Source organism: Burkholderia sp. AU27893, from assembly GCF_002223205.1.
Taxonomy (GTDB): domain Bacteria; phylum Pseudomonadota; class Gammaproteobacteria; order Burkholderiales; family Burkholderiaceae; genus Burkholderia.
The window spans coordinates 2,619,999-2,735,341 of the sequence record NZ_NKFD01000001.1; the positions used below are offsets into that span (position 1 = coordinate 2,619,999).

95 protein-coding genes, 3 tRNA genes and 1 pseudogene (2 of these 99 cut by a window edge) are annotated in these 115,343 nt (G+C 66.8%); 33 read left to right on the forward strand and 66 right to left on the reverse strand.

What is annotated here, in order from left to right:
- Nucleotides 1–168 carry the 5' portion of a lipoprotein-releasing ABC transporter ATP-binding protein LolD gene (gene lolD, locus CFB47_RS12380; RefSeq protein WP_373453137.1) on the reverse strand. Its footprint begins 591 nt before the window's first position, so the window shows 168 of its 759 coding nt (coding positions 1–168); the start codon lies at nt 166–168; the stop codon falls past the left edge of the window.
- A complete protein-coding gene (locus CFB47_RS12385) occupies nt 161–1,414 on the reverse strand; it encodes a lipoprotein-releasing ABC transporter permease subunit (protein ID WP_089461262.1) in 1,254 nt (417 codons plus the stop codon). Before CFB47_RS12385 ends, lolD begins: the two co-directional genes overlap by 8 nt.
- A 162-nt stretch (nt 1,415–1,576) precedes the next feature.
- Between CFB47_RS12385 and CFB47_RS12390 the strand changes: the two genes are divergently transcribed.
- From CFB47_RS12390 to CFB47_RS12410, 5 genes are all read left to right on the forward strand, one after another.
- Nucleotides 1,577–2,641 carry a regulator gene (locus tag CFB47_RS12390; RefSeq protein ID WP_089461424.1) on the forward strand — a complete coding sequence of 355 codons (1,065 nt, stop codon included), beginning with the start codon at nt 1,577–1,579 and terminating at the stop codon, nt 2,639–2,641.
- A 15-nt stretch (nt 2,642–2,656) separates the two neighbouring features.
- Nucleotides 2,657–4,354, forward strand: a complete 1,698-nt coding sequence (recJ, locus tag CFB47_RS12395) for a single-stranded-DNA-specific exonuclease RecJ (protein ID WP_089425753.1) — start codon at nt 2,657–2,659, stop codon at nt 4,352–4,354.
- Nucleotides 4,355–4,506: 152 nt separating this feature from the next.
- A protein-coding gene (gene prfB, locus CFB47_RS12400) for a peptide chain release factor 2 (protein ID WP_105749870.1) occupies nt 4,507–5,611 on the forward strand; the annotation gives its coding sequence in 2 pieces (ribosomal slippage) (nt 4,507–4,587 and nt 4,589–5,611; 1,104 coding nt in all).
- Nucleotides 5,612–5,693: 82 nt separating this feature from the next.
- A complete protein-coding gene (gene lysS, locus CFB47_RS12405; RefSeq protein WP_089461263.1) occupies nt 5,694–7,220 on the forward strand; it encodes a lysine--tRNA ligase in 1,527 nt (508 codons plus the stop codon).
- A 347-nt stretch (nt 7,221–7,567) separates the two neighbouring features.
- On the forward strand, nt 7,568–8,311 hold the full coding sequence (locus CFB47_RS12410; RefSeq protein WP_089440505.1) for a glycine zipper 2TM domain-containing protein: 744 nt from the start codon (nt 7,568–7,570) through the stop codon (nt 8,309–8,311).
- 139 nt (nt 8,312–8,450) lie between these two features.
- Here CFB47_RS12410 and iscX read toward each other — a convergent pair whose 3' ends face one another.
- The 12 genes from iscX to CFB47_RS12470 all read right to left on the reverse strand — a co-directional run bounded on the left by iscX (nt 8,451) and on the right by CFB47_RS12470 (nt 17,574).
- A complete protein-coding gene (gene iscX / locus CFB47_RS12415; RefSeq protein ID WP_069621826.1) occupies nt 8,451–8,660 on the reverse strand; it encodes a Fe-S cluster assembly protein IscX in 210 nt (69 codons plus the stop codon).
- Nucleotides 8,661–8,679: 19 nt separating this feature from the next.
- Nucleotides 8,680–9,021, reverse strand: coding sequence for an ISC system 2Fe-2S type ferredoxin (gene fdx, locus CFB47_RS12420; RefSeq protein WP_011352558.1), 342 nt, complete (start codon nt 9,019–9,021; stop codon nt 8,680–8,682).
- An 88-nt stretch (nt 9,022–9,109) separates the two neighbouring features.
- Nucleotides 9,110–10,978, reverse strand: coding sequence for a Fe-S protein assembly chaperone HscA (gene hscA / locus CFB47_RS12425; protein WP_089461264.1), 1,869 nt, complete (start codon nt 10,976–10,978; stop codon nt 9,110–9,112).
- 54 nt (nt 10,979–11,032) lie between these two features.
- The gene (gene hscB / locus CFB47_RS12430) at nt 11,033–11,560 is read right to left on the reverse strand and encodes a Fe-S protein assembly co-chaperone HscB (RefSeq protein ID WP_042973645.1); all 528 of its coding nucleotides are present in this window, start codon (nt 11,558–11,560) and stop codon (nt 11,033–11,035) included.
- Nucleotides 11,561–11,657: 97 nt separating this feature from the next.
- The gene (gene iscA / locus CFB47_RS12435) at nt 11,658–11,981 is read right to left on the reverse strand and encodes an iron-sulfur cluster assembly protein IscA (protein ID WP_012492710.1); all 324 of its coding nucleotides are present in this window, start codon (nt 11,979–11,981) and stop codon (nt 11,658–11,660) included.
- Between the two features lie 64 nt (nt 11,982–12,045).
- Complete coding sequence (gene iscU, locus CFB47_RS12440; protein WP_006754131.1) at nt 12,046–12,453, reverse strand: Fe-S cluster assembly scaffold IscU; 408 nt, start codon at nt 12,451–12,453, stop codon at nt 12,046–12,048.
- Between the two features lie 68 nt (nt 12,454–12,521).
- Nucleotides 12,522–13,745, reverse strand: a complete 1,224-nt coding sequence (locus CFB47_RS12445) for an IscS subfamily cysteine desulfurase (RefSeq protein WP_046546057.1) — start codon at nt 13,743–13,745, stop codon at nt 12,522–12,524.
- Between the two features lie 64 nt (nt 13,746–13,809).
- A complete protein-coding gene (gene iscR, locus CFB47_RS12450; RefSeq protein ID WP_089461265.1) occupies nt 13,810–14,349 on the reverse strand; it encodes a Fe-S cluster assembly transcriptional regulator IscR in 540 nt (179 codons plus the stop codon).
- 114 nt (nt 14,350–14,463) lie between these two features.
- Nucleotides 14,464–14,946, reverse strand: a complete 483-nt coding sequence (locus tag CFB47_RS12455) for a low molecular weight protein-tyrosine-phosphatase (protein WP_089440507.1) — start codon at nt 14,944–14,946, stop codon at nt 14,464–14,466.
- Between the two features lie 101 nt (nt 14,947–15,047).
- A complete protein-coding gene (locus tag CFB47_RS12460; protein ID WP_089440508.1) occupies nt 15,048–15,275 on the reverse strand; it encodes a hypothetical protein in 228 nt (75 codons plus the stop codon).
- Between the two features lie 129 nt (nt 15,276–15,404).
- A complete protein-coding gene (locus CFB47_RS12465; RefSeq protein ID WP_089440509.1) occupies nt 15,405–16,817 on the reverse strand; it encodes a lactate utilization protein B in 1,413 nt (470 codons plus the stop codon).
- A gap of 34 nt (nt 16,818–16,851) precedes the next feature.
- Complete coding sequence (locus CFB47_RS12470) at nt 16,852–17,574, reverse strand: (Fe-S)-binding protein (protein WP_069248359.1); 723 nt, start codon at nt 17,572–17,574, stop codon at nt 16,852–16,854.
- A gap of 184 nt (nt 17,575–17,758) precedes the next feature.
- Between CFB47_RS12470 and CFB47_RS12475 the strand changes: the two genes are divergently transcribed.
- A complete protein-coding gene (locus CFB47_RS12475; protein WP_034183553.1) occupies nt 17,759–18,568 on the forward strand; it encodes an IclR family transcriptional regulator in 810 nt (269 codons plus the stop codon).
- Between the two features lie 91 nt (nt 18,569–18,659).
- Here CFB47_RS12475 and pbpG read toward each other — a convergent pair whose 3' ends face one another.
- On the reverse strand, nt 18,660–19,826 hold the full coding sequence (gene pbpG, locus CFB47_RS12480) for a D-alanyl-D-alanine endopeptidase (protein WP_089461266.1): 1,167 nt from the start codon (nt 19,824–19,826) through the stop codon (nt 18,660–18,662).
- 653 nt (nt 19,827–20,479) lie between these two features.
- Between pbpG and CFB47_RS12485 the strand changes: the two genes are divergently transcribed.
- Nucleotides 20,480–21,046, forward strand: coding sequence for a phasin family protein (locus CFB47_RS12485; RefSeq protein ID WP_039364780.1), 567 nt, complete (start codon nt 20,480–20,482; stop codon nt 21,044–21,046).
- Nucleotides 21,047–21,251: 205 nt separating this feature from the next.
- On the opposite strand, the gene lpdA is transcribed toward CFB47_RS12485, so the two are convergent.
- The 4 genes and pseudogenes from lpdA to CFB47_RS42110 form a co-directional block, all read right to left on the reverse strand.
- A complete protein-coding gene (gene lpdA, locus CFB47_RS12490; RefSeq protein ID WP_089461267.1) occupies nt 21,252–23,018 on the reverse strand; it encodes a dihydrolipoyl dehydrogenase in 1,767 nt (588 codons plus the stop codon).
- Nucleotides 23,019–23,296: 278 nt separating this feature from the next.
- A complete protein-coding gene (gene aceF / locus CFB47_RS12495) occupies nt 23,297–24,940 on the reverse strand; it encodes a dihydrolipoyllysine-residue acetyltransferase (protein WP_089461268.1) in 1,644 nt (547 codons plus the stop codon).
- A gap of 68 nt (nt 24,941–25,008) precedes the next feature.
- On the reverse strand, nt 25,009–27,705 hold the full coding sequence (aceE, locus tag CFB47_RS12500) for a pyruvate dehydrogenase (acetyl-transferring), homodimeric type (protein WP_089456476.1): 2,697 nt from the start codon (nt 27,703–27,705) through the stop codon (nt 25,009–25,011).
- Nucleotides 27,706–27,841: 136 nt separating this feature from the next.
- Nucleotides 27,842–28,059: pseudogene (locus CFB47_RS42110) on the reverse strand (hypothetical protein); the annotation flags it as partial.
- Here CFB47_RS42110 and fixL point away from each other — a divergent pair.
- The 4 genes from fixL (at nt 27,979) to CFB47_RS12525 (ending at nt 34,573) form a co-directional block, all read left to right on the forward strand.
- Nucleotides 27,979–30,495, forward strand: a complete 2,517-nt coding sequence (fixL, locus tag CFB47_RS12510) for an oxygen sensor histidine kinase FixL (RefSeq protein ID WP_089440514.1) — start codon at nt 27,979–27,981, stop codon at nt 30,493–30,495. The pseudogene CFB47_RS42110 and the gene fixL overlap by 81 nt on opposite strands.
- The gene (gene fixJ, locus CFB47_RS12515) at nt 30,492–31,130 is read left to right on the forward strand and encodes an oxygen response regulator transcription factor FixJ (RefSeq protein WP_006493245.1); all 639 of its coding nucleotides are present in this window, start codon (nt 30,492–30,494) and stop codon (nt 31,128–31,130) included. The genes fixL and fixJ overlap by 4 nt, the downstream gene beginning before the upstream one ends.
- Nucleotides 31,131–31,365: 235 nt before the next feature.
- Nucleotides 31,366–32,226 (forward strand): bifunctional methylenetetrahydrofolate dehydrogenase/methenyltetrahydrofolate cyclohydrolase FolD, encoded by an 861-nt coding sequence (gene folD / locus CFB47_RS12520; protein WP_089456477.1) that lies wholly within the window; start codon nt 31,366–31,368, stop codon nt 32,224–32,226.
- Nucleotides 32,227–32,485: 259 nt separating this feature from the next.
- A complete protein-coding gene (locus tag CFB47_RS12525) occupies nt 32,486–34,573 on the forward strand; it encodes a M3 family metallopeptidase (RefSeq protein ID WP_089461269.1) in 2,088 nt (695 codons plus the stop codon).
- 60 nt (nt 34,574–34,633) lie between these two features.
- Here CFB47_RS12525 and dinB read toward each other — a convergent pair whose 3' ends face one another.
- Nucleotides 34,634–35,797: a DNA polymerase IV gene (gene dinB / locus CFB47_RS12530; protein ID WP_089461270.1), complete on the reverse strand. Its 1,164-nt coding sequence runs from the start codon at nt 35,795–35,797 to the stop codon at nt 34,634–34,636.
- 137 nt (nt 35,798–35,934) lie between these two features.
- On the opposite strand from dinB, the gene CFB47_RS12535 reads away from it, so the two are divergent.
- Nucleotides 35,935–36,627: an aspartate/glutamate racemase family protein gene (locus CFB47_RS12535; RefSeq protein WP_089461271.1), complete on the forward strand. Its 693-nt coding sequence runs from the start codon at nt 35,935–35,937 to the stop codon at nt 36,625–36,627.
- A 98-nt stretch (nt 36,628–36,725) separates the two neighbouring features.
- On the opposite strand, the gene CFB47_RS12540 is transcribed toward CFB47_RS12535, so the two are convergent.
- Nucleotides 36,726–36,802 (reverse strand) — tRNA-Met (locus CFB47_RS12540).
- 183 nt (nt 36,803–36,985) lie between these two features.
- On the opposite strand from CFB47_RS12540, the gene xth reads away from it, so the two are divergent.
- Complete coding sequence (gene xth / locus CFB47_RS12545) at nt 36,986–37,762, forward strand: exodeoxyribonuclease III (protein WP_089461272.1); 777 nt, start codon at nt 36,986–36,988, stop codon at nt 37,760–37,762.
- A gap of 23 nt (nt 37,763–37,785) precedes the next feature.
- Here the strand turns inward: xth and CFB47_RS12550 are convergent, their stop codons facing one another.
- The 4 genes from CFB47_RS12550 to glnA all read right to left on the reverse strand — a co-directional run bounded on the left by CFB47_RS12550 (nt 37,786) and on the right by glnA (nt 44,273).
- Nucleotides 37,786–39,900, reverse strand: coding sequence for a prolyl oligopeptidase family protein (locus CFB47_RS12550; protein ID WP_089461273.1), 2,115 nt, complete (start codon nt 39,898–39,900; stop codon nt 37,786–37,788).
- 89 nt (nt 39,901–39,989) lie between these two features.
- Entirely contained in the window at nt 39,990–41,507 is a 1,518-nt protein-coding gene (gene ntrC / locus CFB47_RS12555; RefSeq protein WP_089456483.1) for a nitrogen regulation protein NR(I), read from the reverse strand.
- Nucleotides 41,508–41,553: 46 nt separating this feature from the next.
- Nucleotides 41,554–42,696: a nitrogen regulation protein NR(II) gene (glnL, locus tag CFB47_RS12560; protein ID WP_039364809.1), complete on the reverse strand. Its 1,143-nt coding sequence runs from the start codon at nt 42,694–42,696 to the stop codon at nt 41,554–41,556.
- A gap of 161 nt (nt 42,697–42,857) precedes the next feature.
- Entirely contained in the window at nt 42,858–44,273 is a 1,416-nt protein-coding gene (glnA, locus tag CFB47_RS12565) for a type I glutamate--ammonia ligase (RefSeq protein WP_039364811.1), read from the reverse strand.
- A 405-nt stretch (nt 44,274–44,678) separates the two neighbouring features.
- Between glnA and CFB47_RS12570 the strand changes: the two genes are divergently transcribed.
- Entirely contained in the window at nt 44,679–45,143 is a 465-nt protein-coding gene (locus tag CFB47_RS12570; RefSeq protein WP_089461274.1) for a rhodanese-like domain-containing protein, read from the forward strand.
- A 115-nt stretch (nt 45,144–45,258) separates the two neighbouring features.
- Here the strand turns inward: CFB47_RS12570 and CFB47_RS12575 are convergent, their stop codons facing one another.
- From CFB47_RS12575 to hrpA, 5 genes are all read right to left on the reverse strand, one after another.
- Nucleotides 45,259–46,074: a molybdopterin-binding protein gene (locus CFB47_RS12575; RefSeq protein WP_089461275.1), complete on the reverse strand. Its 816-nt coding sequence runs from the start codon at nt 46,072–46,074 to the stop codon at nt 45,259–45,261.
- Nucleotides 46,071–46,898 carry an EI24 domain-containing protein gene (locus tag CFB47_RS12580; RefSeq protein ID WP_089461276.1) on the reverse strand — a complete coding sequence of 276 codons (828 nt, stop codon included), beginning with the start codon at nt 46,896–46,898 and terminating at the stop codon, nt 46,071–46,073. Before CFB47_RS12580 ends, CFB47_RS12575 begins: the two co-directional genes overlap by 4 nt.
- A gap of 111 nt (nt 46,899–47,009) precedes the next feature.
- Nucleotides 47,010–47,984 (reverse strand): sterol desaturase family protein, encoded by a 975-nt coding sequence (locus tag CFB47_RS12585; RefSeq protein ID WP_047852133.1) that lies wholly within the window; start codon nt 47,982–47,984, stop codon nt 47,010–47,012.
- 16 nt (nt 47,985–48,000) lie between these two features.
- A complete protein-coding gene (locus CFB47_RS12590) occupies nt 48,001–48,990 on the reverse strand; it encodes a beta-propeller fold lactonase family protein (protein WP_089461277.1) in 990 nt (329 codons plus the stop codon).
- Nucleotides 48,991–49,170: 180 nt separating this feature from the next.
- Entirely contained in the window at nt 49,171–53,376 is a 4,206-nt protein-coding gene (hrpA, locus tag CFB47_RS12595) for an ATP-dependent RNA helicase HrpA (RefSeq protein ID WP_089461278.1), read from the reverse strand.
- 23 nt (nt 53,377–53,399) lie between these two features.
- On the opposite strand from hrpA, the gene argA reads away from it, so the two are divergent.
- A complete protein-coding gene (gene argA, locus CFB47_RS12600) occupies nt 53,400–54,779 on the forward strand; it encodes an amino-acid N-acetyltransferase (RefSeq protein ID WP_089440565.1) in 1,380 nt (459 codons plus the stop codon).
- Nucleotides 54,780–54,828: 49 nt separating this feature from the next.
- Complete coding sequence (locus CFB47_RS12605) at nt 54,829–55,104, forward strand: oxidative damage protection protein (RefSeq protein WP_006478357.1); 276 nt, start codon at nt 54,829–54,831, stop codon at nt 55,102–55,104.
- A 165-nt stretch (nt 55,105–55,269) separates the two neighbouring features.
- Here the strand turns inward: CFB47_RS12605 and CFB47_RS12610 are convergent, their stop codons facing one another.
- The 3 genes from CFB47_RS12610 to CFB47_RS12620 form a co-directional block, all read right to left on the reverse strand.
- Nucleotides 55,270–56,685 carry an MFS transporter gene (locus CFB47_RS12610; RefSeq protein ID WP_089461425.1) on the reverse strand — a complete coding sequence of 472 codons (1,416 nt, stop codon included), beginning with the start codon at nt 56,683–56,685 and terminating at the stop codon, nt 55,270–55,272.
- A 102-nt stretch (nt 56,686–56,787) separates the two neighbouring features.
- The gene (locus tag CFB47_RS12615; protein WP_089461279.1) at nt 56,788–57,984 is read right to left on the reverse strand and encodes a CaiB/BaiF CoA-transferase family protein; all 1,197 of its coding nucleotides are present in this window, start codon (nt 57,982–57,984) and stop codon (nt 56,788–56,790) included.
- Nucleotides 57,981–59,732, reverse strand: a complete 1,752-nt coding sequence (locus CFB47_RS12620) for an acyl-CoA dehydrogenase family protein (protein WP_089461280.1) — start codon at nt 59,730–59,732, stop codon at nt 57,981–57,983. Before CFB47_RS12620 ends, CFB47_RS12615 begins: the two co-directional genes overlap by 4 nt.
- A 173-nt stretch (nt 59,733–59,905) precedes the next feature.
- On the opposite strand from CFB47_RS12620, the gene CFB47_RS12625 reads away from it, so the two are divergent.
- The gene (locus CFB47_RS12625; protein ID WP_089461281.1) at nt 59,906–60,808 is read left to right on the forward strand and encodes a LysR family transcriptional regulator; all 903 of its coding nucleotides are present in this window, start codon (nt 59,906–59,908) and stop codon (nt 60,806–60,808) included.
- A 98-nt stretch (nt 60,809–60,906) separates the two neighbouring features.
- Nucleotides 60,907–60,981, forward strand: a tRNA-Val gene (locus tag CFB47_RS12630).
- Between the two features lie 88 nt (nt 60,982–61,069).
- On the opposite strand, the gene CFB47_RS12635 is transcribed toward CFB47_RS12630, so the two are convergent.
- The 10 genes from CFB47_RS12635 to hutH form a co-directional block, all read right to left on the reverse strand.
- Nucleotides 61,070–62,464, reverse strand: a complete 1,395-nt coding sequence (locus CFB47_RS12635) for an aspartate aminotransferase family protein (protein WP_089461282.1) — start codon at nt 62,462–62,464, stop codon at nt 61,070–61,072.
- 28 nt (nt 62,465–62,492) lie between these two features.
- Nucleotides 62,493–63,830: a glutamine synthetase family protein gene (locus CFB47_RS12640; RefSeq protein WP_089456494.1), complete on the reverse strand. Its 1,338-nt coding sequence runs from the start codon at nt 63,828–63,830 to the stop codon at nt 62,493–62,495.
- A 12-nt stretch (nt 63,831–63,842) separates the two neighbouring features.
- A complete protein-coding gene (locus CFB47_RS12645; protein WP_089461283.1) occupies nt 63,843–64,649 on the reverse strand; it encodes a gamma-glutamyl-gamma-aminobutyrate hydrolase family protein in 807 nt (268 codons plus the stop codon).
- 759 nt (nt 64,650–65,408) lie between these two features.
- The gene (gene hutG, locus CFB47_RS12655; protein WP_069248393.1) at nt 65,409–66,206 is read right to left on the reverse strand and encodes an N-formylglutamate deformylase; all 798 of its coding nucleotides are present in this window, start codon (nt 66,204–66,206) and stop codon (nt 65,409–65,411) included.
- A 59-nt stretch (nt 66,207–66,265) separates the two neighbouring features.
- The gene (locus tag CFB47_RS12660) at nt 66,266–67,642 is read right to left on the reverse strand and encodes a formimidoylglutamate deiminase (RefSeq protein WP_089461284.1); all 1,377 of its coding nucleotides are present in this window, start codon (nt 67,640–67,642) and stop codon (nt 66,266–66,268) included.
- 4 nt (nt 67,643–67,646) lie between these two features.
- Nucleotides 67,647–68,870: an imidazolonepropionase gene (gene hutI / locus CFB47_RS12665; RefSeq protein ID WP_089461285.1), complete on the reverse strand. Its 1,224-nt coding sequence runs from the start codon at nt 68,868–68,870 to the stop codon at nt 67,647–67,649.
- Between the two features lie 4 nt (nt 68,871–68,874).
- Nucleotides 68,875–69,486, reverse strand: coding sequence for a HutD family protein (locus CFB47_RS12670; RefSeq protein ID WP_089461286.1), 612 nt, complete (start codon nt 69,484–69,486; stop codon nt 68,875–68,877).
- A gap of 2 nt (nt 69,487–69,488) precedes the next feature.
- On the reverse strand, nt 69,489–71,177 hold the full coding sequence (gene hutU, locus CFB47_RS12675) for a urocanate hydratase (RefSeq protein ID WP_089425798.1): 1,689 nt from the start codon (nt 71,175–71,177) through the stop codon (nt 69,489–69,491).
- 38 nt (nt 71,178–71,215) lie between these two features.
- Entirely contained in the window at nt 71,216–71,911 is a 696-nt protein-coding gene (gene hutC / locus CFB47_RS12680; RefSeq protein ID WP_069248398.1) for a histidine utilization repressor, read from the reverse strand.
- A 4-nt stretch (nt 71,912–71,915) separates the two neighbouring features.
- On the reverse strand, nt 71,916–73,439 hold the full coding sequence (gene hutH / locus CFB47_RS12685) for a histidine ammonia-lyase (protein WP_089461287.1): 1,524 nt from the start codon (nt 73,437–73,439) through the stop codon (nt 71,916–71,918).
- Nucleotides 73,440–73,652: 213 nt separating this feature from the next.
- On the opposite strand from hutH, the gene CFB47_RS12690 reads away from it, so the two are divergent.
- Complete coding sequence (locus CFB47_RS12690; protein WP_089461288.1) at nt 73,653–74,573, forward strand: glutamate/aspartate ABC transporter substrate-binding protein; 921 nt, start codon at nt 73,653–73,655, stop codon at nt 74,571–74,573.
- A gap of 21 nt (nt 74,574–74,594) precedes the next feature.
- On the opposite strand, the gene CFB47_RS12695 is transcribed toward CFB47_RS12690, so the two are convergent.
- Both CFB47_RS12695 and CFB47_RS12700 read right to left on the reverse strand, forming a co-directional pair.
- Nucleotides 74,595–75,350: a 4'-phosphopantetheinyl transferase superfamily protein gene (locus CFB47_RS12695; RefSeq protein ID WP_089461289.1), complete on the reverse strand. Its 756-nt coding sequence runs from the start codon at nt 75,348–75,350 to the stop codon at nt 74,595–74,597.
- Nucleotides 75,351–75,491: 141 nt separating this feature from the next.
- Complete coding sequence (locus CFB47_RS12700) at nt 75,492–76,532, reverse strand: alpha/beta fold hydrolase (protein ID WP_089461290.1); 1,041 nt, start codon at nt 76,530–76,532, stop codon at nt 75,492–75,494.
- A gap of 187 nt (nt 76,533–76,719) precedes the next feature.
- Here CFB47_RS12700 and CFB47_RS12705 point away from each other — a divergent pair, with 187 nt between their 5' ends.
- The 3 genes from CFB47_RS12705 to CFB47_RS41735 all read left to right on the forward strand — a co-directional run bounded on the left by CFB47_RS12705 (nt 76,720) and on the right by CFB47_RS41735 (nt 79,193).
- On the forward strand, nt 76,720–77,661 hold the full coding sequence (locus tag CFB47_RS12705) for a LysR substrate-binding domain-containing protein (protein ID WP_089461291.1): 942 nt from the start codon (nt 76,720–76,722) through the stop codon (nt 77,659–77,661).
- A gap of 192 nt (nt 77,662–77,853) precedes the next feature.
- On the forward strand, nt 77,854–79,080 hold the full coding sequence (locus CFB47_RS12710; protein ID WP_089461292.1) for an MFS transporter: 1,227 nt from the start codon (nt 77,854–77,856) through the stop codon (nt 79,078–79,080).
- Entirely contained in the window at nt 79,071–79,193 is a 123-nt protein-coding gene (locus tag CFB47_RS41735; protein ID WP_256946680.1) for a hypothetical protein, read from the forward strand. The genes CFB47_RS12710 and CFB47_RS41735 overlap by 10 nt, the downstream gene beginning before the upstream one ends.
- Nucleotides 79,194–79,215: 22 nt before the next feature.
- On the opposite strand, the gene CFB47_RS12715 is transcribed toward CFB47_RS41735, so the two are convergent.
- A complete protein-coding gene (locus CFB47_RS12715) occupies nt 79,216–80,694 on the reverse strand; it encodes a deoxyribodipyrimidine photo-lyase (RefSeq protein WP_089461293.1) in 1,479 nt (492 codons plus the stop codon).
- A gap of 357 nt (nt 80,695–81,051) precedes the next feature.
- Between CFB47_RS12715 and CFB47_RS12720 the strand changes: the two genes are divergently transcribed.
- Together CFB47_RS12720 and CFB47_RS12725 are read left to right on the forward strand one after the other, a co-directional pair.
- The gene (locus CFB47_RS12720) at nt 81,052–81,531 is read left to right on the forward strand and encodes an SRPBCC domain-containing protein (RefSeq protein ID WP_089461294.1); all 480 of its coding nucleotides are present in this window, start codon (nt 81,052–81,054) and stop codon (nt 81,529–81,531) included.
- 13 nt (nt 81,532–81,544) lie between these two features.
- A complete protein-coding gene (locus CFB47_RS12725; RefSeq protein ID WP_089461295.1) occupies nt 81,545–81,997 on the forward strand; it encodes a nuclear transport factor 2 family protein in 453 nt (150 codons plus the stop codon).
- Nucleotides 81,998–82,061: 64 nt separating this feature from the next.
- Here CFB47_RS12725 and CFB47_RS12730 read toward each other — a convergent pair whose 3' ends face one another.
- From CFB47_RS12730 to CFB47_RS12745, 4 genes are read right to left on the reverse strand one after another with little or no spacing between them, the layout of a single operon-like run.
- Nucleotides 82,062–83,042: an acetyltransferase gene (locus CFB47_RS12730; protein WP_089461426.1), complete on the reverse strand. Its 981-nt coding sequence runs from the start codon at nt 83,040–83,042 to the stop codon at nt 82,062–82,064.
- 17 nt (nt 83,043–83,059) lie between these two features.
- Nucleotides 83,060–83,851, reverse strand: a complete 792-nt coding sequence (locus tag CFB47_RS12735) for an SDR family oxidoreductase (protein WP_089461296.1) — start codon at nt 83,849–83,851, stop codon at nt 83,060–83,062.
- A gap of 41 nt (nt 83,852–83,892) precedes the next feature.
- Nucleotides 83,893–85,086, reverse strand: coding sequence for a sulfotransferase (locus CFB47_RS12740; protein WP_089461297.1), 1,194 nt, complete (start codon nt 85,084–85,086; stop codon nt 83,893–83,895).
- The gene (locus CFB47_RS12745) at nt 85,083–86,192 is read right to left on the reverse strand and encodes a DUF1214 domain-containing protein (protein WP_089461298.1); all 1,110 of its coding nucleotides are present in this window, start codon (nt 86,190–86,192) and stop codon (nt 85,083–85,085) included. Before CFB47_RS12745 ends, CFB47_RS12740 begins: the two co-directional genes overlap by 4 nt.
- Before the next feature lie 130 nt (nt 86,193–86,322).
- Here CFB47_RS12745 and cysD point away from each other — a divergent pair, with 130 nt between their 5' ends.
- The 5 genes from cysD to CFB47_RS12775 all read left to right on the forward strand — a co-directional run bounded on the left by cysD (nt 86,323) and on the right by CFB47_RS12775 (nt 93,250).
- Nucleotides 86,323–87,303, forward strand: a complete 981-nt coding sequence (gene cysD, locus CFB47_RS12750; RefSeq protein WP_256946681.1) for a sulfate adenylyltransferase subunit CysD — start codon at nt 86,323–86,325, stop codon at nt 87,301–87,303.
- Nucleotides 87,303–89,225, forward strand: coding sequence for a sulfate adenylyltransferase subunit CysN (gene cysN / locus CFB47_RS12755; RefSeq protein ID WP_089461300.1), 1,923 nt, complete (start codon nt 87,303–87,305; stop codon nt 89,223–89,225). The genes cysD and cysN overlap by 1 nt, the downstream gene beginning before the upstream one ends.
- Before the next feature lie 129 nt (nt 89,226–89,354).
- A complete protein-coding gene (locus CFB47_RS12760) occupies nt 89,355–90,542 on the forward strand; it encodes a helix-turn-helix transcriptional regulator (RefSeq protein WP_089461301.1) in 1,188 nt (395 codons plus the stop codon).
- 304 nt (nt 90,543–90,846) lie between these two features.
- On the forward strand, nt 90,847–92,214 hold the full coding sequence (locus CFB47_RS12770) for an MFS transporter (protein ID WP_089461302.1): 1,368 nt from the start codon (nt 90,847–90,849) through the stop codon (nt 92,212–92,214).
- Entirely contained in the window at nt 92,201–93,250 is a 1,050-nt protein-coding gene (locus CFB47_RS12775) for a beta-propeller fold lactonase family protein (RefSeq protein ID WP_089461303.1), read from the forward strand. The genes CFB47_RS12770 and CFB47_RS12775 overlap by 14 nt, the downstream gene beginning before the upstream one ends.
- Before the next feature lie 61 nt (nt 93,251–93,311).
- Here the strand turns inward: CFB47_RS12775 and CFB47_RS12780 are convergent, their stop codons facing one another.
- On the reverse strand, nt 93,312–94,349 hold the full coding sequence (locus CFB47_RS12780) for an AraC family transcriptional regulator (RefSeq protein ID WP_089440595.1): 1,038 nt from the start codon (nt 94,347–94,349) through the stop codon (nt 93,312–93,314).
- A 205-nt stretch (nt 94,350–94,554) separates the two neighbouring features.
- Here CFB47_RS12780 and CFB47_RS12785 point away from each other — a divergent pair, with 205 nt between their 5' ends.
- The gene (locus CFB47_RS12785) at nt 94,555–95,664 is read left to right on the forward strand and encodes a fatty acid desaturase (protein ID WP_089456517.1); all 1,110 of its coding nucleotides are present in this window, start codon (nt 94,555–94,557) and stop codon (nt 95,662–95,664) included.
- Nucleotides 95,665–95,673: 9 nt separating this feature from the next.
- Here CFB47_RS12785 and CFB47_RS12790 read toward each other — a convergent pair whose 3' ends face one another.
- From CFB47_RS12790 to CFB47_RS12850, 13 genes are all read right to left on the reverse strand, one after another.
- Complete coding sequence (locus tag CFB47_RS12790; RefSeq protein WP_089461304.1) at nt 95,674–96,294, reverse strand: HAD family hydrolase; 621 nt, start codon at nt 96,292–96,294, stop codon at nt 95,674–95,676.
- A 128-nt stretch (nt 96,295–96,422) separates the two neighbouring features.
- Nucleotides 96,423–97,301: a hypothetical protein gene (locus tag CFB47_RS12795; protein WP_089461305.1), complete on the reverse strand. Its 879-nt coding sequence runs from the start codon at nt 97,299–97,301 to the stop codon at nt 96,423–96,425.
- Nucleotides 97,302–97,352: 51 nt separating this feature from the next.
- On the reverse strand, nt 97,353–98,009 hold the full coding sequence (locus CFB47_RS12800) for a TerD family protein (RefSeq protein ID WP_039369378.1): 657 nt from the start codon (nt 98,007–98,009) through the stop codon (nt 97,353–97,355).
- A gap of 100 nt (nt 98,010–98,109) precedes the next feature.
- Nucleotides 98,110–99,126, reverse strand: coding sequence for a DUF475 domain-containing protein (locus CFB47_RS12805; protein ID WP_089456520.1), 1,017 nt, complete (start codon nt 99,124–99,126; stop codon nt 98,110–98,112).
- 45 nt (nt 99,127–99,171) lie between these two features.
- The gene (locus tag CFB47_RS12810; RefSeq protein WP_089440600.1) at nt 99,172–99,918 is read right to left on the reverse strand and encodes a VWA domain-containing protein; all 747 of its coding nucleotides are present in this window, start codon (nt 99,916–99,918) and stop codon (nt 99,172–99,174) included.
- A gap of 20 nt (nt 99,919–99,938) precedes the next feature.
- Nucleotides 99,939–101,030: a toxic anion resistance protein gene (locus CFB47_RS12815; RefSeq protein ID WP_089461306.1), complete on the reverse strand. Its 1,092-nt coding sequence runs from the start codon at nt 101,028–101,030 to the stop codon at nt 99,939–99,941.
- Between the two features lie 431 nt (nt 101,031–101,461).
- Nucleotides 101,462–102,799, reverse strand: a complete 1,338-nt coding sequence (locus tag CFB47_RS12820) for a virulence factor (protein ID WP_089461307.1) — start codon at nt 102,797–102,799, stop codon at nt 101,462–101,464.
- Nucleotides 102,800–102,927: 128 nt separating this feature from the next.
- Nucleotides 102,928–103,191, reverse strand: coding sequence for a PAAR domain-containing protein (locus CFB47_RS12825; RefSeq protein WP_011352637.1), 264 nt, complete (start codon nt 103,189–103,191; stop codon nt 102,928–102,930).
- Nucleotides 103,192–103,200: 9 nt separating this feature from the next.
- Nucleotides 103,201–104,682, reverse strand: coding sequence for a virulence factor (locus tag CFB47_RS12830; protein WP_089461308.1), 1,482 nt, complete (start codon nt 104,680–104,682; stop codon nt 103,201–103,203).
- Nucleotides 104,679–107,012: a hypothetical protein gene (locus CFB47_RS12835; protein WP_089461309.1), complete on the reverse strand. Its 2,334-nt coding sequence runs from the start codon at nt 107,010–107,012 to the stop codon at nt 104,679–104,681. Before CFB47_RS12835 ends, CFB47_RS12830 begins: the two co-directional genes overlap by 4 nt.
- Nucleotides 107,013–107,035: 23 nt before the next feature.
- Nucleotides 107,036–109,813, reverse strand: coding sequence for a type VI secretion system Vgr family protein (locus CFB47_RS12840; protein WP_089461310.1), 2,778 nt, complete (start codon nt 109,811–109,813; stop codon nt 107,036–107,038).
- Nucleotides 109,814–110,043: 230 nt separating this feature from the next.
- The gene (locus tag CFB47_RS12845) at nt 110,044–110,469 is read right to left on the reverse strand and encodes a hypothetical protein (protein ID WP_089461311.1); all 426 of its coding nucleotides are present in this window, start codon (nt 110,467–110,469) and stop codon (nt 110,044–110,046) included.
- 45 nt (nt 110,470–110,514) lie between these two features.
- On the reverse strand, nt 110,515–111,144 hold the full coding sequence (locus CFB47_RS12850; RefSeq protein ID WP_089461312.1) for a LysE family translocator: 630 nt from the start codon (nt 111,142–111,144) through the stop codon (nt 110,515–110,517).
- Between the two features lie 186 nt (nt 111,145–111,330).
- On the opposite strand from CFB47_RS12850, the gene CFB47_RS12855 reads away from it, so the two are divergent.
- A tRNA-Ser gene (locus CFB47_RS12855) sits at nt 111,331–111,421 on the forward strand.
- Between the two features lie 242 nt (nt 111,422–111,663).
- Here CFB47_RS12855 and CFB47_RS41170 read toward each other — a convergent pair.
- Nucleotides 111,664–111,837, reverse strand: a complete 174-nt coding sequence (locus CFB47_RS41170; RefSeq protein ID WP_179250006.1) for a hypothetical protein — start codon at nt 111,835–111,837, stop codon at nt 111,664–111,666.
- Between the two features lie 83 nt (nt 111,838–111,920).
- On the opposite strand from CFB47_RS41170, the gene CFB47_RS12860 reads away from it, so the two are divergent.
- Both CFB47_RS12860 and CFB47_RS12865 read left to right on the forward strand, forming a co-directional pair.
- A complete protein-coding gene (locus tag CFB47_RS12860) occupies nt 111,921–112,529 on the forward strand; it encodes a DUF2939 domain-containing protein (protein WP_089461313.1) in 609 nt (202 codons plus the stop codon).
- A gap of 148 nt (nt 112,530–112,677) precedes the next feature.
- Nucleotides 112,678–113,280, forward strand: a complete 603-nt coding sequence (locus CFB47_RS12865; RefSeq protein ID WP_089461314.1) for a hypothetical protein — start codon at nt 112,678–112,680, stop codon at nt 113,278–113,280.
- Between the two features lie 65 nt (nt 113,281–113,345).
- On the opposite strand, the gene CFB47_RS12870 is transcribed toward CFB47_RS12865, so the two are convergent.
- Nucleotides 113,346–115,343 carry the 3' portion of a sodium:solute symporter family protein gene (locus CFB47_RS12870; protein WP_089456526.1) on the reverse strand. Its footprint extends 18 nt past the window's final position, so 1,998 of the gene's 2,016 nt are visible here — the last part of the coding sequence; its start codon lies beyond the right edge, outside the window; the stop codon is at nt 113,346–113,348.

Genomic DNA, 115,343 nt, shown 5'->3' on the forward strand with positions numbered 1-115,343 from the left:
GCCGCGCCGCACCGTCAGCTCGGTATTGTTGAGCACCTGCACGTTGAAGCCGCCCTGCACGAACGCCTTCGTGATCCCGCGCGCCTGAAGCACGTATTCCTGCATACCGGCCGAATCCTGTCTGTTGTGTTGTTTTGCATCCGCGAATGTGGTCGCGCGATCATTCATAGCGGAGCGCCTCCGCCGGCTTCACCTTCGCCCCGCGCCAGCTCGGATAGAGCGTCGCGACCGCCGACAGCGCGAACGCGATCAGCCCGATCCGGATCACGTCGCTCGCGACGAGTTCGGACGGCAGCTCGCTGATGAAGTACACGGACGGCGGCAGGAACTGCACGCCGAACAGGTGCTCGATCATCGGGATCAGCCACGGGATGCTCCACGCGATCAGGCAGCCGAGCGCGACGCCCGACGCCGTGCCGACGAAGCCGATCGTCACGCCCTGCACGACGAAGATCTTCATGATCGACCCCGGTTGCGCGCCGAGCGTGCGCAGGATCGCGATGTCGGCCTGCTTGTTGGTCACCGTCATCACGAGCGACGACACGAGGTTGAACGCGGCCACCGCGATGATCAGCGTGAGGATGATGAACATCATCCGCTTCTCGATCTGCACGGCCGAGAACCACGTCTTGTTCTGCTGGGTCCAGTCGCGGATGTACAGGCTGCCCGACAGCGTATGCGACAGCTCGACCGCCACGTCCGGCGCCTTCTGCATGTCCTTCAGCCGCAGCCGCACGCCGGTCGGCGCGGTCATCCGGAACAGCGCCTCGGCATCGCGGATGTTGATCATCGCGAGCGTGCTGTCGTATTCGTAGTGCCCGGACTCGAACACGCCGACGACCGTGAACTGCTTGAGCCGCGGCATCATGCCGGCCGGCGTGATCGATCCTTCCGGCGCGACCAGCGTGACCTTGTCGCCGACCGTCACGCCGAGGTTGCCCGCGAGCGCATCGCCGAGCACGATGCCGAACTGGCCCGGCACCAGCGCGCCGAGCTGGCCCGCCTTCATGTCCTTGCCGATGTCCGACACCTGCGGCTCGAGCGTCGGCTCGACGCCGCGCAGCATCACGCCGCTCACCGCGTCCTGGCGGGTGAGCAGCGCCTGCGCGTCGACGTACGGCGCCGCGCCGATCACCGACGGATTGCGGCGCGCTTCCTGCGCGGTCAGTTGCCAGTCGGGCATCGAGCCCGTCGGCGAGAACACCTCGACGTGCGCGAGCACCGACAGCATCCGGTCGCGCACTTCCTTCTGGAAGCCGTTCATCACCGACAGCACGACGATCAGCGCCGCGACGCCGAGCGCGATCCCGAGCATCGACACGAGCGCGATGAAGGAAATGAAGCCGTTACCGGTCGTGCGTTTGCCGGCGCGCGTGTAGCGCCAGCCGATCTGCCATTCGTACGGAAGTTTCAAGCGAATCCTTTCTGCTGGTTACGGCGGGGAGGCGCCCCGCGGCCGGACCGCCGCCCGGTGGCGGCCACCGGCCCGGGCACGGTCGAAAAACGGCCGCCGGACGCGAACGGGCCGTCAGCCGGCCCGATCACGCGCGCAGTTTGCCATACAATGCGCACCATCATGCACGACCGACGCCTCCATTTTCTCGTTCCGTTCGCGCTGCCGTCGGCGGCCGATGCGGCCTCGTCCCTGCACACGCTGGACAGCCCCGCGCTCGAAAAGTTGCTCGCCCGCGCCAGCCTCGTCGAGCGCGTGGCCGGCGAGGACTTCCAGCGCACGCTGCCGCACGAACGCTGGCTGGCCCGCCAGTTCGGCGCCACCCAGGGCAACGCCGCGGACGAGGCGCCGCTCGCGCCCTACATGCTGCTGGCGGACGGCGGCGACCCCGGCGCGCACGCGTGGGCCTGCGTCGAGCCCGTCCACGTCGAAATCGCGCACGATCACCTGGTGCTCGTCGATCCGGCGGCCCTCGCGCTCGACGAAGGCGACGCCGCCGCGCTGCTCGCAGTCGCGCGGCCGCTGATCGAGGAGCTCGGCGTCCGGCTCGAGGCGCCGAACCCGTCACGCTGGTACCTGTCGAGCGAGCAGCTCGCCCGCCTCGCCGGCGCCGCGCCGCTGCGCGCGAGCGGCCGCAACATCGAGATCTGGCTGCCGCACGAGGCCCATACGGGCGAACGCTCGCGGATGTGGATGAAGCTGCAGAACGAGGTGCAGATGGCCTGGTTCCAGCATCCGGTCAACGAGACCCGCGAGGCGCGTGGCCTGCCGGCCGTCAATTCGATCTGGTTCCATGCGCAGGGCACGCTGAAGCCGGTCGGCAAGCCGTTCGCGCGCGTGCTGTCCGCGTCGCCCGCGGCGCTCGGCCTCGCGCGCGCCGCGCAAGCCGACGCCGGCGCGCCGCCGGCCGCGTTCGGCACGCTGCCCGCCGCCGATGGCGCGACGCTCGTCGAACTGCCTGCACTGACCACCCCGTTCATCGAGCAGGACTGGGCGCGCTGGCACGACGGACTCGCCGCGCTCGAGCGCGACTGGTTCGCGCCGGCCCTTGCCGCGCTGCAGAACGGCGAGCTCGCGAGCGTCGATTTCACGCTGTGCGGCGACACGAGTTCCGTGACGCTGCACGCGACGCGTGGCGACCTGCGCAAGTTCTGGCGCCGCCGCGCGCTGGCCTCCCTGTTCGAATAACAAAGCAGACCCCGTATGACCCGGATCGTTACCCGTCCCGTCGCGCCCGCCGACGCCGAAGTGCTCGCGCGCCATGGCCTGCATCCCGTCCTTGCACGCCTGTACGCGTCGCGCGGCGTGCAGTCCCCCGCCGACATCGAGACCGCGCTGGCGCGACTCGTTCCGCCCACCGAGCTGAAAGGCTGCGCCGACGCTGCCTCGCTGCTCGCCGACGCGATCGCCGACAAGCGGCGCCTGCTCGTCGTCGCCGACTACGACTGTGACGGCGCAACCGCGTGCGCGGTCGCGGTGCGCGGCCTGCGGATGTTCGGCGCGCAGATCGACTACCTGGTGCCGAACCGATTCGAATACGGCTACGGCCTCACGCCGGAGATCGTCGAACTCGCCGCCGCGCGCAAGCCCGACCTGCTGATCACCGTCGACAACGGCATCGCGAGCGTCACGGGCGTCGAGGCCGCGAACGCGCGCGGCATCGACGTGCTCGTGACCGACCACCACCTGCCCGGCGACGCGCTGCCCGCCGCGCGCGCGATCGTCAACCCGAACCAGCCCGGCTGCGCGTTCCCGAGCAAGCACCTCGCCGGCGTCGGCGTGATGTTCTACGTGCTGCTCGCGCTGCGCGCCGAGCTGCGCCGCCGCGGCGCGTTCGCGAGCAAGGAAGCCGAGCCGCGGCTCGACGGCCTGCTCGACCTCGTCGCGCTCGGCACCGTCGCCGACGTCGTGCGGCTCGACGGCAACAATCGCGTGCTGGTCGCACAGGGGCTGCAACGCATCCGCAACGGCCGCATGCAGCCGGGCGTCGCCGCGCTGTTCCGCGCCGCCGCGCGCGAAGCGCGTACGGCCTCGGGCTTCGACCTCGGCTTCGGCCTCGGCCCGCGCCTGAACGCCGCCGGACGGCTGTCCGACATGTCGCTCGGCATCGAATGCCTGATCACCGACGACATCGGCCGCGCGTGGGATCTCGCGCAGCAGCTCGACGTGATGAACCGCGAACGCCGCGAGATCGAGGCCGGCATGCAGCAGCAGGCGCTCGCCGATCTCGCCGACGTCGATCCGGCCGACGCGTGCACGATCACCCTCTTCAACCCCGAGTGGCACCAGGGCGTGATCGGCATCGTCGCCGGCCGGCTCAAGGAAAAATTCCACCGCCCGTCGTTCACGTTTGCGCATGCGGACGACGAAGGCAAGCGGGTCAAGGGCTCGGGCCGCTCGATTCCCGGCTTCCACCTGCGCGACGCGCTCGACCTCGTGTCGAAACGCGAGCCGGACCTGATCGTCGCGTTCGGCGGCCACGCAATGGCGGCCGGCCTCACGCTCGACACCGAGAACGTGCCGCGCTTCGCGGCCGCGTTCGAGGCCGTCGCGCGCGAATGGCTGTCCGACGACGCGCTGGCCCGCGTGATCGAGACCGACGGCGAACTCGAGGATGCGTACTTCACGCCGCAGTTCGTCGGGCTGCTCGACGAGGCCGTCTGGGGGCAAGGCTTTCCGGCCCCGCTTTTCTCCGGCGAATTCGACGTCGTGTCGCAGTCGCTCGTGAAGGAAAAGCACCTGAAGCTGCAGCTGGCGCGCGGCCGCCAGCGCTTCAACGCGATCTGGTTCAATCATACGGAGCCGCTGCCGGAGCGTGCGCTGGTCGCCTACCGCCTCGTCGCCGACACGTGGAACGGCGTCACGCGCGTCCAGCTGATCGTCGAACACGCGGCCGGCTAGGCGCGGGCCGCCCGGCCTGCATTGCCCGCCGATGCATGCACGCCGCGCCGGACGGGGCCGCGGCGCGCGTGCGAGCACCGTTTGCGTCACCGGGCAACCCCGCCGATCGGCTATAATTCCGCTTTTTTACGAAGCAAGAATAGCGAACGATCATGGAAGCGGAACGTCTCAACGCGATCGAAAGCTCCCTGCTCGACCTGCGCAACCGCGCGGGCGAGCTCCGGGGGTATCTTTGACTACGACGCCAAAGCTGCGCGTCTGACCGAAGTCAACAAGGAACTCGAAGACCCGAACGTCTGGAACGATTCGAAGAACGCCCAGGCGCTCGGTCGCGAGAAGAAGCTGCTCGAGGGCGTCGTCATGACGCTCACCGCGCTCGATAGCGACCTGCGCGACGCGCTCGACCTGTTCGAGCTGGCCCGCGAGGAAGGTGACGAGGACACGCTCGTCGCGTCGGAAGAAGACGCCGCGAAGCTCGAGGCACGCGTGGGCGACATCGAGTTCCGCCGGATGTTCTCGAACCCGGCCGACCCGAACAACTGCTTCATCGACATCCAGGCCGGCGCCGGCGGCACCGAGGCGTGCGACTGGGCATCGATGCTGCTGCGCCAGTACCTGCGCTACTGCGAACGCAAGGGCTTCAAGGCCGAAGTGCTCGAAGAGTCCGACGGCGACGTCGCCGGCATCAAGAACGCGACGGTCAAGGTCTCGGGCGAATACGCATACGGCTTCCTGCGCACCGAAACGGGCATTCACCGCCTCGTGCGCAAGTCGCCGTTCGACTCGTCGGGCGGGCGCCACACGTCGTTCTCGTCGGTGTTCGTCTACCCGGAAATCGACGACTCGATCGAAGTCGAGATCAACCCGGCCGACCTGCGCATCGACACGTACCGCGCATCGGGCGCGGGCGGTCAGCACATCAACAAGACCGACTCCGCGGTGCGGATCACGCACATGCCGACCGGTATCGTCGTGCAGTGCCAGAACGACCGCTCGCAGCACCGCAACCGCGCCGAAGCGATGGCGATGCTGAAATCGCGCCTGTACGAAGTTGAAATGCGCAAGCGCCAGGCCGAACAGGACAAGCTCGAATCGAGCAAGACCGATGTGGGCTGGGGCCACCAGATCCGTTCGTACGTGCTCGACCAGAGCCGCGTGAAGGACCTGCGCACGAACGTCGAAATGAGCAACACGCGCGCCGTCCTCGACGGCGACCTCGACGACTTCATCAGCGCGAGCCTCAAACAGGGCGTGTAAGCGCCGCGGCGCGACCCTGCCGGGTCGCGCCCCCTTGCCCTTCCCGTTTGCGTTGCCGCACCCACTCCGAATTCCGACCATCATGACCGAACCGACCCAAACGCAGCCCGCCGTCGTCGCGGACGAAAACCAGCTCATCGCCGAGCGCCGCGAAAAGCTGCGCGCCCTGCGCGAACAAGGCGTCGCCTACCCGAACGATTTCCGCCCGGAACATCACGCAGCCGATCTGCAGACGAAATTCGCCGATTCGGACAAGGCCGCGCTCGAAGCGAACCCGGTCGAGGTCTCGGTGGCCGGCCGCCTGATGCTCAAGCGCGTGATGGGCAAGGCGAGCTTCGCGACGGTGCAGGACGGATCGGGCCAGATCCAGTTCTTCGTGACGCCGAACGACGTCGGCGCCGACACCTACGACGCATTCAAGAAGTGGGACCGCGGCGACATCGTCGCCGCGCGCGGCGTGCTGTTCCGCACCAACAAGGGCGAGCTGTCGGTCCAGTGCAAGGAGCTGCGCCTGCTGTCGAAGGCGCTGCGCCCGCTGCCGGACAAGTTCCACGGCCTGTCGGACCAGGAAATGCGCTACCGCCAGCGCTACGTCGACCTGATCGTCACGCCGGAAACGCGCGACACGTTCCGCGCCCGCACCAAGACGATCGCGTCGATCCGCAAGTTCATGGACAACGCCGAGTTCATGGAAGTCGAGACGCCGATGCTGCACCCGATCCCGGGCGGCGCGGCCGCGAAGCCGTTCGTCACGCATCACAACGCGCTCGACATGCAGATGTTCCTGCGTATCGCGCCGGAGCTGTACCTGAAGCGCCTGATCGTCGGCGGCTTCGAGCGCGTGTTCGAAATCAACCGTAACTTCCGGAACGAAGGCGTGTCGCCGCGTCACAACCCGGAATTCACGATGATGGAGTTCTACGCCGCGTACACCGACTACCGCTGGCTGATGGACTTCACCGAGCAGCTGATCCGCCAGGCGGCGATCGATGCGCTCGGCACCGCGACGATCCAGTACCAGGGCCGCGAGCTCGACCTGGCGAAGCCGTTCCACCGCCTGACGATCACGCAGGCGATCCAGAAGTACGCACCGGACTACACCGACGGCCAGCTGTCGGACGACGCGTTCCTGCGCACCGAACTGAAGCGCTTCGGCGTCGACGTGTCGCAGCCGGCGTTCCTGAACGCCGGCATCGGCGCGCTGCAGCTCGCGCTGTTCGAGGAAACGGCCGAAGCGCAGCTGTGGGAGCCGACCTTCATCATCGACTACCCGGTCGAGGTGTCGCCGCTCGCACGCGCATCGGATACCGTGCCGGGCATCACCGAGCGTTTCGAGCTGTTCATGACCGGCCGCGAAATCGCGAACGGCTTCTCGGAGCTGAACGATCCGGAAGACCAGGCCGCGCGCTTCAAGAAGCAGGTCGAGCAGAAGGATGCGGGCGACGAGGAAGCGATGTTCTTCGACGCCGACTACATCCGCGCGCTCGAATACGGGATGCCTCCGACCGGCGGCTGCGGGATCGGCATCGACCGTCTCGTGATGCTGCTGACCGACAGCCCGACGATCCGCGACGTGCTGCTGTTCCCGCACCTGCGCCGCGAAGACTGATCGCTGCGCCCACGTGTGCGCCGCGCCCTGCGGCGCGCACGCGTCAGCTTTGTAACGACGCGTAAATCCCGCCCGCCGGCGTTCGCCGGCTTTCGATCCTCCCCCGTTTTATCCCCTCGTCGCGACGGCCTGCTCCGGGTTTTCCCTGTCATGGCTTCCGGCGCCCCGCTGCAATTCGTTACACCTTGATACGGCACGCCGCTGTGCCGTGGACGACACTCCTGTTGCGTCACCACGCATGACCACGGGACCAGAACGAGGCGCCGGAACGCCGAGTCTGCTCGCTCCCGAGCGTGGGATCCTGCTCCGGCGCAGCACGCCGATCCGGATCGACATTGGAGAACAAAATGGACAACCAGAATCAGACCACGCCGCAAAAGCAACGCCTCCACCCGCTCATCGCCACCGCCGCGGGCGCCGTCATCGTCGCCAGCCTCGCGGCGACGGCAGCGATCACGGGCATCTTCCCGAAGGCCAACAGCAACAATGCACAGAACGGTCAGACCCAGGCCGCGCTGATCGCATCGCAGCCGGCCGTCGATACGGCCGCGGCCGCCAGCGCCGCGCTGGCCGCGCAAGCCCAGCAGCAGGCGGCCGAACAGGCCGCCGCGCAGCAAAAGGCTGCCGAGCAGAAGGCCGCCGTCGCGCAGGCTGAGCCGAAGCCTGCGCCGCGCCCGGCCGCGCCGCATCGCCGTCATACGACGGCACCGCAGCCGCCGCAATACGCGCAGCAGCCGTCGGCGCCGGCCCAGAGCTACTGCCAGAGCTGCGGCACGGTCGTCGCGATCTCGCAGACGCGCACGCCGGGTCAGAGCTCGGGGATCGGCGCCGTGGGCGGCGCTGCAGCCGGCGGCCTGCTCGGCAACCAGTTCGGTCACGGCAACGGCCGCACCGCGATGACGATCATCGGCGCGCTGGGTGGCGGCCTCGCCGGCAACCAGGTCGAAAAGCAGGTGCGCGCGGAAACCGACTATCAGGTGCAAGTGCAGATGGAGAACGGCGCGACGCGCACGTTCACGTACCACAACCCGCCGCCGTTCGGCCAGGGCCAGCGCGTACGTATCGAGAACGGCACGCTGGTCGGCGCGTGATTGGCTGACCGCATCGGCTCGCCCTGCCCGCATGTCGTCCGTGGGCAGGCGGCCTGAAAACGAAAACGGCTCGCGAGCGATTGCTCACGAGCCGTTTTTTTGTTGCCGGCCGTCTGCGCCGTCAGAGCGCCCGCCAGGTTCAGTCTTCGTCGTCGAAGTCCGATTCGTCGATCCAGTGGGCCTGGATCGCTTCGAGGATCTTCTCGCCGGAGTGCGCCGGATCGTCGTTGAAGCCGTCGAGCTCGAGCACCCATTGGCGCAAGTCGACGAAGTTGATCCGCTGCGGGTCGATGTCCGGGTGCTTGTCCGCCAGCGCAATGGCTATTTCACGCGAATCGGTCCATTTCATCGCCTGCCTCCGGTTCCGGTCAGTGGTTTTCCTTCGCGTGGTTGATCGAGTACTTCGGAATCTCGACCACCAGGTCCGAATCTTCCTTCACGATCGCCTGGCACGACAGGCGCGACGTCGGCTCGAGGCCCCACGCCTTGTCCAGCAGATCGTCCTCGTCCTCCTCGGACGGCGTCAGATCGTTGAAGCCTTCGCGGATCACCACGTGGCACGTCGTGCACGCGCACGACTTCTCGCATGCATGCTCGATCTCGATCCCGTGTTCGAGCAGGTTGTCGCAGATACTCTTGCCGGGCGTCGCGTCGATCACCGCGCCATCCGGGCACAGTTCGACGTGAGGCAGCACTACCAGTTGAGGCATGTCCGTTCCGTCAGTCAGGGTGCGGCGCCAGGCGCCGCACGGTTCATTGTCGCGCGGGCCGTTGCCGGCCGATGCGCAGTTCTTGCGTTCAGATCTCGTCGAGCCGGCGGCCCGACAGCGCGCGCTTGATGCTCTTGTCCATCCGGCGCGCCGCGAATTCGTCGGTGCCGTCGGCCAGCGCCTTGGTCGCCGCTTCGATCGCGTCCGTATCGTCGCCTTGCGCGACCGCACGCAGCGCCGCGGCCAGCGTGTCGACTTGCGCGCGCTCGCTCGCGTCGAGCAGTTCGCCGTCGGCCGCCAGCGCGGCCTGCGTCGCCTCGAGCATCCGCTCGGCCTCGACCTGCGCTTCGCGCAGCGCGCGGGCGCGCATGTCGATCTCGGCGGTCTTGAAGCTGTCCTCGAGCATCTTCGCGATGTCGTCGTCGGCAAGACCGTACGACGGCTTCACGACGACCGACGCCTCGACGCCCGACAGCTGCTCGCGGGCGAACACCGACAGCAGGCCGTCCGCGTCGACCTGATAGGTCACGCGAATGCGCGCGGCGCCAGCCGTCATCGGCGGAATGCCGCGCAGCTCGAAGCGCGCGAGCGACCGGCAGTCGGCGACGAGCTCGCGCTCGCCCTGCACGACGTGGATCGCCATCGCGGTCTGGCCGTCCTTGAAGGTCGTGAATTCCTGCGCGCGCGCGATCGGAATCGTCGAGTTGCGCGGGATGATCTTCTCGACGAGGCCGCCCATCGTCTCGACGCCGAGCGACAGCGGAATCACGTCGAGCAGCAGCCAGTCGTCGCCGGTGCCGCGATTGCCTGCAAGCAGGTCGGCCTGGATCGCCGCGCCGAGCGCGACGACCTGATCCGGATCGAGGTTCACGAGCGGCGGCTGGCCGAAATACTTCGCGACCGCGTCGCGGATCACCGGCATGCGCGTCGCGCCGCCGACGAGCACGACACCCTTGATGTCGGCCGGCGTGACCTGCGCATCGCGCAGCGCCTTGCGGGTCGGCGTGAGCGTGCGCTGCACGAGCGGCTCGACGAGCGACGCGAACGTGTCGTGCGAGATCGTCTGCACGAGGTGCGCGCCACCCGATAGCGTGACGTCGAGCGACGCCTCCGGTGCGGACGACAGCGCTTCCTTCAGCACGCGCACACGGTCGAGCAGCAGGCGCACGTCCTCGGGCGCGAGCGTCTTCGCGTCGATGCCGGCCTGCGCGAGCACGTGATCGAACAGCGCATGGTCGAAATCGTCGCCGCCGAGCGCGGAATCGCCGCCCGCGGCCAGCACTTCGAACACGCCCTTCGTCAGCTTCAGGATCGACAGGTCGAACGTGCCGCCGCCGAGGTCATACACCGCATAGAGGCCTTCGGCCCCGTTGTCGAGACCGTAGGCGATCGCCGCGGCGGTCGGTTCGTTCAGCAGGCGCAGCACGTTGAGGCCCGCGAGGCGCGCCGCATCCTTGGTCGCCTGGCGTTGCGCTTCGTCGAAATACGCGGGCACCGTGATCACCGCGCCCACCAGGTCGTCGCCAAGCGAATCTTCCGCGCGATAGCGCAGCGTCGCGAGAATCTCGGCCGACACTTCGACCGGGCTCTTCACGCCGTCGATCGTGCGGATCTGCACCATGCCCGGCGCATCGACGAATTCGTACGGCGCGTTCGCCGCGCCTTCGACCTCGGCCTTGCCGCGGCCCATGAAGCGCTTGACCGACACGATCGTGTTGCGCGGATCGGTGGCGGCCTGCTCCTTCGCCTCGTGGCCGATGCGTCGGCCACCCTTCTCGAGATAGCGGACCACCGACGGCAGCAGCACGCGGCCCGTTTCGTCCGGCAGGACTTCAGGCACGCTGTTGCGCACGGCCGCGACGAGCGAATTCGTCGTGCCGAGATCGATCCCGACGGCGAGTCGCCGCTGATGCGGCGCCGGCGCCATGCCCGGTTCGGAAATTTGCAGTAAAGCCATCTTGGTTCGTTCGGGCGCTCGGCCCGTTTGCTGCGCGTGCCGCAAGGCACGCGGTTAAGTTTCGAGGCGCTCGATCTGCGCGCCCACTTCCGACGCGACCCGTTCGATGAACATCAGCTGGCGCACCGCCTCGGCGGCCGCCTGATCGGCGCCGCTGTCGAGCAACGTGCCGAGGCGCTCCACCCGCACGCGCCGCTCTTCGCGCAACTCGGCGAGCAGCGCATCGAGCGCGTCGACGTTGCGGGCGGCCGCGGCATCCTCGATGCCCTCGCGCCACTCCATCTGCTGCATCAGGAACGCAGGCTCCATCGCGGTGTTGTTTTCCGCGCCGATGTCGACACCGCGCAGCGACAACAGATACGACGCGCGCTTCAGCGGATCGCGCAGCGTGCGGTACGCCTCGTTCGCGCGGGTTGCCCATTGCATCGCGATGCGCTTCTGCGCGTCACCGGCCGCCGCGAAGCGATCCGGGTGCACCTGCGTCTGCACCGTCCGATACGCGGCGTCGAGCGCCGTCTCGTCGAGCGCGAATTGCGCCGGCAGGTGAAACAGGTCGAAATGGCTGTCTTTCAGCGAGACCATCGTCGCGTTCAATTCCGTTTCGTCGCGCGGCAAACGCCGCCCATTAAAAAGGCGGCCCGTGCCGCCTCTTGCCCGCATCGCGCGGAGATCCGCGTGGTCACACGCGGAACGATTCGCCGCAGCCGCATTCGTCCTTCACGTTCGGGTTGTTGAACTTGAACCCTTCGTTCAGGCCTTCGCGTGCGAAGTCGAGCTCGGTGCCGTCGATGTAGGCCAGGCTCTTCGGATCGACGATCACCTTCACGCCATGGCTCTCGAACACCTGATCCTCGGGAGCCAGCTCGTCGACATACTCGAGCTTGTACGCGAGCCCCGAGCACCCGGTCGTACGAACGCCAAGCCGCAGGCCCATACCCTTGCCGCGACGGACGAGGTATTTCTGCACGTGCTGTGCTGCTTTTTCGGTCAGTGTAATTGCCATGATGTCCTTGCCGCGGCGCGCCACCGGGGCCCACCGCGTTCCTTCTGAAGCCGCTCGATGCCGCTCAGGCCGCTGCCTGATCGCCTTCCGTGGTGTCGTGACGTTTCTTGTAGTCGGCCACGGCTGCCTTGATCGCGTCTTCCGCGAGGATCGAGCAGTGAATCTTCACCGGCGGCAGCGCGAGTTCTTCTGCGATCTGCGTGTTCTTGATCGACAGTGCTTCGTCGAGCGTCTTGCCCTTCACCCATTCGGTGACGAGCGAGCTCGATGCGATCGCCGAACCGCAACCGTAGGTCTTGAACTTCGCATCTTCGATCACGCCGTCCGCGCCGACGCGGATCTGCAGCTTCATCACGTCGCCGCAGGCCGGCGCGCCGACCATGCCCGTGCCGACCGCGTCGTCGTCCTTCGCGAACGAACCGACGTTGCGCGGGTTTTCGTAGTGATCCAGAACCTTGTTGCTGTAAGACATGACTCAGACTCCTTGACTCGTTACGTCTGCGTGCGCGAATCCGCCCGCGGGTATGTTCAATCCGGCGCTCAGTGTGCGGCCCATTCGATCGTCGACAGATCGATGCCTTCCTGGTGCATTTCCCAGAGCGGCGAGAGTTCGCGCAGTTTCGCGATCTTGCTGTTCAGCAGGTTGATCACGAAGTCGACTTCCTGCTCCGTCGTGAAGCGGCCGACCGTGAAGCGGATCGAGCTGTGCGCCAGCTCGTCGTTGCGGCCGAGCGCACGCAGCACGTACGACGGCTCCAGCGACGCCGACGTGCATGCGGAGCCCGACGACACCGCGACGTCCTTGATCGCCATGATCAGCGACTCGCCTTCGACGAAGTTGAAACTGATGTTGAGGTTGTGCGGGACACGGCGCTCCATGTCGCCGTTCACGTACGTTTCCTCGATTTGCGACAGGCCGCGCAGCAGCTTGTCGCGCAGCATGCGGATGCGCTCGTTTTCCGTCGCCATTTCTTCACGTGCGATACGGAACGCTTCGCCCATGCCGACGATCTGGTGCGTCGCCAGCGTGCCCGAACGCATGCCGCGCTCGTGGCCGCCACCGTGCATCTGCGCTTCGATGCGCACACGCGGCTTACGACGCACGTACAGCGCGCCGATGCCCTTCGGGCCGTAGGTCTTATGCGCCGAGAACGACATCAGGTCGACCTTCAGCTTCGCGAGGTCGATCGCGACCTTGCCGGTCGACTGTGCGGCGTCGACGTGGAACACGATGCCCTTCTCGCGGCAGATTTCACCGATCGTCTCGATGTCCTGAATCACGCCGATCTCGTTGTTCACGTGCATCACCGACACGAGGATCGTGTCCGGGCGCAGTGCGGCCTTGAACACGTCGAGGTCGATCAGGCCGTCATCCTTCACGTCGAGGTAGGTGACTTCGAACCCGTCGCGCTCGAGCTCGCGGCAGGTGTCGAGCACGGCCTTGTGCTCGGTCTTCACCGTGATGATGTGCTTGCCCTTGCCCTTGTAGAAGTTCGCGGCACCCTTGATCGCGAGGTTGTCCGATTCCGTTGCGCCGGACGTCCAGATGATCTCGCGCGGATCCGCGTTCACGAGCGCGGCCACGTTCTCGCGCGCTTCCTCGACCGCACGCTCCGCGTCCCAGCCATACGCGTGGCTGCGCGACGCCGGGTTGCCGAACTGCTCGCGCAGGTACGGCACCATCTTGTCGACCACGCGCGGGTCGACCGGCGTCGTCGCGCTGTAATCCATATAGATGGGCAGGTGGAGAGTGTCTTGGGTCATCTGTCGCTCCGGGAATTCTGTGCAGGGACTATGTGCGTTATGGGGTGTGGCGGCGCCTTCGCGCTCACGAACTCGCGATGTTGAACACCGAATTGGGGCCGAGCGGCGTCGTGCGAACCGGCTCGGCCGGTGCCGCAACGGGCTCCGGCGTGCGCCGGTCGCGCAGCACCGCGGGTGCGCCCTCGCGAGCGCGCTGCTGATCGACGAGATCCTGCAGCGACACCGAATCGAGGTATTCGACCATCTTCTGGTTCAGCGTCGACCACAGCTCGTGCGTCATGCAATGGCCGTCGGGCTGTTTCGAGCCGTCGCACGTGCCTTTGCCGCCGCACTGCGTGGCGTCGAGCGGTTCATCGACCGCGATGATGATGTCGGCAACGGTGACGTCCTGCGCGCGACGCGCGAGGTTGTAGCCGCCGCCCGGGCCGCGCACGGATTCGACGATTTCATGCCTGCGCAGCTTGCCGAACAGCTGTTCGAGATACGAGAGCGAAATCCGCTGGCGCTGGCTGATGCCTGCAAGCGTCACCGGGCCCTGCTCCTGGCGCAGTGCCAAGTCAATCATCGCCGTGACGGCGAAACGGCCTTTGGTGGTGAGTCTCATGGTGTCTAGGGGACTGCAATCTTGACGATTTTGGTCAAGTATAAATATTTGACGTTTTTAGTCAAGTATCCATGTCTTTGAAAGGGTATTCGCAGATCGCTGAATACCGCGCGATCAGCGCTCCGTACGGGCCCGGAGCGCCTCCAGCAGGCCCGCGCACGCGCGTTCGACCTGATCGAGCACTTGCTCGAAGCCCTGCGTACCGCCGAAATAGGGGTCGGCCACCTCGGTTTCGGCCGAATCCGGCGCGAATTCCATCAGCAGGCGCACCTTGTCGCGATGCTGCGGCGGGCAGCGGCGGCGCAGCTCCGCGAGATTCGCCTCGTCCATCGCGAGCAACAGGTCGAAGCGCTCGAAATCGGCCGCGCTCACCTGTCGTGCGCGCAGCGCCGACAGGTCGTAGCCGCGGCTGCGAGCGGCCGCCTGCGCACGCGTATCGGGCGGCTCGCCGACATGCCAGTCGCCGGTGCCGGCCGAATCGATCGCGATCCGGTCCGCCAGCGCGGCCGCGTCGACCTGATGACGCATCACGCCTTCCGCGGTGGGCGAACGGCAGATGTTGCCGAGACAGACGAAACAGATCGAAACGCGGGTCATCGCACTATTGGAAAGCCGCGGCGAGCCGCGTGGGAGAACAACACGCCATTATACAAAGGCGGCCGAAATCGCGCCGCCGCGCAAAGCGACGGCGCCCTGCCTTACAGCGCCTTCGGTACGGCGAGCACGACGTCGCCGGACGCCGCCGGCAGCGGCTTCGCCGTATCGTCGACCAGCCCGAACGACACCGCACGCGCCAGCTCGGCGGATGCCTGGTGAACGGCAAGCGGGCCGCGCGACGGCGCGTCGGCCATCGCATGCAGATAGGCAGCCGCGGCCAGCGGAACGACGATTGCCAGCGGCCAGTACATCGATATTGTCTTTTTCATGATGCGGACCTCCTTGACCTCGTACCCCGAAACCCAATTCCGGGGACTACAGACAGGATTCTATAGACCGCATCTATCGAGATAAATATGCAAATAGCGAACGCACTGTTGTCGCCGAATGAACAGTCGTCAGCCGAGGTGGCTTTGCGACGCCGCGTACAGCTCGCGGAACGTGCGTCCGGTCGGCGTCGGCATATCGCGCGTATCCATCCAGCCGCCCATCATCGGCAGGCGCCGCAGCGTGCCGCCGCTGCCGCCCAGCCGCTCGAGGATGCGCACCGCGAGCTTGGTCGTGAGCGCGTACAGCATCGGCCGGCGCGCGAAGAAACCCCATGCGGCGAGCGCCGCCCGCTCGCGCCACGGCCGCAGGTGTCGCTCGACCTGCTTCTCGCGCAGCGTGCGCAACAGGTGCGACAACGGGATCCCGGCCGGGCACACGCTGTCGCATTCCCCGCAAAGTGTTGCGGCCTGCGGCAGGTCGAGTGAGCGGTCGAGCCCGACGTAGCTCGGCGTCAGTACGGACCCCATCGGCCCCGGGTACACCCAGCCGTACGCGTGGCCGCCGACCTTCTGGTACACCGGGCAGTGGTTCATGCAGGCACCGCAACGGATGCAGCGCAGCATCTCCTGGAATTCGCCGCCGATCAGCCCCGTGCGGCCGCCGTCGACGAGCACGACATAGTTGTGCTCGGGGCCATCCTCATCGCCCGGCCCGCGCGGCCCGGTCAGCAGCGAGAAATAGTTCGATGTCTTCTGCCCGGTCGCGGAGCGCGGCAGCAGGCGCATCGCGGTCGCGAGATCCTCGAGCGTCGGCAGCACCTTCTCGATGCCCGTCACCGCCACGTGCACGCGGGGCATCACGGTGCACATCCCCTCGTTCCCTTCGTTCGTCACGATCGCGACCGAACCGGTCTCGGCGATCACGAAGTTGCCGCCCGTCACGCCCATGTCGGCCGACATGAAATGCGGGCGCAGCACCTCGCGCGCCTCGCGTGTCATGTCCGGAATCTCGGTGAGCCGCTCTCGATGGTGCGTGCGCGCGAACAGGTCGGCGATCTCGTCCTTGTCCTTGTGCACGACGGGCGCGATGATGTGGCTCGGCGGCTCGTTGTCGTTGATCTGCAGGATGTATTCGCCCAGATCCGTCTCGATCGACTGCACGCCCATTTCCGCGAGCACCGCGTTCAGGCGCATTTCCTCCGACACCATCGACTTGGTCTTGATGACCTTCTTCACGTCGTGGCGGCGCGCGATGTCGGCCACGAGCCGCGCGGCATCCTCGGTCGTTTCGGCGAACAGCACCGTCGTGCCGCGCCGCGTCGCCTCGCGCTCGAACGCCTCGAGCCACACGTCGAGGTTCTCCAGCGCGCGGTTGCGGCGGGCTTTCAGCGCGGCGCGCGTGGCCGGGAAGTCGATCGCGGTCATCGCGTCGGCGCGTGCGGACACGAACTTCGTCGACAGCTTCTTCAGGTTCTGCTGCAGGCGCTGGTCGGCCAGCTTCTGGCCGGCGCGCGCCTTGAAATGCATCGATTGGACTTGCATCGCGGTATCGGGGAAATGTGAGCGGAACCGGGCGTCAGACGTCGCCCGCCAGCACCTGCGCGACGTGCAGCACGCGCGTGTCGCGGTCGCCGGTGCGGCGCAACCGCCCTTCGATGTTCAGCATGCAGCCGAGATCGCCGAGCACGACGGCGCCCGTGCCGGACGCGCGCACGTTCGCGCATTTCTCGTCCGCGATGGCGGCCGAAATGTCGCCGTACTTGACCGCGAACGTGCCGCCGAAGCCGCAGCAGTGCTCGCAGTCCTTCATTTCGGTGACGGCGATGCCGCGCTGCGCGAGCAGCGCGCGCGGCTGCGCCTTCACGCCGAGCTCGCGCAGGCCCGAGCACGAATCGTGGTAGGTGACGGGCCCCGTGAATTCGCCCGGCGCGAGCGACACCTTCGCGACGTTCGCCAGGAAATCGGTCAGTTCGTAGACTTTCTGCTGGAACCGCGTGTAGCGCCCCATCAGTTCGGGGTCATCGCGAAACAGGTCGCCGTAGTGCGCGCGAATCATCCCGCCGCACGAACCCGACGGCGCGACGACGTAATCGAACTGCTCGAACTCGCGCAGCGTCTTTTCCGCGAGATCGCGCGCGAGCGCACGGTCGCCCGAGTTGTAGGCGGGCTGGCCGCAGCAAGTCTGCGCGGGCGGCACGATCACCTCGTAGCCGGCGTCGCGAATCAGCTTGAGCGCCGAAAAACCGATTTCGGGGCGCATCAGATCGACCAGGCAGGTCACGAACAAACCGACTCGCATACGTGCTCCTTCGAGAAAACGGCTCTCATTATCCGCCGTTTGGCCAGCAAGACCAACGCCGGCGCTCATGCAAGCCCGCACGGCGCGAAACGAGGACTTCCTCGAACGGCGTTCGCTTTTTTCACAATACGAGATACAATCGTCCCAACACCGCTTGACGCGTCAACCGATTTCTCCCCCCGACATGAGCCAACCCACCCCGGATTCAAAAACGTCGATCCAGGTGATCGAACGCATGATGCGGTTGCTGGACGCGCTCGCCGCGCACAGTGACCCTGTCAGCCTGAAGGAGCTTGCGCAGCGGACGGAGCTGCACCCGTCGACCGCGCACCGCATCCTCAACGACATGGTGACCTGCCGTCTCGTCGACCGCTCCGATCCCGGCACGTACCGCCTCGGCATGCGGCTGCTGGAGCTCGGCAACCTCGTGAAGGCGCGCCTGTCGGTACGCGACGCGGCGTTGATGCCGATGCGCGAACTGCACCGCCTCACCGGGCAGACCGTGAACCTGTCGGTGCGCCAGGGCGACGAGATCGTCTACATCGAGCGTGCGTATTCGGAGCGCTCGGGGATGCAGGTCGTCCGTGCGATCGGTGGCCGCGCGCCGCTGCACCTCACGTCGGTCGGCAAGCTGTTCCTCGCGGCCGACGAAACGTCACGCGTGCGCGCGTATGCGACGCGTACGGGGCTGTCCGGCCATACGCAGAACAGCATCACCGACATCGCGAAGCTCGAGCGCGAACTGACGATCGTGCGCCAGCAATCGTGCGCGCGCGACAACGAGGAACTGGAGCTCGGTGTGCGCTGTATCGCGGCCGGCATCTACGACGATTCGGGCAAGCTCGTCGCGGGCCTGTCGCTGTCGGCGCCGGCCGATCGCCTCCAGGATGCGTGGCTCGGCCAGTTGAGCCGCACGGCCCTCACCATTTCGGAATCGCTCGGCTACCGGCCGGCGCCCGCGAAGGATGCGGACGGGCTGCAGCGGCAGGCATAAGCCGCTCCCGCTCGCCCAATGAAAAAGCCCCGCGATTGCGGGGCTTTTTTCAGCCATCGGCGCGGCCGCGAACCGCCGCGCCATCGTGCGATCAGGTCCCGCCGCTCGGCGTGTTGGCCGCCGTCAAGCGCTCGCCGCCGCCGGCATCGAGCCAGTTGCGCAGGCGCGCCGCATCGGCGAAGCGCGAATACTTGCCGAACGAATCGAGCAGCACCATCACCATCGGCTTGCCGTGGATCGTCGCCTGCATCACGAGGCACTCGCCCGCTTCGTTGATGAAACCCGTCTTCTGCAGACCGATGTCCCACGAGCCATTGCCGCGGATCAGCGCGTTCGTGCTGTTGTAGACCAGGTTGCGCTTGCCCGTGTACACCTCGTAGGTGCGATCGGTCGAGAACTGACGAATCATCGGGTACTGGTACGCCGCATTGACCATCTTCACGAGGTCGCGTGCGCTCGACACGTTCGAGCTCGACAGACCCGTCGAATTCTCGAAGTGCGTGTCGGTCATGCCGAGCGACTTCGCCTTCGCGTTCATCGCGGCGATGAACGCCGGACGACCACCCGGGTAGTAACGCGACAGCGCGGCGGCCGCGCGGTTTTCCGACGCCATCAGCGCGATGTGCAGCATGTCTTCACGCGACAGCACCGATCCGACCGACAGGCGCGAGCCCGTGCCCTTCTCGTAGTCGCGGTCTTCGTCCGTGACTTCGAGCTGGTCGGTCATCGGCGTCTTCGAGTCGAGCACGACCATGGCCGTCATCAGCTTCGAGATCGACGCGATCGGCACGACGGCGTGCGAATTCTTGTCGAACAGCGGCTCGCCCGAATTCTGGTCGACGACGTACGCGACGCTCGAACGCAGCGCGAGCGCGTCCGGCGTGTCGTGCAGGCCGAACGCCTGGCCGACGGTCGGCCGGCGCGGCTGGAACGCGACCTTGCGGACTGCGCCGTGATGGCCGCCATGCACGTTCGACGCGAGCGTCACGCGCTTGCGCGACGCCTTCGCGCGCGGCGCGTCGGCGGCCGCCACCTTCGCGGATTTGTCGGAGCTGGCCTTGGCCGACTTCTTCTTCGCGGACGAAGCAGGAGCGACGGCCTTTTTCTTGGCGGCTTGTTGGGTCTTCGCAGTGGCGGCAAAGGCGTCAGCCGGCGTGACGGACGCGGTGGTCGCCAGCAAGGCGACTGCGACCGACACAGCCGTGCCGAGCGTCATGCTCTGCAACAATCTGCGCGGTGAAAACGATTCGGCTTTCATTGGGGTCTGGACAAAGCGGGCGGGAGGTTTCCGCAAGTGTAGTTAAAGCTGAAAAAAAGAGCAATATTAGGCACTTACCGATCGTCGTTAAACCGGAATGTAAGGGTCGGCCAACCTCTGACCAATGAACCCTCCCGCTCCCATCGAAAAAATCGATGGGACGCGCTGCCTGACAGTACCCGTCTCCCGATTACACACGGTTAATTGAGATAACGTCACTTCGGAGGCGATTTAAAGCGGGGAAACTACGTATCCGGCGCTCGGGGTGCCAGGGGCGCCGGTCTCGGCCGTGGCGGCGGCACGTCGCCACGGGACGCGCTTCGAAACGGCGCGTTTTCGACAGGAACAAAAGGATAACGTTCCACAGGCCTGTCAGGTTTACCTGTGCATGATCATGGTGCGCCGCGCCTGCCCCTCAGCCGTGCGCACCATCTGGGATCGCGGCATGAAACCGATTCCGAACAGGCACGATAACTCGTTGTTTTATCGATAATTTGTCGCGATTGTGCAACGCACAAAAATTACTTGACATTGGATTTCTCTGCCCTAAAATAAGCCTCATTGCTGCGTTGCACAAAGCGCGCGCATCCGTGGTTCCCCAGCGTAGTGCCCTTTCCCCTGCGATCGACGCGATCGCTTTTCAGGAGCTTGACATGTCCTTGCTGACCCCCGAGCAAATCGCCGCCGCCCAGAAAGCCAACCTCGAAAGCCTGTTCGGTCTGACGACCAAGGCATTCGAAGGCGTCGAAAAGCTGATCGAACTCAACCTGCAGGTCGTGAAGTCGACGCTGGCCGAAGGCCAGGAAAACGCACAGCGTCTGCTGTCGGTGAAGGACGCACAGGAACTGATCGCGCTGCAAGCCAGCCTGTCGCAGCCGGTCGCGGAAAAGGTCCTGTCGTACGGCCGTCACCTGTATGAAATCGCATCGTCGACGCAAGCCGAGTTCGCGAAGGTCGCCGAAGCGCAATTCGAAGAGCAGAACAAGAAGGTCCAGGCACTCGTCGACAACGTCGCGAAGAACGCCCCGGCCGGTTCGGAAACGGCTGTCGCTGCACTGAAGTCGGCACTGAACGCTGCGAACACCACGTACGAAACGGTTCAGAAGGCCACGAAGCAAGCCGTCGAAATCGCTGAAACGAACTTCAACGCTGCTGCTGCCGTCGCAACGAAGGCTGCTACCGCCGCTGCTGCACGTCGTACGAGCAAGCCGGCCGCGTAAGCGTCCCCTGCTCCTGAAAGAGCCGCGCCCAGCGCGGCTTTTTCGTTTCTGGCGCCGGAACATGCCGGAACCGGCAGGCCGCCGACCATGCTCGAACGGTCGTTTGAGCATCGGCCGCGCATAAAAGAAAACGCCGCCGCCCGGATGGCCCGGGCGGCGGCGTTTTTTCGTGGCCGGCAAATTGCCGACCGAAGAGCCGATCGCGTTACTTCTTGCGTTGCGGCGGCAGGTCGGTACAGACGCCTTCGTACAGCTCGGCGGCCATGCCGACCGATTCGCCGAGCGTCGGGTGCGGATGGATCGTCTTGCCGATGTCTTCCGCGTCCGCGCCCATCTCGACGGCGAGGCACACTTCGCTGATCAGGTCGCCCGCGTTCAGGCCGACGATGGCACCACCGATCACGCGATGGGTTTCCTCGTCGAAGATCAGCTTCGTGAAGCCTTCGTCGCGGCCGTTCGCGATCGCGCGGCCCGAAGCGGCCCACGGGAACACGGCCTTACCGTACTTGATGCCTTCGGCCTTGCACTGGTCTTCCGTCTTGCCGGCCCAGGCCACTTCCGGATCGGTGTACGCCACCGACGGGATCTGCAGGGCGTCGAAGTACGCCTTTTCGCCGTGTGCGGCTTCCGCTGCGACGTGGCCTTCATGCACGGCCTTGTGCGCGAGCATCGGCTGGCCGACGATATCGCCGATCGCGAAGATGTGCGGGACGTTCGTGCGCATCTGCTTGTCGACGTCGATGAAGCCGCGATCCGTGACTGCGACGCCAGCCTTGTCGGCGCCGATCTTCTTGCCGTTCGGGCTGCGGCCCACCGCGACGAGCACGAGGTCGTAGCGCTGCGCTTCCGCCGGGGCCTTCTCGCCCTCGAACTTCACGTAGATGCCGTCTTCCTTCGCTTCCGCGCCGACCGTCTTGGTCTTCAGCATCACGTTGCCGAAGCGCTTCGCGTTGTACTTTTCCCAGACCTTCACCAGATCTCGGTCCGCGCCCATCATCAGGCCGTCCATCATTTCGACGACGTCGATCTCGGCGCCGAGCGTCGAGTACACCGTGGCCATTTCGAGGCCGATGATGCCGCCGCCGATCACGAGCATGCGCTTGGGCAGCTGGCGCAGTTCGAGTGCGCCGGTCGAATCGACGACGCGCGGGTCTTCGGGCATGAACGGCAGCTTCACGGCCTGCGAGCCCGCGGCGATGATCGCCTGCTTGAACTTCACGACCTTCTTGCCGCTTTCGCCCTGCACTTCCATGTGGAACGGATCGACGAAAGCGCCGACGCCCGTGACCACTTCGACCTTGCGTGCCTTGGCCATGCCGGCGAGGCCCGTCGTCAGCTTCTTGACGACGCCGCCCTTGAAGTCGCGCAGCTTGTCGAGATCGACTTCGGGCTTGCCGAACGTGATGCCGTGCGACGCGAGCGCCGCGGCTTCCTCGACGACGAGCGACGTATGCAGCAGCGCCTTCGACGGGATGCAGCCCACGTTCAGGCACACGCCGCCGAGTGTCGAATAGCGTTCGACGAGCACCGTCTTCATGCCGAGGTCGGCGGCGCGGAACGCGGCCGAGTAGCCGCCGGGGCCGGCGCCGAGCACGAGCATGTCGCACTCGATGTCGGCGGCACCTGCGTAGCTGCCGGCTTGCGGCGCGGGTGCCGGAGCGGCGGCGGCCGGTGCCGGCGCAGCTGCTGCGGGCTTGGCCGCTTCGGGCGCTTTTGCGGGTGCGGCGGCGCCAGCCGATGCTTCGACGATGGCGATGACGGTGCCTTGCGAGACTTTCTCGCCGGCCTTGACCTTGATTTCCTTGACGGTGCCGGCGACGTCGCTGGGCACTTCCATGGAGGCTTTGTCCGATTCGAGCGTGATGAGCGTTTGCTCTTTTTCGATCACGTCGCCGGGTTTGACGTTGACTTCGATGACATCGACGCCGCTGAAATCGCCGATATCCGGAACCTTGACTTCGATGAGACTCATTACTGTCCCCTTCTTGATTAGCTGCAGACAGAGGGGGGAGAAACCCGCGCAAGAACCCAAGACTACGGCCTGACAAGAAAACGCGAACCTGGGCAGGACCACCTTTGCCGTCCGCCCAAGGACGCGCCTTTCTTTTGGTTACTTTTCTTTGGAAGACAAAGAAAAGTGACCGCCGCCCCGCGCAGGGGCGACGCTAATAGACCGTTAGCAAAACAGGTTCAACGACAGAGCGTGGATAACGAACAAAAACCCCACGCCCCCGCGAGCCCCCCCGCTCATCAAAGAATGATGCGACGGAAATCGGCGAGCAACGCACCGAGATACGCATTGAACCGCGCGGCTTCGGCGCCATCGATCACACGATGGTCATACGACAGCGACAGCGGCAGCGTGAGCCGCGGCACGAATTGCTTGCCGTCCCACACCGGCTTCATCTGCCCGCGCGACAACCCGAGGATCGCCACTTCCGGCGCGTTGATGATCGGCGTGAAGTTCGTGCCGCCGATCCCGCCGAGCGACGAGATCGAGAAGCAACCGCCCTGCATCTGGTCCGGCTTCAGCTTGCCGTCGCGTGCGGCCTTCGACAGCTCGGCCATTTCCTTCGCGATGTCGACGAGACCCTTCTTGTCCGCATCGCGGATCACCGGCACGACGAGACCGTTCGGCGTGTCCGCGGCAAAACCGATGTGGTAGTACTGCTTGAACACCAGGTTGTCGCCGTCGAGGCTCGCGTTGAACGTCGGGAATTTCTTCAGCGCAGCGACGACCGCCTTGATCACGAACGCGAGCATCGTGAACTTCACGCCTGCCTTCTCGTGTTCCTTGTTCAGTTGCACGCGCAGCGCTTCGAGCTCGGTGATGTCCGCTTCGTCGTTGTTCGTGACGTGCGGGATCATCACCCAGTTGCGATGCAGGTTCGCGCCCGAGATCTTCTTGATGCGCGACAGCGGCTTCGCTTCGAACGGGCCGAACTTCGAGAAGTCGACCTTCGGCCACGGCAGCAGGTTCAGCTCGCCGCCGCCTGCCGGCGCGGCTGCCGCGCTCGGTGCTGCGCGCTGGCCGGTCATCACGCCCTTCACGAAGCTCGTGACGTCTTCCTTCGTAATGCGGCCCTTCGGACCCGAACCCTGCACGCGTGCGACTTCGACGCCGAGCTCACGTGCGAACTTGCGCACCGACGGCGACGCGTGGCTCGCGCGGTATTCGCCCGATGGTGCAGCGGCCGGCGCCGGTGCAGCAGCAGCCGGGGCCGGGGCGGCCTTCGCGGGTGCGGCGGCAGGTGCCGGCGCCGGAGCGGCAGCGGCCGGCGCCGGTGCGCTCGCCTGCGGTGCGGCAGCAGCGGCGCCTGCGGCTTCGAGCAGCACGATCAGCGTGCCTTCCGACACCGAATCGCCCACCTTCACCTTGATTTCCTTCACGACGCCGGCGGCCGGGCTCGGCACGTCCATCGTCGCCTTGTCCGACTCGAGCGTGACGAGCGACTGCTCCTTCTCGACCGTGTCGCCGACCTTCACGCCGATCTCGATCACCGGCACATCCTTGTAGTCGCCGATGTCGGGAACCTTCACTTCGAGCGTGCCGCCGGCTGCTGCCGGTGCGGCCGCCGGTGCTGCAGCGGCCGGTGCCGGCGCTGCCGCCGGAGCAGCAGCAGGCGCGGCCGCGCCGTTCGCCTGCGCCGCGGCGCCGCCTTCGAGCAGGATGATCAGCGAGCCTTCCGACACGGAATCGCCCACCTTGACCTTGATTTCCTTCACGACGCCGCCGACCGGGCTCGGCACGTCCATCGTCGCCTTGTCCGACTCGAGCGTGACGAGCGACTGCTCCGGTTCGACGGTATCGCCGACCTTCACGCCGATCTCGATCACCGGCACATCCTTGTAATCGCCGATATCCGGCACCTTCACTTCGATCGCTTGACTCATCTGTTTCTGTCTCCATGGCCGCGCGCGCCCCTCGCGGAGGCGGCGCGCGGCATCACACGGCGTGTGCGTTAAACGGTCATCGGGTTGGGCTTCGACGGATCGAGGTTGTACTTGGCGATCGCATCGGCGACCACCTTGCGCTCGATCGTGCCCTCGTCGGCCAGCGCGTTGAGCGCGGCGACGGTGACCCAGTGACGGTCGACTTCGAAGAAGTGACGCAGCTTCTCGCGGGTATCCGAGCGGCCGAAGCCGTCCGTGCCCAGCACGACGAAGCGGCGATCGATCTGGCCGCGGATCTGGTCGACCAGCGCACGGACGTAGTCGGTCGATGCGATGACCGGGCCCTGCGTGTCCTTCAGGCACTTCTGCACGTGCGACAGACGACGCTCTTCGGTCGGATGGAGCAGGTTCCAGCGTTCGACCTGGTGGCCTTCACGCGCCAGCTCCGTGAAGCTCGGCACGCTCCACAGGTCGGCGGCGACGCCCCAGTCGTTCTTCAGCAGGTCGGCGGCAGCGATCACTTCGTTGAAGATCGTGCCCGCGCCGAGCAGCTGGACGCGCGGCGCCTTCGCGTCGGCGTCGGCCTTCTTGAACGCGTACATGCCCTTGATGATGTCGGCCGCCACGTGCTCGCCCTGCGGAATCGCCGGGTGCTCGTAGTTCTCGTTCATCACCGTGATGTAGTAGTACACGTCTTCCTGGTCCGCCACCATGCGGCGCAGGCCGTCCTGGACGATCACGGCGAGCTCATAGCCGAAGGTCGGGTCGTAGCTCACGCAGTTCGGCACCGATGCCGCCCACAGGAGCGAGTGACCGTCTTCGTGCTGCAGGCCTTCGCCGTTCAGCGTCGTGCGGCCCGCGGTACCGCCGAGCAGGAAGCCGCGCGAACGCATGTCGCCCGCGGCCCATGCCAGGTCGCCGATCCGCTGGAAGCCGAACATCGAGTAGAAGATGTAGAACGGCACCATGATCTCGCCGTGCGTCGAGTACGACGTCGCCGCCGCGATCCAGTCGCACATGCCGCCCGCTTCGTTGATGCCTTCCTGCAGGATCTGGCCGGTTTCCGATTCCTTGTAGAACATCAGCTGGTCGGAATCTTCCGGCACGTACTTCTGGCCCTGCTGGTTCCAGATGCCGATCTGGCGGAACAGGCCTTCCATGCCGAACGTACGCGATTCGTCCGGGACGATCGGCACGACGCGCTTGCCGAGCGCCTTGTCCTTCAGCAGGATGTTCAGGATCCGCACGAACGCCATCGTCGTCGAGATCTCGCGGCCTTCGCCCGTGCCCTTCAGCAGCGGCTCGAACGCGTCGAGCGCCGGCACCGGCAGCGACGTCGCCTTCTCGCGGCGATGCGGCAGGTAGCCGCCGAGGTCCATGCGCTGCTTGCGCATGTATTCGAGTTCCTTCGAGCCTTCCTCGAACTTCAGGTACGGTACGTCGGCGATCTGCTCGTCGGTGATCGGCAGGCGGAACTGGTCACGGAACTTCTTCAGTTGCTCGACCGGCAGCTTCTTCTGCTGGTGCGTGATGTTCATCGCCTGGCCCGACTCGCCCATCCCGTAGCCCTTGATGGTCTTCGCGAGGATGACGGTCGGCGCGCCCTTCGTGTGCGTGGCTTCGTGGAAAGCCGCGTAGATCTTGTGCGGATCGTGGCCGCCGCGGTTCAGCGCCCAGATGTCGTCGTCCGACCAGTCGGCGACGAGCGCCTTCAGTTCAGGCGTGTTGAAGAAGTGTTCGCGCACGAACGCGCCGGATTCCGACTTGTACGTCTGGTACTCGCCGTCGACGACTTCCATCATGCGGCGCATCAGCGCGCCGGACTTGTCGCGTGCGAACAGCGCATCCCAGCGGCTGCCCCAGATGACCTTGATCACGTTCCAGCCGGCACCGCGGAATTCCGATTCGAGTTCCTGGATGATCTTGCCGTTGCCGCGCACCGGGCCGTCGAGACGCTGCAGGTTGCAGTTGATCACGAACACGAGGTTGTCGAGCTTCTCGCGGCTCGCCATCCCGATCGCGCCGAGCGATTCCGGTTCGTCCGTCTCGCCGTCGCCGAGGAATGCCCACACCTTGCGGCCTTCCGTCTTCGTGATGCCGCGCGCTTCCAGGTACTTCATGAAGCGGGCCTGGTAGATCGCCATGATCGGGCCGAGGCCCATCGACACGGTCGGGAACTGCCAGAAGTCCGGCATCAGCCACGGGTGCGGGTACGACGAAATGCCGTTGCCGTCGACTTCCTGGCGGAAGTTGTCGAGCTGCTCTTCCTTCAGGCGGCCGAGCAGGAACGCGCGCGAGTAGACGCCCGGCGACGAGTGGCCCTGCACGAACACGAGATCGCCGCCGTGCTGCTCGGACGCTGCGTGCCAGAAGTGGTTGTAGCCGACGTCATAGAGCGTCGCGGCCGATGCGAACGATGCGATGTGGCCGCCGACGTTCGTGTCCTTGCCTGCGCGCAGCACCATCGCCAGCGCGTTCCAGCGCGTGTACGAACGGATGCGGTGCTCGATGTCCTGGTCGCCCGGGATCTTCGCCTGCGCAGAGACCGGGATCGTGTTGATGTACGGGGTATTCGCGGAAAACGGCAGGTGTTCGCCGTGCATGCGGGCGAATTCGATCTGCTTTTCGATCAGGTAGTGCGCGCGGCCAGTGCCCACGGAGGAGATTACGCCGTCGAGCGACTCGAGCCATTCGACGGTTTCCTGCGGGTCGTCGTCATGTTCGGCGGCGACATATTTCATCACTTCGTTCGGTACAGCGGACATTCTCGTCTCCTGGGTCCTGGAATGTGAGGATCGCTCTCATGCAGACGACGCGACGCGACCGGCTGCGGGCAAGCTCCGACGGATTGTAATGAGCGTGCGCGGGCCTGCGCAACAAAATTTTCGAATTGTGAGATCTTTTCTCGCAATACGAAATATTGCTGCGCTGCACCCATATTTCGGGGCTCTCGGGCGCGCCGCAGCTGAACAAATCCGTTTCCGTTCAACATATCCGGTATAGGTTTTCCATGTATTGCGCTGCGCTACAATCCTGCCATGTTGACCGATCGGCTTTTCGCACGCTCGGCGCGACCGTCGGGCCCGCCGGCGGAGTCGCAGCCGTCCCGTTGGCACCACGGACCGTGGTGGTCCAATTCCTATTTGCTGACGCCCCTGCTGTCGATCCTGGTGTTCCTGGTGGTGATGAGCCTCATCCTGTGGAGCCTCAACCGCCGCGAACAGCAGCAGCAGGAAGACACCCTCTTCCGTAACGTCGCGTGGGCGCAGCAGCAAATCCGCCTGTCGATGACGGGCGCGCAGGAACAGCTCCAGGCACTGTCGCGCGATCTCGCCTCCGGCCGCCTCGATCAGAACGCGTTCCAGATGGCGGTCGCGGACGTGATGCAAACGCATCCGGAAATCCTCTATCTGAACTGGTACACGTCGCCCGGCGTGCAGCGCTGGCCGACCGTGCATCCACCGCTGCTCGGCCAGCGGCTCGCGAAGCCCGGCGACGCGCAGATGCAGGACGCCGTGCGCGGCGCGTACGACGAAGCGCGCAGCACGCGCCGCCAGGCCTATTCGCCGCTGATCTACGACGACTTCGGCAACGGCTTCATCACGCTGCAGACCCCCGTGATGCGCGGCGACCGCGAGTACCTCGGCTCGATCGCCGCGGTGTTCTCGGTCGAAGGCATCCTGAAGCACGACATCCCGCAAGAATTGTCGTCGAAGTACAAGATCTCGATCACCGACGCGAACAACCGCGAGCTGTCGTCCACGTCGACGCGCCCACGCCTGCCGCGCGACTCGCACTACGACCTGCCGCTCGACCCGCCCGGCCAGGGGCTGACCGTGCGCGTGTACGCATTCCCGCAGCTCACGAACCTGACCAACAACACGCTCGTGTGGCTCGTCGCAGGCCTGTCGTGCTTCGTGCTGTGGAGCCTCTGGAGCCTGTGGAAGCACACGCGCCAGCGCTTCGAGGCGCAGCAGGCGCTGTACGCGGAAGCGTTCTTCCGCCGCGCGATGGAGAACTCGGTGCTGATCGGCATGCGCGTGCTCGACATGCACGGCCGCATCACGCACGTGAACCCTGCGTTCTGCCGGATGACGGGCTGGGACGAAACCGACCTCGTCGGCAAGGTCGCGCCGTTCCCGTACTGGCCGCGCGACGCGTACCCGGAAATGCAGCGCCAGCTCGACATGACGCTGCGCGGCAAGGCGCCGAGCTCGGGCTTCGAGCTGCGCGTGCGGCGCAAGAACGGCACGCTGTTCCATGCGCGCCTGTACGTGTCGCCGCTGATCGACAGCTCGGGCCGCCAGACCGGCTGGATGTCGTCGATGACCGACATCACCGAGCCGAAGCGCGCGCGCGAGGAACTCGCGGCCGCGCACGAGCGCTTCACGACGGTGCTCGAAAGCCTCGACGCCGCGGTGTCGGTGCTGGCCGCCGACGAAGCCGAGCTGCTGTTCGCGAACCGCTACTACCGCCACCTGTTCGGCATTCGCCCGGACGGCCATCTCGAGCTGTCGGGCGGCGGCTTCGACCGCGCGCAGGCCTCGTCCGACTCGATCGACATGGTCGACGCGTTCGCGGGCCTGCCGGCCGCCGCGCTGACGAGCAGCACGGCGGACGCGCAGGAGGTGTACGTCGAGAGCATCCAGAAGTGGTTCGAGGTGCGCCGCCAGTACATCCAGTGGGTGGACGGCCACCTCGCGCAGATGCAGATCGCGACCGACATCACGACCCGCAAGAAGGCGCAGGAACTCGCGCACCAGCAGGAAGAGAAGCTGCAGTTCACGAGCCGATTGATGACGATGGGTGAAATGGCGTCGTCGATTGCTCACGAATTGAACCAGCCGCTCGCCGCGATCAACAACTATTGCTCGGGCACGCTCGCGCTCGTGAAGAGCGGCCGCGGCACGCCGGAGACGCTGCAGCCCGCGCTGGAAAAGACCGCGCAGCAGGCGCTGCGCGCGGGGATGATCGTCAAGCGGATCCGCGAATTCGTGAAGCGCAGCGAGCCGAAGCGCCAGCCGGCTCGGGTCGCGGACATCGTCGCCGATGCGGTCGGGCTCGCCGAAATCGAGGCCAGGAAGCGCAGGATCCGGATCGTCACGGAAATCCTCGCAAGAATGCCTATTATTTATGTCGACCCCGTGCTGATCGAGCAGGTGCTCGTGAACCTGATGAAGAACGCGGCCGAGGCGATGGCCGACGTGAAGCCGGCGTCGGCGGACGGCGTGATCCGCGTCGTCGCCGACATCGAGGCGGGCTTCGTCGACATCCGCGTGATCGACCAGGGCCCGGGCGTCGACGAAGCGACCGCCGAGCGCCTGTTTGAACCGTTTTACAGCACCAAGTCCGATGGCATGGGCATGGGGCTGAATATCTGCCGTTCGATCATCGAATCGCATCGGGGGCGTCTGTGGGTGGTCAACAACGTCGAGCCGGATGGCCGCATTTCCGGCGCAACGTTCCACTGCAGCCTGCCCATTGGGGAACCCGCTGATCTCGGCCAAGGGGGGCGCGAGGCATCGGCATCACATACCGTTACGGGAGAACTATGAATAGCCCTGTCACCACCACTCAGGAAACCGTCTTTGTCGTCGACGACGACGAGGCCGTACGGGACTCGCTGCGCTGGCTGCTGGAGGCGAACGGCTATCGCGTGCAATGCTTCTCGAGCGCCGAGCAGTTCCTCGATGCCTACCAGCCTGCGCAGCAGGCCGGCCAGATCGCGTGCCTGATCCTCGACGTCCGGATGTCGGGCATGAGCGGCCTCGAACTGCAGGAGCGCCTGATTGCCGACAATGCCGCGCTGCCGATCATCTTCGTCACGGGTCACGGCGACGTGCCGATGGCCGTCTCGACGATGAAAAAGGGTGCGATGGACTTTATCGAGAAACCGTTCGACGAAGCCGAGCTGCGCAAGCTCGTCGAGCGGATGCTCGACAAGGCCCGAAGCGAAAGCAAGAGCGTCCAGGAACAGCGCGCCGCGAGCGAACGCCTGTCGAAGCTGACCGCGCGCGAGCAGCAGGTGCTCGAACGGATCATCGCGGGCCGCCTGAACAAGCAGATCGCCGACGATCTCGGCATCAGCATCAAGACGGTCGAAGCGCACCGCGCGAACATCATGGAAAAGCTCAACGTCAACACGGTGGCTGACCTGCTGCGCCTCGCGCTGTCGAAGAAGCAGGCCTGAACGGGGTTGCCGCGCGGCCCGGGCAGCCCTGCCCGGTGGGCCGCGCCACCGCCGTCGCGCGATGCGGCCTACTCGCGCGGCGGCGTTCTTCCCGGCGCGCAAGCGCCGCAGCCATGACGCTTCCCGTGCATTCGATGTCGGACGGCGGCAGGCGGACGGTATAATTCCGTGCTTTGCTGCGGTGCCCCTCGGGCGCCGCACGCCCGCATTCCAACTTCCCGGCAGGACCACCACCATGACAGCCCTCCTCATCGACGGCAACGCCCTTTCGAAGACCCTGCGCGCACAGGCCGCCGAACGCGCCGCCGCCCTGACCGCACGCGGCCACCAGCCCGGTCTCGCGGTGATCCTCGTCGGCACCAACCCGGCCAGCGAAGTCTACGTGCGCAACAAGATCAAGGCGTGCGAGGACAACGGTTTCTTCTCGCTGAAGGACGCGTACCCGGACACGCTGTCGGAAGCCGACCTGCTCGCGCACATCGACGCGCTGAACCGCGATCCGAAGATCCACGGCATCCTCGTCCAGCTGCCGCTGCCCAAGCACATCGACAGCCACAAGGTGATCGAGGCGATCGCACCGGAAAAGGACGTCGACGGCTTCCACGTCGCGAACGCCGGCGCGCTGATGACCGGCAAGCCGCTGTTCCGCCCGTGCACGCCGTACGGCGTGATGAAGATGTTCGAAGCGCACGACATCCCGCTGCAGGGCGCGAACGCGGTCGTGATCGGCCGCTCGAACATCGTCGGCAAGCCGATGGCGATGATGCTGCTCGACGCCGGCGCGACCGTGACGATCTGCCACAGCAAGACGCGCGACCTCGCCGCGCACACGCGGCAGGCCGACATCGTGGTCGCCGCGGTCGGCAAGCGCAACATCCTGACCGCCGACATGGTGAAGCCCGGCGCGACGGTGATCGACGTCGGCATGAACCGCGACGACGCGGGCAAGCTGTGCGGCGACGTCGACTTCGCGGGCGTGAAGGAAGTGGCCGGCCACATCACGCCGGTGCCGGGCGGCGTCGGCCCGATGACCATCACGATGCTGCTGATCAACACGATCGAAGCCGCCGAGCGCGCCGCCGACGCGGCTGCCTGAGCCCCTGCCCCGTTCAGCCGGCGTGCGGTTCCGCGCGCCGGCGTCTCGCCGGCCTCGCCGGCCGCACCGCGCCGCACCGCGTCCGCCGCGCCGTCAAACGCCTCCACCCTGCATTCGACCCCGCGTCAATCGCATCGTTAGAAACTAACGATTGGAAAGCGCACGATGCGCCCCAATAATGTCGATATCGGGCGCCGCATTGCCTTGCGCGCCCTACCCTTTTTCACTCCGGTTCATCCGGCAACAGACAGGGAGTCTTATGTCCGCCAGCGCCAACACCAACCCGCTGCTCGATTTCTCGGGCCTGCCCCGCTTCGGCGAGATCCGCCCGGAACACGTGACGCCCGCGCTCGACACGCTGCTCGATGACGCCAATCGCGCGGTCGAGACGGCCAGCGCGGCCGCGACGCCGGCAACCTGGGCAGCAGTCGTCGAGACGGTCGAGCACGCGACGGAGCCGCTCGGTCGCGCGTGGGGCATCGTCGGCCACCTGAACGCGGTGGCCGATACGCCCGAACTGCGGGCCGCCTATGGCGAGAACCTGCCGCGCGTGACCGAATTCTGGTCGAGCGTCGGCCAGAACCTCGCGCTGTACGAGAAGTACAAGGCGATCGCCGCAAGCGCCGAATACGCGACGCTGTCCACCGAACGCAAGAAGATCCTCGACAACGCGCTGCGCGATTTCCGCCTGTCGGGCGCCGAGCTGCCCGAGGACCAGAAGCCGCGCTTCGCCGAACTGCAGGAGCAGCAGGCCGCGCTGTCGAAGGCCTTCTCCGATCACGTGCTCGACGCGACCAACGCGTACGCGTATTTCGTGCAGGACGAGGCCGACCTCGCCGGCCTGCCCGGCGACGCGATCGAGGCCGCCCGCGAAGCCGCGCAAAAGGATGCCAAGGAAGGCTGGAAATTCACGCTGCACTTCCCGTCGTACTTCCCGGTGCTGCAATACGCGGACAACCGCGCACTGCGCGAGACGCTCTACCGCGCCTATGCAACGCGCGCGTCGGAACTCGGGCCGCAGTACGGTGACGGCAAGGCCGAATGGGACAACACGGCGATCGTCGCCGATGCGCTGAAGCTGCGCCGCGAAGAGGCGCTGATGCTCGGCTTCCGCAACTTCGCCGAAGTGTCGCTCGCTCCGAAGATGGCCGAATCGCCGCAGCAGGTGATCGCGTTCCTCGAGGATCTCGCCACGCGCGCGCGCCCGCACGCGGAGAAGGACTGGGACGAACTGCGCACGTTCGCCGCGAAGGAACTCGGCCTCGCCGAACTCGCGCCGTGGGACGTCGCGTTCGCGGCCGAAAAACTGCGCCAGCAACGCTACGCGTTCTCGGAAAACGAGGTCAAGCAGTACTTCCCGGAACCGGCCGCGCTGAAGGGCCTGTTCACCGTCACCGAGACGCTGTTCGGCGTGCAGATCAAGCCGGACGACGCGCCGGTGTGGCACAAGGACGTGCGTTTCTTCCGCGTCGAGAACCGCGACGGCTCGCTCGTCGCACAGTTCTATCTCGACCTGTACGCGCGCGAAGGCAAGCGCGGCGGCGCATGGATGGACGACGCGCGTTCGCGTGCGAAGCGCGGCAGCAGCGTGCAGACGCCGGTCGCCTATCTCACCTGCAACTTCTCGGCGCCGGTCGGCGGCAAGCCCGCGTGCTTCACGCACGACGAAGTCATCACGCTGTTCCATGAATTCGGCCACGGGCTGCACCACATGCTCACGCGCGTCGACGAACTCGGCGTGTCGGGCATCAACGGTGTCGAATGGGATGCCGTCGAGCTGCCGTCGCAGTTCATGGAAAACTTCTGCTGGGAATGGGACGTGCTGTCGTCGATGTCGTCGCACGTCGACACGGGCGCCGCGCTGCCGCGCGAGCTGTTCGACAAGATGATCGCGGCGAAGAACTTCCAGAGCGGGCTCGGCACGCTGCGCCAGATCGTGTTCTCGATGTTCGACATGCTGCTGCACGTCGACTTCGACCCGGCGGGCGCCACCGGCGTGACCGCATTCGCGCGCGAGATCAACGAGCGCTATCACGTGATCCCGCAAGCCGCGTTCTCGCGCTGGCCGAACACGTTCAGCCATATCTTCGCGGGCGGCTACGCGGCCGGCTACTACAGCTACAAGTGGGCCGAGGTGCTGTCGGCCGATGCGTACGCGGCGTTCGAGGAAGCGGCCGCCGCAAGCGGCAGCGTGCTCGATGCGGCGACCGGCACGCGCTATCGCCGCGAAATCCTCGAGGTCGGCGGCAGCCGCCCGGCGATGGATTCGTTCAAGGCGTTCCGCGGCCGCGAGCCGCAGATCGATGCGCTGCTGCGTCACAACGGGATGGCGGCACCCGCGCACTGAGCGGCTCGCCAGCGCGTTCGGTTGCATGTAGCAAAGGCACCGCTTCGGCGGTGCCTTTTTTCATGGCGCGGGCGACTCGTCGTCGAACAGCGAGAACTGCCCGTGGCGCTCGGCGGTATCTTCGTCGATGCGCACGCCGACGCCGAGCAGCCGCACCGCCTGCGCCCGCCGTTGCAGCCCCTTCGCGAGCAGCGTGACGGCCGTGTCCGCATTCGTCGCATCGGCCACGCACTCGACCGTCGTGCGCTGGAAATCGGCGAAGCGGATCTTCACGTACAGCTTGCGGATCGAGCGCGCGGCGCCCGCCCGTTCGATCCGCGCGTCGAGTTGCACGACGAGGCGGCGGATTTCCTCCGCGCACTGCTCGAGCGTCGTCAGGTCGGTCACGTAGGTCGTCTCGACGCTGACCGACTTGCGCTCCTGGTCGGACTGCACGCGCCGCTCGTCGATCCCGCGCGACAGTTCGTACAAGCGTCGCCCGAACGCGCCGAATTCGCGGTGCAGGTCGATCAGCGGCCAGTCGCGCAACTGCGCGCAGGTCTGGATGCCGAGCCGGTCGAGCCGAGTGGCCGTCACCTTGCCGACGCCGTGCAGCTTGCGCACCGGCAGCGCCGCGACGAACGCGTCGATCTCGTGCGGCCGCACGACGAACAGCCCGTCGGGCTTGTTCCAGTCGGACGCGATCTTCGCGATGAACTTGTTCGGCGCGACGCCGGCCGACACGGTCACGCCGACCGTGTCGAACACGCGCTGGCGGATCTCCCGCGCAATCAGCGTGGCACTCCCCTGGCAGCGCTCCGACCCGCTGACGTCGAGGTACGCCTCGTCGAGCGACAGCGGCTCGACGTCGGGCGTGTAGTCGCGATAGATCGCCATGATCTGCCGCGACGCCGCGCGATACTTGTCCATCGCGGTCGGCAGGATCAGCAGGTCCGGGCACTTGCGCATCGCCAGCGCCGACGACATCGCCGAATGCACGCCATAGCGCCGCGCCTCGTAGTTGCAGGTCGCGATCACGCCACGCTGGTCGGGCCGGCCGCCGACCGCGAGCGGCCGGTTGCGCAGCGACGGGTCGTCGCGCATCTCGACCGACGCGTAGAAGCAGTCGCAGTCGCAGTGAATGATCTTGCGCATGCGCGGCGGCGCATCGCCCGGCGGCGGCGCGGGCGGATCGGCAGGCGGAATGATGGTCGGGTTCACGGTGCCGATACTGTACAAAAACACAGTGCCGGATTCAACTGTAGCGTGCGGCCGGGCCCGGCGGCGCCGTACCGGCCCGCTTTGCGCGGATCGTACCGGCCGGGCACGGACAGCCGCGCCTATACTCGTCTGCCGCAAGACACGAAACGCAAAGGTGACGGATGAAGACGATCGGACTGATCGGCGGGATGAGCTGGGAATCGTCGGCCGAGTACTACCGGATGATCAACCGGCACTCGAAGGCATTGCACGGCGGGCATCACAACGCGAAGAGCGTGCTGGTCACGGTCGATTTCGCGGAGATCGAAGCGCTGCAGCGCACGCACGACTGGGCCGCGCTCGGCGAACGGATGGCCGACGCCGCACGACAGCTCGAAGCGGCCGGCGCGGATCTGGTCGTGCTGACCACCAATACGATGCATCGCGTCTGCGATGCGATCGAAGCCGCGGTGAAGTTGCCGTTCCTGCATATCGCCGATCCAACCGGCACTGCACTGCGCGATGCCGGCGTCGAGCGCGTCGCGCTGCTCGGCACGCGCTACACGATGGAGCTGCCGTTCTACGCGGAGCGGCTGCGCGGGAAGTTCGGGATGGAGGTGCTCGTGCCGGACGAACGCGGGCGCGGCGACGTGCACCGGATCATCTACGACGAGCTGTGCCACGGCATCGTCTCGCCGGAATCGCGTGCGACGTACGTGGCGATCATCGAGGAACTGGCCCGGCGCGGTGCGCAGGCCGTGATCCTCGGCTGCACGGAGATCACGCTGCTGATCGGCGCGGACGATTCGCCGCTGCCGGTGTTCGATACGACCGCGCTGCATGCGAAGGCGGCGGTCGAGTGGGCGGCGCGCTGATCGCTGCCGCGCGGAAAACAAAAAACCCGGCACGGGGGCCGGGTTCCTGTCGACGAAGCGCGCATCGGTCACTTGCGCTGCACATCGTCTGGTGTGCTTGGTTGCGGGGGTAGGATTTGAACCTACGACCTTCGGGTTATGAGCCCGACGAGCTGCCAGACTGCTCCACCCCGCGTCAGAGAAATAAATTATAGGGTGAGGAAGTACTCACGTCAATACCTTTGTCACAATTTCTTCCCGATTCATCGAAACGACCGCGCGCGGCGCCTTCCCCGCCCCGCACGAAGCGCGCGTTCGCGCCGCGTGCTCGCGGTAAGATGGCGGCCTTCGTATTCACCCCGCACGCACACTCCCGTTCATGAAAATCGCCACCTGGAACGTCAACTCGCTCAACGTCCGCAAGCAGCACGTGCTCGACTGGCTCGCGCAAAGCGGAACCGACGTGCTGTGCCTGCAGGAACTGAAGCTGCCGGACGAGAAATTCCCGCGCGCCGATCTCGAGGCGGTCGGCTACCGCAGCTGGTTCACCGGCCAGAAGACCTACAACGGCGTCGCGATCCTCGCGCGCGACACGCTCGCCGTCGACGAATCGGACATCGTGCGCAACATCCCCGGTTTCGACGATCCGCAGCAGCGCGTGGTCGCCGCGACGGTCGACGGCATCCGCATCGTGTCCGCGTATTTCCCGAACGGCCAGGCGCCCGACTCCGACAAGTTCGTCTACAAGATGCAATGGCTCGATGCGCTGCAGGCATGGCTGCGCACCGAGCTGCAGCGCTACCCGAAGCTCGCGCTGCTCGGCGACTACAACATCGCGCCGGAAGACCGCGACGTGCACGACCCGGCGAAATGGGAAGGCCAGAACCTCGTGTCGCCGCAGGAGCGCGCCCACTTCGCGCAACTGATCGAGCTCGGCTTCGTCGATGCGTTCCGCCGCTTCGAACAGCCGGAGAAAACCTTCACGTGGTGGGACTACCGGATGATGGCGTTCCGCCGCAACGCGGGGCTGCGCATCGACCACGTGCTGCTGTCGCCGGCGCTGGCCGAAACCTGCACGTCGTGCGAAGTCGATCGCACGCCGCGCACGTGGGAGCAGCCGTCCGACCACACGCCCGTCGTCGCGGTCGTCGGCTGATCTCCCGCGCAGCCCGCGCGCGTTCAGCGCCGCGCGGGCGCCGGCCCGAGATGGGCCCACAGGAACCCGAATTCGGCCGCATCGGCCTCCGCGCGTTCCAGATCGTCGGCGCTGCCGTGGCCGCCGTCGGTGTTCTCCCAGTACCACACCCGTTCATGACCGAGCGCGTGCATGCGCGCAGCCATCTTGCGCGCATGCGCGGGATGCACGCGGTCGTCGCGCGTCGACGTCGTCAGCAGCAGCGGCGGATACGCGACGCTTTCGCGCACGCGGTGATACGGCGAGTACGCGGCCAGCGCCGCCCCTTCGTGCGGATCGTCCGGGTCGCCGTATTCGTCGAGCCATGCGGCACCTGCGTGCAGCTTCGGATAGCGCCGCATGTCGAGCAGCGGCACACGGCAGAGCACCGCGCCGAACAACTCCGGCCGCTGCACCATGCACGCGGCGACCAGCAGCCCGCCGTTGCTGCCGCCCTCGATGCCGAGTTGCGCGGCGGTCGTCACGCCGGTCGCGGCCAGATCCTCGGCCACCGCGATGAAATCGTCGAACGAACGCTGGCGGTGTTCGCGTTGCGCATCGACGTGCCAGCGCGGCCCGAACTCGCCGCCGCCGCGGATGTGCGCGAACGCCATCACGCCGCCGCGCTCGAGCCACCCGATACCGAACGCATCGCTGTAGCCCGGCAGGTTCGGAATCGCGAAGCCGCCATAGCCCGACAGCAGGCACGGCCGCGCGACACGCGTGGCGCCGTCGGCCACGTCGAGTGCATCGCGCGGCCCGATCAGCGTGTACGGCACGATCGTGCCGTCTTGCGAGCGTGCGCTCGCGCGGCGCACGACAAGCCCGGCCGCATCGAACTGCACCGGCGGCCGGTCGAGCAGCACGCGGCGCGACGGCGCATCGTCCGCGCGATCCGCAAGATCGGCCAGCCAGCATTCGGGCGGATCGAGACAGGTGTCGACGTCCACGTAAATCTCGTCGTTCAGCGTCGACTCGACGGGCTCGACGTCGATCTGCGCATCGCCCGGCCCCGGCCACTCGAACGGCCGCGCATCCCACGTCCACGTACCGTCGTCGGCCTGGCTCGGCTGCCACAGCATCGTGCGGTTGTGCACGTCGTCGAGCCAGCTCGCGATCAGCGTCGTGCGCGTGTGCGTCCACGTGCACGCGGACGTCGACGGTTGCGGCGCGAACAGCGTCGTGAATTCGCGCGACCCGGCGAGGAACGCCTGCTCGCGGATCGCGAGCAGCGAACCGCCCGCATGGCGTACGCCGTCACACTCCCAGTCGAGGCGCGGCTCCAGCATGAGCCAGCCTTCCCAGAACCCGACCTCGACATGGGTCGGCACGTCGTAGCGCACCCACTCGCCCGCCTCCGTCAGGCGGTACGCATGGGCGTCGAAGAAATCGACGCTGCGCCACGCGACGTGACGGTTGTCGATCGGATCGAATCCCGCCCCCGCGCTGATGTCGTCGGGTTCGCCGCGGAAGACGACGGGCGCATCGGCCAGCGCCGTGCCACGCACCCAGCGCCGCGCTTCATACGGATAGCCGGCCGCGGTCGCATGCGCTTCGCCGCGATCCCAGCTCACGTAGACGGTATCGCGATCGATCCAGCCGACCGTGTGATGCCCCGGCTCGTCGATCGTGAAACCGCCGTCGACGAAACGGCGTTCGACGAGATCGAATTCGCGCACGACGACCGCGTCGGCACCGCCCGGCGATAGCGACAGCAGCGCACGATCGCCGTCCGGGTACAGGATCGCGTCCTGCTCGAACACCCACGACTCGCCCTCCTCCGCACCGAGCGCGTCGACGTCGAGCAGCGTTTCCCACACCGGTTTTCCCGCGCGCCAGTCGTCCCAGCGCGTGCGGCGCCACAGCCCCTTCGGATGAAGGTCGTCCTGCCACAGGTCGTAGGCCCAGTCGCGCCAGCGGGTCGGAATCACCGGGCGCTCGCGCGGCAGGTACGCTTTGGCGAGGCGCGCGGTCAGCGCGCGATACGCGTCGTCGTCACGCAGCGCGGCGCGCGTGCGCGCATTCTGCTCGTCGACCCACGTGCGGGCGCGCTTGCTGTCGAGCGCTTCGAGGAAACGGAACGGGTCGGCCCCGGCGGGCCAGCGGAAGGAATCGGACATTGAGAATGGGCGGAATGGCAAACGGCATGCAAACCGCGATTATGTCCGATCGCGGCATGCGCGATGCCCGCGCATGCCGCGAATCGTGCTCAGGGCTCCAGATGGAGTTCCTGGATCTTGCGCGTGATCGTGTTGCGGCCGATGCCGAGCCGCTCTGCGGCCTCGACCTTGCGGCCGCGCGTGAAGTCGAGCGCCTCGCGGATCACGGCCGCCTCGAAGCGGCGTGCGAGTTCGTCCATCACGTCGGCCGAGTTCTCGCGCAACAGCCGTGCGACTTCGGTACGCAAGCCATGCTCCCAGACCGGATAGCCAGCCGGCGCGCCCCCGTTCGGCGCGGCCGCGACGGGCGCGGACACCGCCGGCAGCGCACCGATCGCCGGTTGCGCGAGCGCAGCCTCGCCACCGTTGCCGTGCGCATCCGCACCGTCGCCCGCCGCAGCGACCGGCGCACCGGCCGGCACGAGGTCGGGCGGCAGGTCCTTGATTTCGACCGTCTGCGCGGGCGCCATCACGGTCAGCCAGTTCGCGAGGTTCTCGAGCTGGCGCACGTTGCCGGGAAACGCCAGCGACGTCAGGTAAGCCAGCGCTTCGTCGGACACGCGCTTCGGCTCGACGCCGAGATCGCGCGCGCTCTTCTGCAGGAAGTGGCGCGTGAGCAGCGCGATGTCCTCGCTGCGCTCGCGCAGCGGCGGCAGGCGCAGCCGGATCACGTTGAGCCGGTGGTAAAGGTCCTCGCGGAACAGCCCCTGCCGCACGCGCGATTCGAGATTCTGGTGCGTCGCAGCGATTACGCGCACGTTCGCGCGCAGCGGGTTGTGGCCACCGACCCGATAGAACTGCCCGTCCGACAGCACGCGCAACAGGCGCGTCTGCAGGTCGAACGGCATGTCGCCGATTTCGTCGAGGAACAGCGTGCCGTTCTCGGCCTGCTCGAAGCGGCCCTGCCGCGTCGTCTGCGCGCCGGTGAACGCGCCGCGCTCGTGGCCGAACAGCTCGGATTCGAGCAGGTCCTTCGGAATCGCCGCGGTGTTCAGCGCGATGAACGGCCCGTTCGCACGCGGGCTGTGACGGTGCAGCGCACGCGCGACGAGCTCCTTGCCGGTGCCCGATTCGCCAGTGATCAGCACGGTCGCGGCCGAGTGCGACAGGCGGCCGATCGCGCGGAACATGTCCTGCATCGCGGGCGCCTGGCCGAGCATCTCGGGCGCCTCGGCCACGCGCTCGTCCTGCGGCGCGCCGCCGCGCAGGCTTTCTTCCACCGCGCGACGGATCAGCTCGACCGCCTTGTCGACGTCGAACGGCTTCGCGAGATATTCGAACGCGCCGCCCTGGAACGCCGCGACGGCGCTGTCGAGATCGGAGAACGCCGTCATGATGATGACGGGCAGGCCCGGCAGGCGCTCGTGCATCGCCTGCAGCAACTCGAGGCCCGAGCCGCCCGGCATCCGGATGTCGGATACGAGCACCTGCGGGGTCTCGTGGTCGAGCGCGGCCAGCGCGTCACGCACGTTCGCGAAGCTCTTCGTCGCGAAGCTGTCCCGGGCGAGCGCCTTTTCGAGCACCCAGCGGATCGATTGGTCGTCGTCTACTATCCAGATCGGCTTCATAGGTCGGTCAGATATGGGTAAATCCGGTGAATCGCCATGCCGCCGCTCAATGGTCGAGCGGCAGCAGGATCTGAAATTCGGTACGTCCGGGCCGGCTTTCGACCTCGATCATCCCGTCATGCTGCTGCACGAACGTCTGCGCGAGCGTGAGGCCGAGGCCGCTGCCGTCGTCGCGCCCGGACACGAGCGGGTAGAAGATCCGGTCGCGGATTTCCTCCGGAATGCCGGGCCCGTTGTCGATCACGTGCAAGTCCAGTGCCAGCCGGTACAGTCGCTTCGCGATCGTCACCTTGCGCGCGATGCGCGTGCGCAGCTCGATCTTCGCGTCACCCTGCGCGATGCGTTCGCGCAGCGCCTGCGCGGCGTTGCGCACGATGTTGAGCAGCGCCTGGATCAGTTGCTCCTTGTCGCCGCGCAGGTCCGGCACGCTCACGTCGTAGTCGCGCTCGATCGTGAGCCCGCGCGGGAATTCCGCGAGCATCACCGCGCGCACGCGTTCGCATACTTCATGAATGTTCACGTCGCCGACGATGTGCGGGTGCCGATGCGGCTCCAGCAACCGGTCGACGAGCGTCTGCAGGCGGTCGGACTCCTTGATGATCACCTGCGTGTATTCGCGCAACTCGCCGCGCTCGCGCTCGCCGAGCTCGAATTCGAGCAGCTGGGCTGCGCCGCGAATGCCGCCGAGCGGGTTCTTGATCTCGTGCGCGAGGTTGCGGATCAGTTGCTTGTTGACCGCGGTCAGGTCGTGGATGCGTTCCTCGCGATCGGTGCGCGACTGCCGCTCGTTCTCGAACAGCTCGACGAGCACGAAATCGGGCGCGGTCTCGAGAAAGCCGACGATCGCATGCACATGCAGCGGTTCGCGGCCGGGCCGGTCGAGCACGGTATCGAGGTGCGTCGCGTGAAAGCGTTCCTCGCCGATCGCGGTGATCGTCGATGCCAGCTCGTTCGCATTCGGAAAAATCTCGCCCCACGGCCGCTGCGCGAGCTGCCGGCGCGAGATGTCGAGCATCGCCTCCGCAGACGGATTCGCGAACGCGATCCGCAGCGTCTTGCGATCGAGCACGATCACGACCGTCGGCAGCGCTTCCAGCCCCGCCAGCAGGCCCGAGCGGGCGAGCCGCTCGTCGTCCGTCAGTCGCTCGGGCTGCCCCGTTTTCGCCTTGATCAGATTCTTCAGAACCATCTGCGTGCTTGTCGCGCCTCAACGGGCCAGAAAAGGAAAAATCACCGGAACAAAAAAGGGACGGCTCGACGCCGCCCCTTTCAGACTCCGCCGTTCCCGCCGCAGGCCGCGCGACGGGAACGAACCGGCATGACGGCGCTGAATCGAAGCGCCATCGCCGATTAGAGCGAGTAGTACATCTCGAACTCGATCGGGTGCGTCGTCATGCGGAACTTCGCCAGCTCCTGCTCCTTCAGCGCGAGGTACGCGTCGAGCATGCCGTCCGTGAACACGCCGCCACGGGTCAGGAACTCGCGATCCTTGTCGAGCGCTTCGATTGCCTGGTCGAGGCCCGCGCAGACGGTCGGGATCTTTGCATCCTCTTCCGGCGGCAGGTCGTACAGGTTCTTGTCCGCGGCTTCGCCCGGATGGATCTTGTTCTGGATCCCGTCGAGGCCGGCCATCATCAGTGCCGAGAACAGCAGGTACGGGTTCGCCATCGGATCCGGGAAGCGCGTTTCGATACGGCGGCCCTTCGGGTTCGACACGTGCGGAATGCGGATCGATGCCGAACGGTTGCGTGCCGAGTAGGCGAGCTTGACCGGTGCTTCGAAGTGCGGGACCAGACGCTTGTACGAGTTCGTCGTCGGGTTCGTGATCGCGTTCAGGGCACGGGCGTGCTTGATGATGCCGCCGATGTAGAACAGCGCCAGTTCCGACAGGCCGGCGTAGCCGTTGCCCGCGAACAGGTTCTGGCCGTCCTTCCAGATCGACTGGTGAACGTGCATGCCCGAACCGTTGTCGCCGACGACCGGCTTCGGCATGAAGGTTGCCGTCTTGCCGTACGAGTGCGCGACGTTATGGATGATGTACTTCGACCATTGCGTCCAGTCGGCGCGCTGAACCAGCGTCGAGAACTTCGTGCCGATTTCGTTCTGGCCCTGGCCCGCCACTTCGTGGTGGTGCACTTCGACCGGGATGCCGAGCTGCTCGAGCAGCAGGCACATTTCCGAACGCATGTCCTGGAACGTGTCGACCGGCGCGACCGGGAAGTAGCCGCCCTTCGTGCCCGGACGGTGGCCCGTGTTGCCGCCTTCGAATTCCTTGCCGGCCGACCACGGTGCTTCTTCCGAGTTGATCTTCACGAAGCAGCCCGACATGTCCGTGTTCCACTGGACCGAGTCGAAAATGAAGAATTCCGGTTCCGGACCGAAGTAGGCCGTGTCGCCGATGCCCGTGCTCTTCAGGTACGCTTCCGCGCGCTTCGCGAGCGAACGCGGATCGCGCTCGTAGCCCTTGCCGTCGGCCGGCTCGACCACGTCGCAGGTCAGCACCAGGGTCGACTCTTCATAGAACGGGTCGATGAAGGCAGCGGTCGGGTCCGGCATGAGCAGCATGTCCGACGCCTCGATGCCCTTCCAGCCCGCGATCGACGAGCCGTCGAATGCATGGCCGCTTTCGAACTTGTCTTCGTCAAACGCCGAAACCGGCACCGACACGTGCTGTTCCTTGCCGCGCGTATCCGTGAAGCGGAAATCGACAAACTTGACGTCCTCGTCCTTCACGAGCTGCATGACGTCGGCGACGGTTTTACTCATAACCTCTTCTCCTGATTGAACAATTCCGGCGGACTGGGAACCGCCTCGTTTATCGAGCTGACCGGGGTCTTGCTTTGGCGCAGCGCGCCCCGATTCGACCGAATTCTATAAAGCAGCTTCCGTGCCACCTATGCGCGAGAGGGGCGCGAATCGCGCCGGCGCTCGTCGCGACGGGGCTGTGCTGCGCAATTCCGGGGCTCCGCCGCGCACCGCCCCCAAACCGAAAGCACCGATATGGTGCAATCATCGCGGTGCGCCCTACTCGCCGAATCATCTTGGTGCATGCGCGTCATTCTGCACTCTTTTGGTGAGCGCGTGTGGGGGCGCGCACTGTCCCCCTACGCGGACATCCGTGCCGCGGCGCCGCGCTAGAATGTTCGTTTGACCGATAGGAGACTCCCTGCCATGAGTACGCTCGACCAGCTTTACGCGAAGGCCGACGAACGCCGCGCACAAGCCGCGCTCAACTACGCCGGGGCGCTGCTGCCGGCCGAGGCCTTCGAACTGCTGCAGCTCGATCCGTCGGCGCGCCTCGTCGACGTGCGCACCCGCGCCGAACTCGACTGGATCGGCCGCCCGCTCGTCGGCGACGGCCAGTACCTGCACCTCGAATGGACGCGCTACCCGGGCGGCGTGCCGAACGCCGAATTCATCAACGAGCTGAAGGCGGCCCTCCCGGCCGATACGCCCATCCTGTTCCTGTGCCGCAGCGCCGCGCGCTCGAAGCTCGCCGCGATCGCCTCCACGCAGGCCGGCTTCACGAAGGCCTTCGACCTGCTCGAAGGCTTCGAGGGCGCGAAGGACGCCGAGGGCCACCGCAAGACGATCGAAGGCTGGTGCTTCCGGAAACTGCCGTGGATCGGCGCCTGACGGCACGCCGCTCCCGCCGGTTGCGACGACCCCATCGTCGAGCCGGGCGATGACATGCCGATGACGGGCCGCGTTGCGCGGCCCGTGGTTTTTGTGTGCCGGGTCGAGAGGCCGCTCAGGCGCGCGGCGTGTCGGGTTCGACGACGTCGCCGCCGAGCAAGTGCACGCCCTCACGCAGCTTCACGTACGCAGCCGCGACCGCTTCCGGCTCGCCCTTCACGCCGAGGTCGATGTGACGGCGCGCGTAGATCCCGCCGCGCTCCGCATCGCCGACGCTCGGCAGGCTGAACACGCGCACGCCCGGGAAATCGCGCTCGATGCGCTCCATCAGCGGCGTGAGTGTCGATTCCGGCAGTTCGAACACGTACAGCGAGCGCTCGGCGTGCGGCGTCGCGTGATGCAGGTGCGCGTACTTCGTGTCGAGCACCCATTCGATCATCGGCCACGCCATCACCGGGAAGCCCGGCACGAAGTGCAGGTCGCCGACCGAGAAGCCGGGAATCCGGTTGTAGCCGTTCGGGATGATCGTCGCGCCCACCGGAAACACGCCCATGTTGAAGCGGTGCTGGTTCTCCGGCGACTCGAAATCGACCGGCGTGGCCGGATCGGTATGCGTTTCGCGGATCCGCTCCGAAATCAGCACCTTCGCTTCCGGATGCAGCTCGAGCGGCACGCCGAGCGCGGCGGCCGCGCACTGGCGCGTGTGGTCGTCCGGCGTCGCGCCGATGCCGCCCGTCGAGAACACGATGTCGCCCGACGCGATCGCGCGGGCGAGGGTCGCCGTGATGCGCGCCGGATCGTCCCCGACGTATTCGGCCCAGTCGAGCGTGAGGCCGCGCGCGGCGAGCAGCTCGATGACCTTCGCCAGATGCTTGTCCTGCCGGCGGCCCGAAAGGATTTCGTCGCCGATGATGATGATGCCGATGCTCATGCCTGCCCCATGTCGATTGCGGTGGCGCGCGAACTCGCACGCAAGTCCTCCAGCGCGCGCAGGCAATAGTGCCCGAACCACAGCGCCGAGAAGACGAGGATGAAAGCGTAAACCCAGATCATGGCCGCCGCGACGAACGGGAACAGCACCATCATCCAGACCGACGATACCCATACGAAGGTCGGCACGGTGCCGAGCAGCCCGGTCGCGACGCCGATGCCGATCAGCGGCCAGCGGTGCCGCCGCACGAGCGCCCGGCGCTCGTCGCGGCTCGCGTGCAGCGCGAGCGCGTCGTAGGTCATCACGCGGTAGGTGAGCCAGCCCCAGATCACCGGCGGCAGCAGCGCGAAGAACGGCGGAATCAGCCACAGCGGGATCGTGACGACCAGCACGACGACGCCGGCCAGTGCCGCCCCCAGCGAATTGAACACGCTGCCGAAGAAGGTGCCGCCCCGCTTCGCCTCGAGCGCCGCGAACTGCCGGTTCGCGAGGTGCTTGATCACGACCGGCATCGAAATCGTCGCGATCAGCAGCAGCACGGTCAGCACGATCAGCGGAATCGCGAGCGACACGACCACGAACGGCGCGACGACCGCATGCAGCTGCGACATGCCGATCGCGTCGAACGCACGGTACAGCATGGCCGTCAGCACGAAGCCGTCGAGCGCGCCGCGTGCGAGGTCCAGCAGCGACTGCCACGAGAACCACAGCACGACGCCCCACAGGACGGCCGAGACGAGAAACGGCATCAGGGTGAGCCACAGCATGCGCGGATGCAGTGCGCTCGCCAATGCGCGGACGAAGGAACGCAGCAAGTCGTTCATGCGAGCCTGTATTGACGGAGAAAAACGGGGAAAGGATAAACCACGCGGCCCGCATGCGCCAAAGCACATGCGGGCCGCGTGGGAGAGCCGCTCAACGTGGGAATGGCCGGGTCAGGCCGATGCCGCGCCGCGCTTGGCGGGGAACAGGCGCCGGAAGATCCGCACGAACGCGAGGCCGTGCTGCGCCCAGAAGCCTTCGCCGTAGGACACGCCCTCGACCTGGTCGCGGATGCCGGTCGGCTCGACCGTGCGGTTCCACGACGCGGTGCCGAACATCATGTCCCACCACGGAAACAGCACGCCGAAGTTGCAGCCGTACTTCGTGCCTTCGTGGCCATAGCCGACCGCGTGGTGGCGGCGATGGAAGATCGGGCTCACGAACAGGCGCTCGCCGAGCCAGCCGAACGACAGCCGCGCATTCGTGTGCTGAATGCTCTGCATGAAGTTCGTGAACGCGGTCAGCACGACGAACTGCGACGGCGTCACGCCGATCACGAGCGCGATCGCCGCGAAGAAGCACGACTGGATCACGTCGTCGAGCACGTGGTTGCGGTCGTCGCACCACAGCGACATCTGGCGCTGGCTGTGATGCACGGCGTGCAGCTCCCACCAGATGCCGAACTTGTGCTGCCAGCGGTGATACCAGTAGCCGGCGAAATCGAGCACGACGAGATAGATCGCGAACGTGACGATCGGCTTCGAGGTCACGCCCGGCCACAGGTAGTCGAGGTTCAGGTTCGCCACGCCGTGCAGGCGCAGCCACGCCTGGAAGTTGTCGAACAGCGGCTGCAGCGCGAAGAAGAAGAACAGCGAGTAGATGCCGAGCTTCGCGATCGCCGTGTAGATCACGTCGACCCGCACGGCCCGGCGGTTCGTCCAGCGCTCGACGGGCAGCAGCGCCTCGAGCGGGCGCAGCAGCACGAACATCAGCACCATCTGCAGCGCCCCGACGATCACCCAGTACAGCGCGTCGTAGGTGTCCTCGTCATAGTCCATCAGGTTGAACTTGAACAGGAGCGGCTGCACGACGTCGACGTACAGCCAGGTCTGGATGTCCGAGACGAATGCATCGATCAGGTGCAGCATCGTTCTCCCCTGCCCGTCACGCGCCGTTCGCGGCGCGCCACGGCGCGCGATCGTAGAAATAGATGCCGTGCGGCGAGCGGCCGACGGCGATCGTCTGCACCAGCTTGCGCGACGCCAGGTCGATGATCCCGACCTTCTTCGCGAAGCGGAACGTCACCCACAGCGTCTTCTTGTCGGCGGACAGCTCCATGTCGTCCGGGCCCGGCAGCAGGCCGGTGATGTCGCCGACGTTGGTGAGCGTGTTTTCGTCGATGATGCTGATCGTGTTCGCAACCCGGTTCGTGACCGCGACGTGCGTGCCGTCGGCGAGCGAGCGGAAGTTGTGCGCGCCCTTGCCGGTGTAGATCTGCTTGACGACCTTCTGGGTGCGCCAGTCGACCACCGCGACGTAATCCGCGCCGGTCATCCCGACGAGCAGGTACTTGTCGTCCGGCGTGAGCCACAGGCCGGCCGGCACCTTGCCGACCTTCATCTTCCACTTGACCGTCTGCGTCGGCAGGTCGATCGCCGCGATCTCGCCGGAAACCTGCAGCGACACGAGCAGCGTCTTGCTGTCCTTCGTGAACGCGAGGTGGCTCGGCATCACCTCGAGCGGCACGCGCTTCACGAGCTTCAGGTCGCGACCGTCGTAGCCGTAGATGTCGACGCGGTCGAGGCGCAGGCCGGCGGCCGCGAACCACTTGCGGTCGGGCGAGAAGCCGAGCTGGTAAGGATCGTCGATCCCTTCGACGGTGCGCTGCAGCTTGCCCGTCTTCGGATCGAGGAACATCAGGCTGTTCGAGACCGAATTTGCAACGATCAGCGACGAATTGTCGGGCGTCGCCATCAGGTGGTGCGGTTCCTTGCCGGTCGGCATCGTGGCGACGACCTGGCGGGTCTGCTGGTCAATCAGGGACAGCGTCGCTTCGGCCGAATTGAGGATGATCACGTTATTCGCGTGGGCGGCGGGCGCCAGCACGGCGGCGGCCAGCGCGAGCGTGCGGCCGAGGGAAAGGAAAGTGCGCATGAAGACTCACGTCGTGGAACAACCGTCATTGTAAAACGTTCAACCGGGCCGGCCGGTTGACCGAAGCCGGCATTGCGCCACTTCGACGCACGCGGCGGCGGCCCGGTCGGCCCGCGCGGCAGGCGCCGCGCGGCCGGCCGGGGCCGGCCGCCGGTGCAGGCCCGGGAAACCGATGTTGCGCTAGCGCTGCATCGACTCCCAGACCTTGTGCAGACGCTTGACAGAGACAGGCATCGGCGTGCGCAGTTCCTGCGCGAACAGCGAAATCCGCAGTTCCTCGAGCAGCCAGCGGAATTCCGCGAGCCGCGCATCGGCGACGCCGCCGCGCTGCGACACCGCGCGCTGGTACTGCTGGGCGAGCGGCAACAGGTCGGCCGACTGCTTCGCGTCACGCGCCGGATCGGCTTTCAGCTTGTCGATCCGCAGCGCGATGCCCTTCAGGTAGCGCGGGAAGTGCGCCAGTTGCGCGTATGGCGTATCGATCACGAAACGCTTGCCGATCAGCGCGCCGAGCTGCTGCTGCAGGTCCGCATGCGCCTGCGCGAACGGCTTCGCCTGCGCGAGCTTCTTCACGAGCCCCGCGTATTCGGCCAGGATCTGCCCGACCAGCCGCGCGATTTCCTGCGCGAGCAGGTTCAGGCGGCTCCGGCCCTCGTCGCGGCGTGCGTGGAAGCTCGCGTCGTCGTCGGGCAGCGGATCCTGCAGGCACGCGCGGTCGAGCGCCGTGTCGATCAGCTGGTCGCGCAGCTCGTCCTGCGTGCCGAGCGACATGTACTGCATCGCCATCTCGCGCAGGCCCGGCAGGTTCTTCTCGAGGAACTTGATCGGCTCCTTGAGCTGCAGCGCGAACAGCCGCCGCAGGCCGGCCCGGTGGATACGCGCGGCCTCTTCCGGCGAATCGAACACCTCGACGTCGCAATGCGTGCCGCGATCGACCAGCGCCGGGTAGCCGTACAGCGTCTGGCCGCGCCGGCGGATCTCCAGCAGTTCGGGCAGCTTGCCGAAATTCCACGTCGTCAGGTTCTCGTACAGCGCGGTCGCACCGGCTTCCGCCGGCGCGGCCGTCTGCGGCGCCGCGCCCTTGCCGGCCTTTGCGTTGCGGCCGGCGGCACCCGCCGTCGCGGCCGTGGCCGGCGCCTGGCCGATCGGCTCGCCGCCGTCGGCATCGCCGCCCGCCGCGATCGTCGACGCCGCCGCGATCTTCTGGAACTGCTGCTGCGCCTGCGCGCCCAGCTCCTGGCGAAGCTGCGCGAGATTGCGCCCCATCGCGAGCTGGCGGCCGTGCTCGTCGATCACCTTGAAGTTCATGAACAGGTGCGCGGGCAGCGTTTCCAGCTTGAAGTCGGCCGTCTTCATCGCGATTTGCGTTTCACCCCGCACGTCGGCGATCAGCGCCTCGACGAGCCCGCCCGCGCCGAAGCGCTCGCGGCCCATCCGTTCGACGAAACCGGCCGCGTACTCGGGCAGCGGCACGCAATGCCGGCGCAGCTTCTGCGGCAGCGACTTCAGCAGCAACTGCACCTTTTCCTTCAGCATCCCGGGCACGAGCCACTCGCAGCGGCGCGCGTCGACCTGGTTCAGCGCATACAGCGGCACCGCGAGCGTCACGCCGTCGCGCGGCGTGCCGGGCTCGAAGTGATACGTGAGGGCCATCTCGACGCCGGCCATCGTCGCGCGCTTCGGGAACAGCTCGGTCGTCACGCCGGCCGCCTCGTGGCGCATCAGGTCGTCGCGCGACAGGTACAGCAGCCGCAGCTTGTCCTCGGGCTGGCCGCTCTTCTTCACCTCGTCGCGATACCAGCGCTCGAACGCGGCGCCCGTGTGAATCCCTTCCGGAATCGCCTGGTCGTAGTACGCGTAGATCAGCTCGTCGTCGACCAGCACGTCCTGCCGTCGCGACTTGTGCTCGAGCTGCTCGATGTCGGCAAGCAGCTTGCGGTTGTGCGCGAAGAACGCGAGCTTCGTGTCGAATTCGCCTTCGACCAGCGCGCCGCGGATGAACAACTCGCGTGCGCGTGCCGGATCCTGCTTGCCGAACGCGACGCGCCGGCGGTGGTAGATCGGCAGCCCGTACAGCGTCGCGCGCTCGTACGCACTGACCTGCGCCGGACGCTTTTCCCAGTGCGGCTCCGACAGCGATTTCTTCAGCAGGTGCGCGCCGATCTTCTCGACCCATTCGGGCTCGATCTTCGCGAGGCAGCGTGCGTACAGCCGGCTCGTCTCGACGAGCTCGGCCGCCATCACCCAGCGGCCGGCCTTCTTCGCGAGCACGGAGCCCGGCCACAGGTAGAACTTGATCCCGCGCGCGCCGAGATAGTGCGGATCGTCGTCGGCCTTCAGGCCGAGGTTGCCGAGCAGGCCCGTCAACAGGGCCAGATGGACCTGCTCGTAGGTCGCCTCGACCTCGTTCAGCCGCCAGCCGTGCTCGCGCACGACGGTCAGCAGCTGCGAATGGACGTCGCGCCACTCGCGCAGCCGCAGGTGCGACAGGAAGTTCTGCCGGCACGCGTCGATCAGCTGGCGGTTCGACTTCTTGTGCGCGACGGCCTCCTCGAACCACGCCCAGATCTTCAGCCACTGCAGGAACTCGGAACGCTCGTCGGCGAACCGGCGGTGCGCCTGGTCGGCCTGCTCCTGCGCTTCGATCGGACGGTCGCGCGGATCCTGCACAGACAGCGCGCTCGCGATGATCAGCACTTCGCGCAGCGACTGCTGGTCGCGCGCGGCAAGAATCATCCGGCCGACGCGCGGGTCGAGCGGCAGCCGCGCGAGTTCGCGGCCGAGCGGCGTCAGCGCGTTGTCGTCGTCGACCGCGCCGAGTTCGTTGAGCAACTGGTAACCGTCCGCGATCGCGCGGCCGGGCGGCGGCTCGAGGAACGGGAACGATTCGATCGCGGTGAGATGCAGCGACTTCATCCGCAGGATCACCGACGCGAGCGACGAGCGCAGGATTTCCGGGTCGGTGAAGCGCGCGCGCGCCTGGTAATCGCTTTCCTCGTACAAGCGGATGCAGACACCGTCGGCCACGCGGCCGCAACGGCCCGCGCGCTGGTTCGCGGCCGCTTGCGAGATCGACTCGACCTGCAACTGCTCGACCTTGTTCCGGTACGAATAGCGCTTCACGCGCGCAAGGCCGGTGTCGACGACGTAGCGGATGCCCGGCACCGTCAGCGAGGTTTCGGCCACGTTGGTCGCGAGCACGATCCGGCGCGCGTTCGACGCCTTGAACACCTTGTCCTGGTCGGCCGCCGAGAGCCGCGCGAACAGCGGCAGGATCTCGGTGTGCGGCGGATGGTGCTTGCGCAGCGCCTCGGCCGCTTCGCGGATCTCGCGCTCGCCGGGCAGGAACACCAGCACGTCGCCGGGGCCTTCGCGGCACAGCTCGTCGACCGCGTCGACGATCGCGTCCATCAGGTCGCGCTCGGCTTCGCGCGCGGTCTTCACGCGATCGCGGCCGCCCGTGCCTTCGGCGTGCTTCACGGCCGGGCGATCCTCGGCCACCGGCCGGTAGCGCATCTCGACCGGATACAGCCGCCCGCTCACCTCGATCACGGGCGCGGGATGCGCGTCGGTGCCGAAATGGCGCGCGAAGCGATCGGCATCGATCGTCGCGGACGTGACGATCAGCTTCAGGTCCGGCCGCCTCGGCAGGATTTCCTTCAGGTAGCCGAGCAGGAAGTCGATGTTCAGGCTGCGCTCGTGCGCCTCGTCGATGATCAGCGTGTCGTACGCCTTCAGCAACGGATCGGTCTGCGTCTCGGCGAGCAGGATCCCGTCCGTCATCAGCTTCACGGACGCGCCCGGCGCGAGATTGTCGGTAAAGCGCACCTTGTAGCCGACCACTTCGCCGAACGGCGTGCCGAGTTCCTCGGCGATCCGGCGGCCGGTGGACGACGCGGCGAGGCGGCGCGGCTGCGTATGGCCGATCAGGCCCGTGCCGCCGGCGCCGAGGCCGCGGCCGAGATCGAGACAGATCTTCGGCAACTGCGTGGTCTTGCCCGAGCCGGTTTCGCCGCAGACGATGACAACCTGATGACCGGCGATCGCGCGCGCGATTTCGTCGCGCTTGCCCGACACGGGCAGGCTTTCGGGGTAGGTGATCGGCGGAACGGGATTCGGCGCGACGACCGCGCGCGGCGGACGCTCGCGGCGCGGCGCGCGCTCGCCCGTCACAGCGGACGCATCCTTCGCGGCCGGCTGGCGCGCGTCGCGCGATGCGTCGCCACGCGGCCCGCGCGGCGCGTGTGCCGGTTTGCCCGCCTGCTGTTCCTGCGGCCGGCGCGGCGGCTGGCCCTGCTGCTGGCGTGCATCGGCCGCACCATCCGGGTGCCGGGCCGACGGCGCTTTGGCCCGCGTCGGCGCGGGACTTTTAGGTACATTCGACATGGGGGCGCATTATAATCCCGCCCATGAATTCCCAAACCGACCTCCCTCCCGCCCAGACCGGCGCCACGACGCCGCCGGTTGCCGACGACTCGGCCGCCAGTCACGCGCAGTTCGTCGACTGGATGCGCTCCGTCGCGCCCTATATCCACAAGTTCCGCAACAGCACGTTCGTCGTGGGGTTCGGCGGCGAGGTGGTGCAGCAGGGGCTGCTGAACGCGCTCGTGTCCGACATCGCGCTGCTGCAGGCGATGGGTATCCAGATCGTCCTGGTGCACGGCTCGCGCCCGCAGGTCGAGGAGCAGCTGAGCCTGCACGGTGTCGAATCCGAGTTTTCGCACGGGCTGCGCATCACCGATGCGCGCGCGCTCGAATCCGCGAAGGAAGCGGCCGGGGAAGTGCGTCTCGACATCGAGGCCGCGATCAGCCAGGGTCTGCCGAACTCGCCGATGGCGCACGCGCACATCAGCGTCGTGTCGGGCAACTTCGTGACCGCGCGGCCGGTGGGGATTCTCGACGGGGTCGATTTCGCGCACACGGGCATCGTGCGCAAGATCGACGCCGAATCGATCCGTCATTCGCTCGCGAGCCGCAAGCTCGTGCTGCTGTCGCCGCTCGGCTTCTCGCCGACCGGCGAAGCGTTCAACCTGTCGATGGAAGATGTCGCGTCGGCCGCCGCGATCGCGCTGCGCGCCGACAAGATCATCTTCCTGACCGAAGCGCCCGGCATCGTCGACGACGAAGGCGAGCTGGTGCGTGAAATGTCGCTCGACGCGGCGGCCGAGCTGCTCGATTCCGGCAACGTCCAGGGCGACGACGCATTCTTCCTGAAGCATTCGATCCGCGCGTGCCGCGGCGGCGTGACCCGGGCGCACCTGATCCCGCAATCGCTCGACGGCAGCATGCTGCTCGAACTGTTCCTGCACGACGGCGTCGGCACGATGATCTCGTACGAGAACCTCGAGAGCCTGCGCGAAGCGACGCCGGACGACGTCGGCGGCATCCTGTCGCTGATCGAGCCGCTCGAGTCGGACGGCACGCTGGTGCGGCGCGGCCGCCACCAGATCGAACGCGACATCGACCACTTCTCGGTGATCGAGCACGATGGCGTGCTGTTCGGCTGCGCGGCGCTATATCCGTACCAGCAGGAGAAGATCGGCGAGATGGCGTGCCTGACGGTCGCGCCGGAAGCGCAGGGCTCGGGCGACGGCGAACGCCTGCTCAAGCGCATCGAGCAGCGCGCCCGCGCGCGCGGCCTCACGCATATCTTCGTGCTCACGACGCGCACCGAGCACTGGTTCCTCAAGCGCGGCTTCGTCAAGGTCAGCGTCGACGACCTGCCGGAAGACCGCCGCAAACTCTATAACTGGCAGCGCAAGTCGCTCGTGCTGATGAAACAGCTCTGAGCGCAGGCACGACTGCCCTCCCCCAGTCCGATTACAGGAGAAGTACACGATGGCTCGAATGATCCAATGCGCGAAGCTCGGCAAGGAAGCCGAAGGCCTCGATTTCCCGCCGCTGCCGGGCGAACTCGGCAAGCGCATTTACGAGAGCGTCTCGAAGGAAGCGTGGCAAGGCTGGCTGAAGCAGCAGACGATGCTGATCAACGAAAACCGCCTGAACATGGCCGACCCGCGTGCGCGCCAGTACCTGATGAAGCAGACCGAGAAGTACTTCTTCGGCGACGGCGCGGACCAGGCGTCCGGCTACGTGCCGCCGACCGAAGGCTGACCGCCATCATTCGCGACGGCCGGCCGCGCTGGTCGCCTCGCCGGAAACGACAAACGGCACCGTGTCATCGCACGGTGCCGTTTGCTTTTGGCGCATCCGAACCGGTGCGATGCGACACGGCCGGTGCATTCGAAACCGCCGGGCCGCCCGGTCGCACCGCCCGATTCAACCCACCGGCTTCAGCGCGCCGCGATCGTCCGGCGGCGGGACCGCACCGGCCGGGGTGTCGGCGGCGGCGCGTTCCGTACCCCATTCGGCCGCGTCGCTGCGTTCGGCCGTCGACAGTTCGTCCGCGCGATACCCGGTGCGATTCAGCAGCGCCAGCATGCACACGAGCGACACGAGCGCATAAAGCCCCGATGCGACCGCGACGCCGACGATGCTGCCGGTCGCATTGAGGATCGCCTGCGCGAGCACCGGCGTGCCGCCGCCGACGACGAGCGCGCTCAACTGGTACGCAAGCGACAGGCCCGTATAGCGGATGTTCGCCGGAAACACGCGCGCGAGCACGCCGCCGACCGCGCCATAAAACATCGCCGACGGAATCGTCGAGATGCACATGCCCGCGACGGCCACCCAGTACGAGCGCGTTGCGAGCGCATGGAACATCACGGGCATCAGCACGATTTCCGGAATCAGGATCCAGCACATCGCGCGGCGCATGTCGACCTTCGACACGAACCACGCGCCGACCGGCTGCATCAGGAACTGCACGACGAGCGAGATCGACAGGATGCCGAGGAACGTGCCCTGCGCGTAACCGAGTTCCTTGGTCGCCCACGACAGCGCGAACGTGCTGCGGAAGTACGTGACGTTGATCACCGGCAGCGTGCCGGCCGCGAGCAGCACGACGACCCAGTGATCGCGCACGACGTCGCGCAGCGGCAGCTTCACGGTGCGCTTGCGCGCGAGCACGCGCTGCATGTCGGCCGACTCCTCGAGCTTCAGCCGGATCACCATGCCGATGATCACGAGCACGGCCGACAGCAGGAACGGAATGCGCCAGCCCCACATCAGGAACGACGGGGTGGGCAGCGCGCTCAGCGTGAAGAACGCGGCCGTGGCCAGCAGGTTGCCGGTGGGCGAGCCCTGCTGCGCGAACGCCGCATACAGGATGCTGCGATGCTTCGGCGCGTTCTCGCTCGCGATCAGCACCGCGCCGCCCCACTCGCCGCCGACCGCGATGCCCTGCAGCACGCGCAGCACGACGAGGCCGGCCGGCGCCCAGACGCCGATCTGCGCATAGCCGGGCAACAGGCCGATGCCGGTCGTCGCCAGCCCCATCATCACCAGCGTGATCACGAGCGCGGTCTTGCGGCCGACGCGGTCGCCGAGATGCCCGAACACGATGCCGCCGAGCGGCCGCGCGGCGAAGCCGGCCCAGAACGTGACGAACGCCAGCAGCGTCGCGACGCCGGGATCCATCGTGCTCGCAAAGAACACCTTGCCGAACACGAGCGCAGCGGCCGTGCCGTAGATGTAGAAGTCGTACCACTCGATCGTGGTGCCGACGAATGCCGCGAAGGCGGCGCGGCCGGGCCGCAGTTGCGGCGCGGCGGTCGGGGATGGCTGACGGCTCATCGATGTCTCCATGTTGGTGTGTCGGGGGCGCGACTGTCGCGCGCCTTTCCCGGGTGGCCGGCATCGCGCCGCCGGCCGGCGGCGTCGTGTCAGTCGGGGCGCCTAGCCGGGAGCCTCCCTCAGTACGCCGGCGTCGAGCAGTTGCTGCTGGAGCGCGGGATCGACGCCAAGGCGATCGAGCACCGCGCGCGTATCGCCGCCGAGTGCGGGTGGCGGCGAACGATAGGTGGCCGGCGTGCGCGACAGCTTCACCGGCGATGCCGTGCCGCGATACGCGCCGATCTCGACGAACAGGTTCCGGTGCAGCGCATGCGGATCGTGCGCGACGTCGGCCACCGTGCGCACCGGCCCGCACGGCACGCCGGCCGCCATCAGGTCGCGCGCGAGCGGCTCGCAGGCGTGCGCGGCGAGCCGTGCTTCCAGTTCGGCCTTCAGCTCGGGACGGTGTGCGCAGCGGCTGCGGTTGTCGACGAAACGCGGATCGCCCGCGAGCGCCGGCACGCCGAGATGCGCGACGAGCCGCGCGAATTGCCGGTCGTTGCCGATCGCGAGGAAGATCGGCACGGTCGCGGTGCGATAGCTGTCGTACGGCGCGATGTTCGGATGTGCGTTGCCGCTGCGCGCCGGCACGCGCCCGGAACCGAAGAAGTTCGGCAGGTGCGGATGCAGCAGCGACACGCCGCAGTCGTACAGCGCGATGTCGATCGACTGCCCCTGCCCGCTCTTCTCGCGCTCGGCGAGCGCCAGCAGGATGCCGGCCAGTGCGTTGAGGCCCGTGACCATGTCGACGATCGGCAGACCGATGCGCGTGGCGTCGCCGTCGCGCTCGCCGTTGACGCTCATCAGCCCCGCCATCGCCTGGATCACCGCGTCGTAGCCGGGCAGCCCGCCGAGCGGGCCGCCTTCGCCGAAGCCCGTCACCGCGCAGTGGATCAGGCGCGGGAAGCGCGGCTGCAGGTCGCGCGCGTAGTCCATCCCCCAGCGCGCGAGCGTGCCGGGCTTGAAGTTCTCGACAAGCACGTCGGCCTCTTCAAGCAGCCGCCACAGGATCGCGCGCCCCTCGTCGCGCGACAGATCGAGCGCGAGCCCTTCCTTGTTGCGGTTCACGCCCATGAAATACCACGCGGTATCGCCGAGGAACGGCGGCCCCCAGCCGCGCGTCTCGTCGCCGTCCGGCGGCTCGATCTTGACCACCGTCGCGCCGTGGTCGGCAAGCGCCTGCGTGCAGTACGGGCCGCCGAGCACGCGGCTCAGGTCGACGACCTTCAGGCCGTCCAGTGCACCACGCGTCGTGCTCATCTTTCGACCTCCGGCAGCAGGTCGAGCGCGGTATCGAGCGCGATCGGCGTGCCGCGCAGCAGTGCGTCGTACGCGGGCGATTCGTCGTCGCGTGACGCCGGCGCGAGCGGATCGACCGGCAGCAGCTTGTGGCGCACGACCAGATGCGCGAGCGCGAGCCGCCGGAAATCCGGCGCGAGCCGCACGCCCTCGCACGCCATCAGCACGGCCGCACTCGCGTAGTACAGCGCGGACGCGGCCTGCCGCACGCGCGCGTCGTCACCTTCGTCAGCGACCCGTGCGAGCGCGTCGCAGGCGCGCGCGAGGATGCGCCGCAGCGCCGCGCGGCTCGCATCGGGCAGCGGCGCCGCGCCGAGGCGGTCGCCGAGGAACGCGCGCAGCGCATCGAGCGCGTGCTCGCGCTGCGCGGCCCGCGCGACGTCGAGCGCGACGATGTTGCTCGTGCCCTCCCAGATCGAGCCGAGATGCGCATCGCGCACGATGCGCGCGTCGCTCCACTCCTCGATGTAGCCGGTGCCGCCGCGCACTTCCATCGCATCGCCCGTCACGCGCCGCGCATCGCGGCACGCGCGGAACTTGATCAGCGGCGTCAGGATCCGCACGCAGCGCGCGGCCTGCTCGTCGCCCGCATCGGCCTGCGGCAGCAGCAGCGCGATCTGCATGAACATCGCGCGCGCGGCCTCGGCCGGCAGCAGCATCTTCAGCAACTGGCGCTGCATCAGCGGCATCTCGATCAGCTTGCGGCCGAAGGCCTCGCGGTGCGCGGCAACGTGCAGCGCCTCGTTCAGCGCGCGCCGCATCAGCCCCGCCGCGCGCACGCCGTTCGACAGCCGCGACATGTTGATCATGTCGGCCATCTGGTGAAAGCCGCGGCCGATCTCGCCGATCAGGTACGCCTGCGCGCCTTCGAGCGCGATCTCGCCGCTCGCCATCGAACGGCTGCCGAGCTTGTCCTTCAGGCGCACGATCCGGTAGCGGTTGCGCGTGCCGTCCGGCAGCGTCTTCGGCAGCAGGAACAGCGCGAGACCCCTGATGCCCTCCGGCGCGCCGTCGGGCCGCGCAAGCACCATCGCGAGCTCGGCATCCGCGTTCGAGCAGAACCACTTGTCGCCGGTCAGGCGCCAGAGGGTCTCGCCGTGCGCGCCGGTCTCGCGCGTCGCCCGCGTCGCGATCCGGCCGACGTCGGAACCCGCCGCCTGTTCGGTCATGAACATCGCGCCCTGGTACAGCGTGTCGAAATCGCGTGACGCAAGCATCGGCAGGTAACGCGCGACGAGCGCCGGATCGCCGAAACGGCGCAGCGTGCGCGTCAGCGAATCGGTCATGCTGACCGGGCAGCACAGCCCGAATTCCGCCTGCACGAACAGGAACGTCAGCGCGTACTTGACGAGCGGCGGCACCGATTCGGCCCCGTGGCTCAGCGACGCGAGCCCGAGCTCGGCATACGCGACGCGTTCGAGCGCGACATACGCGGGATCCTTGTCGATCCGCTGCACGGCTTCGCCGCGCCGGTTGCGATGCTCGAGCACGGGCGGGTGCTTGTCCGCGCGCGATGCCCATTCGTCGAGTTCGCCCGACACGCGTGCGCCGAGCGCGCGCAGTTGCGGCTCGAGCTCGGCATAGCGGGCATCGCCGAGATGCAGCTTCAGCAACGCGCCGAGATCGGGATCGACGGTGAAGAAATTGATGCCCCGGCTGTCGGGGATATTGGCTGCGCCGGTGTCCGGCGTGCGAGCTGTGTCGTTCATGCGTGCGTCTCCTGGGTTGCCTGCACGTCGGCTGGACGGGGCGCCGCGGCGCCCGCCCAGTCCCGTGCAAAGCCTTCCGCAGAGCGTAGGCGTGCGATCGATAAGCGTCCAATACAGGATTTATCCGGTACGATAGATATCGCTTATCGATGCCGACGCCGCGAGGAGACACGATGGAACTGAGGCAGTTGCGCTACTTCGTGGCGGTCGCCGAGGAGCTGCATTTCGGGCGCGCGGCGAAACGCCTGTTCATCTCGCAGCCGGCGCTGAGCTTCGACATCCGCAAGTTCGAGGACGCGCTCGGCGTGCAGTTGTTCTCGCGCACCAACAAGACCGTCGCGCTGACCAACGCGGGCGAGGTGCTGCTCGGCGAAGCACGCCGGCTGCTGCTGCAGGCGGCCGAGGCCGAACGCCTGACGGTGCGCTCCGCGTCGGGGCTCGCGGGCCGGCTGCGGATCGGCTTCGTCCATTCGATGCTGTATCGCGGGCTGCCCGATGCGGTGCGGCGCTTCGAAGCCGACTATCCTGGCGTCGAAGTCGTGCTGAGCGAAATGAACACGCAGGCGCAGGTGCAGGCGATCCAGCGCGGCCAGATCGATCTCGGCTACGCGCACTGGGGCCACTTCCCGCCCGAGGTCGAATCGACGCCCGTCTATGCGGAACCGTTCGTGTGCTGCCTGCCGGCCGCGCATCCGCTCGCGCAGCGCAGGCAGGTCGCGCTCGCCGCGCTGGCCGCGGAACCGTTCATCCTGTTCCCGCGCGAAGCGGCGCCGCACTATCACGACCTGATCATCGCGCAGTGCGTGAATGCCGGCTTCAGCCCGCTGATCCGCCATGAGGCACGGCTGTGGCAGACGATCCTGTCGATGATCGAGTTCGGGATGGGGATCGCGCTCGTGCCGCGCGTGCTGCAGCAGGTAAAGAGCGAGCGGCTCGCGTTCCGGCCGCTGAAGGATGCGTCGCTCGAATCGCGCACGCTCGCGCTGAAACGTTGCGGCACCACCGAGCCGGTTGCGCTGCGCTTCGCGGATTACGTGCGCGCGTCGATCGACGCACTGCCCGCGCTCGCGGGCTGAGCGAACGGCCGGTTGGCAGGTATGAGCGGGTATCTGAAAAATATTTGCAGAAAGCACTTTACAGACCCTCAAAGCCCTGACATAATTTCAGCTTCTTTGGGCGGTTAGCTCAGCGGTAGAGCACTGCCTTCACACGGCAGGGGTCACTGGTTCGATCCCAGTACCGCCCACCAAAGAATTCAAGGCCCTGCGTCTCACGACGCAGGGCCTTTTCGTTTTGGCCGCGAGTTTGTTGCGCGGCGCGCGCCGCGCAACACCGGCTTACTCCGCGCGCCCCACCCGCTCCGCCGTCGCATCGAACGCGCGCTTCGCCTTGTCGACGATCTCGTCGACCTCCGCCTCGCGAATCACGAGCGGCGGCGACAGCAGCATGCGGTCGCCGGTCGCGCGCATGATCAGGTTGCCGTTGAAGCAGAAGTCGCGGCAGATCGTGCCGATATCGATGTTCGCACCGAACCGCTCGCGCCGCTCCCGGTCGCGCGCCAGCTGAACGCCCGCGACCAGCCCCGCTCCCGCAATCTCCCCGACGATCGGATGGTCGCCCAGCGCATCGCGCAGCCGGCGCTGGAAATACGGCCCGATATCGTTCTTCACGCGCTCGACGATCCCTTCGTCGCGCAGCAGCTTCAGGTTCGCGACCGCGACGGCCGCCGCGACCGGGTGGCCCGAGTACGTGAGGCCGTGGTTGAATTCGCCGTTGTCGATGATCGGCCGCGCCACGCGCTCGTGAATGCCGACCGCCCCCATCGGCACGTAGCCCGACGTGAGGCCCTTGGCCATCGTGATGAGATCGGGCTCGAAACCGAAGTGCTGGTGGGCGAACCATTCGCCGGTGCGACCGAAGCCGCCGATCACTTCGTCGGCCACCAGCAGGATGTCGTACTTGCGGCAGATCCGCTGGATTTCCGGCCAGTACGTCGACGGCGGGAAGATCACGCCGCCCGCGCCCTGGAACGGCTCGCCGATGAACGCGGCAACGTTCTCCGCGCCGAGTTCGAGGATCTTCGCTTCGAGCTGCCGTGCGCGCGCCAGGCCGAACGCTTCCGGCGTTTCGGCCGCCGCTGCTTCGCCGAAGAAATACGGCTGGTCGATGTGTACGATGTGCTCGACCTTCGACGGCATCTGCTCGTGCATGTAGCCCATCCCGCCGAGCGTGCCGCCCGCGATCGTCGAGCCGTGATAGCCGTTCTTGCGCGAGATCACGTACTTCTTCTGCGGCTGGCCCTGCACGCGCCAGTACTGGTGCACGAGGCGCAGCACGGTGTCGTTGCCTTCGGAGCCGCTGTTGCAGTAGAAGAAGTGGTTGAAGCCGGCAGGCGTCACTTCCGCGAGCATCGCCGAGAGTTCGATCACCGGCGGGTGGGTGGTCTTGAAGAACGTGTTGTAGAACGGCAGTTCCTGGATCTGGCGATACGCGGCGTCGGCGAGTTCCTTGCGGCCGTAGCCGACGTTTACGCACCAGAGGCCGGCCATCCCGTCGATCACCTTGTTGCCGTCCGAGTCCCACAGGTAGACGCCGTCGGCCTTCACGATCACGCGGCTGCCCGCACGGTTCAGCGCGCCCATGTCCGAGAACGGGTGGATGTGGTGCGCGGCGTCGAGCGCGCGATAATCCGCGGTCGATTGCGGCGATACAGCGTCATTTCTATCGGTCATGTTTCCTCCGGATAACCGTGCCGCACGCTCAGACGTGCAGCAGCAAATGCCTGCGCTCCCACGAGCTGATCACGCGGAAGAACGCTTCGTATTCGGTGTCCTTCAGCGCCAGATAGGCCTTCACGAACTTGTCGCCGAGAATGCCGGCCAGCGGCGTGCAGGCCGCCATCAGCGAGATGCCCTCCTCGAGATTGCGCGGCAGCTGGTATGGCAGGTTGTAGCCGTCCGACGCAATCGGCTCGGTCGGTGCGAGCTGCTGGATCAAGCCGAGATAGCCGGCCGCGAGCGTCGCGGCGAACGCGAGGTACGGATTGCAGTCGACGCCCGGGATCCGGTTCTCGATACGGCGCGCCGACGCGCCTGACTGCGGAATGCGGAAACCGACCGTGCGGTTGTCGTAGCCCCACTGCACGTTGATCGGCGCGGCCATGAAGCGCGACAGGCGGCGATACGAGTTGATGTACGGCGCGAAGATCGGCATCAGCGCCGGCGTGTACTTCTGCAGCCCCGCGAGATAGCTGTGGAACATCGGCGACACCGTACCGTCCTCGTTGGAGAACAGGTTGCGCCCCGTGCGCGCGTCGGCCAGGCTCTGGTGGATGTGCATCGCGGAGCCCGGCTCGTCCTGCATCGGCTTCGCCATGAAGGTCGCGTACATGTTGTGGCGCAGCGCCGCCTCGCGCACGGTGCGCTTGAACAGGAACACCTGGTCGGCCAGCGACAGCGCATCGCCATGCACGAAGTTGATCTCCATCTGCGCGGCGCCGACCTCGTGGATCAGCGTCTCGATATCGAGCCCCTGCATCTCGCAGTATTCGTAGATATCCTCGAACAGCGAATCGAACTCGTTCACGGCTTCGATCGAATACGACTGCCGGCCGGTCTCCGCGCGCCCGGTGCGGCCGACGGGCGGACGCAGCGGCAAGTCGGGATCGGCGTTCATGTCGACGAGATAGAACTCGAGCTCGGGTGCCACGACCGGCTGCCAGCCCTTCGCCTTGTACAGGTCGAGCACGCGTCGCAGCACATAGCGCGGCGAGATCTCGACCGGCGAGCCGTCGAAATGCACGCAGTCGTGGATCACCTGCGCGGTCGGGTCGACGGCCCACGGAATCAGGCAGATCGTCGACGGATCGGGCACGCACACCATGTCGGGGTCGGTCACGCCGGTCAGCGTGCCGTCCTCCGGATAGTCGCCGGTGACGGTCTGCACCATCACGGCCTGCGGCAAGCGCATCGATTCGCCGGATTCGAACTTGTTGCGCGGAATGATCTTGCCGCGCGCGATGCCGGCCATGTCGGGAATGATCGCCTCGACCTCGGTGATGCGGTGCTGTCGCAGGAATTCGCTCAGTTCGGGTTGCATGATCGGCCTCTATCAGTCGACGTCGGATGCGGCCGGCGACGGCATCGCGCCGCCGGCCGCCTGAATGCGATGCGTCATGCGCGCGCGGCACGCCGCGCCGAATGCCGCGAAGATATCGCGCGACAACGGCTGTTCCGCGTAGCGCCATTCGGGATGCCACTGCACGCCGAGTGCGAACGCGCGCGCGCCGCGCACGCTGACGGCCTCGACGAGTCCGTCGGGCGCACTGGCTTCGACGACGAGCCCGGCGCCGAGCTGCGCGATGCCCTGGTCGTGCAACGAATTGACCGTCGCTTCCTGCGCGCCACGCGTGACCCGCTGCAGCAAGCCGCCCGGCGCGAACTGCACGACGTGCGCGGGACCGTACTGCCGTTCGAGCGGATCGGCGGGCCGCTCGCGATGATCGTCGAAGCCGGTCGTCGCGTGCAGCCGCTGATGCAGCGTGCCGCCGTAAGCGACGTTCAGCTCCTGCATGCCGCGACAGATCGCCAGCACGGGCACGCCCGCGTCGATCGCCGCGCGGATCAGCGGCAGCGCGGTCGCATCGCGCGCGGGGTCATGCAGCGTGTCGGGCGCGCTCGCGTCGCCGCCGTAATGATGCGGCTCGACGTTCGAATAGCTGCCGGTGAACAGCAACCCGTCGACTGCCGCGACGATCGCGTCGGCCGGCTGGCGCGCGCCGAGCGCGGGCAGCACGAACGCAAGCGCACCGGCGCCGTCGACGATCGCGGCGAGGTACTTCTCCCCCGCCGTATGGTTCGGATGCGCACCGCGCAGGATGCGGTCGGCGGTGACGGCTACGATCGGGCGCGCACGCATGGGCGGCTCTCCGGTAATCGCGCACGATTCGTCTGTACGCGGGATGTTGACGGTTCGCGCCGGCGCCGCACGTGCGCACCACGACGCGGCGCGTGCCCATGCGCGCTCCTGCCGCGCGGACGATGCGGCAACAGGCGGGGCGACCCGGAACGGAAGCGGAAAACGACGCTAGGGCAACAACGACGCGCTGCCGTCGCACTGCACCGCGCTGAACACGTGCGCGGACACGAGATTGAAGCGGCGCAGGCCGCGATGGGAAACGGCGAAGAAACGAGGCTCGCGTAAAAAGGCGGCACGCGTGCCGCGATCAGCATGCCGGGACGGCCCGGCCTGAGGCGGCGCGCCCGCCGACGGACTTCGCGTCCGGCGTATCGAAGGGCTGGCGGCTTTCACGATCGTACTCGACTGACTGATGAAGGCAGGACACGTGTCGCGATCAAGCGCATGCGGCAATGCCGCGCGGCGACACGTCGGCAAGGTGTCTCGCCGCGCATGCCGGCGCGGTGCGGCCACGATCGATGGCCGCGCCGCCGGTGCGCGCGTGACGACTTCCTGACATTCAGCTTATATCACCTAAAAATTGCGTCAAATTTTCAGGTGCCGATGACGACATCGAACAGACGAAAGCCCTACGAAAAAAAACGGCATCGATCCCGTGGATCGATGCCGTGTTGTGCACTGCATCGGTGCGGCCTGCTGCGTGCCGGCGGGCCGTGACGTGCCTGCTCCGCCGCGCTGCCGCATCGGTGCGGCCCGCGTTCAACGATGCGCGAGCGCGGTTTCGACGAGCGTCTGCAATAGCGGCACGATCCGCGCCGCACGCGCCTCGTCATACGCGTAAGGACGCGTCTCTTCCATGTAGGTGATCTGCGAGAGCTCGAGCTGCACGGCCTCGACGCCGGTAGCGGGCACGCCGTAGTGACGCGTGATGTAGCCGCCCTTGAAGCGCCCGTTCGCGACGGCCGTATAGCCGCCATGTTCAAGCACGCGCGCGGCCAGCGCCTCGGCCAGGCCCGGCGCGGCACTCGCGCCGCTCGACGTGCCGAAGTTGAAGTCAGGCAGGCGGCCGTCGAAGAAGCGCGGCACGTGCGAGCGGATCGAATGCGCTTCCCACACGAGCACGCGGCCGTGCTCGCGCTTCAGGCGCGCAACTTCGCCTTGCAGCGCCTCGTGATATGGCAGCCAGTAGCGGTCGCGGCGACGCATGATCTCGTCGTTGCCCGGCAGCGCGTTCGCCGGATACAGCGGCGCCTTGTCGAACGTATCGACCGGCACGAGCCCCGTCGTGTCCTGCCCCGGGTACAGGTTCTCGTTGTCGGGCGGCCGGTTCAGGTCGACGACGTAACGCGCATGCGACGGTACGAGGATCGATGCGCCGAGGTCGGCCGCGAATCCATACAGCCGTTCGAGATGCCAGTCGCAATCGTCGACGAAACGCGCGTCGGCCGTCATCGTCGCGGCGATGTCGTCGGGAATGTGCGTGCCTGCGTGCGGAATCGAGATCAGCAGCGGCAGCGTGCCCTGCTTCAGCGTGAATACAGCCGGTTGTTCAGTCATGTCGCATCACCGTTGGAGGTCTGCCAGCGCACGCTTGCGGCGTGCGCCGGTTGCGCGCATCAGCGCAGCAGTTGCGCCAGCGCGGCGCGGTAGTCGGCATACGCGACGGCTTCGTCGCGATGACGGCGGCCGCTCACGACGCGCTCGCCGCCCGTGTAGACGTCGAGCACCGGCGTGTCGCCGTGCTCCGCGAACACGATACCCGACAACCACGATGTGCTGTCGTGTTCGGCGATTGCCGGATGATCGGGATCGAGCACGAGCCAGTCGGCGCGGCACCCTTCGCGCAGCGCACCGACGCGCCGCCCGCTGGCCTGCGCGCCCCCCGCGAGCGACGCGTCGAACAGGCGATCGGCAACATGCGCCTGCGTGTCGCTCGCCAGCACGTTGCGTGCACGGTGCACGAGCCGTTGGCCGTATTCGAGCAGGCGCAGCTCCGAGCGCCAGTCGACCGACGCGTGGCTGTCCGAGCCGACGCCGATCACGCCGCCTTGCGCGAGATAGTCGACAGCCGGGAACACGCCGTCGCCGAGGTTCGCTTCGGTCGTCAGGCACAGGCCGGCAACCGCGCGACGCTTCGCGAGCGCCGCCGTTTCGGCCGCGTCGACGTGCGTCGCGTGCACGAGGCACCAGCGCGCATCGACGTCGAAGCGATCGAGCAGCCATTGCACGGGGCGCGCGCCGTACGCACGCACGCAGTCGTCGACTTCGGCCGTCTGCTCGGCGATGTGGATATGCACGGGCGCATCGCCGGGCAGCCCTGCGAGCAGCACGCGCAAGCCGTTTTCGGATACCGCCCGCAGCGAGTGCGGTGCAACGCCGTAGCGCAGCCCGCCGTGCTCCGGCGCGACGCGGCGCATCGCGTCGAGCAGCTCGAGCAGGCCATCGGGCGTGTTGATGAAGCGGCGCTGGTCGTCACGCGGCGGCTTGTCGCCGAAACCCGCGAACTGGTACGACACCGGCAGCATCGTGATGCCGATACCGGCGGCGCGCGCGGCGTCGATCACGCGCGTGCCGAGTTCCGCGATCTGCGGATAGCGCGAGCCGTCCTGCGTGTGATGCACGTAGTGGAATTCGCACACCGACGTGTAGCCGCATTTGAGCATCTCGACATACAGCCAGCGCGCGATCGCGGCGAGCGCGTCGGGCGTGATCTTCAGCGCGAAGCGGTACATCAGGTCGCGCCAGCTCCAGAAGCTGTCGGCCGGATTCGCGCGATATTCGGTGAGCCCCGCCATCGCGCGCTGGAACGCGTGCGAGTGCAGGTTCGGCATGCCGGGCAGCACCGGCCCGGCCGCGCGTGCGACGCCCGCGGGTGCGTCGGTGTCGGGCGTCACGCCGGTCAGCGTGCCGGCCGCGTCCCAGCGCAGCAGGACGTTACGGCGCCAGCCATCGGGCAGGTACGCATGGTCTGCGAACAACGTGGTGTCGGTCATGAGGCTATCCATTCATCCGGCGAAACACGGTCGTGCCGCCGCGTACGACCTGCTCGCACAGCGGCCGGCCGATCCAGTAGGCGAGCTCCGCCAGCGAGCCGACCGACCACGCGGCGAAGTCGGCCTGGCGCCCGACCTCGAGCGCGCCGTGGCGATCCGCGCGGCCGAGCGCCGCCGCCGCATGGCGCGTGACGCCCTGCAGCACTTCGGGCACCGTCATGCGGAACAGCGTGCAGCCCATGTTCAACGTCAGCAGCAGCGATTCGAGCGGCGACGTGCCGGGGTTGTGATCGGTCGCGAGCGCGATCGGCACGCCGTGCTTGCGCAGCAGCTCGATCGGCGGCAGTTGCGTCTCGCGGATGAAGTAGTACGCACCGGGCAGCAGCACGGCAACCGTGCCGGCTGCCTTCATCGCCTCGATGCCGGCTTCGTCGAGAAATTCGAGGTGATCGGCGGACAGCGCGCGATAACGCGCGGCAAGCGCCGTGCCGCCCGCGTTCGACAGTTGCTCCGCATGCAGCTTCACGGGCAGCCCGCGCCGCGTCGCGGCCTCGAACACGCGCTCGGTCTGCGCGAGCGAAAAGCCGATGCGTTCGCAGAACACGTCGACCGCGTCGACGAGCCCTTCGTCGGCCAGCGCCGGCAGCATCCGGTCGCACACTTCGTCGATGTACGCATCCGCACGGCCCGCATATTCGGGCGGCAGCGCGTGCGCGCCGAGGAAGGTCGTGTAGACGGTGACCGGAAAGCGTTCGCCGAGCTGGCGTGCAACGCGCAGCATCTTGCGTTCGCTCGCGAGGTCGAGCCCGTAGCCCGACTTGATCTCGATCGCGGTCACGCCTTCGGCGAGCAGCGGCTGCAGGCGTGCCGCGGCCTGCACGAACAGCGTCGTCTCGTCGGCCGCGCGCGTCGCGCGCACCGTCGACACGATCCCGCCGCCCTGTCGCGCGATTTCCTCGTAGCTCACGCCCGCGAGGCGCTGCGCGAATTCGTCGGCACGCGTGCCGCCGTACACGAGGTGCGTATGGCAGTCGACGAGGCCCGGCGTCACCCACGCGCCGTGCAGATCCTCACGCCGCCAGTGGGCGTAACCGTGCGGCAGCGCGGACATCGCGCCGAGCCAGACGATCGTGCCGGTTTCGTCGACGGCGATCGCCGCGTCGTCGATCGTCTCGTCAGGATGGCCGTGCGGACACAGCCTCAGGTGATGCCAGACAGTCGGTTTCATGCGTTCAGTCTCGTTCGCCGATGGCGAGCGACACGGCGAGCAACGCGCCGCTACCGCTCACGACGACGTCAAACGCACGCCGCGGCCCGTCGAGCCGCAGCGTGTCCATTTCTTCCAGGGTGTAGCGTGTGCCGTCGATTTCGACCGCGGCGTCACCGGCCGCGCAATACAGCAGCACGGTATCGGCATGCTCGATGCGGTGCGCGCCTGCGCGCCATACGTCGAGCGCGCCGCGCGCGGCCGAACGGCGCGTCATCAGGTTGAAGTCGCGCGTCGCGCCGTCGTGCAGCGTCGCGTCGATCGCCGCTTCCCCCGCGAAATCCGCGCGGGCCAGCGGTGCGTCGAGCACGTGGCGGGCGCCGCCTGCCTCGGCGAGCGTCATGCCCGCGCCGGACAGCAGCACCAGCGTGCGGTCGATCCCGTCGAAACGCGAGAACGGCCCGGCCGTGCCGACGTCGGCGACGCTCACGCGCCACGCGAACGCGTCGAGCGCGGCGCCCGGCGGGAACGCGCCGATCTCGCGCGTCACGCCACCGCCGTTCTTCCAGGGCGACGCGACGAGATCCGCGGCGCGGATCATCGTCGCGTTCACCAGCGCCGGGTGGAGCGCCGTCATGCTCAGCGGCCGAGCATCGGCAGCTTCAGGCCGGCTTCGCGGGCCGTCTGCTGCGCGAGTTCGTAGCCGGCATCCGCATGGCGCATCACGCCCGTCGCCGGGTCGTTCAGCAGCACGCGGCCGAGACGCTCGTGCGCTTCGGCGGTACCGTCGGCGACGATCACGACGCCCGAGTGCTGCGAGAAGCCCATGCCCACGCCGCCGCCATGGTGCAGCGACACCCACGATGCGCCGCCTGCGGTGTTCAGCAGGGCGTTCAGCAGCGGCCAGTCGCTCACGGCGTCCGAACCGTCCTTCATCGATTCCGTCTCGCGGTTCGGGCTGGCGACCGAACCCGTATCGAGGTGGTCGCGGCCGATCACGATCGGCGCCTTCAGTTCGCCGTTCTTGACCATCTCGTTGAACGCCTGGCCGAGGCGATAGCGATCCTTCACGCCGACCCAGCAGATCCGCGCCGGCAGGCCCTGGAATGCAATGCGCTCACGCGCCATGTCGAGCCAGTTGTGCAGGTGCGGATCGTCGGGGATCAGCTCCTTCACCTTCTGGTCGGTCTTGTAGATGTCTTCCGGATCGCCCGACAGCGCGACCCAGCGGAACGGGCCCTTGCCTTCGCAGAACAGCGGGCGGATGTAGGCCGGCACGAAGCCCGGGAAGTCGAATGCGTTCTCGACACCCATTTCCAGCGCCATCTGGCGGATGTTGTTGCCGTAGTCGAGCGTCGCCGCGCCGCGTTCCTGCAGCGCGAGCATCGCGCGCACCTGGACGGCCATCGACTGCTTCGCGACCTTCACGATGCTCTGCGGATCGACCTTCTGCGCCTCGCGCCATTGCGCGACGGTCCAGCCTTGCGGCAGGTAGCCGTTGATCGGGTCGTGCGCGCTCGTCTGGTCGGTCACGCAATCCGGCGTGATGCCGCGCGTGACGAGTTCGGCGAACACGTCGGCCGCGTTGCCGAGCAGGCCGATCGACACCGGCTTGCCGGTGCGCTTCGCTTCCTCGATCATGCCGAGCGCCTCGTCGAGCGTCGTCGCTTTCTTGTCGACGTAGCGCGTCTTCAGGCGGAAGTCGATGCGGGTCTCGTCGCATTCGACCGCGATCATCGAGAAGCCGGCCATCGTCGCGGCCAGCGGCTGCGCGCCGCCCATGCCGCCCAGGCCGCCCGTCAGGATCCAGCGGCCCGACGGATCGCCGTTGAAGTGCTGGTTCGCGACCGAGAAGAACGTTTCATAGGTGCCCTGAACGATGCCCTGGCTGCCGATGTAGATCCAGCTGCCGGCCGTCATCTGGCCGTACATCATCAGGCCCTTGCGGTCGAGCTCGTGGAAGTGATCCCAGTTCGCCCAGTGCGGCACGAGGTTCGAGTTCGCGAGCAGCACGCGCGGCGCATCCTTGTGCGTGCGGAACACACCGACCGGCTTGCCCGACTGGATCAGCAGCGTCTCGTTCTCTTCCAGATCCTTCAGCGATGCGAGGATCTGGTCGTAGCATTCCCAGTTGCGTGCCGCGCGGCCGATGCCGCCGTACACGACGAGCGCGTGCGGGTGCTCGGCGACTTCCGGGTCGAGGTTGTTCTGGATCATCCGGTAGGCCGCTTCGGCCAGCCAGGTCTTGCAGACTTTCTCGCTGCCGCGCGGCGCGCGGATCGTGCGCGTCGGATCGAGACGGGGATCGATGTGTTTCGGATGGTTCATGACGACTGCTCCCGAGGAAAATGACTATCAAATAGGAATCAGAAATGCCCGGTGAAGCGATAACGGCTGCCGGGATGCCACAGATTCGCCACCGAGGCGACGACGCCCTGCGACCAGGTGCGTCGATGTAAAACCAGACACGGCTCGACGTCGTCCATCCGCAGCTGCTCGCGCCGCTCCGGCGCCGGGGCCGCCGCTTCGATCCGGTACTCGACGCGCTGCAGCGGAGCCGCGCGCATCAGGTACAGGTTCGGCGTCGTGTTCGTGAAATCCTGCTCGGCGTAATCCGGCGCGACCGCCGGATTCACCCATCGTTCTTCGAGCTGCACGGGCTCGTCATTCTCGAAGTGCAGCACCTGCGAATGAAACAGCTTCGTGCGCACGGCGACCTGCATCTCGTCGGCGAGCGCGTCGTCGGCGCGGATCGTGTCGAGGCCGAGCACGCTCGCGTGATACGCATGCCCGCGCGCACCGACTTCCTCCGAGATGCTGCGGATCGCCACCAGCGTCGACTCGTACTTCGGCCGCGCGACGTAGGTGCCCGCTCCCTTCATGCGGGTGAGCACCTGCTCGGCCGTCAACTCGCGCAGCGCGCGGTTGACGGTCATGCGCGCCACCTTGAATTCGCGCGCCAGCTCGTTCTCGGACGGCACCTGATCGCCCTCCTCCCACTCGCCTGCGTGGATGCGGGCCAGGATGAAATCCTTGATCTCCTGGTAGACCGGCGCGCTCATCGGCTTACTGTTCCGACGCGAACGAGAACGGCGCGACCTTCGCGAACGCGCGCTCGCCGACCAGCTTGGCGATCACGGCGATGTCCGGTGCGAAGTAGTGGTCGAGCTCGTAGTGCGCGACCTTGCTGCGGATCGTTTCCATCACCGGCGCCAGCTTCGGGCTCGTGTGGTACGGCGCGCGCAGGTCGACGCCTTGCGCGGCGGCCAGCAGTTCGATCGCGAGGATGTGCTTCGTGTTGTCCGCGATGTCGGCGAGCTTGCGCGCGGCGAACGTCGCCATCGACACGTGGTCTTCCTGGTTCGCCGAGGTCGGCAGCGAGTCGACCGACGCCGGGTGCGCAAGCGTCTTGTTTTCCGACGCGAGGGCGGCCGCCGTCACGTGCGCGATCATGAAGCCCGAGTTCACGCCGCCGTCCTTCACGAGGAACGGGGGCAGGCCCGACAGCGTCGCGTCGATCAGCAGCGCGATCCGGCGTTCGGCCAGCGCGCCGATTTCCGCTGCGGCGAGCGCGAGATTGTCGGCCGCGAATGCGACGGGTTCCGCGTGGAAGTTGCCGCCCGACAGCACTTCGCCGGTATCCGGGAAGATCAGCGGGTTGTCCGACACGGCGTTCGCTTCGACCAGCAGCACGTCGGCCGCATGGCGCATCTGGTCCAGGCACGCGCCCATCACCTGCGGCTGGCAGCGCAGGCTGTACGGGTCCTGCACCTTGTCGCAGTCGCGGTGCGACTGGTTGATCGGCGAGCCTTCGAGCAGGTCGCGATACGATGCGGCCGCATCGATCTGGCCTTGGTGGCCGCGCAGCTCATGAATGCGTGCGTCGAACGGCTTCACCGAGCCGGCAGCCGCGTCGACCGACAGCGCACCCGCGACGAGCGCGGTGCGATACAGGTCTTCGATCGCGAACATGTTGTCGAGCGCCAGCGCGGTCGATGCCTGCGTGCCGTTCAGCAGCGCCAGGCCTTCCTTCGCCTGCAGCGTCAGCGGTGCGAGGCCCGCGACGCGCAGACCGTCGAGCGCGCTTGCACGCTCGCCGCGGATGAACACTTCGCCGACGCCCAGCAGCACGGCCGACATGTGCGCGAGCGGCGCGAGGTCGCCCGATGCGCCGACCGAGCCCTTCACCGGGATCAGCGGCAGCACGTCCGCGTTGAACAGCTTGATCAGCGCGTCCATCACTTCGCGACGGATGCCCGAGTGGCCGCGGCCGAGGCTCGACAGCTTCAGCGCCATCAGCAGGCGCACCGACGAGCGTGCCATCGGCTCGCCCACGCCGACCGCGTGCGACAGCACGAGGTTCTTCTGCAGCAGTTCGAGCTGGTCGTGCGGGATGTGCGTGCTGGCCAGGCGGCCGAAGCCCGTGTTGATGCCGTAGGCCGGCTCGCCCTTCGCGGCGATGTCGGCGACGGCCTTCGCGCCGGCGTCGATCTTCGCGAAGCTGGCCGGGTCGAGCGCGAGCTGCACGGATTCGCGTGCGATCTGGCGCAGTTGCGGGAGGGTCAGATGGCCGGGGGTCAACGTAATCATGTGAGCAATCCTGTCTAGACAAGTTCGGAATGGATTGAAGTGTAGCCACGCCAACTTGTCTAGACAACCCGTTTTTCACCGATTTCGACTCGGGAGTTTCCCTGATGCCCGGCGCGGCCCGCCGCACCGGCCCGTGGGATCCGACGCTTAACAGTTGTTGCAATTATTTTGCATTTGGCAACATACGGATCACCATTCGCCACGGAGACCGCCATGCCCTTCCCGTCACGACTCGCCGCCCGGATCGGCCGCCCCCTGCTGTTCGCCGCGTGCGCACTGGCGTGCGGCGCGTCGCTCGCCGCGGAGCCGCTGTCGGGCACGCTCGAGAAGATCCGGCAGAGCAACCTGATCTCGATCGGCCACCGCGAAACGTCGGTGCCGTTTTCCTACGTCGACGCGAACGGCAAGGTCATCGGCTTCTCGCAGGATCTGTGCGACCGCGTGATCGCCGCGGTGAAGGCGCGCACCGGCAAGCCCGACCTGCAGGTGCGCTTCATCCCCGTCACGTCGCAGAACCGCATTCCGCTCGTGCAGAACGGCACCGTCGATCTCGAATGCGGCGTGACGACGAACCTCGCCGCGCGTCACGCGCAGGTCGCGTTCTCGACCACCTTCTTCGTCGCAACGACGCGCCTGCTCACGCGCACGAGTTCGGGCATCCGCGACTTCCCCGACCTCGCCGGCAAGACGGTCGTGACGAACCAGGGCACGACGTCCGAGCGCCTGCTGCGCAAGATGAACGAGGACAGGAAGATGAACATGCGGATCATCAGCGCGAAGGATTACGGCGAAGGGCGCCTCACGCTCGAATCGGGCCGCGCGGCCGCGTACATGATGGACGACGTGCTGCTCGCGGGCGTGCGCCAGCTCGCCGCGAAGCCGGCCGACTGGCAGATCGTCGGCACGCCGCAATCGTCCGAAGCCTACGGGTTCATGCTGCGCAAGGACGATCCGCAGTTCAAGGCGCTCGTCGACGGCGTGCTCGTGCAATTGATGAAGCGCGGCGAGATCGACGCGCTGTACGACAAGTGGTTCATGAAGCCGGTGCCGCCGAAGGGGCTGTCGTTCGACTTCGCGATGAGCGACGTGATCAAGGCGCGCTATGCGGCGCCGAACGACGCGCCGCTCGAATGAGCGCCGCGCGCTGAGCGCGGCTCACGCACGCGTCCACGCGACGCATGCCGCATAGCCGGGCGCCGCGTCGAGCCACGCCGCATCGAACGCCGCGACGCCGGCGGCGGGCGCGGCCGGCTCGACGATCGTCGTCGCGGGGGTCGCGCTATCGCGCGGCGGCATGACCGCGAACGCGCCCAGCCCGCCGACGATGCCCGTGCCGAGCGCCTTGAGCAGCGCCTCCTTCGCACTCCAGACGCGCATGAATGCGCCGGCCCGTTCGGCCGGCGGCAGGCTGTCGAGATAGGCGGCTTCGGCGGGCGCGCACACCTCGCGCGTCAGCGCCCGCCAGTCGGCCGTGCGATTGCAGGACTCGATATCGACGCCGACGCGCCCCGCAGGAGCCCACGCAATCAACGCATGGTCGCCCGCATGCGACACGTTGAAGTCGAGCGATGCGCGATGCGCGCCGTCCAGCGACGGTCGCCCCGATGCATCGACGACGATCGCCACCGCGTGCGGCGCGATGCCGAGGGCCGTGCCGAGCACGTCGCGCAGCGCGGCACGCGTCGCGGCGCTGCGCACCGCATCCTCATGCCGCATGAAGCGGGCGGCTCGCGCGCGCTCGCCGTCGCTCAGTGCCGCATACGCGGGCGACACGAGCGGCACGCGCCAGTCGAAATCGACGCGCGCGATCTGCACGCCGGCGCGGGTCGCGGCGGGCGGCGCGTCGAGCCGCTGCATGCGCCAGGCGCGGGGGCTGTCAGACGGAGAAACGGAATCGGGCGTGACGAGCATCGACGTGCGGCGGCCTGTGGAAGGAAACGTCCGATGTTAATCGATCAAGCGGTATGGCAAACCGTTGCGGGCCGCCGGCGACGATGCCGAGCGCCGGCGCTTGTCCTCTCGGCATGCGCGATGCATGACGAGGTCGCCCTATCAACCGTTCGCGGCCACGCCCGGCACGCCGCTGCCGGGCCCACGCCCGCGCGATGCCGGGTGAATCGCATGCACGTTGCCCGGCGCATCGGCCGGCAGCGCGCCGTGCTGCAGCCAGTAGAGCGCGAGCGGCCACAGTGTTTCGGTGAAGCGGCTGTGGAAAAAAGCGAAATGGCCGATCGCGTCGACGCCGATGTCGGCCGGCGCGATCCGCAGATGCGTGACGTCGCTGCCCGTGTAGTAGCCGACCAGCCGCTCGATCGCCGCGACCGTGCCGAACCCGTCGTCGTCGAGGCCAATCGCGAGCATCGGCGCCGACAGCCCCGCGAAGCGGGCGGGCAACGCGGCGCGGCTCGCGGCGGGTTCGGCGAGCGGGCCGCTCGTATAGCCGTCCTCGAAGCGTGCCTGCGAGCGCACCCACGACAACGCGACGCCGCGCGGCGTGTCCTCCATCCAGCCGAGCCGCTTCGCGGGCACGTAGCCGAACACGGCCGCGAGCACCGGCATCGCGACGTGCCACTTCCACCACATGCGGCGCCGTTCGGCCGGCATGTAATCGCGCCAGTACGCATACTGCGCGCCGACCGTCACCGCATGCCGCACGTGGACGTTCGATGCGGCGAGCCCAAGCGCGAACCCGCCGATGCTGTGCGCGACGACGTCGATCGGCTGGCCCGGAAACGCGTCGCGTGCGTAGTGCAGCGCGGCTTCGCAATCGAGCCGCCCCCAGTCGAGCCAGTTCGCGCGCAGCTTCGCGAGCTGCGCCGGGCGCGACCCGCCGATGCCGCGATAGTCGTAGACGAGCACGTCGCGCCCCTGGGCAAACAGCCAGGCCGCGAAACGGAAGTAGTAGTCGCAACGCACCGACGTCGCGCAATTGATGACCGTCACCGGCCGCACGACACTGCCGCCGCGATGGCGCCATACATGGCCGCGCAATGCATAACCGTCGGCCGCGCGCAGCGTCACCGGCTCGGGCGGCAATGCGTCCGCCGCGCGGGTGCCCTGCATCATTTCGCTGCCTTCGTTCGAAATCGTCATCGTGTCTCCGGTCCCATGCTTCGCGGTCCGTCCGGGTGAGCGCGTCAGTGCCTGCCCGCGCCCATGCTTCGCAGCCGGCCGGGGCGTCGCCCGCCCCCTCCTTCACCGCCCGCACCAGCCTCCATTGAACTTGACGCGCCCCGCGTTCTCAACCAATCTTGCTGCTCCGTTCGCATGAGTCACGCGCATGTCAACGCCGCTCGTCCGCCTCCCGTCGCTCGACCTCGTCCGCGGTTTCGTCGCCGTCGGCCGCCGCATGAGCATCACGCTCGCCGCGCAGGACCTGTGCGTCACGCAATCGGCGGTCAGCCGCCAGGTACACGCACTCGAAGCGCACCTCGGCGTCGCATTGCTGCAGCGCGGCTACCGGAAGATCGCGTTCACGCCGGAAGGCGAGCGGCTGTTTCGCGTCGCGGATGCGGCACTGCACGGGCTGCAGGACACCGTCGCGTCGCTCGCGGCCACGCGCGAGCGCCAGCCCGTCACGATCACCGCCAGCATCGGCGTCACCGCACTGTGGCTGCTGCCGCGGCTCGGGCGGCTGCAGGCGCGCCTGCCGGAGATCGACCTGCGCGTGGCCGCGAACGACAAGGTACTCGATTTGCGCGCCGAAGGCATCGACCTCGGGATCCGCTATTGTCCGCGCGACCGCGCGCCGGCCGGCGCGCTGCGCCTGTTCGACGAGATCGTCGTGCCGGTCGCGCATCCGGTGCTCGCCGCGCGGCCGGTCACGAACGCGGCGGCGATCGCCGACCACGTGCTGCTCGAATTCGACGGGCCGCCGCAGCCGCAATTGCAGTGGCGCACGCACCTGCACGCGGCCGGGCTCGGCGACGCGCGCCCGAAAGGCGTGCTGCGCTTCAACCAGTACGACCAGGTGATCCAGGCCGCGATCGCGGGCCAGGGCGTCGCGCTCGGCCGGCTCGCGCTCGTCGCGCCGATGCTCGCGGACGGGCGGCTCGCGGTGCTCGGGCCGCATACGCAGGCGCTGTCGGATGCGTACGGCTACTGGCTGTTCCAGCACGATCCGGCCCCGCGCCGCGAAGTCGCCGACGTGCGCGACTGGATGCTCGCCGAAGCGGCCGAATGCGATACCGCGATGCGTGCGCACGGCACGGCGTCGGTGTGAGCTGACCCGGCCTCTGCGAACAAACCCGACCGCTGCCGAGCGCCTGCGCCCCGCTCCACTCCGCGCGCCCCTCATCGCATTCCTGCCAAGCATGCCAACCTGACCGAATGATCGCTTGAGCGACGACGGGCCCGATCGTCTAATCGGATCGAGCGCGGCCGTCTTGCCGCGCGCCTTCATCCGGAGACACGCATGACCCCGATCGAGCAGGAAGTCCGCCGTCGCTGGCTGCCCGTCCTGGCCGGCGGCCTGATCATGGGCGCCGCGCTCGGCATCCGCCACGTGCAGGGCCTGTTCCTCGCGCCGGTGTCGCTCGACCACGGCTGGTCGCGCGAAGCGTTCGGGCTCGCCCTCGCGCTGCAGAACCTGATCTGGGGCGTCGCGCAGCCGTTCACGGGGATGGTCGCCGATCGCTTCGGCTCGCTGCGCGTGATCGTCGCCGGGATGCTGCTGTATGCGGCCGGGCTCGTCACGATGGCGCATGCGGCGACAACCGGCATGTTCACGGTCGGCGCCGGGCTCGTGATCGGCATCGCGCTGTCGGGCTCGGCGTTCGCGTCGATCTATGGCGCGCTGAGCCGCCTGTTTCCGCCGGACCGGCGCGGCTGGGCGCTCGGCGTTGCGGGCGCGATCGGCGGGCTGGGCCAGTTCTGCATGGTGCCCGTCGCGCAGACGCTGATCGGCGGCATCGGCTGGCGGCACGCGTTCATCGCGCTGGCGCTCGTCGCGGCGCTGCTTGCACCGCTCGCGCTGCTGCTACGCGACCGCCCCGCGCAGGCTGCCGCCGCCGGCCCCGACCAGTCGATCGGCGAAGCCGTGCGCGAGGCGTTCGCGCATCGCGGCTTCTGGCTGCTGAACGCGGGTTTCTTCGCATGCGGCTTCCAGCTCGCGTTCGTCGCGACGCATCTTCCCGCGTACCTGCTCGACCACGGGCTGCCGGCACGCCACGCGAGCGTCGCGCTTGCGCTGATCGCGCTGACCAACGTGGCCGGCACCTATGCGTGCGGCCATCTCGGCGGGCTGCTGCGGCGCAAGTACGTGCTATCGGTGCTGTACCTCGTGCGTGCCCTCACGATGGCCGTGTTCGTCGCGGCGCCGCTGTCGCCCGCGAGCGTCTACGTGTTCGCGGCCGTAATGGGATTCACGTGGCTCGGCACCGTGCCGCTGACGAACGGCGTGATCTCGCAGGTGTTCGGCGTGCGCTACATCGCGACGCTGTTCGGCTTCGTGTTCTTCGGGCACCAGCTCGGCAGCTTCTTCGGCGTCTGGCTCGGCGCGGTGGTGTACGACGCGACGCATTCGTACCTGCCGCTGTGGGTGGGCTCGATCGCGCTCGGCGTGCTCGCGGCGTTGCTGCACCTGCCGATCAACGACGCGCGCGTCGCACGCCCGGCATCGGGCAACGCCGCATGGGCATGATCCGCGCGGCGCTGGCCGCCGGCACGCTCGCGTTCGTCGCGTGGTGCGGCGTGGCCTATTTCAGTTCGGGCGTCGCGTATGCGCTGCTCGAACACGTCGCGTTCTGCAATTGACGCGGTAATCCGCGGCGCGCGGTCAGCGGCGCTTCGGCAATGCCGCCAGCGCATCGAGCGCGCGGGCACGCGCGGCCGCATGCTCGACGAGCGGCGCCGGATAATCGACACCGAGCCGCACGCCGGCCGCGGCAAGTTCCAGCGGCGACGCTTCCCACGGCGCGTGGATCGAGGCGTTGTCGAGACCGGCAAGCTCGGGCACCCAGCGCCGCACGTACGCGCCGTCCGGATCGAACTTCTGCCCCTGCGCGACCGGATTGAAGATGCGGAAATACGGCGCGGCGTCGGCACCGCACCCGGCCACCCACTGCCAGCTCGCCGCGTTGTTCGCGGGATCGGCGTCGACCAGCGTGTCCCAGAACCATGCTTCGCCCGCGCGCCAGTCGATCAGCAGATGCTTGATCAGGAACGACGCGACGACCATCCGCACGCGGTTGTGCATCCAGCCGGTCGTCCACAGTTCGCGCAGGCCCGCATCGACGAGCGGATAGCCGGTCAGCCCGCGCTGCCATGCGTGCAGCGCGGCGGGATCGTCGCGCCACGGCATCGCGTCGAACTGCGCGCGGAAGTTGTCGGTCGCGAGCGCCGGGAAGTGGTACAGCAGCGTGTAGCTGAATTCGCGCCAGCCGAGTTCGCTCAGGAATTTGTCGGCGTCCGCGGCAAGCGCCGCGCCGCCTGCGCTCGCGGCCCCCTGCACCGCGTGCCACACCTGTCGCGGCGACACGTTGCCAAAGCGCAGGAACGGCGAAAGGCGGCTCGTCGCGGGCCGGTCGGGCAGATCGCGCGCGTCCGCATAGCCGGCGAGCGAAGTCGTCAGGAACGCGTCGAGCTGCGCGTGCGCGCCGGCTTCGTCGGGCATGGGCCACGCATCGCGCAGGCCGCCGGCCCAATCCGGCGAATGCGGCCGCAACGCAAGCGCGTCGAGCGCCAGCGCGCGGTCGCGCACGGCTTGCGGCCACGGATGAAACGCGATCCGCTCGGGTTCCGGCAGCGGCGCGGCGACCGTACGATCGCGTCGCGCCGCACGCCAGTATGCGGTGAACACCTGATACGGGGTGCCGCCGCCCGTGAGTACCTCCCACGGCTCGTTCAGCAGGCTGCCGTTGCTGCTCTCGACCGTGACACCGCGCGCCTTGAGCGACGCCTTAAGCGCCGCGTCGGCGTCGCGCTGCGGTTGCGCGTAGCGGCGGTTCCAGTACACGGCTTGCGCGCCCGTGTCGTGCACGATGCGGTCGATCTCGCGCGGCGCGTCGCCGCGCAACAGCAGCAGGCGCCCGCCATGACGCGCGAGCGCCGCGTCGAGCCCGGCCAGCGACCCGTGCAGCCACCAGCGCGCCGCGCCGCCGAGCGCCCGCCCGGCGCCGTCGCCCGTGTCGTCGACGAATACGCAGATGAGCGGCCGGCCCGATTCCGCCGCGCGTGTGAGCGCGGGCTGGTCGGTCACGCGGAGATCGTCGCGGAACCAGACGATCGCGGGAGCAACGGACGGCTTGGCGGACACAGGCACCTCGATGACGAAAGCGGAAAGAGACGCGTATTGTCGCGGCTGCGCTGCGTGGTGTCGACGGTCTGCGCGCATGATGCGCCGGCGCGCCCCTGCCGCCGACCGTCGCGACAATCGCACCACCCCGCCGCCCCGGTGAAACGCCTTAGTCCATTCCGACGATTCTTCGCCGCGTGCGCCGGCCTACGCTCGATGTCGGGTGCGCTGCGCGGCACGTGCCGGCGAAAACGCCCCGCACGTCCCGAGCCCCACCCGTCACGCGCGCCGACCGATACCGGCGCGGCTCCTTCCGACCGCCGCGAAGCGTCCTGCCACCCGGGGTAGGCGCGGTTTCATCCGATCCGATACATCGCCATGACCAAACCCTCGAATCTCGTCACCTCGATCACCGTCGACATCGACGCACCGGCCTCCGTCGTCTGGGAAGTGCTGACCGACTTCCCGCGCTACGGCGAATGGAACACGTTCTGCGTCGGCTTCGAAACGACCGGCAGGATCGGCGATTTCGTGCACATGCAGGTGCGCATCCCGGGCACGCAGACCGTGATTCCCGTCAACGAGATCCTCGTCGCGTACGAACCCGAACGCCTGCTGTCGTGGGAGCAACGCCCGACCGACGACAACAAGGACGCCGCGCGCCGCGACCAGTACATCGACGCGATCGGCACGGAGCGCTGCCGCTATTTCACGACCGACCAGTTCCTCGGCGTCAACGCGGACACGATCATGCAGCACCACGGCGCTTGGGTGAAACAGGGTTTCGACCAGTGCGCGCGCGACGTGAAGCAGCGCGCCGAGACGCTCCACGCGGCTCGCCGGCGCAACGGCGCGTGACCGGGAACCGCCGATGCCCGACCTGCAAACGCTGTCCGACCATCACGACATCCGCGAGTTGATCGTCGCGTATTCGACTGCGATCGACACGCGCGACTTCGACGCGCTCGACGCGGTGTCCACACCCGATGCCGCGATCGACTATCGCGCGATGGGCGGCATCGCCGGCCGCTATCCGGAGGTGAAGGCGTGGCTGCGCACCGTGCTGCCGCTGTTTCCGCAGTACCAGCACATGGTCGGCAACCTGTCGATCCGGCTCGACGGTGACGCCGCGCGCAGCCGCACGATCTGCTTCAATCCGATGGAAGTAGCGCTGCCGGACGGCGGCACGCAGGTGATGTTTCTCGGGCTGTGGTACGTCGACCGGTTCGTGCGCACCGCGCAGGGTTGGCGCATCGCCGAGCGCGTCGAGGAGCGCTGCTACGGTCACAACGTGCCGGCCGTGCTGGCGGGCGCGACCGGTTGATCCATCGCGATGCGCGCGCCGTGCGAGGGTTGCACGGCGCACGCAGTTCGGATCGTCGCTTGAATCAATCGAGCCGGAACGCGGCCTCGAATCGCTCGGCGAATGCGTCGAATTCCGTTTCCGGCAGATGGTTGATGCCGCCCGCGCGCTTGCGCCCGCCGCCGGTCGGAAAGCCGCGACAGAACTCGTCGGCGCCGAGCGGTCGGCCATCGGGCACGCGCACGCTGACGACGAGCCCGCCGTCCGCACGTGGCGACAGCACCGCGAGCGCCGCATGCGGCGCGTTGCGCATCCGTTCGTTCGCGAGCATGCCGGTCGCCCGCCGCGCCCACGGATGATCAGGCATCCGGACCAGCGTCGCACCGGGCACCTCGCGCAGCGGCGCGAGTGCGCACGCGCGCGCCATGTCGTCGCGGTAGCCGTCGCGCAGCGCGGCGAATACGGCCGTCTCGCGCACGAAATCGAGCGGGTCGACGCACGGCAGCATCGCAGCGGCGAGCGCGGCCGGGTCGAAATGCAGATCGCCGACACACTCGCCGTATGCGTTGTAGTTCAGGTAGAGCCCGAGTTCGGCGAGCGTCTCGCGCTCGGCGTCGCCAATCCCGTGCTCACTCGCCAGCGCGTTCCCGAGCGCCGGCAATTCGTCGCCGAACGCCGCGACGATCGCCCAGCGCACGTGCCGGCCGTCGAGATAGCGGTTCACGATCGCGCTCGTGCAGACGTCGGCCGCCGTGTCGATATGCGCGTCGAAGCCCGGATCGTCGGGCAATTCGCCCGCGAAGTGATGATCGAAATAGCGGACCGTCGCGCCGTCGCGCAGCAGCCGCGCACACGCGTCGCGATTCTGGTCGTGCGACACGTCGAGCACGGTGACGATGTCGCCCGCCCGCGCGTCGATCCGCTCGAGCAGCTTGATGTCGCGTTTCACGCCGGTCACGAGCGTGCCGTGCACGCCCTCCGCGAGCCGCAGTTGCTGAAGCGCGCACAGCCCGTCCGCGTCGCCGTTGAATGCAAAGAAGTGTCGTGTGTCGTGGTTGTCCTGCATGATCCTTTGCTCCATCGTCAGGGCATGAAATCGCCGCCATTCGCGTCGAGCGTCGCGCCCGTCACCGCATTCGCATAGTCCGACGCGAGGAACAGCGCCGCGCGCGCACAGTCGTCGTCGGTCGGCAGCTTCGCGAGCGCGATGCTCGACGCGATCGGCGCGATGACCTGCTCTTCCGTCATCCCGTACTCGGCAGCCGCCTGCCGGAAATACGTCTGGGTCGGCACGCCCCACATCCACCCCATGTGGATGCTGTTCGCACGAATGCCGTGCACGCCGAGTTCGCGCGCCAGGTATTTTGCCGCAACCGCGAGCGCCCCCTTCGATACAGCGTAGCCGCCTTCCCCTGCAAACGGCTTGCGGGTCGCCTGCGTGTTGATCATCACGATCGCGCCGCGCTGCCGCCGCTTCATGTGCGGCACGACTTCCTGCGTGAGCGCCATCGTGCCGAACACGTTGGTGTCGAACACCGCACGCCAGCCGTCGAGGTCGGCTGCCTCCACCGGTTCCGGAAACGTGCCGTGCACGAATGCGCTGTTCACGAGCGCGTCGATCCGGCCGAAGCGCTCGACGGCCTGCGTCGCGAGCTGCCGGCATTGTGCACGGTCGGTGATGTCGGTCTGCACCTTCAGCACGGCGCAATCGACGCCGAGTGCGTGGATTCGCGCTTCGGCAGCGTCGAGCTTTTCGATCGTTCGCGCCGCGACGACCACGCCCCGCGCGCCCTCGCGTGCGGCCTCGACGGCGAGCTTCACACCAAGCCCGGGCCCGATTCCGGAAATCACGACGATCTTGTCTTTCAGCAACATGGTTGTCTCCTGGTTGTCGTGGATCTCGCAAGCAATGGCCGTCAGCCGGCCGCCCGCAGGTGCCGCGCGCGATACGCGGCGAAGTCGCGCGCGAGCTGCGCATCGGTGAAGCCGAAGCGCGCGATCGAATAGTCGTGCGGGGCACGCTTGTCGCGGCCGTTGCGCGCCAGCCAGTCCGTCATCGCCGCACGCTGCCGCGCATCGAGCGGCATCCCGGCGAACGCGTACACGGCTTCGGCCACACCGAGCGGATTCGACACGGTGTCCTCGAAGCGCACGTCGAGGAAGCGGTCCGCCGGCAGCGCGTCGCGCGCCGCCATCGCCGCGCCGATCGCGCGCGCCATCCCCGCATTCCACTGCGCGCCGACGGCGAGCGGATCGGGATCGTCCGCATACATCTGCCACAACGTGTGCGCCATGCTCGCCATCGATGGAATCGTCTGCGCCGGATCGCGGTGCGTGAGCACGACCTGCGCGCGCGGAAACACGTGGCACAGCACGTCGAGCGCATGCAGGTGCTGCGGCGTCTTCAGCAGCCAGCGCGCGGCCGGCGCGACGCCGCGCTGCGCCTTCTGCCATTGCAGGAACTGCAGCATCCGCTTCAGGTACGTATAGACCGGCGTGAGATCCTGCCGCGCGAGCCACGCGGTGTAGCGCGGCACGTTCGCATACGAATCCATCGCGCACACGAACGCATGCTCCATCAGCATGAACTCCTCGTCGGCGAGCATCGCATCGAGCGGGTGGATCGTCAGGATCTGCGGAATGCAGTCGATCATCGTCGCGACCTCTGCCTGCGCACGTGCAATGCGCACCGTCGGCTCGGCGAGCGTCTCGCCTGCAAGCGGCGCCGGGTAGCGGGTTTCCCACCACGCGGCCGCATGGAAGCGCGGGTCGACGGCCAGCAGGCGCTGCAACAGCGTCGTTCCGGTGCGCGGCAGGCCGACGATCACGAGCGGATCGTCGATCGCAATCTCCGCGATTTCCGGATGACGCCGGAAGTAATCCTCAATAACGAGCCGGTTCACGAGCTGGCCGACGAGCTTCTCGCGCATCATCGCCGCGCCGCGCGCGGACAGCTTCGCTTCGTCGATCAGCGACGCGCACATCACGTCGAGGGCTTCGCGATACGGCCCGTCACCGAATGCGGTGAGCCCCCCCGTGCGCGACACGGCTTCGGCGATCAATCCGTCGGGCGCAAGCAGCGTGCGGGTTCGATCCAGCGGCGCGTTCATGCGGCCTCCTTCAGCGTCGCGAGCTTCACGACCCGCGTGCGCGGATGCACCGGCTGCGTGGCGCCGACCCAGCGCCAGCAGATCGTGCCGGTGCGATGCCCCGCGGTATCGAGCCAGTTCGCATCGCCCGGCCGCGCGGCCGCGACGACCACCGTCACGCCGCCGGCCGCATTCAGCCGCGCGCTGTGCTTGTTCACGCAGATATCGAAGTGCCGGTAATCGAGCGATTCCATCCAGTAGTTGTTGAGCTGCACGTTCCAGAAGTCGCAGTCGGGCACCGTATCGACGTCGATCACGAGCGCTTCGTCATCGGCCAGCGACCAGCACGAGTGGTAGTAGTAGATGTTCGGATCGCCGCCGACCGACTGGCACAGCGCCTGGTCGGCGGGCGGCAGCGCATTCACGTGCGGCCGGTAGCTCGCGGCCCAGTCCGCGAACAGCTTCGACGTCTGCTCGACGAACTGCGCGGCGCGCGTGAGGCCGCCCTGCAGCACGAGCGGGTCGAGCGGCGCCGGGCGATCGTCGGCGCCGATGCGCTCGATCCTCAGTTGTGCCGGCGTTTCCGCGCGCCGGTCGAGGAAGGTCTGGCGCACCAGCAACGCGTTGGTGCCCGGCTCCATGCGTACCCAGTTACCCGCGCGCGGCGTTTCGCTCAGCACGATCTCGAAGCTGCCGTCCGGCGCGATCTCGAGCTGCTTCGCGTCGAGAAAGCCCGTCTGCAGCATCTTGCCGTCGGTCTCGTAGCCGCCCTTCTGCGTGCCGAAGCTCAGGTAGGCCACCGTGCCGCGCCGCCCCGTCACGCGGTATGCGCAGCGGCCGTCGAGCCGTGCGTACTGGTACAGGTTGTCGGGATTGTCGGCGCCGATCTTCGCGGTCTCGTGCGACGGCGAGAAGAAGCCGGGCCATGCACCGTCCGCGAACTCGACGTGCATCTCGAGCGCGATGCGCATCAGCCGGCTCAGGTAGCGGAATCCCTCCGCGCGCGTCAGCGGATCGTCCGGCGCCTCGGCGCGCAGGATCTGTTCTCCGCTGCGTTTCAGGGTGTCGCAGAAATCGGCCCAGGTCTGGCCCGAAAGCAATTGCGTGGCACGTGTGTCGTCCGTCATGTGTCGTCTCCGCCGATGGTCGAGCGCTCACCTTAAGCGTCGCCGTCGCGCGCCACTTCGTCCGGGTGGACTAAGGAAAGATCCGCGCCCCCGCCGTGCCGCGATTTAGTCCACCCGGACGAAGAGCGGCATGCCGCTCGCTCGATACCGTCGGTGTCATGCACGAAACGCCGCACATGTCGCGCGGCGCCGGCATGAAACAAGGAGACGAACGATGTTGACCCACTTGGAGCGGCTGGAGGCCGAAAGCATCCACATCATGCGCGAGGTGGTCGCCGAGAGCGAGAACCCGGTGATGCTGTATTCGATCGGCAAGGACAGCTCGGTCATGCTGCATCTCGCGATGAAGGCGTTCTACCCGGCGAAGCCGCCCTTTCCGCTGCTGCACGTCGATACGACCTGGAAATTCCGCGAGATGATCGCGTTTCGCGACGAGACGGCCGCACGCCTCGGCCTCGACCTGCGCGTGCACATCAACCCTGACGGCGTCGCGAACGGCATCGATCCGTTCACGCACGGCTCGGCCGTGCACACCGACGTGTGGAAGACGCAGGGGCTCAAGCAGGCGCTCGATCACCACGGCTTCGACGCCGCGTTCGGTGGCGCCCGCCGCGACGAGGAGAAATCGCGCGCGAAGGAGCGCATCGTGTCGCTGCGCTCGGAACAGCACCGCTGGGACCCGAAACGCCAGCGCCCCGAGCTCTGGTCGCTGTACAACGCGCGCAAGCGCAAGGGCGAAAGCCTGCGCGTGTTCCCGATCTCGAACTGGACCGAGCTCGACATCTGGCAGTACATCCAGCTTCACGACATCCCGATCGTGCCGCTCTACTTCGCGAAGGAACGGCCCGTGGTCGAACGCGACGGCGCGCTGATCATGGTCGACGACGAACGCCTGCCGCTGCGCGAAGGCGAAGTGCCGCAGATGCGCAAGGTGCGGTTTCGCACGCTCGGCTGCTATCCGCTGACGGGCGCGATCGACAGCGATGCGACGTCGCTCGACGACATCCTGCGGGAGATGCGCGAGACGCGCACGTCCGAACGGCAAGGACGACTGATCGACAGCGATTCGGCCGGTTCGATGGAAAAGAAGAAACAGGAGGGCTATTTCTGATGGCACACGTTCTCACCGCGCCCGACACGCTCGCGCGCCACGCACCCGATGCACGCGCTTCCAGCGAAGCGCATACGCAAACCCAGGACCTGCTGCGCTTCATCACGTGCGGCAGCGTCGACGACGGCAAGAGCACGCTGATCGGCCGCCTGCTCTACGAATCGAACCTGCTGTTCGACGACCAGCTCACGCAGCTCGAGGCCGATTCGAAAAAGGTCGGCACGCAAGGCGGCGAACTCGATTTCGCACTGCTCGTCGACGGCCTGTCGGCCGAGCGCGAGCAAGGGATCACGATCGACGTCGCGTACCGCTTCTTCGCGACCGCGCGACGCAAGTTCATCGTCGCCGACACGCCCGGCCACGAGCAGTACACGCGCAACATGATCACCGGCGCGTCGACCGCCGATCTTGCCGTGATCCTGATCGATGCGCGCAAGGGCGTGCTCACGCAGACGCGCCGCCACAGCCATCTCGTCGCGCTGATCGGCATCAAGCGCGTGGTGCTCGCGATCAACAAGATGGATCTCGTCGACTACGACCGCGCCGTGTTCGAGCGCATCGACGCCGACTATCGCGCGTTCGCCGCCGAGCTCGGGCTGGCGGAGATCGTCAGCATCCCGATGTCGGCGCTGCGCGGCGACAACGTGATCGCGCCGAGCGCACGGATGCCGTGGTACGCGGGCCCGACGCTGATGCGGCATCTCGACACGCTGCCGCTCGCCGTGCGCATGACGCGCGACGAGCCGTTCCGCCTGCCGGTGCAGTGGGTCAACCGCCCGCACCTGAACTTCCGTGGTTACGCGGGCAGCATCGCATCGGGCGAGATCCGCATCGGCGAGCGCGTGCGCGTGCTGCCGTCCGGCAAGGAAAGCCGCGTCGCGTCGGTGATCACGCAACGCGGCGAAAGCGACATCGCGCGCGCCGGCGACGCGGTGACGCTCACGCTGGCCGACGAGATCGACATCAGCCGCGGCGACATGATCGCGCGCGCGGACGCGCCGCCGGAAGTCGCCGACCAGTTCGAGGCGACGCTCGTGTGGATGCACGACGCGCCGCTGCTGCCCGGCCGCCCGTATCTCGTGAAGCTCGGCACGCAGACGGTCGGCGCGACCTGCGCGACGCCGAAGTACAAGATCGACGTGAACACGCGCGAGCATCTCGCGGCGCGCACGCTTGCGCTCAACGAGATCGGCGTGTGCAACCTGAGCTTCGACCGGCCGGTCGCGTTCGACCCATACGACCGCAACCGCCACACGGGCGGCTTCATCGTGATCGACCGCGTCACCCACGACACGGTCGGCGCCGGGATGCTGCACTTCGCGCTGCGCCGCGCGCACAACGTGCACTGGCAGGCCGTCGACGTCGACCGCGCCGCGCGTGCCGCGCAGAAGGCGCAGACGCCGCGCATCGTGTGGCTGACGGGCCTGTCGGGCGCCGGCAAGTCGACGATCGCGAATCTCGTCGAGAAGCGGCTGCATGCACTCGGCAAGCACACGTACCTGCTCGACGGCGACAACGTGCGGCACGGGCTCAATCGCGATCTCGGCTTCACCGAGACCGATCGCGTGGAGAACATCCGGCGCGTCGCCGAAGTCGCGCGGCTGATGCTCGACGCGGGGCTCATCACGCTCGTGTCGTTCATCTCGCCGTTCCGCGCGGAGCGCGACATGGCGCGCGCGATGGCCGGCCCCGACGAGTTCGTCGAGGTATTCGTCGACACGCCGCTCGCGGTGGCCGAGGAGCGCGATCCGAAGGGGCTGTACAAGAAGGCGCGGCGCGGCGAGCTGAAGCACTTCACGGGCATCGATTCGCCGTACGAGCCGCCCGCGCAGCCCGAACTGCGCGTCGACACGGTCGCCGAGTCGCCGGAAGAAGCGGCCGATCGCATCGTCGCGTACCTGCTGCGCGAGCGCGCGGCGTAAGCGCGGCAAGCGGGCAGCCCGGCGGCTGCCGGCCTGCCCGCGTCGCCTACTCCGTTCGGGTGACGCGGGCCGCCGGGCGGCCGGTATGCTGGTCCGGGAATCCTTCATCCCGACCAGGAGAACACGAGCATGCCCATCGCGCTGGCGCCCGGCGACCCGGCCGCGCACGACGGTTTCGACGACGCGGCGTGGACGGCGCGCGAACTCAGCGCGTGGCTCGGGCTCGTCTATCAGGGCCCGTCTGAGCCCACCCCGTGGGCCGGCTTCCTCGAAGCGGCTCGCGCGCGGCTCGACGCGCGCTTCACGACGCTGGTGCTGCGCAACCCGGGCGGCGCACGGCACGGGCTCATCATCAACGCGTCGGCACACGGCCCGCTGCTGCCCGGCGAGCCGTCGTACAGCGAGCAGTTCTACGCGCTGTGCCCGTTTCTCGACCAGCCGCCCGGCCAGGTCTTCACGGCCGATCGGCTGTTCGGCGAAACCGCATGGCGCGCGCACGATTTCTACCGGCAGTACCTGCAGCCGCTCGACCTGCGCTACATCCTCGGCGCGAACCTGCGCGGCGAACGTGGCGTCGAATGCGCGTTCTTCGTGAGTCGCGCGCATGGCGGCCGCGATTTCGACGCGGCCGAGCGCGCGCAGGTCGCGACGCTGCTGCCGCACCTGCAGCGGGCGGTCGAACTGCACGCGGCGTTCGACGTGCTCGATGCCGAGCGCGCGCTGTATGCGGGTACCGTCGACCGGCTCGACGTCGGCACCGCGATCGTCGACGAGGACGGCCGCGTGATCAAGCGCAACCGCATTGCCGAGCGGCTGATCGATCAGCAGGACGGCCTGTGCGTGCGCCAGGAGCGACTTCACGCGTCGTGCCCGCTCGACGAGCGCCGGCTGCAAAAGGCGCTGCAGGCCGCGCTCGAGCATTTCCGCGCGGGCGCGCTCGCGCGCATCGAAGCCACCACGCTGTCGCGCCCCGGCGGCGCGATGCCGCTGAGCGTGCTGCTGCGCCCGCTCGCGCCCTACCGCGGCGCCGAGGACCGCCGGCACCGGCCGGCCGTCGCCGTGTTCGTCCGCGATCCGGCGTCGTCGCCGCAGACGTCGCGCGACATGCTGCACCGGCTGTTCCGCCTCACGCCGATGGAAACCGAAATCGCACTGCTGCTCGTCGACGGGCTGACGCTCGACGAAGCAGCCGCCGCGACCGGCATCACGAAGAACACCGCGCGTGCGCACCTGCGCGGCATCTTCGCGAAGACGGGCGCGACGCGGCAGGCCGTGCTCGTGAAGACGCTGCTCAACAGCGTCGTGTCGATGGCGTAGTCGCGGCGCCGGCCGCTCCCGGACGGGCTGCCCGACCGATGCCCCCGCGCGCGCAGTGCGGGCCGCGACGGAAGACGCAGCAATCGGCACCTGTTCGCCTCATGTCATACGTCATCAGACATGAATAGATAACCAACACGCGTGATGAAATTCCCCGATATCGGAGTAATTTTCGGGTAAACCCGCGACGTCTTCATCGGCGCTCAGGCGTACTATGTCATACGACGACATACTACACAAAACCGCCACCCGGATGCCGACGCGAGCCACCGCCCCGTCCGCCGCCCCCCGACCGGAGACACGCTTGAACCCGCCCTCGCCCGCCCTGCCCGGACGCGACCCGCTCGCGTCCGCCGTCTCGAAAGTGAAGTGGCACGTGCTGCCGCTCGTGCTGATCATGTTCATCGCGAACTACATCGACCGCGTGAACGTCGGCTTCGTCGATCGCCACCTCGAGGCGTCGATCGGCATCGGCGCGGCCGCGTACGGCCTCGGCGCCGGGCTGTTCTTCGTCGGCTATGCGCTGTTCGAGGTGCCGTCGAACCTGCTGATGCAGCGCTACGGCGCACGCATCTGGCTGGCCCGGATCATGGCGACGTGGGGCATCGTCGCCGCCGCGATGGCGTTCGTGTGGAACGACACGTCGTTCTACGCGCTGCGCTTCCTGCTCGGCGCGGCCGAGGCCGGCTTCTTCCCCGGCGTCGTGCTGTACCTGTCGCAATGGCTGCCGCCGCAGGAGCGCGGCAAGGCGATGGCGATCTTCCTCGGCGGTTCCGCGTTCGCGTCGGTGCTGTCCGGGCCCGTCACCGGCGCGCTGCTGTCGATCCGCGGTTTCGGCCTCGAAGGCTGGCAATGGATGTTCCTGATCGAAGGGCTGTTCTCGGTCGCGCTGTGCGGCGCGAGCTGGCTGCTGCTGAAATCGCACATCCGCGACGCGACGTGGCTCACGGCGGAAGAACGCACGGCGCTCCAGAACGCGCTCGACGACGAGCGCGCGACGCGCGACGTCCGCTCGAACGTGCCGGTGCGCGCCACCGCGCTGCTGCGCGATCCGCAGATCATGCTGTTCTGCTTCCTGTATTTCTCGATCCAGCTGACGATCTACGCGGCCACGTTCTGGGTGCCGACGATCATCCGCAAGATGGGCGGGCTCAGCGATTTCCAGGTCGGCCTGTACAACACGATTCCGTGGATGATCGCGATCGGCGCGATGTACGGCTTCGCGGTGCTGTCGTCGAAATGGAAGCATCCGCAGCGCTGGCTCGCGGTCGCGCTGGTGCTCGCCGCATGCGGGCTGTTCGCGTCGACGTCGCACGATCCGGTATGGTCGTTCGCGTCGATCTGCTTCGCCGCGCTCGGCTTCAAGGCCGCGTCGTCGCTGTTCTGGCCGATCCCGCAGGGCTATCTCGACACGCGCGTGGCCGCGGCCGTGATCGCGCTGATCAACTCGGTCGGCAACCTCGGCGGCTTCGTCGCACCGACGGCCTTCGGCTATCTGAAGCAACATACGGGTTCGATCACGGGCGGGCTGTATGTGCTCGCGATCGCTTCGCTCATCGCCGCGGTCGCCGCGCTGTTCGCGCGTACGCACCGGCGCAGCGATCCGCCGCGCGGCCTGCCGGCCGACGCATCCTTCACGAACGCTTCGATGCTCCGCCATGCCGAACACTGATCGCCTGACCGTCGTCGTCTCGAATGCCGCCGACGGCGACCTCGCCACCTTCTCGCTCGCGGCCGACGGCACGCTTGCGCCGCTCACCCGTTATCCCGCGGCCGACGTCGCGATGCCGATCGCCGTGCCGGCCGACCGCGCGCGGCTCTACGTCGCGACGCGCGGCGAACAACCGACGATCGTCGCGTTCCGCGTCGTGCCGGCCACCGGCGCGCTCGTGCGCATCGGCACCACTGCGATCGATGCCAGCCAAGCGTACCTGTCGCTCGACCGCAGCGGCCGCTGGCTGCTCGGCGCGTCGTACGGCGGGAATTCGCTGAGCCTCTACGACGCCGCGCGCGTGCGCGACGGCGACGGCACGCCGCTGCAGGTCACGGGCGGCATCGCGAACGCGCACGCGGTGATCGTGTCGCCGGACAACCGTTTCGCGTACGTCAGCTCGCTCGGCTCGGATCGCGTGTTCAGCTTCGCGCTCGTCGAGGACGCGGCCGGCCTGCGTGCACGCGAACACGGCGAAACGCGCGTGCCGGCCGGGTTCGGCCCGCGTCACCTGCAATTCGCGGATGACGGCCGCACGCTCGTCGTCGTCAGCGAATTCCAGGCCACGCTCGCGACGTTCGCGCGCGACCCTGAAACCGGCCGGCTCGGCGATGCGCATGTGAGTGCGCGCCATCCGGCCATCGCCGATCTCGCGCAAGGCCATGCGCGGCCGCCCGCCCCCACCGAACCGTCCGTCTGGGCCGCCGACCTGCACCTGACGCCCGACGAGCGTTTCGCCTATGTGAGCGAACGCACGTCGAGCCGCCTGCTCTGCTATCGCCGCAGCGAAGACGGCACGTTCGAACCCGCGCACGCGACCGCCACCGAAACGCAGCCGCGCGGGTTCGCAATCGACCCGTCGGGACGCTGGCTCATCGCCTGCGGCGAACAGTCGGAATGTGTGTCGGTGTATGCGATCGCGCCGGACGACGGCGCACTGTCGCCGCACGCGCGCGTGCCGGGCGGACGCGGCGCGAACTGGGTCGAGATCGTCTGAAACGGGGACACGCGGCGCATGACGCGGCAGGCCCGCCACGCAGGCCGGCGCGTAACCGCGTTCAGCGCCGCTCGCTCGGTGCGACGCCCGTCCAGCGCTTGAACGCCCGCGTGAAATTGGCGCGATCCGTGTAACCGACGCGCGCGGCGATCTCGTCGACCGGCAGCCGCGTGCCTTCGAGCAACCGCAGCGCGTCGCGCAACCGGATCTCGTCGAGCAGCGTCGAATAGGTCGCGCCATACTCGGCGAGCTTGCGCTTGAGCGTGCGCGCCGATACATGCAGCTCGCGCGCGACATCATCGACCGACGGATAGCCGCCCTCGCCGCAAATCAACAGGTTGCGCACGCGCTCGACGATGCTTTCCGCATAGCCAAGCCGCGCGAGCTCGGCCTCGCACTGCTGCACGATCATCTGCGCGGTGTGCGCGTTCGCGGTGCCGATCGGCTCGTCGAGCAACGCGGCGTCGCAGCGGATGCGGTTCGCGCTCGCGTCGAAATGACAGCGCGGCAGCCGCGCGCGATAACGCTCGAACCACGGCGGCTCCGGCCATTCGAAATGCAGTTCGGCACGCGACTGCAGCGTGCGCCCCGGCACCGGATGCAGCAGCGAGTTGAACAGGATCGCCGTCTCGACCAGGAAGTTCTCGACCGCGAACTGGCGCAGCCGGCCAAGCGGAAACGCCTCGAGCACGTCGATGTCGACGATTCCGTCGAGTTGCGCGAGCCGCACCGAGAAGAACGGCACGCGCGTCGGCAGGTAGCGGATGCCGAGCGAGATCGCCTCGCCGAGCGTCGCGCAGCTCATCAGTCCGAAGCCGATCAGCCCCGCTTTCGTCAGGCTGCTGCGCAGGCCGATCTCGATCGCGATCGACGGGTCGTCCGTCGCGTCGAGCAGGTTGAACACGATCGCCGCCTGCTGCAGCGGCGTGATGCGCGCATCGGGCTGCGCGAGCCGGTCGCGCTCGACGCCCGAGCCGGCCAGCACGCGAGCGCCGTCGATGCCGCGCTCCTCGGCCAGCATCAGCATGAACAGCGCATACGCGGACGACACCGTCGCCTTGTTCAGCTGGCGCGCGGCATCCGGGACGGACAGGACCATGCGGCGGACTCCGGAGCGGTTTCGGCGGATTGTAGCGTCGCTGGCCCGCAATGACACCGGGGCGTGACTCTAGCTGCGCCGGCCGGCCATCGTGGCCCGAAATGACACCACCATTGGCACCCGCGGCCCTCGCGCGCGGTCCGGTGCGCGCCTATGCTTGTCACATCGGCATTGCGCCCCACTCTTTCCGCAGGAATCCCGGTCGATGAGCCAACCCGCACGAACCGCCTTTCGCCACGACGCGGACAAGGTCGCGTACGTCCGCCGCGAGGTCAACGCCGCGAGCGACGCGATCCGCGCGCGCTTTCCGCTGCTCGACAACCAGAACCTCGTCGGCGCGACCGTGATGGCCGTCTCCGTGAGCGCGATGCTAGCGATCGCGTGGCTGTATGCGCGCGGATCGATCGCGTGGTACGTCGCGCTGCCGCTCGCCGCGTTCGTCACGTCGCTGATCCACGAGCTCGAGCACGACCTGATCCACCTGATGTACTTCAAGAAGACGCCGTGGGCCTATCACCTGATGATGGCGCTGTGCTGGCTCACGCGGCCCGGCACGATCAACCCGTGGACGCGGCGGCGCATGCACCTGCATCACCACAAGGTGTCGGGCGGCGAATCGGATCTCGAGGAATTCGGCATCACCAATGGCGAACGCTGGGGCGTGAAGCGGCTGCTGATGATCGCGGACGGCATGCTCGCCGTCGTGCTGCGGCCCACCGCGATGCGCCGCAAGGTGAAGCAGTATGTGGCCGCGCAGCCGGTGCAGGATCCGTCCGAGCGCCTGCAGTTGCGCGTCGAGCAGGTGTCGTCCTACATGCCGGTCGGCCACGTGTATTACGTGCTGTGGCACGCGTTCATCGTCTATCACGTCGGCCTGTTCGCGCTGCATGCGTTCGGCTACGCGGTGGCGGTGCCGGCTGTCGTCGAGCGCACGATGAGCGTCGTCGATTTCCTGGCCGTGGTGTGGCTCGGCCCGAACTTCGTGCGCAGCTTCTGCATCAACTTCGTCAGCTCGAACATGCATTACTTCGGCGACATCGACTCGCGCAACGTGATCCAGCAGACGCAGGTGCTCAACCCGTGGTGGATGCTGCCGTTCCAGCTGTTCTGCTTCAACTTCGGCAGCACGCACGCGATCCATCACTTCGTGGTGCGCGACCCGTTCTACATCCGCCAGCTGACCGCACGCACCGCGCATGCGGCGCTGCGTGAAGTCGGCGTGCGCTTCAACGACGTCGGCACGTTCGCGCGGGCGAATCGCTGGGGCGGTTATCGTCCGGCGCGCGCGACGCGCCACGCTCAGGCCGACGCGTAACGCACCGCCTCAACCGCCGATCGGCGGCATCGGCCCTTGCCCGCGGATCCACGACCAGTTCGCGAGTTCGGCCATTTCCTTGTCGCCACGGCTGTCGCCGTACGCGAACAACTGTTTCGGCGGCCGGTCGCCCCACCACCCGCGCAGCCGCACGACCTTCTGCGGCCCCCAACAGTTTTCGCCGTCGAGCCGACCGGCGAAGGCGCCACGCTCAAACGCCAGCCGCGTCGCGAGCACCGCATCGAAGCCGGCCGTCTTCGCCCACTTCTCCAGATACAGCGACGGCGACGCGCTCACCAGCACGACTTCGTGCCCGCGTGCCCGATGCTCGCAGATGCGTTCGAGCATTTCAGGGCGCACGAGGCTCGGCAAATAGGTGTCGACGAACGTGCGCGCCTGCGCATCGAGCCTATCCTCGCGCACCGGCCCGAACGCGAACGACGCGAACTTCGCTTTCGCATCGCCACGCGACAACAGCCCGGCCTTCATCGCAATGATCCACGGCAACGCACGCAATCCGGCCCAGGCGAAGCGTGGCGTGCCGACCGCATAGCGGACGAAATGGCGAAAGCTGTCGGTCGTCGTGATGGTGCCGTCGAAATCGAATGCGGCAACGATGCGGTCAGTCATGGAGAATCGGCGGAAAAGCGATGAGATGCCCGGGAAGATAGCAGACTCGCGCCGGTACACGTGAAATGGCGTGATGCGGCACGGCCCGCGCGCGGGTTCATGCGCTTCGTTCCCTTCGTGCCGCGCCCTTAGCGCTGCGGCCGCGCCGCCAACGCCGCCGGCAGCACGACGTTCATCAGATGATCGGCGCGCGACAGCAGATCGGTCACGCGCTCGTCGAGCCCGCGCAATTGCGCAGGTTGCATGCGGATCTGCTGCACCGCCTGCCCGACGATGTTGCGGCGGTCGAACAGCGTGCGCTCGACACCTGCATCGTCCGGCGCGCGCACGACGTCCGACACCGCGCTCAGCGCCGCGAGCACGACCACGAGGTTTTCTTCCGCATGGCGGACCTTCGCGGCGAGTGCTTCGGTGCGGCGCGGGAAGAAGCCGAGCGACTGCTTGAGCGCCCCGATCGCCGCGCGGTAATCGACATGCCCCGTCGCCGAGCCGAACCAGCGTTCGAACATGCCGGCCTTGCGCGTCGCCTGCGCGAGCATGCCGGCCATCATGTCGGCCGCGCCGAGTTCGTTGAATTCGCGCGTCGTGGCCGCCACGGCTTCGACGAGGTTGCCCGCCGTCTCCAGCGCGCCGTCACCGATCGTCGCGATCGTCGCGAGCTTGAGCGGCACCAGTTGCCGGATGTGCCGCTCGATGCGCGGCGCGTAGTCGGGATAGAGATTCGGGAAGCTGGCCTGCGCGGCGCGGAAGCACGCTTCGAGTTGCGGATGGTTCGATTCGCCGAACACCGCGCGGCCGACCGCCCCGGCCGGCGCCGTGCGCACGGCCTCGCCGGACGCGGGCGCGGGTGCCGGCCCGAAGTCGAGCGCCTGCGGCGCCGGCCGCTCGGGCCCGCGCGCAACCGGCGCCGCGGCCGCGGGCGGCGCATCGAACGCAAGACGCCCGGGCGTGCGCTCGGGCGTCGTATCGAACTCGAGCCGCTTCGGCTCGTCGGACGAATTCGTCATCGCTGCTTCCTGCCCGGCGCGGCGGTATTCCGCCGGCCGGGCTGCCGCCAGTCAGACCGCGCCGCCGTACGCGCGCACGAAGTCGCCCAGGCCACGGTTGTAGCCGGCGCCGACCGCCTTGAACATGAAGTGGCCGTCGCGGCGATAGAAGCTGCCGACCTGCACCGACGTCTCCATCGAGAAGTCTTCCTCGAGCGCGTACTTCGCGATCACCGCGCCCGACACTTCGTCGGCGATCTGGATGTAGCTGTTGCGCACCTGGCCGAAATTCTGGCGACGCGCTTCAGCCTGGTCGATCGTCACGACCACCGAGATTTCCTCGACATCGGCCGCGAGCTTCGTCATGTCGATGAAGATCACCTCGTCGTCACCGTCGCCGCTGCCCGTGCGGTTGTCGCCGCTATGCACGACACCCAGGCACTTCGACGCGGGCATCCCGCGCTTCGGGAAATCGTCGCCCGGCTGGATGAACGTGTCCTTGCGCTCCATCGTGCGCACTTCGCTGTTGTAGAACACGAAGTGCTGATCCGAGATCAGCTTCGGATTGCTCTGCGCGTCGTACTTGCACAGGAACACCGACACGTCGAGATCGAAGTCCGTACCCGTGTCCGTCGCGTTCGCGTCCCAACCGAGACCGATGCGGAACTTCTGCGTGCCGGGCGCTTCCTTCGACAGGTTGACGCGACCGCCTTTCGACAAATTGATCATCTGAACCTCTTCTGCTGGAACCGCCGTTGCGCCGGCGGCAATGCCGGGCCGCCCTGCGCGGCCCCTCGTTGATGATGTTCGACCCGCGCGCGACGCGGGGTCACTCGCCCGCTACAGCCGTGCGGTCTTCCTTGCGCTGCACGACGATCGACGACCACACGGCCGCCGCGATCATCGCCGCGCCGACCAGGCCGGTGATGACCTCGGGCACCTCGAACTTCACGCCGAGGAACATGATCGTTGCGAGCGCACCGATTGCCCAGAACGCGCCGTGCTCGAGATAGCGGTATTGCGCGAGCGTGCCCTTCTTCAGCAGCACGAGCGTCATCTCCCGGATATAGGCCGCACCGACGCCGAGGCCCAGCGCGATCAGGAAGATGTTGTTCGACAGCGCGAATGCGCCGATCACGCCGTCGAAGCTGAACGACGAATCGAGCACTTCGAGATACATGAAACCCGCGACGCCTTCGCGCACCACGCGCGTGCCCGTCTCCTCGCCGCCGATCAGGTCGCCGATGCCGTGCGCGATCACGAAGCTGATCACGCCGAACGCGCCTGCGAGCAGGAAGGCCACCTGCTCGGCTGCCGGCACGTAGAGCGACGCGACGATGATGATGGCGAGCGTCAGCGCCACTTCCAGCGCCGTGATGCGGCCGAGGTGGCTCATCGGGCCTTCCAGGAAGCCGATCCAGTGTTCGTCCTTCTCGGTGTCGAGCATGAACTTGAAGAACACCATCAGCAGGAACGCGCCGCCGAATGCGGAGACCTGGTGATGCGCGGACGTGAGGATCGATGCGTACTGCTCCGGCGACTCGATCGCGAGCTTCAGCGCGTCCCACATGCCGATGTGGCCGATCACCGCGACGATCAGCAGCGGGAATACGAGCCGCATGCCGAACACCGCGACCGGCAGGCCGAACACCATGAAGCGGTTGCGCCACTTCTCCGACCAGTTCTTGAGCACCGAGGCGTTGACGACCGCGTTGTCGAGCGACAACGAGATTTCGAGCACCGACAGGACCGCGACGATCAGCATGTCCTTCACGCCGCCGAGGAGATAGGCCGCGATCAGTGCGAGCACCGTGAGCGACAACGGGATCTTGAAGTCTTTCAACATGATGGGGGGTAATCGAGTTCGGGATAAAAGGCGTGCGGGCTGCGCTTACTTCGCGCGCACCCAGTCGCAGAATTCCTGCGTGATCAGCTGGTCGTAGATCTGTTCGTCGCTGACGTCGAGCGATTCGAGATGCAGGAAGCCGACGTTCGGCATCTCGTCCGCGACTTCCGCGAGGAAGCCGAATTCACTCGGATCGCCGACGCCGACGAGCGACCAGTACAGCGGGTAGTGCTGCGACTCGGCGAGCAGCTGGCGCACGCGCTTGCGGTCGTTCTTCGGGTTCTGGCCGTCGGTGACGAACAGCACCCATGCGGGCAGGTGGCCGTTCACCGGCGCGGTGGCGGCCGGCGCGGGCGTCTCGTCCGCTGCGCCGAACAGCCGGCTCAGGAAGCCGCGCTTCTCTTCGCGCTTCGGCGACGGCTCCGGCGCACGGAAGAAGAAGTCGACGATGTCGTTCATCACCGGCGCGTACTGCGTGCCGCCCCACTTGTCGATCCGCGCGTTGAGCACGTGGTCGGAGATATACGAGCCGTAGTTGTCCGGCGTCGCGGTCGGCAGGCGGTCGTAGCCTTCGGTGAAGGTCCACGTATCGACTTCGCCGTTGTCGTCGAACTTCAATGCGATGCCGAGGATCCGGTCGTGCGTGTCCTGGATCACGCCCGACTGGTACAGCGGCTTCGCGGAGCCGGAGATGTCGAGCGCCGCCCCGACGCGCACGACGGGCGGCTTCAGGATCTGGCGTTTTTCGAGGACGATCGCGACCTTCGCCGCGCGTTTCTCAAGCGTAATCATGCGGTGTTCTCTCGGTTCTATCAGTTGTGCTTCGGAGCGAATCGGGTGATCAGGTCCTGTTCGAGCTGGCGCAGGCGCGGTGCGTCCTGCTCACGCTGGCGCCGGCCGTCGGCGATGATCTGCGTGATGTCGTCGAATGCGCCGAACAACTGCTGCTGCGCGTATTCGAACGTGTCGGTCGAGATCACGGGGCGCTGGCTCAGCTTCGCGACTTCCTGCGCGTTCTGGCGGTTCAGGTCGGCCTGCGCGCGGATCGCCTCGTCGGCCGCGTCGTACGTCGCATTGGCGAGCGCCGCCGCGCGCTTCGTGCTGAGCTGCTCGAGGTAGAGCGCGAACGCGTTGGTCCACGCGGGGATCAGCACGGTCTTGATCGTCATGAACTTCGACGTCAGCGTGCGTTTCTGGTCCTGCTCCATCCGGATCTGCGGTGCGAGCTGCTTCGACATCAGCATCGCGCGGTCGAGGTCGTCGAGCTTGCTTTCGAGCGCGTCGACCTTGCGCTTCACGTCGAGCAGGCGCTGTGCGGCGAACGCGTCGTCCACCGGTTGCTGGCCGGCCGCGAGATGCGTCCGCAGCGCCGCGAGCGCCGTTTCGCCGTGCGCCTTCGACTGCGCGAGCTCCTGGTGCAGCGCGTAGTTGTCGTTGTACATCCGCTCGAGCTCGTCGATGCCGGCCTTCTGGCGCTGCGCATGGTTCTCGAGCTCGACGACGAGCGTGTCCATCCGCTTGCTCACCGACTCGTATTGCGACAGCAGCTTCTCCTTGGTCGAGCGGAACAGCCGCGTGACCTGCGTGAGCAGCCCGCCCTTGTCGGCGCCGCGCGGGTCGAGCCCCTTCGCGGTCGCGATCAGTTCGTTGAGCTTGTCGCCGAACTGGTCGGCATCCGACGCGCGGACGCTCGCGAGAATCTGCTGGGAGAAGGCCGCGATGCGCGTGCCCTGCGTCGCGCCGAGCTGGTCGATCTCGTCGACGGTGATCAGGCGGACGTTCTCCGCCGGGCGTGCAGCCGGCACGGCAACGGCGGCGGCGGGCATGACGGCGGGTGACGAAGACGGGGTGGAAGGACGATCGCTGACCGCATCGGAGTTCTTGTCGTCGAAGAGCGGCTTCATGTGGCTACCACGTTTCCTTTTCTGCTTTCTGCTGCGTGTTGTCATGCGCGCAAGGCGCGCATCCGCGATTGCCGCCGTGCTCTCTCACGTGCGGCAGACGGACAATAAAGGGCGACGACGCGGTGCGTCAAGAGATGTGAATCTTTCAATGACCATACGCTTTGTAAGGTATACGATGGAAGTCTCGATACGGCTCCCGGTGGCGTGAGGACAAATGCCTTGATGTTGCGAGGACCGGCAATTCTCGGGAAACGTCGGTAGCGAATAATAGAAAGTATTTTGAAAGAATTGACCTCTTGCCATTCCACTGATTGTTACAGATTGCTTAATGCGGCGAGAACCATTGTCGCGACGCATCGGGCGGCGGTAAATCCGCCGAAGTCAGTCACGCAGACGCGCAATGCATGGCGACAATCGTCCGGTGGCTGGTTCTACTCCGAATAGCCCTGCGACGCCGAACGTGCATCATGACGACGGCCCCACCACGGCAAGTACGCGTTGTTTTCACCGCGTGCACGGAACCAGTTCTTGCTGGTGTCGATCGGCGTCAGCTTCGACGGTGCGACCACCACCACCGCCGTCGGACGCTCGGTGTCGGTCGTTCCCGCCACGAGCACGTTTCCGCCGAGGTGCTTCGCTCGGCCGATCGCCAACGCGACATCGGTCAATGCCGCGCCGGCACCCATGTCACCGAGCAATGCCGACGTATTGAAGGTCTGCGTGTGAAGGTCGTATCCCGGCCGCACCTCGGTCAGTGATCGCGACAACGCGGCGGCCCTTGTCGATGCGGCATCGCTGCCCTTGCCTGCGTCGTGAATGACGTAATTCAGTGACGAGACCGTGACGCCTGCGTTGCTCGCCGCCGCGTCGATCGTCGATACCCATGCCTGCACCACGCGGCTCGTGCGTTGCTTCGTCTCGAAATCGTCGATGTTGCTTCGTGCGGCCTTGCCGATCCAGGCCAGTGGTTCGCGCTCGGTCTTCAGATTCGGGCCGGCGAGGAACAGCAGCACCATGTTCTCGTTGATCTGTTCGTCCTGCGGCGGAAAGCTCGGCGCGTCCCAGTTCATCACCCAGACGCTTTTGTCGGGGTGAGCGGCCAGATAATCCAGTGCGGCGTTCAGCGACGTGAAGCCGGCGTTGCCTTGACCTGACGTCACGTGGACATCGGGTGGCGTATCGTGGCTCCACAGATCTTTTGCGGACGGGTTGCCGATTTCGAACATGCTTGCAATCTCGCCGCGCAAATATGACGCTGCCCGCTTGGGATTCAGTCGATCGCCGGGAATGGCCAGCTCGACGTGTATGCCAGCCAGCTCTCTCCAATTCCACCGCCAGCGCGAGCTGACGGTATAGAAGTAGTCGCTGTTCACGAAATAGCGAATGCGAAAAAGTACCACGAGTTCGTTGACATACTTTTCATAGAACCCGGAAAACGACTCACGGCCCCGGCTACCATCCGCGACGATGGATATCGGTTGCAAGGTCGTGTATTTCGCGGGCTTGGTCCGCACCATATCGTCGTTGCTATTTGGCTTGACCAGCCCGAGCGTCCACAGCAGTTGCCACTCTGTCGGATAGTCACGCCGTTGCAGCGGATTGAGCCATGCAAGTCCGACGACCTGGGCCACGAACGGCACTGCGGATGCACCCTCGACGGCTTGCGTCGATGCGGCGTTCATCTCCGCACGCACCGGCAAGACCGACAGGATTGTCGCCGCCGCGATCACAACGGATTCGACGTGTCTGACAAGAGTGAGACGGGACATGAATATTCCGAATCAAGCTGGTCAGCAATGCGTTGGCTGTCGACCAGCAGGCACCGGAGCCCGGCCGGAACCGGAACCCCCGTCTTCACTCCCAATGGCGAGTACGTCGTGACAATCGTCCCAACGACTCATTCCCGCCCGGACGACGCCAGACTCGAAATCAGCGTCGCGCCACACGAAGTCTTGTGACCATCGAACGCCGCGGGTTTTCCGTCGACGATCACCTGCGGATCGCCTTCGGCGATAAAGCAGGCCTGATGCCCCGAGATCGGGCAGACGCACGTGTCGCCGAGCCGGGCGACCGGCCGCCCCATCACTTCACTGACCGCGCTGCCGGTCACGACCTGGCCGCCATGGCTCGTCGCGTCGCCGACCCGAATGATTCCGCGCATGCGCGCTCCTTATTCTGAATAGCCTTGCGATGCCTGACGCGCATCGTGACGGCGGCCCCACCATGGCAAATACGCATTGTTTTCACCGCGTGCACGGAACCAGTTCTTGCCAGCGTCGATCGGCGTCAACTTCGACGGTGCGACCACGACCACCGCGGTCGGATGCTCGGTGTCGGTCGTTCCAGCTACGAGCACGTTTCCGCCGAGGTGATTCGCGCGGCCGATCGCCAGAACCACATCAGTCAATGCCGCGCCGGCACCCATGTCACCGAGCAGCGCCGCCGTGTTGAAGGTTTGCGTACGGAAGTCGTATTCCGGCAGCACTTCCGTCAGCGTTTGCGACAGTGATGCAATCCGCGTGGATGCGGCGTCGCTGCCCTTGCCTGCATCGTGCACGACGTAATTCAACGACGACACGGGTACGCCCGCATTGCTCGCCGCCGTATCGATCGTCGATTTCCACGCCTGTACAGCGCGGCTGGCGCCTTGCTTCGCCTCGAAATCCTTGAGGTTGCTTCGGGCAGCCTTGCCGATCCATGCCAGCGGCTCACGCTCGGTCTTCAGATCCGGGCCGGCGAGGAACAGCACCGCCATGTTCTCGTTGATCTGTTCGTCCTGCGGCGGGAAGCTCGGCGCGTCCCAGTTCATCACCCATGCGCTTTTATCCGGGTGGGCGGCCAGATAGTCCAGTGCCGCGTTCAGCGACGTGAAGCCGGCGTTACCTTGACCTGACGTCACGTTCACATCGGGCGGCGTATTGCGGCTCCATAAATTTTTTGCGGACGGATTCCCAATTTCGAAAATATTAACAATCTGGGCTCGCAAATGTGATGCCGCAAACGCAGGATTGAGTCGACCAGCGGGAATTGCCAACTCAACATGCATTCCAGCCAATTCCCTCCACTTTCCCTGATCATTCGAGCTAACCGTATAAAAGTAATCCTCATTCGTAAAATATCGCGTACGAAAAAGTATCAGCAGTTCATTTACGTATTTTTTATAGAATCCGGAAAATGATTCACGCCCCCAACGACCGTCAGCCACGATGGAAATCGGCTGTAACGTAGAATATTTTTTCGGATTGGTGCGAACCATATCATCGTTGACATTCGGTTTTACCAAGCCCAGCGTCCACAATATTTGCCACTCCGTGGGGTAATCCCTGCGCTGCAGCGGGTTCATCCAGCCAAGCCCGACGACCTGAGCGACGAACGGCCTGGATGCCCCTGCTCCGACAACCGGAATCGTCTTCTCGTTCGATGAGGCAGCAACTGCGCGTGGTCCTGCAATCACCGTTGCAAATGCAAATACCATGATTGCAATAAGTCCCGGGATCAATACCAAACGCTTCATCAGAGTTCCCATACTTAACGATACTCCTGTCGCACCATCGGACGAAATCAATATCAAGAATGACGCTCCCAACGCAAGGAGCATCGCAGCGACGGCAACTCCAAATCGGCGCGGCCAGGTAGCAATGACCGACCTCATAAAATGCCCCCGATCTTCAGGAAAAGTCCACCATCTCTTTCATCATGTATCTTGGACGGCATTTTTGCGTACTCTTCCGTAGCGATCCAGTCCCGCAAAAACAACCTATTACACTTCCCGGTTGAAATATATTCCGCCATCTGACCATTTGGATTGCTACCATCACCGCTATCGTCACCATCGTCGACATCATCACTGCCATCGTCACTGCTATAACCGCCGTCATCATCGCCCAGGCCCTTTACGAACCTCCAGTCAGCCTGAATTCTGAATTCCTCCAAATCAGCCGCAGTCAAATAGCAAAGTCCAATGGCCACATCGTAAGCCAACGCCTTTTCAGCGTGGTCCTTGTTGGTCATGATGGTCGAATGATTGGTGGGGTTATTCTTGTCTCCGCCGTTCAGAATCTTGAAGATCTCCTTGTTCCGCCATTCGGTATAGTCAGCGCTTGCTGCGTCCGGATCATCCTCTCCGATCACCTTTCCGTCCTTGTCGACCCAGCGGCGATTCCCTGATCTCCGCGCCTCCATCCGCAGAATGGAATGATCCTCGTATCGCTGCGCAGCCTCGAATCGTGCGTCACCCTTCGCTTTCAGCGGGTCGCCCTCGGACGTCGCAAATTTTTCTGACTTTTCATCGAAGTTGTCGTACGGATCGTCATCCCGCTTGTCCTTCTTGCCAGCATCGCGTCCGGCGGACGGTGGATCGTAGCCCTCGTTGAAATCTGCTCCTTTGAGCAGATTCCCGTCCGCATCGCTCGCGCCCGAGGCTTTGCCGTAGCGCAACGCCTTTGGAAAAAAGCGCGTTTCCTTGTCGAGCATCGGTGCCGTAATCGGGATTTCCCATCCCTCCGGCGGCAGGGCATTGACCTCCATGTGCGACAAGTTGAACAGGTAGAGGGGCGGGCTCATTACAAACGTGACAAACTTCGCGAGCCAACCTTCATTGGAATGCATGCCACGAGCAAAACCGTACCGCGCGGGCGGTGACGGCGGATACCAGAACCCCTCCGTTTTGTTCTTGCTGCTACGCCAGTCATCCTCCCAATACCGGTATAGCTTGTTATCACCGCCGACTTCGAAATTCGACGCGAACACGCGTTGCGAGAAAACACCCCAGGCATTCGTTGCACTGATCTCCTCGATACTCATGCCGCGCCAGCCGATTCCTTGAACGGGCAGCGCGGAAATGACCTGATCATGCGGGCAGCAATACAGTGTCACTCTCCCGTAGGTGTTCTTCTGGTACAACCCGTGCGCCTCCCGGTCCTTGGCAGCGCTATACGGTTTCCCCCCGTTCTTCGACGGTCTTGCGTTTTCCATCGCGCGGTCGAGATCCTCCGCCGGCATCTCCAGATCGGCCCGAGCGCGCAAGATATCGAAGTACTCCCTCAGCGTTTCCTTGCGTGCGACATAGGTCTCGCGCCCCACATGCCCGTTCTTGTCGCGTACCCCGCGCTGTGCCCAGGTATCGGTGAAGTTGCTCTCCACGAGGCTGTACGGCGGATTGGCGAGAACATAAGTGTCCGCGACGCAGCGGCCTTTCTTGCCCAACCGATCCTTAACCTCGGGCAACCGGTCACCGAGGAATGCAGCGGCGAGACCGATCATGTTGCCCTGGCTGTGGCACACGATCGTGATTGGCACATCCGCCTGGCGCTTGCGGATCGATTCGACCAGACGCGCAAGCCGCATTGCACCCAGCACGCCATAGGTCCGCGGCGGCGTCGAATAGATCTTGCGATTGCCGACCGAATTCATGTGCTGGACGGTCAGCCACAGAAAAAGCCGGTCGTGCAACCCGTCATTCCACAGATCCGGCAAACTCGAACAACCGCCCGCGAACGGCCCGCCACCCCAGTAGTTCTTCTCGTTGAGCATGATCTTGTCGCCATACTCTTTCAGTTCCTCGGCATTCGCCGCATAACCCCACCGGAAATGAATGACGGGCGAAAAGGAGGGATCGGGCTTGATGTACGTCTTCGACGACATTTCCGGATTGAGAAATCCGTCAGCCGTCAGGCTTTCGATATAGCTGACCGGCGTCATCTGCCCGGCCACCGGCCCAAAATGGAACAGTTGATCGTCATACCGCCCCATGCGCCGGTTCAATCCATCGCAAAGCCCTTTCTCGGCCGCAGTGAACCATTCGCCCTCCGAATTCACCCCGTGAACGAAAATGACGACGCCCGGCAGCGGCATCTGCATCACGCATTGGAGGTCGTTGCGGTTGAACAGCGTCGTCCCCGCTCCACCACCCACCGCCGTCTTCGACGGGTCGTCCGTCGACGGCTGCCCGCCCGGGTTCTGCGAAAAGTTGTAGTTGAACATGTTGTTTTTCTTGAAGACTCAGCTCAGGTTCTCGACTTGAAGAAGCGCACCGCCAATTGTTCGAACTGATCGCTGCTGACCGGCGCCAGCTTGCCTTGCGCGTCGGTCTTCCCCTTGATCAACTCGCCCGATGCCTTGCGCACCTCGGCTTCCATCCCTTCGACCGGCTGCCCGTCGGTCGCCCGAACCAGCTTCGGCACCCGCCCCAGCGAACCCTGGTCGAACTTCGGGAAATCGGTGCTCATGCTCGCCGGCCCGGCCCACGTATGCGACGCGGACTTGACGGTGAAACTCCCCGGACACCCGAGCTCGATATCTCCGCCCTGCAGCTTCAGATACGCGCCGCCCGACGTCACGAACACGACCTGCTCGCTGGCCATGCCCGCGAGCTTTCCGCCCCCCGCCGTCATCTGGATGTTTTTCGCGGAATCGATCTGCGTATCGTCGTTCTGGCTCTGCAGCGCCACCTTCCCTTGGTTGGCGATCGCCGAGACCCCTTCGCTGTGCGCGAACATCGCCACGCCGTGGCCGGCCTGCAGGTTGATCCGCTGTCCGCTCGTGTACTGCAGGTGATTCTGCGCGACGATATCGACGTTGCCGCCCGCATGGGTCGTGACAGTCTTCGGCGTCGCGATGCTGATCCCGGCCGGCGCGGTGATGCCGATCGCCGCCATCGACGCGCCCGACGATTCGCCGCCACCGGCGGCTTCCCCGTTCGGCCAGCCTTTCACCGTCGTCATCAGCACGTCGTGCGGCTGCGTATCGGGCGCCACGCCCTGATGCTGGCCCGCATAGTCGCCGAGACTCTTGAACAGCTCGACGCATTCCTGCATCAGTTGCAGGTACTCGTCCCGCGCCAGGTGGCCGTCGCTCGCGCGCAGCCGTTCCCAGGCCGAGATCAGCATCGCCTTGCCGCTGCGAATCGCCACGTGCGCATCGCTGCGCAACTCGGCGCCCTCGCCGCGCGCCGCACCCTGGCCGTTGTCGCGCGGCTGCGTCAGATAGCCGAGGTTCAGTTGGCTATGCGCATGCTCGCTCGCCAGCTGGCTGCTGATCTGCCCCGGCGTATCGTCGAAGCGGATCTGGTTGTACCGCTGCCCCTTGATTTCCTTCGTCTTCGTGCCGGACAGGTAACGGTTGCCCGGCAGCGCGCCCGTGTGGCTGAAGGTCGCCGGCATGTTAGGCCCGTTGGCCAGCACACCCATCACGACGAGCCGGTCCGGATCGCCGCCGATATGGCCGATCAGCACCTCCATGCCGACGCGCGGCAAGGTATTCGCGCCAAAGCTCGGCCCGGCGAGCGCGCAGGCGACTCGTACCGGCGCGCTGTCGGTCGGCGTGCCGCTCGTGCCGGCGCCCTGCGCATGCGCGTGATCGTCCGCGTTCAGCCCCTGGATCTGCACCCGGATGCGGCCCATTTCATCGCAGAACACTTCTTCCCCGTGGGGTCCGACGACGACGGCCGTCATCGGATGCACGGCCGGCAGGTCGACATGGGGATCGTAGGCCGGGGTCAGCGGCACGCCGCGCCGCACGCACGAGAACGTGTTCTCGTAGCGCCGGTCGTTTTCATCGCCTGGCTTGCTGCTCACGTCGGTCGGCACCGCGTTGAACAGCACGCGGCTTGCCGCGAACAGCGACTGCGCGCGCTCGTTCAGTTCCTTCGGCAAGTTGTTCCGTACACGGTGATGAAGCGACGTGACGACGAACTGCCGCTGCTCGGCCGGCAATGTGTCGAGCTGCGGATGCTCGGCAAGCGCAAACCAATGGCCGACGGCCAGGTCGCGCACATTGCTCACGCCGTCGACGGATTCCGCGCGCAGTTCGTGCGCAAGCATGCGGTCCTTGCCGATCCGGTCGAGATCGGCCGACGAATTTCCCGCGTGCGGAATATCGATGACGCTGTCGGCCAGCAAATGCCCGAGATCGTTGCCGCCGTCGCCCTGGTCGACGATCGTCGCCTGTTCGGTTTGCGACATCCGGCCGGTCTTGTAATCCCATGTCGGCCGGACGATCTTGCCCGGAATCAGGCTGCGGCTCGTCGCCCACAGCGTGATCGAGTCGCGCTCTTCGGTGGCGGCATCACGGTGATAGCGAACGGTCCCGGCAACCGTCTCGGGCAACTTCATCGAATCGTCGGCAAAGACCAGCGTATGAACCGGCGTGTCGTTCGCGTTGCCGTTCGCCCGCTCGCCGGCCTTGCCTGCCTTGACGAAGACGGTCGCGCCGTCGCGCCGCAGCAGCCGCCGGATGAAGTGCGCGTCCGACTCGTTGACCTGCCGCGTGAGTTCACGCGCCGGGTAACGTTCGCCTTGCAGGCCGGACAGGTCGAATTCGAATGCGCCCGCCAGCGCCGAACTGCGCTGGCGCCACTCCTGGAGCAGCACGCCGAGGATGTCGGGCAGGTTCTTGGTGCGGAACAGTCGCGAATTGGTTCGCCGCTCCATTACCGACAACACGTCGCGAATCGTCAACTGGTAGCAGGTGAGCGAACCGTCCGACTGTCCGGTGCGGACGTCGGTGACGATGCCGTTGATAGTATGGAGACGCCCGCGATCGGTCGTCATTTCGACGGAAACCGGTAGCCCGATGAAGCTGCGGATCGGGAGATCGGCCCGCGCGGACACGCAGGTCAGATGCCCCTCGATGCCCGTCATCAACCCTTCCCGGATATCGGCATACTGAAGCGCGAGCACGTGCTCGAGCGTCTTCTGAGCCGGCCCCCAGTTCATGCGAACCGGCCGATTGTTCTGATCGACCACCCCGGACGCAAATGTACGTAGCAATTCGGCTGTATTCACAGCGTGACTCTCAGGATTTTGTTTTACTTCGTTGTTCACCGGGCAATCACGCCCGCTGGTCCGTCCTGGGAGTGCCGCCCGCCTGTTTTTTCGCGAGCATATCAAATTTGTCAGGCGAGTGACGAAATTTTGAAAGGTTTTAGAGCGCTTTGTGTAACGCTTCTAACCAGATTTAAAATTTCACAATCTTTCGAATTGACCACATCTCGTCCGGCAACGCCCGATCGTCGTCATGGTGTAGCGCCGGCCGGCACTTGCCGCATGCCTAACCGTGGCAACACGAACGGCACCGATCGGTCACGAATCGTGAAATCCCACCGCCCTTCGATGTCCGCGAACGTCGCACTGAAATGCCGGTCGTCGGCCCACGTCATGCCGTCCAGATGGCACGACGCGTACATTGCGCCGACCGTGCGCCGCGCGAGTTCCTTCAACGGATCCTTCGACACGAGCGTGAACGTGACGGCCTCCTCGAACAGGCAGTCGTAGTCGGTGACGAGCAGATAGGCGTCCGGCGTCTCGAACTGGCGAAGCAGCACATAGCCGGAAACGGTGAGGCCGCAACGTTCGCCGTTCACGAGCACATGCGTGCGCGACGGCCACGTTTCATACAAGCCGTCGTGCGTTTCGAGCGTGAAGCGCTCGATCGGCTTCATCGCCGGGCCAGTTGGCGAGAGATATGTTCCCGAAGCATCGCCGCGTCAGTTCGCGGCCTTGCGATACAGCGCGACGTAGCCCGCGAGCATCAGCAGCAGCGACCCGCTGACGCGGTTCAGCCACTTCGCCCCCGCGGCCTTCCACACGCGCACCGAATGCGCGCCGAGCAGTGCGTAGCCGGTCATCCCGATAACGTCGATCGCGACGATCGTCGCCGCGAGGATCGCGTACTGCGGCGCGATCGCGTGCGACCGGTCGACGAACTGCGGCAGCAGCGCGGACATGAACAGGTAGTATTTTGGGTTGCTCATCGCGACGAAAAAGCTCTTCAGGAACGCGGTCCGGCGATCGGGCGTCGCACGATCGAGCGCCTGTGCAGCGGCGGAACCGCCGGATGACAGCAGCATCCGCACGCCGACATAGGCGAGCCACGCCGCACCGGCCAGCTTCAGCGTGACGAAGGCCGTTTCCGACGCGTCGAGCAGCATCCCGAGACCGCACCCGACCAGCGCAACGAGCACGACATCGGCCGTGACAGCGCCCAGCATGCCGACCATCGCGTGACGCAACCCGTACCGCGAACCGTTGCTCATCGCGAGCAACACCGTCGGTCCGGGCGTCGCGACGCCAACGGACAGGATCAGGGCAAAAGCGAGCAAGGCGGACAGCGACATGGCGGAGCGCTCCTGTTGAACGAAGGGCTGGAAAATGCAGGCGGACGGAGCATGATCGCATGATGGCGCGACCGCCCGCTCGACCGTTGTCTGGCGGGCCGCCGACCTCGCGCCCCGTCCGATTTGCATGGATCGTCGGACGGAGTGGCGGACTGCCCCCAGAGTTTGCTATACTCTCGGTCTTCCGGAGAGATGGATGAGTGGTTTAAGTCGCACGCCTGGAAAGCGTGTATAGGTTAATCGCCTATCGGGGGTTCGAATCCCCCTCTCTCCGCCAGAATTCAAAAATGCCCGCGCCAGCGGGCATTTTCGTTTCCGGAGAGAAGCCAGCCGACAGGTCGGCTGGCACGGGGGATTCGAAGGGATTCGCCTGCAAGCGAATCCGCGGCCCGCGCTCGTGTGGGCGCATCCCCCCGGACATCCGCAAAAACGGGCCGCTCGGCCCGTTTTCCATTTCTGCACGCTGAAGCGCCCGCCGATCGTCAGTGCGGCGACCATTGGCCGCGCCCCCGATGCGCGCTACGCAGACACGCTCGCCATCAGGCGCTTCACCTCGATTTCGTCATCAGGCATCAAGCGCGGGCGACGGCCAGGCAATTCAACGCGCTTCTCGTCGCCGCATTGCCTTTTTTCGACCAGACGACGCCCATTCAGTCCGCCATTCGAAATTGAATAACGATCGTAAATTCGCATCGCGGATTGTCGGCCACTCAAGTTCCTGGTATGTGACCGTTAAAATAACGTCCCGATAAACAATATGAACGCGTGTAGAGACCATGAAAAATAAGAAACTGCTGGTAATCGCCGGAATCGCAATAGCCGCGGGCGTGGCGTCCAGTTACGCGAGCCCGTATATCACCCTGTATCAGATGCGATCGGCCCTGGCCGACAACGATGCCGACTCGTTTTCTTCCTATGTCGATTTTCCATCGGTGCGAGAAAGCCTGCGTGCGCAACTCATAACCATGATGCAGGCGAAAATGGCGAATTCCCCCGAGATGAACGGCAATCCATTCGCCGATCTGGGAATGGTGATGGCGATGGGTTTCGTGAATCAGGCCATCGACACGATGGTTACGCCGGCGGGCGTCATGACCATGATGGCCCAGGGCGCAGCCAAGCCTGCACGCTCCAGCGTGCAGGCCTCCTCTCCCGAACCATCGGAAACGGCCCAACCGAGGTCCGACGGCGGCACCGCGCCGCAAACATCGAACAGCAAGCCGAAAGCCGACTATTCGGCCGGCTACAAGAACTGGTCGACCGTCACCGCAACTGCGCGAAAAGGAACGGACGACGAGGTGACATTCATCCTCAAGCGTGACGGCCTCTGGTCCTGGAAGCTGAGCGCAGTTAATCTGCCGATCGACAAATTCGGTTCAAACTGATCACCAGGAAGCGGCTCGGGCCGTGCGCAGCCGGCCCGCTTCCCTGCTTGATCTGAGCGTGCGGCGCACCGCAACTCCCGAACACCCCACGCTAAAGATGTGTATTCTCCTAACGATATCCAGGGTTTCATCACCGCGAGTCAGCTCCATGCGATTGAGTCCACGGTTCGCCATGATGGCTATTGCTGCGACGATGCTGTCAGCTTGCGCGACGGCATTTTCGCCCGCGTCGATCAGCACCACCATCGCGGTGACCGCTCCCCCGCCGCTCGAGAAATCCCTGCGAGACGGCGGCTCGTCGACCGACCTGTCGGTCATCGGTCAGCCCGCCTCCCCATTTCGCACGCTTCTTTCCGTTCGCGAATGCGCCGCCGGCAAATGCGCGGCGGGGATTGCCAAGCCGACGCTCGCCGTCACGGTCCAGCGCGTGTCGGAAGGACAGGCAGCGATACGCTTCTCGGTCAACGGAGAAATCGGCAGCAGCCAGACGCTGACATCGCAAACCGGGAACGCCACGTCGGAAGTGACCATGTCGATCCCGTCCGGCGCGACACCGATCAACGATCGATTTGCCGTCGATCGGGTCGCGACGATCAAGGTTGGCGAGTTCCGCCATGTGGCCTTGCCGCATGGCATCCGTGCCTATGTCTGCGTCGCCATCCCGAACGCGAAAGGCGTGACGGATGGAAGCTGTGATTTCAGCCGGGTGCAGACGACCAAGGGAGCCGAGCTCGGCATTTCAGCGCTCTGATCCGCGAGTCACGGCGCCAATACGGACGCGGCCCGGCATTTGAGCAATGCCGAACGACACTTGCGTCACGGATGCCGGATGTAATCCACCAGCGCCCGCGTATATTCATCCGGCTTTCGATCGCACAAACTCACCACGATCGCCACGGCGAAACCCGCCGGCACCCCGAACACCCCCGAGCTGATCGGCTCGATCCCGAACCACGTGCTCCCCGCAAACCCCGTCAGCTGCGTGAAGTACGGATAGGTCGACACGATGTAGTACACGCACACGGCGAGCCCGGTCACCATGCCGGCGATTGCGCCACGCGTCGTCGTGCGCTTCCAGAACACGCCGAGCACGAGCACCGGAAAAAAGCTCGAGGCCGCCAGCGAAAACGCGGCACCGACGAGAAACAGGATCTTCCCGGTATTGAGCGACGCGACATACGACGCGAACAGCGCGACGCCGAGCAGCAGCACCTTCGAGATCGTCACGCGCCGCTGGCTCGACGCGTCGGGCGCGACCATGCAGTAATAGACGTCGTGCGACAGCGCGTTCGCGATCGTCAGCAGCAGCCCGTCCGCGGTCGACAACGCCGCGGCCAGCGCACCGGCCGCGATCAGCCCCGACACGACATACGGCAGCCCGGCGATCTCCGGCGCGGCCAGCACGACCATGTCCGGCTGCATCTGGATTTCCGACCAGTGCACGATGCCGTCGCGAATCACTTCGACGACACTGATCAGGTCGGGCTCGAAGTGATGCCATTGCGTGACCCACGCCGGCAATTCGGCGAACGGCCGCCCGACGAGGTTCGCAAGGATCTCGTACTTGATCAGGACCGCGAGCACCGGCACGCTCAGGTAGAACAGCGCGATGAAGAACAACGTCCACCCGACCGAGCGCCGTGCGGACGCGACCGACGTGGTCGTGTTGTAGCGCGTCAGGATATGCGGCAGGCTCGCGGTGCCGAGCGACAGGCACAGCAGCAGTGCAAGGAAATTCCGCTCGCGCGGCTTGCGTTCGTCTTCGCTCGCGGCGGGAAACGGCTCGTGCATCGGCACGGGCGGCTCGGCACGGGCCAGCAGGTCGTCGCGCGCCTGCGTCCACGCGACGCGCGCCGCCGCCGGATCGCGCGGGAAGTCGGCCAGTTCCCGCTCGCGCAGGCTGATCTCGCGCAGCGGCCCGTTGTGACGCCGAAGGTCGGCCAGTTGGTCGGCGAGATGCCGCCGCGCGTCCGCATAGGATGCCGGCAGCCGGTCGAGGCGCGTCTGGATATCCGCGGCTTGCCGGCGGTACGCGTCGCGCACCCGCTGCTCGTCGAACGCATCGCGCACCTGCGCCTCGCGCGCCGCGACGCGCTCCATCAGTTTGCCGTAATTGAACTGCGGCACGGGGCCGAGCCCGTTCTTCATCGCGATCAGCGACACCGGAATCAGGATCGCGCTGATCAGGATGATGTACTGCGCGACCTGCGTCCACGTGACCGCGCGCATCCCGCCGAGAAACGAGCACACGAGGATGCCCGCGAGCCCGCAAAAAATCCCGATCGCGAAATCGACGCCGATGAAGCGCGTCGCGATCAGGCCGATCCCCTGGATCTGCGCGACCAGATACACGAACGAACACAGGATCGCCGCACCGGCCGCCAGCGCGCGCACGGCCGTGCTCGAAAAGCGCGTACCGAGGAAATCGGGAATCGTGTAGCGCGCGAGCTTGCGCACATACGGCGCGAGCAAGAACGCGACGAGGCAGAACCCGCCCGTCCAGCCCATCACGTAGGCGAGCGCATCGTAGCCGGTCGCGTAGAGCGATCCGGCCAGGCCGATGAACGATGCGGCCGACAGCCAGTCGGCCGCGGTCGCCATCCCGTTGAAGGCAGACGGCACGCGCCGCCCGGCCACGTAGTATTCGACGAGATCGGACGTGCGCGACAGCAGCCCGATCACCGCATATACGGCAATCGGCACGAACAGGAACACGTAGCCGATCCAGACGCCGGAGCCGGTGGCCCGCTCGATCCGCCACATCAGCAGCACGAACCCGAGAAACCCCAGCGTGTAGAGCGCGTAGGCGCGGAT

Coding starts and splice junctions, on each gene's coding strand:
- CFB47_RS12390 (WP_089461424.1), top strand. CDS start 1,577: ATGCACGACCGACGCCTCCATTTTCTCGTTCCGTTCGCGCTGCCGTCG.
- recJ (WP_089425753.1), top strand. CDS start 2,657: ATGACCCGGATCGTTACCCGTCCCGTCGCGCCCGCCGACGCCGAAGTG.
- lysS (WP_089461263.1), top strand. CDS start 5,694: ATGACCGAACCGACCCAAACGCAGCCCGCCGTCGTCGCGGACGAAAAC.
- CFB47_RS12410 (WP_089440505.1), top strand. CDS start 7,568: ATGGACAACCAGAATCAGACCACGCCGCAAAAGCAACGCCTCCACCCG.
- iscX (WP_069621826.1), bottom strand. CDS start 8,660: ATGAAATGGACCGATTCGCGTGAAATAGCCATTGCGCTGGCGGACAAG.
- fdx (WP_011352558.1), bottom strand. CDS start 9,021: ATGCCTCAACTGGTAGTGCTGCCTCACGTCGAACTGTGCCCGGATGGC.
- hscA (WP_089461264.1), bottom strand. CDS start 10,978: ATGGCTTTACTGCAAATTTCCGAACCGGGCATGGCGCCGGCGCCGCAT.
- hscB (WP_042973645.1), bottom strand. CDS start 11,560: ATGGTCTCGCTGAAAGACAGCCATTTCGACCTGTTTCACCTGCCGGCG.
- iscA (WP_012492710.1), bottom strand. CDS start 11,981: ATGGCAATTACACTGACCGAAAAAGCAGCACAGCACGTGCAGAAATAC.
- iscU (WP_006754131.1), bottom strand. CDS start 12,453: ATGTCTTACAGCAACAAGGTTCTGGATCACTACGAAAACCCGCGCAAC.
- CFB47_RS12445 (WP_046546057.1), bottom strand. CDS start 13,745: ATGACCCAAGACACTCTCCACCTGCCCATCTATATGGATTACAGCGCG.
- iscR (WP_089461265.1), bottom strand. CDS start 14,349: ATGAGACTCACCACCAAAGGCCGTTTCGCCGTCACGGCGATGATTGAC.
- CFB47_RS12455 (WP_089440507.1), bottom strand. CDS start 14,946: ATGACCCGCGTTTCGATCTGTTTCGTCTGTCTCGGCAACATCTGCCGT.
- CFB47_RS12460 (WP_089440508.1), bottom strand. CDS start 15,275: ATGAAAAAGACAATATCGATGTACTGGCCGCTGGCAATCGTCGTTCCG.
- CFB47_RS12465 (WP_089440509.1), bottom strand. CDS start 16,817: ATGCAAGTCCAATCGATGCATTTCAAGGCGCGCGCCGGCCAGAAGCTG.
- CFB47_RS12470 (WP_069248359.1), bottom strand. CDS start 17,574: ATGCGAGTCGGTTTGTTCGTGACCTGCCTGGTCGATCTGATGCGCCCC.
- CFB47_RS12475 (WP_034183553.1), top strand. CDS start 17,759: ATGAGCCAACCCACCCCGGATTCAAAAACGTCGATCCAGGTGATCGAA.
- pbpG (WP_089461266.1), bottom strand. CDS start 19,826: ATGAAAGCCGAATCGTTTTCACCGCGCAGATTGTTGCAGAGCATGACG.
- CFB47_RS12485 (WP_039364780.1), top strand. CDS start 20,480: ATGTCCTTGCTGACCCCCGAGCAAATCGCCGCCGCCCAGAAAGCCAAC.
- lpdA (WP_089461267.1), bottom strand. CDS start 23,018: ATGAGTCTCATCGAAGTCAAGGTTCCGGATATCGGCGATTTCAGCGGC.
- aceF (WP_089461268.1), bottom strand. CDS start 24,940: ATGAGTCAAGCGATCGAAGTGAAGGTGCCGGATATCGGCGATTACAAG.
- aceE (WP_089456476.1), bottom strand. CDS start 27,705: ATGTCCGCTGTACCGAACGAAGTGATGAAATATGTCGCCGCCGAACAT.
- fixL (WP_089440514.1), top strand. CDS start 27,979: ATGTTGACCGATCGGCTTTTCGCACGCTCGGCGCGACCGTCGGGCCCG.
- fixJ (WP_006493245.1), top strand. CDS start 30,492: ATGAATAGCCCTGTCACCACCACTCAGGAAACCGTCTTTGTCGTCGAC.
- folD (WP_089456477.1), top strand. CDS start 31,366: ATGACAGCCCTCCTCATCGACGGCAACGCCCTTTCGAAGACCCTGCGC.
- CFB47_RS12525 (WP_089461269.1), top strand. CDS start 32,486: ATGTCCGCCAGCGCCAACACCAACCCGCTGCTCGATTTCTCGGGCCTG.
- CFB47_RS12535 (WP_089461271.1), top strand. CDS start 35,935: ATGAAGACGATCGGACTGATCGGCGGGATGAGCTGGGAATCGTCGGCC.
- xth (WP_089461272.1), top strand. CDS start 36,986: ATGAAAATCGCCACCTGGAACGTCAACTCGCTCAACGTCCGCAAGCAG.
- CFB47_RS12550 (WP_089461273.1), bottom strand. CDS start 39,900: ATGTCCGATTCCTTCCGCTGGCCCGCCGGGGCCGACCCGTTCCGTTTC.
- ntrC (WP_089456483.1), bottom strand. CDS start 41,507: ATGAAGCCGATCTGGATAGTAGACGACGACCAATCGATCCGCTGGGTG.
- glnL (WP_039364809.1), bottom strand. CDS start 42,696: ATGGTTCTGAAGAATCTGATCAAGGCGAAAACGGGGCAGCCCGAGCGA.
- glnA (WP_039364811.1), bottom strand. CDS start 44,273: ATGAGTAAAACCGTCGCCGACGTCATGCAGCTCGTGAAGGACGAGGAC.
- CFB47_RS12570 (WP_089461274.1), top strand. CDS start 44,679: ATGAGTACGCTCGACCAGCTTTACGCGAAGGCCGACGAACGCCGCGCA.
- CFB47_RS12575 (WP_089461275.1), bottom strand. CDS start 46,074: ATGAGCATCGGCATCATCATCATCGGCGACGAAATCCTTTCGGGCCGC.
- CFB47_RS12580 (WP_089461276.1), bottom strand. CDS start 46,898: ATGAACGACTTGCTGCGTTCCTTCGTCCGCGCATTGGCGAGCGCACTG.
- CFB47_RS12585 (WP_047852133.1), bottom strand. CDS start 47,984: ATGCTGCACCTGATCGATGCATTCGTCTCGGACATCCAGACCTGGCTG.
- CFB47_RS12590 (WP_089461277.1), bottom strand. CDS start 48,990: ATGCGCACTTTCCTTTCCCTCGGCCGCACGCTCGCGCTGGCCGCCGCC.
- hrpA (WP_089461278.1), bottom strand. CDS start 53,376: ATGTCGAATGTACCTAAAAGTCCCGCGCCGACGCGGGCCAAAGCGCCG.
- argA (WP_089440565.1), top strand. CDS start 53,400: ATGAATTCCCAAACCGACCTCCCTCCCGCCCAGACCGGCGCCACGACG.
- CFB47_RS12605 (WP_006478357.1), top strand. CDS start 54,829: ATGGCTCGAATGATCCAATGCGCGAAGCTCGGCAAGGAAGCCGAAGGC.
- CFB47_RS12610 (WP_089461425.1), bottom strand. CDS start 56,685: ATGAGCCGTCAGCCATCCCCGACCGCCGCGCCGCAACTGCGGCCCGGC.
- CFB47_RS12615 (WP_089461279.1), bottom strand. CDS start 57,984: ATGAGCACGACGCGTGGTGCACTGGACGGCCTGAAGGTCGTCGACCTG.
- CFB47_RS12620 (WP_089461280.1), bottom strand. CDS start 59,732: ATGAACGACACAGCTCGCACGCCGGACACCGGCGCAGCCAATATCCCC.
- CFB47_RS12625 (WP_089461281.1), top strand. CDS start 59,906: ATGGAACTGAGGCAGTTGCGCTACTTCGTGGCGGTCGCCGAGGAGCTG.
- CFB47_RS12635 (WP_089461282.1), bottom strand. CDS start 62,464: ATGACCGATAGAAATGACGCTGTATCGCCGCAATCGACCGCGGATTAT.
- CFB47_RS12640 (WP_089456494.1), bottom strand. CDS start 63,830: ATGCAACCCGAACTGAGCGAATTCCTGCGACAGCACCGCATCACCGAG.
- CFB47_RS12645 (WP_089461283.1), bottom strand. CDS start 64,649: ATGCGTGCGCGCCCGATCGTAGCCGTCACCGCCGACCGCATCCTGCGC.
- hutG (WP_069248393.1), bottom strand. CDS start 66,206: ATGACTGAACAACCGGCTGTATTCACGCTGAAGCAGGGCACGCTGCCG.
- CFB47_RS12660 (WP_089461284.1), bottom strand. CDS start 67,642: ATGACCGACACCACGTTGTTCGCAGACCATGCGTACCTGCCCGATGGC.
- hutI (WP_089461285.1), bottom strand. CDS start 68,870: ATGAAACCGACTGTCTGGCATCACCTGAGGCTGTGTCCGCACGGCCAT.
- CFB47_RS12670 (WP_089461286.1), bottom strand. CDS start 69,486: ATGACGGCGCTCCACCCGGCGCTGGTGAACGCGACGATGATCCGCGCC.
- hutU (WP_089425798.1), bottom strand. CDS start 71,177: ATGAACCATCCGAAACACATCGATCCCCGTCTCGATCCGACGCGCACG.
- hutC (WP_069248398.1), bottom strand. CDS start 71,911: ATGAGCGCGCCGGTCTACCAGGAGATCAAGGATTTCATCCTGGCCCGC.
- hutH (WP_089461287.1), bottom strand. CDS start 73,439: ATGATTACGTTGACCCCCGGCCATCTGACCCTCCCGCAACTGCGCCAG.
- CFB47_RS12690 (WP_089461288.1), top strand. CDS start 73,653: ATGCCCTTCCCGTCACGACTCGCCGCCCGGATCGGCCGCCCCCTGCTG.
- CFB47_RS12695 (WP_089461289.1), bottom strand. CDS start 75,350: ATGCTCGTCACGCCCGATTCCGTTTCTCCGTCTGACAGCCCCCGCGCC.
- CFB47_RS12700 (WP_089461290.1), bottom strand. CDS start 76,532: ATGACGATTTCGAACGAAGGCAGCGAAATGATGCAGGGCACCCGCGCG.
- CFB47_RS12705 (WP_089461291.1), top strand. CDS start 76,720: ATGTCAACGCCGCTCGTCCGCCTCCCGTCGCTCGACCTCGTCCGCGGT.
- CFB47_RS12710 (WP_089461292.1), top strand. CDS start 77,854: ATGACCCCGATCGAGCAGGAAGTCCGCCGTCGCTGGCTGCCCGTCCTG.
- CFB47_RS41735 (WP_256946680.1), top strand. CDS start 79,071: ATGGGCATGATCCGCGCGGCGCTGGCCGCCGGCACGCTCGCGTTCGTC.
- CFB47_RS12720 (WP_089461294.1), top strand. CDS start 81,052: ATGACCAAACCCTCGAATCTCGTCACCTCGATCACCGTCGACATCGAC.
- CFB47_RS12725 (WP_089461295.1), top strand. CDS start 81,545: ATGCCCGACCTGCAAACGCTGTCCGACCATCACGACATCCGCGAGTTG.
- CFB47_RS12730 (WP_089461426.1), bottom strand. CDS start 83,042: ATGCAGGACAACCACGACACACGACACTTCTTTGCATTCAACGGCGAC.
- CFB47_RS12735 (WP_089461296.1), bottom strand. CDS start 83,851: ATGTTGCTGAAAGACAAGATCGTCGTGATTTCCGGAATCGGGCCCGGG.
- CFB47_RS12740 (WP_089461297.1), bottom strand. CDS start 85,086: ATGAACGCGCCGCTGGATCGAACCCGCACGCTGCTTGCGCCCGACGGA.
- CFB47_RS12745 (WP_089461298.1), bottom strand. CDS start 86,192: ATGACGGACGACACACGTGCCACGCAATTGCTTTCGGGCCAGACCTGG.
- cysD (WP_256946681.1), top strand. CDS start 86,323: ATGCCGCTCGCTCGATACCGTCGGTGTCATGCACGAAACGCCGCACAT.
- cysN (WP_089461300.1), top strand. CDS start 87,303: ATGGCACACGTTCTCACCGCGCCCGACACGCTCGCGCGCCACGCACCC.
- CFB47_RS12760 (WP_089461301.1), top strand. CDS start 89,355: ATGCCCATCGCGCTGGCGCCCGGCGACCCGGCCGCGCACGACGGTTTC.
- CFB47_RS12775 (WP_089461303.1), top strand. CDS start 92,201: ATGCCGAACACTGATCGCCTGACCGTCGTCGTCTCGAATGCCGCCGAC.
- CFB47_RS12780 (WP_089440595.1), bottom strand. CDS start 94,349: ATGGTCCTGTCCGTCCCGGATGCCGCGCGCCAGCTGAACAAGGCGACG.
- CFB47_RS12785 (WP_089456517.1), top strand. CDS start 94,555: ATGAGCCAACCCGCACGAACCGCCTTTCGCCACGACGCGGACAAGGTC.
- CFB47_RS12790 (WP_089461304.1), bottom strand. CDS start 96,294: ATGACTGACCGCATCGTTGCCGCATTCGATTTCGACGGCACCATCACG.
- CFB47_RS12795 (WP_089461305.1), bottom strand. CDS start 97,301: ATGACGAATTCGTCCGACGAGCCGAAGCGGCTCGAGTTCGATACGACG.
- CFB47_RS12800 (WP_039369378.1), bottom strand. CDS start 98,009: ATGATCAATTTGTCGAAAGGCGGTCGCGTCAACCTGTCGAAGGAAGCG.
- CFB47_RS12805 (WP_089456520.1), bottom strand. CDS start 99,126: ATGTTGAAAGACTTCAAGATCCCGTTGTCGCTCACGGTGCTCGCACTG.
- CFB47_RS12810 (WP_089440600.1), bottom strand. CDS start 99,918: ATGATTACGCTTGAGAAACGCGCGGCGAAGGTCGCGATCGTCCTCGAA.
- CFB47_RS12815 (WP_089461306.1), bottom strand. CDS start 101,030: ATGAAGCCGCTCTTCGACGACAAGAACTCCGATGCGGTCAGCGATCGT.
- CFB47_RS12820 (WP_089461307.1), bottom strand. CDS start 102,799: ATGTCCCGTCTCACTCTTGTCAGACACGTCGAATCCGTTGTGATCGCG.
- CFB47_RS12825 (WP_011352637.1), bottom strand. CDS start 103,191: ATGCGCGGAATCATTCGGGTCGGCGACGCGACGAGCCATGGCGGCCAG.
- CFB47_RS12830 (WP_089461308.1), bottom strand. CDS start 104,682: ATGAGGTCGGTCATTGCTACCTGGCCGCGCCGATTTGGAGTTGCCGTC.
- CFB47_RS12835 (WP_089461309.1), bottom strand. CDS start 107,012: ATGTTCAACTACAACTTTTCGCAGAACCCGGGCGGGCAGCCGTCGACG.
- CFB47_RS12845 (WP_089461311.1), bottom strand. CDS start 110,469: ATGAAGCCGATCGAGCGCTTCACGCTCGAAACGCACGACGGCTTGTAT.
- CFB47_RS12850 (WP_089461312.1), bottom strand. CDS start 111,144: ATGTCGCTGTCCGCCTTGCTCGCTTTTGCCCTGATCCTGTCCGTTGGC.
- CFB47_RS41170 (WP_179250006.1), bottom strand. CDS start 111,837: ATGCGAATTTACGATCGTTATTCAATTTCGAATGGCGGACTGAATGGG.
- CFB47_RS12860 (WP_089461313.1), top strand. CDS start 111,921: ATGAAAAATAAGAAACTGCTGGTAATCGCCGGAATCGCAATAGCCGCG.
- CFB47_RS12865 (WP_089461314.1), top strand. CDS start 112,678: ATGCGATTGAGTCCACGGTTCGCCATGATGGCTATTGCTGCGACGATG.